General features: G+C 69.7%; 109 protein-coding genes, 3 tRNA genes, 1 other RNA gene and 3 pseudogenes (2 of these 116 only partly in view). 55 read left to right on the forward strand and 61 right to left on the reverse strand.

Going from position 1 to position 113,137, the window contains the following annotated elements:
• The 5 genes from AWQ68_RS04075 to AWQ68_RS04090 all read right to left on the reverse strand — a co-directional run.
• Nucleotides 1-408, reverse strand: partial view of a TIGR04500 family putative peptide maturation system protein gene (locus AWQ68_RS04075; RefSeq protein WP_066934833.1) — the 5' portion only. It extends 708 nt beyond the left edge of the window; the window shows 408 of its 1,116 coding nt (coding positions 1-408); the start codon lies at nt 406-408; its stop codon lies off the left edge, out of view.
• A gap of 1 nt (nt 409) precedes the next feature.
• Complete coding sequence (locus AWQ68_RS04080) at nt 410-1,396, reverse strand: MvdC/MvdD family ATP grasp protein (RefSeq protein ID WP_084463627.1); 987 nt, start codon at nt 1,394-1,396, stop codon at nt 410-412.
• 105 nt (nt 1,397-1,501) lie between these two features.
• Nucleotides 1,502-1,654: a hypothetical protein gene (locus AWQ68_RS42015; RefSeq protein ID WP_157544858.1), complete on the reverse strand. Its 153-nt coding sequence runs from the start codon at nt 1,652-1,654 to the stop codon at nt 1,502-1,504.
• A gap of 83 nt (nt 1,655-1,737) precedes the next feature.
• Entirely contained in the window at nt 1,738-3,912 is a 2,175-nt protein-coding gene (locus tag AWQ68_RS04085) for a peptidase domain-containing ABC transporter (protein WP_066934838.1), read from the reverse strand.
• Between the two features lie 66 nt (nt 3,913-3,978).
• Entirely contained in the window at nt 3,979-4,626 is a 648-nt protein-coding gene (locus tag AWQ68_RS04090; RefSeq protein WP_066935582.1) for a TetR/AcrR family transcriptional regulator, read from the reverse strand.
• 171 nt (nt 4,627-4,797) lie between these two features.
• On the opposite strand from AWQ68_RS04090, the gene AWQ68_RS04095 reads away from it, so the two are divergent.
• On the forward strand, nt 4,798-5,403 hold the full coding sequence (locus AWQ68_RS04095) for a hypothetical protein (RefSeq protein WP_157544861.1): 606 nt from the start codon (nt 4,798-4,800) through the stop codon (nt 5,401-5,403).
• Nucleotides 5,404-5,560: 157 nt separating this feature from the next.
• Here the strand turns inward: AWQ68_RS04095 and AWQ68_RS04100 are convergent, their stop codons facing one another.
• The 7 genes from AWQ68_RS04100 to ffs all read right to left on the reverse strand — a co-directional run bounded on the left by AWQ68_RS04100 (nt 5,561) and on the right by ffs (nt 11,930).
• Nucleotides 5,561-6,631, reverse strand: coding sequence for an aspartate-semialdehyde dehydrogenase (locus AWQ68_RS04100; protein ID WP_066934840.1), 1,071 nt, complete (start codon nt 6,629-6,631; stop codon nt 5,561-5,563).
• Nucleotides 6,628-7,902 carry an aspartate kinase gene (locus AWQ68_RS04105; RefSeq protein ID WP_066934843.1) on the reverse strand — a complete coding sequence of 425 codons (1,275 nt, stop codon included), beginning with the start codon at nt 7,900-7,902 and terminating at the stop codon, nt 6,628-6,630. The genes AWQ68_RS04100 and AWQ68_RS04105 overlap by 4 nt, the downstream gene beginning before the upstream one ends.
• Nucleotides 7,903-8,029: 127 nt before the next feature.
• On the reverse strand, nt 8,030-8,560 hold the full coding sequence (locus tag AWQ68_RS04110; RefSeq protein WP_066934845.1) for a DUF5063 domain-containing protein: 531 nt from the start codon (nt 8,558-8,560) through the stop codon (nt 8,030-8,032).
• Nucleotides 8,553-9,152, reverse strand: a complete 600-nt coding sequence (gene recR / locus AWQ68_RS04115) for a recombination mediator RecR (RefSeq protein WP_061256196.1) — start codon at nt 9,150-9,152, stop codon at nt 8,553-8,555. Before recR ends, AWQ68_RS04110 begins: the two co-directional genes overlap by 8 nt.
• A gap of 6 nt (nt 9,153-9,158) precedes the next feature.
• Nucleotides 9,159-9,506 (reverse strand): YbaB/EbfC family nucleoid-associated protein, encoded by a 348-nt coding sequence (locus AWQ68_RS04120; RefSeq protein ID WP_218006762.1) that lies wholly within the window; start codon nt 9,504-9,506, stop codon nt 9,159-9,161.
• A 126-nt stretch (nt 9,507-9,632) separates the two neighbouring features.
• Nucleotides 9,633-11,792, reverse strand: coding sequence for a DNA polymerase III subunit gamma and tau (locus AWQ68_RS04125; protein WP_066934849.1), 2,160 nt, complete (start codon nt 11,790-11,792; stop codon nt 9,633-9,635).
• A gap of 42 nt (nt 11,793-11,834) precedes the next feature.
• Nucleotides 11,835-11,930, reverse strand: an RNA gene (gene ffs / locus AWQ68_RS04130) — signal recognition particle sRNA small type.
• Nucleotides 11,931-12,026: 96 nt separating this feature from the next.
• Here ffs and AWQ68_RS04135 point away from each other — a divergent pair.
• From AWQ68_RS04135 to AWQ68_RS04145, 3 genes are all read left to right on the forward strand, one after another.
• A tRNA-Ser gene (locus AWQ68_RS04135) sits at nt 12,027-12,112 on the forward strand.
• 302 nt (nt 12,113-12,414) lie between these two features.
• Nucleotides 12,415-13,281: a KPN_02809 family neutral zinc metallopeptidase gene (ypfJ, locus tag AWQ68_RS04140; protein ID WP_066934852.1), complete on the forward strand. Its 867-nt coding sequence runs from the start codon at nt 12,415-12,417 to the stop codon at nt 13,279-13,281.
• Nucleotides 13,282-13,329: 48 nt separating this feature from the next.
• On the forward strand, nt 13,330-13,626 hold the full coding sequence (locus tag AWQ68_RS04145; protein ID WP_066934855.1) for a type II toxin-antitoxin system VapB family antitoxin: 297 nt from the start codon (nt 13,330-13,332) through the stop codon (nt 13,624-13,626).
• 221 nt (nt 13,627-13,847) lie between these two features.
• On the opposite strand, the gene AWQ68_RS04150 is transcribed toward AWQ68_RS04145, so the two are convergent.
• The 4 genes from AWQ68_RS04150 to AWQ68_RS04165 form a co-directional block, all read right to left on the reverse strand.
• Nucleotides 13,848-13,935, reverse strand: a tRNA-Ser gene (locus AWQ68_RS04150).
• A gap of 44 nt (nt 13,936-13,979) precedes the next feature.
• Nucleotides 13,980-14,447 carry a tRNA adenosine(34) deaminase TadA gene (gene tadA, locus AWQ68_RS04155; RefSeq protein ID WP_373281493.1) on the reverse strand — a complete coding sequence of 156 codons (468 nt, stop codon included), beginning with the start codon at nt 14,445-14,447 and terminating at the stop codon, nt 13,980-13,982.
• The gene (locus tag AWQ68_RS04160; RefSeq protein WP_066934858.1) at nt 14,444-14,923 is read right to left on the reverse strand and encodes a tRNA adenosine deaminase-associated protein; all 480 of its coding nucleotides are present in this window, start codon (nt 14,921-14,923) and stop codon (nt 14,444-14,446) included. The genes tadA and AWQ68_RS04160 overlap by 4 nt, the downstream gene beginning before the upstream one ends.
• A gap of 16 nt (nt 14,924-14,939) precedes the next feature.
• On the reverse strand, nt 14,940-15,434 hold the full coding sequence (locus AWQ68_RS04165; RefSeq protein ID WP_066935594.1) for a tRNA adenosine deaminase-associated protein: 495 nt from the start codon (nt 15,432-15,434) through the stop codon (nt 14,940-14,942).
• A 133-nt stretch (nt 15,435-15,567) separates the two neighbouring features.
• Here AWQ68_RS04165 and upp point away from each other — a divergent pair, with 133 nt between their 5' ends.
• The 7 genes and pseudogenes from upp to AWQ68_RS04190 all read left to right on the forward strand — a co-directional run bounded on the left by upp (nt 15,568) and on the right by AWQ68_RS04190 (nt 19,550).
• A complete protein-coding gene (upp, locus tag AWQ68_RS04170) occupies nt 15,568-16,206 on the forward strand; it encodes a uracil phosphoribosyltransferase (RefSeq protein WP_066934861.1) in 639 nt (212 codons plus the stop codon).
• A 114-nt stretch (nt 16,207-16,320) separates the two neighbouring features.
• A complete protein-coding gene (locus AWQ68_RS04175; protein ID WP_066934864.1) occupies nt 16,321-16,539 on the forward strand; it encodes a hypothetical protein in 219 nt (72 codons plus the stop codon).
• A gap of 72 nt (nt 16,540-16,611) precedes the next feature.
• On the forward strand, nt 16,612-16,788 hold the full coding sequence (locus AWQ68_RS42020) for a hypothetical protein (RefSeq protein WP_157544863.1): 177 nt from the start codon (nt 16,612-16,614) through the stop codon (nt 16,786-16,788).
• Nucleotides 16,785-17,315 (forward strand): PH domain-containing protein, encoded by a 531-nt coding sequence (locus AWQ68_RS04180; protein WP_066934866.1) that lies wholly within the window; start codon nt 16,785-16,787, stop codon nt 17,313-17,315. The genes AWQ68_RS42020 and AWQ68_RS04180 overlap by 4 nt, the downstream gene beginning before the upstream one ends.
• A gap of 178 nt (nt 17,316-17,493) precedes the next feature.
• Nucleotides 17,494-17,568 (forward strand): annotated as a pseudogene (locus tag AWQ68_RS44605) (hypothetical protein); the annotation flags it as partial.
• A gap of 201 nt (nt 17,569-17,769) precedes the next feature.
• Nucleotides 17,770-18,765 carry a tetratricopeptide repeat protein gene (locus tag AWQ68_RS04185; protein WP_245655762.1) on the forward strand — a complete coding sequence of 332 codons (996 nt, stop codon included), beginning with the start codon at nt 17,770-17,772 and terminating at the stop codon, nt 18,763-18,765.
• Nucleotides 18,766-18,860: 95 nt separating this feature from the next.
• Nucleotides 18,861-19,550, forward strand: a complete 690-nt coding sequence (locus tag AWQ68_RS04190; protein WP_066934871.1) for a FadR/GntR family transcriptional regulator — start codon at nt 18,861-18,863, stop codon at nt 19,548-19,550.
• A 265-nt stretch (nt 19,551-19,815) separates the two neighbouring features.
• On the opposite strand, the gene dnaN (AWQ68_RS04195) is transcribed toward AWQ68_RS04190, so the two are convergent.
• From dnaN (AWQ68_RS04195) to AWQ68_RS04205, 3 genes are all read right to left on the reverse strand, one after another.
• A complete protein-coding gene (gene dnaN, locus AWQ68_RS04195; protein ID WP_066934875.1) occupies nt 19,816-20,928 on the reverse strand; it encodes a DNA polymerase III subunit beta in 1,113 nt (370 codons plus the stop codon).
• A gap of 70 nt (nt 20,929-20,998) precedes the next feature.
• Complete coding sequence (locus AWQ68_RS04200; RefSeq protein ID WP_066934878.1) at nt 20,999-21,658, reverse strand: response regulator; 660 nt, start codon at nt 21,656-21,658, stop codon at nt 20,999-21,001.
• Nucleotides 21,659-21,706: 48 nt separating this feature from the next.
• Nucleotides 21,707-22,978 carry a sensor histidine kinase gene (locus AWQ68_RS04205; protein WP_066934880.1) on the reverse strand — a complete coding sequence of 424 codons (1,272 nt, stop codon included), beginning with the start codon at nt 22,976-22,978 and terminating at the stop codon, nt 21,707-21,709.
• Nucleotides 22,979-23,207: 229 nt separating this feature from the next.
• On the opposite strand from AWQ68_RS04205, the gene AWQ68_RS04210 reads away from it, so the two are divergent.
• Nucleotides 23,208-24,596: an alpha/beta hydrolase family protein gene (locus AWQ68_RS04210; protein WP_084463630.1), complete on the forward strand. Its 1,389-nt coding sequence runs from the start codon at nt 23,208-23,210 to the stop codon at nt 24,594-24,596.
• A 25-nt stretch (nt 24,597-24,621) separates the two neighbouring features.
• Here AWQ68_RS04210 and AWQ68_RS04215 read toward each other — a convergent pair whose 3' ends face one another.
• Entirely contained in the window at nt 24,622-25,278 is a 657-nt protein-coding gene (locus tag AWQ68_RS04215) for a response regulator transcription factor (RefSeq protein ID WP_066934883.1), read from the reverse strand.
• Nucleotides 25,269-26,762, reverse strand: coding sequence for a sensor histidine kinase (locus AWQ68_RS04220; RefSeq protein WP_066934886.1), 1,494 nt, complete (start codon nt 26,760-26,762; stop codon nt 25,269-25,271). The genes AWQ68_RS04215 and AWQ68_RS04220 overlap by 10 nt, the downstream gene beginning before the upstream one ends.
• A 154-nt stretch (nt 26,763-26,916) precedes the next feature.
• Here AWQ68_RS04220 and AWQ68_RS04225 point away from each other — a divergent pair, with 154 nt between their 5' ends.
• The 7 genes from AWQ68_RS04225 (at nt 26,917) to AWQ68_RS04255 (ending at nt 32,674) form a co-directional block, all read left to right on the forward strand.
• Entirely contained in the window at nt 26,917-27,795 is an 879-nt protein-coding gene (locus tag AWQ68_RS04225; RefSeq protein WP_066934889.1) for an ABC transporter ATP-binding protein, read from the forward strand.
• Between the two features lie 91 nt (nt 27,796-27,886).
• Entirely contained in the window at nt 27,887-28,633 is a 747-nt protein-coding gene (locus AWQ68_RS04230; protein ID WP_066934892.1) for an ABC transporter permease, read from the forward strand.
• Between the two features lie 80 nt (nt 28,634-28,713).
• Complete coding sequence (locus AWQ68_RS04235) at nt 28,714-29,502, forward strand: helix-turn-helix domain-containing protein (protein ID WP_245655737.1); 789 nt, start codon at nt 28,714-28,716, stop codon at nt 29,500-29,502.
• A 159-nt stretch (nt 29,503-29,661) separates the two neighbouring features.
• Nucleotides 29,662-30,108, forward strand: coding sequence for an SRPBCC family protein (locus AWQ68_RS04240; RefSeq protein ID WP_066934899.1), 447 nt, complete (start codon nt 29,662-29,664; stop codon nt 30,106-30,108).
• A 44-nt stretch (nt 30,109-30,152) separates the two neighbouring features.
• Complete coding sequence (locus AWQ68_RS04245) at nt 30,153-30,899, forward strand: phosphodiesterase (protein WP_066934902.1); 747 nt, start codon at nt 30,153-30,155, stop codon at nt 30,897-30,899.
• Between the two features lie 139 nt (nt 30,900-31,038).
• Nucleotides 31,039-31,773: an HNH endonuclease family protein gene (locus AWQ68_RS04250; RefSeq protein WP_245655738.1), complete on the forward strand. Its 735-nt coding sequence runs from the start codon at nt 31,039-31,041 to the stop codon at nt 31,771-31,773.
• Nucleotides 31,774-31,846: 73 nt separating this feature from the next.
• Nucleotides 31,847-32,674: a patatin-like phospholipase family protein gene (locus tag AWQ68_RS04255; protein ID WP_066934908.1), complete on the forward strand. Its 828-nt coding sequence runs from the start codon at nt 31,847-31,849 to the stop codon at nt 32,672-32,674.
• A gap of 20 nt (nt 32,675-32,694) precedes the next feature.
• On the opposite strand, the gene dnaB is transcribed toward AWQ68_RS04255, so the two are convergent.
• Nucleotides 32,695-35,457, reverse strand: coding sequence for a replicative DNA helicase (gene dnaB / locus AWQ68_RS04260; protein ID WP_157544942.1), 2,763 nt, complete (start codon nt 35,455-35,457; stop codon nt 32,695-32,697).
• A 464-nt stretch (nt 35,458-35,921) separates the two neighbouring features.
• On the opposite strand from dnaB, the gene AWQ68_RS04265 reads away from it, so the two are divergent.
• Entirely contained in the window at nt 35,922-37,244 is a 1,323-nt protein-coding gene (locus AWQ68_RS04265) for an MATE family efflux transporter (RefSeq protein WP_066934911.1), read from the forward strand.
• Between the two features lie 57 nt (nt 37,245-37,301).
• Here AWQ68_RS04265 and AWQ68_RS04270 read toward each other — a convergent pair whose 3' ends face one another.
• The 7 genes from AWQ68_RS04270 to rpsF all read right to left on the reverse strand — a co-directional run bounded on the left by AWQ68_RS04270 (nt 37,302) and on the right by rpsF (nt 41,626).
• On the reverse strand, nt 37,302-38,045 hold the full coding sequence (locus AWQ68_RS04270) for an amino acid ABC transporter ATP-binding protein (RefSeq protein WP_066934913.1): 744 nt from the start codon (nt 38,043-38,045) through the stop codon (nt 37,302-37,304).
• The gene (locus AWQ68_RS04275; protein WP_066935604.1) at nt 38,045-38,893 is read right to left on the reverse strand and encodes an amino acid ABC transporter permease; all 849 of its coding nucleotides are present in this window, start codon (nt 38,891-38,893) and stop codon (nt 38,045-38,047) included. Before AWQ68_RS04275 ends, AWQ68_RS04270 begins: the two co-directional genes overlap by 1 nt.
• Entirely contained in the window at nt 38,890-39,768 is an 879-nt protein-coding gene (locus AWQ68_RS04280; protein ID WP_157544867.1) for an ABC transporter substrate-binding protein, read from the reverse strand. Before AWQ68_RS04280 ends, AWQ68_RS04275 begins: the two co-directional genes overlap by 4 nt.
• 159 nt (nt 39,769-39,927) lie before the next feature.
• A complete protein-coding gene (rplI, locus tag AWQ68_RS04285; protein ID WP_066934920.1) occupies nt 39,928-40,374 on the reverse strand; it encodes a 50S ribosomal protein L9 in 447 nt (148 codons plus the stop codon).
• Nucleotides 40,375-40,392: 18 nt separating this feature from the next.
• Nucleotides 40,393-40,629, reverse strand: coding sequence for a 30S ribosomal protein S18 (gene rpsR, locus AWQ68_RS04290; RefSeq protein ID WP_061256131.1), 237 nt, complete (start codon nt 40,627-40,629; stop codon nt 40,393-40,395).
• A gap of 86 nt (nt 40,630-40,715) precedes the next feature.
• Nucleotides 40,716-41,240 carry a single-stranded DNA-binding protein gene (locus AWQ68_RS04295; RefSeq protein ID WP_066934924.1) on the reverse strand — a complete coding sequence of 175 codons (525 nt, stop codon included), beginning with the start codon at nt 41,238-41,240 and terminating at the stop codon, nt 40,716-40,718.
• A gap of 95 nt (nt 41,241-41,335) precedes the next feature.
• Nucleotides 41,336-41,626 (reverse strand): 30S ribosomal protein S6, encoded by a 291-nt coding sequence (rpsF, locus tag AWQ68_RS04300; protein ID WP_066934926.1) that lies wholly within the window; start codon nt 41,624-41,626, stop codon nt 41,336-41,338.
• A 181-nt stretch (nt 41,627-41,807) separates the two neighbouring features.
• Between rpsF and AWQ68_RS04305 the strand changes: the two genes are divergently transcribed.
• Nucleotides 41,808-42,122 (forward strand): hypothetical protein, encoded by a 315-nt coding sequence (locus tag AWQ68_RS04305; protein WP_066934928.1) that lies wholly within the window; start codon nt 41,808-41,810, stop codon nt 42,120-42,122.
• Between the two features lie 31 nt (nt 42,123-42,153).
• Here AWQ68_RS04305 and AWQ68_RS43405 read toward each other — a convergent pair whose 3' ends face one another.
• A complete protein-coding gene (locus tag AWQ68_RS43405; RefSeq protein WP_169808852.1) occupies nt 42,154-42,330 on the reverse strand; it encodes a hypothetical protein in 177 nt (58 codons plus the stop codon).
• Between the two features lie 247 nt (nt 42,331-42,577).
• On the opposite strand from AWQ68_RS43405, the gene AWQ68_RS04315 reads away from it, so the two are divergent.
• On the forward strand, nt 42,578-43,372 hold the full coding sequence (locus AWQ68_RS04315; RefSeq protein ID WP_066934934.1) for a deoxyribonuclease IV: 795 nt from the start codon (nt 42,578-42,580) through the stop codon (nt 43,370-43,372).
• A 69-nt stretch (nt 43,373-43,441) separates the two neighbouring features.
• On the opposite strand, the gene AWQ68_RS04320 is transcribed toward AWQ68_RS04315, so the two are convergent.
• The 3 genes from AWQ68_RS04320 to AWQ68_RS04330 all read right to left on the reverse strand — a co-directional run bounded on the left by AWQ68_RS04320 (nt 43,442) and on the right by AWQ68_RS04330 (nt 48,824).
• Nucleotides 43,442-44,734 carry a glycosyltransferase family 87 protein gene (locus AWQ68_RS04320; RefSeq protein ID WP_157544869.1) on the reverse strand — a complete coding sequence of 431 codons (1,293 nt, stop codon included), beginning with the start codon at nt 44,732-44,734 and terminating at the stop codon, nt 43,442-43,444.
• A gap of 4 nt (nt 44,735-44,738) precedes the next feature.
• The gene (locus tag AWQ68_RS04325) at nt 44,739-46,067 is read right to left on the reverse strand and encodes a glycosyltransferase family 87 protein (protein ID WP_066934940.1); all 1,329 of its coding nucleotides are present in this window, start codon (nt 46,065-46,067) and stop codon (nt 44,739-44,741) included.
• 276 nt (nt 46,068-46,343) lie between these two features.
• Nucleotides 46,344-48,824 carry a transglycosylase domain-containing protein gene (locus AWQ68_RS04330; RefSeq protein WP_157544871.1) on the reverse strand — a complete coding sequence of 827 codons (2,481 nt, stop codon included), beginning with the start codon at nt 48,822-48,824 and terminating at the stop codon, nt 46,344-46,346.
• Between the two features lie 950 nt (nt 48,825-49,774).
• On the opposite strand from AWQ68_RS04330, the gene AWQ68_RS04340 reads away from it, so the two are divergent.
• Both AWQ68_RS04340 and AWQ68_RS04345 read left to right on the forward strand, forming a co-directional pair.
• On the forward strand, nt 49,775-50,410 hold the full coding sequence (locus AWQ68_RS04340; protein ID WP_218006763.1) for a PadR family transcriptional regulator: 636 nt from the start codon (nt 49,775-49,777) through the stop codon (nt 50,408-50,410).
• Nucleotides 50,411-50,423: 13 nt separating this feature from the next.
• A complete protein-coding gene (locus tag AWQ68_RS04345) occupies nt 50,424-51,503 on the forward strand; it encodes an inositol-3-phosphate synthase (RefSeq protein ID WP_066934953.1) in 1,080 nt (359 codons plus the stop codon).
• 48 nt (nt 51,504-51,551) lie between these two features.
• Here the strand turns inward: AWQ68_RS04345 and idi are convergent, their stop codons facing one another.
• A complete protein-coding gene (idi, locus tag AWQ68_RS04350) occupies nt 51,552-52,133 on the reverse strand; it encodes an isopentenyl-diphosphate Delta-isomerase (RefSeq protein WP_066934956.1) in 582 nt (193 codons plus the stop codon).
• A gap of 157 nt (nt 52,134-52,290) precedes the next feature.
• Here idi and AWQ68_RS04355 point away from each other — a divergent pair, with 157 nt between their 5' ends.
• A complete protein-coding gene (locus tag AWQ68_RS04355; protein WP_066935607.1) occupies nt 52,291-53,592 on the forward strand; it encodes an MFS transporter in 1,302 nt (433 codons plus the stop codon).
• Here the strand turns inward: AWQ68_RS04355 and AWQ68_RS04360 are convergent.
• Nucleotides 53,578-54,840 (reverse strand): adenosylmethionine--8-amino-7-oxononanoate transaminase, encoded by a 1,263-nt coding sequence (locus AWQ68_RS04360; protein WP_066934959.1) that lies wholly within the window; start codon nt 54,838-54,840, stop codon nt 53,578-53,580. The genes AWQ68_RS04355 and AWQ68_RS04360 overlap by 15 nt on opposite strands.
• 24 nt (nt 54,841-54,864) lie before the next feature.
• Nucleotides 54,865-56,301 (reverse strand): CCA tRNA nucleotidyltransferase, encoded by a 1,437-nt coding sequence (locus AWQ68_RS04365; protein ID WP_066934961.1) that lies wholly within the window; start codon nt 56,299-56,301, stop codon nt 54,865-54,867.
• A gap of 103 nt (nt 56,302-56,404) precedes the next feature.
• On the opposite strand from AWQ68_RS04365, the gene AWQ68_RS04370 reads away from it, so the two are divergent.
• The 8 genes from AWQ68_RS04370 to trxA all read left to right on the forward strand — a co-directional run bounded on the left by AWQ68_RS04370 (nt 56,405) and on the right by trxA (nt 65,547).
• Nucleotides 56,405-56,941 (forward strand): aminoacyl-tRNA deacylase, encoded by a 537-nt coding sequence (locus tag AWQ68_RS04370; protein WP_066934964.1) that lies wholly within the window; start codon nt 56,405-56,407, stop codon nt 56,939-56,941.
• Nucleotides 56,942-56,987: 46 nt separating this feature from the next.
• Complete coding sequence (locus AWQ68_RS04375; protein ID WP_157544873.1) at nt 56,988-59,195, forward strand: DUF6049 family protein; 2,208 nt, start codon at nt 56,988-56,990, stop codon at nt 59,193-59,195.
• Nucleotides 59,196-59,253: 58 nt separating this feature from the next.
• Nucleotides 59,254-60,858 (forward strand): murein biosynthesis integral membrane protein MurJ, encoded by a 1,605-nt coding sequence (gene murJ / locus AWQ68_RS04380; protein ID WP_066934969.1) that lies wholly within the window; start codon nt 59,254-59,256, stop codon nt 60,856-60,858.
• Nucleotides 60,859-61,095: 237 nt separating this feature from the next.
• A complete protein-coding gene (locus tag AWQ68_RS04385) occupies nt 61,096-62,538 on the forward strand; it encodes a protein kinase family protein (protein WP_245655739.1) in 1,443 nt (480 codons plus the stop codon).
• Nucleotides 62,539-62,546: 8 nt separating this feature from the next.
• A complete protein-coding gene (sigM, locus tag AWQ68_RS04390; protein WP_084463632.1) occupies nt 62,547-63,191 on the forward strand; it encodes an RNA polymerase sigma factor SigM in 645 nt (214 codons plus the stop codon).
• On the forward strand, nt 63,181-64,074 hold the full coding sequence (locus AWQ68_RS04395) for an anti-sigma factor family protein (protein WP_066934977.1): 894 nt from the start codon (nt 63,181-63,183) through the stop codon (nt 64,072-64,074). Before sigM ends, AWQ68_RS04395 begins: the two co-directional genes overlap by 11 nt.
• A 153-nt stretch (nt 64,075-64,227) precedes the next feature.
• The gene (gene trxB / locus AWQ68_RS04400) at nt 64,228-65,160 is read left to right on the forward strand and encodes a thioredoxin-disulfide reductase (protein ID WP_066934980.1); all 933 of its coding nucleotides are present in this window, start codon (nt 64,228-64,230) and stop codon (nt 65,158-65,160) included.
• Between the two features lie 63 nt (nt 65,161-65,223).
• Nucleotides 65,224-65,547 carry a thioredoxin gene (gene trxA, locus AWQ68_RS04405; RefSeq protein WP_066934983.1) on the forward strand — a complete coding sequence of 108 codons (324 nt, stop codon included), beginning with the start codon at nt 65,224-65,226 and terminating at the stop codon, nt 65,545-65,547.
• 115 nt (nt 65,548-65,662) lie between these two features.
• On the opposite strand, the gene AWQ68_RS04410 is transcribed toward trxA, so the two are convergent.
• On the reverse strand, nt 65,663-66,190 hold the full coding sequence (locus AWQ68_RS04410; protein WP_245655740.1) for a GNAT family N-acetyltransferase: 528 nt from the start codon (nt 66,188-66,190) through the stop codon (nt 65,663-65,665).
• A gap of 419 nt (nt 66,191-66,609) precedes the next feature.
• Between AWQ68_RS04410 and AWQ68_RS04415 the strand changes: the two genes are divergently transcribed.
• Nucleotides 66,610-67,842, forward strand: coding sequence for an aminotransferase-like domain-containing protein (locus AWQ68_RS04415; RefSeq protein WP_084463633.1), 1,233 nt, complete (start codon nt 66,610-66,612; stop codon nt 67,840-67,842).
• 69 nt (nt 67,843-67,911) lie between these two features.
• Nucleotides 67,912-68,862 (forward strand): D-alanine--D-alanine ligase family protein, encoded by a 951-nt coding sequence (locus AWQ68_RS04420; protein WP_066934990.1) that lies wholly within the window; start codon nt 67,912-67,914, stop codon nt 68,860-68,862.
• 116 nt (nt 68,863-68,978) lie between these two features.
• On the opposite strand, the gene AWQ68_RS04425 is transcribed toward AWQ68_RS04420, so the two are convergent.
• Together AWQ68_RS04425 and AWQ68_RS04430 are read right to left on the reverse strand one after the other, a co-directional pair.
• Nucleotides 68,979-69,581: a TetR family transcriptional regulator gene (locus AWQ68_RS04425; RefSeq protein ID WP_066934992.1), complete on the reverse strand. Its 603-nt coding sequence runs from the start codon at nt 69,579-69,581 to the stop codon at nt 68,979-68,981.
• Nucleotides 69,578-70,000 (reverse strand): hypothetical protein, encoded by a 423-nt coding sequence (locus AWQ68_RS04430; protein WP_066934995.1) that lies wholly within the window; start codon nt 69,998-70,000, stop codon nt 69,578-69,580. Before AWQ68_RS04430 ends, AWQ68_RS04425 begins: the two co-directional genes overlap by 4 nt.
• A 1,473-nt stretch (nt 70,001-71,473) precedes the next feature.
• Here AWQ68_RS04430 and AWQ68_RS44610 point away from each other — a divergent pair.
• Nucleotides 71,474-71,846 (forward strand): annotated as a pseudogene (locus AWQ68_RS44610) (leucine zipper domain-containing protein); the annotation flags it as partial.
• 161 nt (nt 71,847-72,007) lie between these two features.
• Nucleotides 72,008-72,230, forward strand: a pseudogene (locus AWQ68_RS44615) (integrase core domain-containing protein); the annotation flags it as partial.
• A gap of 406 nt (nt 72,231-72,636) precedes the next feature.
• On the opposite strand, the gene AWQ68_RS04435 reads toward AWQ68_RS44615, so the two are convergent.
• From AWQ68_RS04435 to rpmH, 8 genes are all read right to left on the reverse strand, one after another.
• Nucleotides 72,637-73,590, reverse strand: a complete 954-nt coding sequence (locus AWQ68_RS04435) for a ParB/RepB/Spo0J family partition protein (protein WP_066934998.1) — start codon at nt 73,588-73,590, stop codon at nt 72,637-72,639.
• 120 nt (nt 73,591-73,710) lie between these two features.
• Nucleotides 73,711-74,484: a ParA family protein gene (locus AWQ68_RS04440; protein WP_157544877.1), complete on the reverse strand. Its 774-nt coding sequence runs from the start codon at nt 74,482-74,484 to the stop codon at nt 73,711-73,713.
• 305 nt (nt 74,485-74,789) lie between these two features.
• Complete coding sequence (gene rsmG / locus AWQ68_RS04445) at nt 74,790-75,479, reverse strand: 16S rRNA (guanine(527)-N(7))-methyltransferase RsmG (protein ID WP_066935004.1); 690 nt, start codon at nt 75,477-75,479, stop codon at nt 74,790-74,792.
• Nucleotides 75,480-75,669: 190 nt separating this feature from the next.
• On the reverse strand, nt 75,670-76,164 hold the full coding sequence (locus AWQ68_RS04450) for a Jag family protein (RefSeq protein ID WP_066935008.1): 495 nt from the start codon (nt 76,162-76,164) through the stop codon (nt 75,670-75,672).
• An 18-nt stretch (nt 76,165-76,182) separates the two neighbouring features.
• Nucleotides 76,183-77,139: a membrane protein insertase YidC gene (gene yidC, locus AWQ68_RS04455; RefSeq protein WP_066935011.1), complete on the reverse strand. Its 957-nt coding sequence runs from the start codon at nt 77,137-77,139 to the stop codon at nt 76,183-76,185.
• A gap of 4 nt (nt 77,140-77,143) precedes the next feature.
• Entirely contained in the window at nt 77,144-77,452 is a 309-nt protein-coding gene (gene yidD, locus AWQ68_RS40460) for a membrane protein insertion efficiency factor YidD (protein WP_084463634.1), read from the reverse strand.
• Nucleotides 77,449-77,826 (reverse strand): ribonuclease P protein component, encoded by a 378-nt coding sequence (gene rnpA / locus AWQ68_RS04460; protein WP_066935014.1) that lies wholly within the window; start codon nt 77,824-77,826, stop codon nt 77,449-77,451. Before rnpA ends, yidD begins: the two co-directional genes overlap by 4 nt.
• A gap of 69 nt (nt 77,827-77,895) precedes the next feature.
• Nucleotides 77,896-78,033, reverse strand: a complete 138-nt coding sequence (gene rpmH / locus AWQ68_RS40465; protein WP_015772801.1) for a 50S ribosomal protein L34 — start codon at nt 78,031-78,033, stop codon at nt 77,896-77,898.
• A 484-nt stretch (nt 78,034-78,517) separates the two neighbouring features.
• Between rpmH and dnaA the strand changes: the two genes are divergently transcribed.
• The 9 genes from dnaA to AWQ68_RS04505 all read left to right on the forward strand — a co-directional run bounded on the left by dnaA (nt 78,518) and on the right by AWQ68_RS04505 (nt 90,394).
• Nucleotides 78,518-80,047 carry a chromosomal replication initiator protein DnaA gene (gene dnaA, locus AWQ68_RS04465; RefSeq protein WP_066935017.1) on the forward strand — a complete coding sequence of 510 codons (1,530 nt, stop codon included), beginning with the start codon at nt 78,518-78,520 and terminating at the stop codon, nt 80,045-80,047.
• 518 nt (nt 80,048-80,565) lie between these two features.
• Nucleotides 80,566-81,705, forward strand: coding sequence for a DNA polymerase III subunit beta (gene dnaN / locus AWQ68_RS04470; RefSeq protein ID WP_066935019.1), 1,140 nt, complete (start codon nt 80,566-80,568; stop codon nt 81,703-81,705).
• 88 nt (nt 81,706-81,793) lie between these two features.
• On the forward strand, nt 81,794-82,738 hold the full coding sequence (gnd, locus tag AWQ68_RS04475) for a phosphogluconate dehydrogenase (NAD(+)-dependent, decarboxylating) (protein WP_066935023.1): 945 nt from the start codon (nt 81,794-81,796) through the stop codon (nt 82,736-82,738).
• Nucleotides 82,739-82,832: 94 nt separating this feature from the next.
• Nucleotides 82,833-84,014 (forward strand): DNA replication/repair protein RecF, encoded by a 1,182-nt coding sequence (gene recF, locus AWQ68_RS04480; protein ID WP_066935026.1) that lies wholly within the window; start codon nt 82,833-82,835, stop codon nt 84,012-84,014.
• A gap of 64 nt (nt 84,015-84,078) precedes the next feature.
• On the forward strand, nt 84,079-84,564 hold the full coding sequence (locus AWQ68_RS04485; RefSeq protein ID WP_066935028.1) for a DciA family protein: 486 nt from the start codon (nt 84,079-84,081) through the stop codon (nt 84,562-84,564).
• A gap of 288 nt (nt 84,565-84,852) precedes the next feature.
• The gene (gyrB, locus tag AWQ68_RS04490) at nt 84,853-86,796 is read left to right on the forward strand and encodes a DNA topoisomerase (ATP-hydrolyzing) subunit B (RefSeq protein ID WP_084463635.1); all 1,944 of its coding nucleotides are present in this window, start codon (nt 84,853-84,855) and stop codon (nt 86,794-86,796) included.
• Between the two features lie 13 nt (nt 86,797-86,809).
• Nucleotides 86,810-89,311, forward strand: coding sequence for a DNA gyrase subunit A (gene gyrA / locus AWQ68_RS04495; protein ID WP_066935033.1), 2,502 nt, complete (start codon nt 86,810-86,812; stop codon nt 89,309-89,311).
• A 374-nt stretch (nt 89,312-89,685) separates the two neighbouring features.
• Nucleotides 89,686-90,171 carry a DUF3566 domain-containing protein gene (locus AWQ68_RS04500; protein ID WP_084463636.1) on the forward strand — a complete coding sequence of 162 codons (486 nt, stop codon included), beginning with the start codon at nt 89,686-89,688 and terminating at the stop codon, nt 90,169-90,171.
• Between the two features lie 149 nt (nt 90,172-90,320).
• Nucleotides 90,321-90,394, forward strand: a tRNA-Ile gene (locus tag AWQ68_RS04505).
• A gap of 333 nt (nt 90,395-90,727) precedes the next feature.
• Here AWQ68_RS04505 and AWQ68_RS04510 read toward each other — a convergent pair.
• From AWQ68_RS04510 to AWQ68_RS04530, 5 genes are all read right to left on the reverse strand, one after another.
• Nucleotides 90,728-91,237 carry a pyridoxamine 5'-phosphate oxidase family protein gene (locus AWQ68_RS04510; RefSeq protein ID WP_218006764.1) on the reverse strand — a complete coding sequence of 170 codons (510 nt, stop codon included), beginning with the start codon at nt 91,235-91,237 and terminating at the stop codon, nt 90,728-90,730.
• Entirely contained in the window at nt 91,234-91,998 is a 765-nt protein-coding gene (locus AWQ68_RS04515; RefSeq protein WP_066935036.1) for a metalloregulator ArsR/SmtB family transcription factor, read from the reverse strand. Before AWQ68_RS04515 ends, AWQ68_RS04510 begins: the two co-directional genes overlap by 4 nt.
• A 117-nt stretch (nt 91,999-92,115) precedes the next feature.
• On the reverse strand, nt 92,116-92,715 hold the full coding sequence (locus tag AWQ68_RS04520; RefSeq protein WP_066935039.1) for a DUF3885 domain-containing protein: 600 nt from the start codon (nt 92,713-92,715) through the stop codon (nt 92,116-92,118).
• 141 nt (nt 92,716-92,856) lie between these two features.
• The gene (locus tag AWQ68_RS04525; RefSeq protein ID WP_066935042.1) at nt 92,857-93,234 is read right to left on the reverse strand and encodes a hypothetical protein; all 378 of its coding nucleotides are present in this window, start codon (nt 93,232-93,234) and stop codon (nt 92,857-92,859) included.
• Nucleotides 93,235-93,346: 112 nt separating this feature from the next.
• Nucleotides 93,347-94,249, reverse strand: coding sequence for a LysR family transcriptional regulator (locus AWQ68_RS04530; RefSeq protein WP_066935045.1), 903 nt, complete (start codon nt 94,247-94,249; stop codon nt 93,347-93,349).
• 109 nt (nt 94,250-94,358) lie between these two features.
• On the opposite strand from AWQ68_RS04530, the gene AWQ68_RS04535 reads away from it, so the two are divergent.
• The gene (locus AWQ68_RS04535; RefSeq protein ID WP_084463637.1) at nt 94,359-95,195 is read left to right on the forward strand and encodes an aspartate/glutamate racemase family protein; all 837 of its coding nucleotides are present in this window, start codon (nt 94,359-94,361) and stop codon (nt 95,193-95,195) included.
• Nucleotides 95,170-95,700 (forward strand): SRPBCC domain-containing protein, encoded by a 531-nt coding sequence (locus AWQ68_RS04540; protein ID WP_066935048.1) that lies wholly within the window; start codon nt 95,170-95,172, stop codon nt 95,698-95,700. Before AWQ68_RS04535 ends, AWQ68_RS04540 begins: the two co-directional genes overlap by 26 nt.
• 21 nt (nt 95,701-95,721) lie before the next feature.
• Here AWQ68_RS04540 and AWQ68_RS04545 read toward each other — a convergent pair whose 3' ends face one another.
• Nucleotides 95,722-96,288 carry a hypothetical protein gene (locus AWQ68_RS04545; protein ID WP_066935051.1) on the reverse strand — a complete coding sequence of 189 codons (567 nt, stop codon included), beginning with the start codon at nt 96,286-96,288 and terminating at the stop codon, nt 95,722-95,724.
• Between the two features lie 268 nt (nt 96,289-96,556).
• On the opposite strand from AWQ68_RS04545, the gene AWQ68_RS04550 reads away from it, so the two are divergent.
• Nucleotides 96,557-97,039, forward strand: coding sequence for a hypothetical protein (locus tag AWQ68_RS04550; RefSeq protein WP_066935054.1), 483 nt, complete (start codon nt 96,557-96,559; stop codon nt 97,037-97,039).
• 10 nt (nt 97,040-97,049) lie between these two features.
• Nucleotides 97,050-97,550: a serine hydrolase gene (locus AWQ68_RS04555; RefSeq protein WP_281217590.1), complete on the forward strand. Its 501-nt coding sequence runs from the start codon at nt 97,050-97,052 to the stop codon at nt 97,548-97,550.
• 17 nt (nt 97,551-97,567) lie between these two features.
• Here AWQ68_RS04555 and AWQ68_RS04560 read toward each other — a convergent pair whose 3' ends face one another.
• Nucleotides 97,568-98,260: a rhodanese-like domain-containing protein gene (locus AWQ68_RS04560; RefSeq protein ID WP_066935058.1), complete on the reverse strand. Its 693-nt coding sequence runs from the start codon at nt 98,258-98,260 to the stop codon at nt 97,568-97,570.
• A gap of 338 nt (nt 98,261-98,598) precedes the next feature.
• Here AWQ68_RS04560 and AWQ68_RS04565 point away from each other — a divergent pair, with 338 nt between their 5' ends.
• Genes AWQ68_RS04565 through AWQ68_RS04575 form a run of 3 tightly spaced genes read left to right on the forward strand, consistent with a single transcriptional unit; the run spans nt 98,599 to nt 100,104 of the window.
• Nucleotides 98,599-98,955, forward strand: a complete 357-nt coding sequence (locus AWQ68_RS04565; RefSeq protein ID WP_066935060.1) for a DUF3140 domain-containing protein — start codon at nt 98,599-98,601, stop codon at nt 98,953-98,955.
• Between the two features lie 58 nt (nt 98,956-99,013).
• Nucleotides 99,014-99,283 carry a DUF6343 family protein gene (locus AWQ68_RS04570; protein ID WP_066935063.1) on the forward strand — a complete coding sequence of 90 codons (270 nt, stop codon included), beginning with the start codon at nt 99,014-99,016 and terminating at the stop codon, nt 99,281-99,283.
• Complete coding sequence (locus AWQ68_RS04575; protein WP_084463638.1) at nt 99,280-100,104, forward strand: MBL fold metallo-hydrolase; 825 nt, start codon at nt 99,280-99,282, stop codon at nt 100,102-100,104. Before AWQ68_RS04570 ends, AWQ68_RS04575 begins: the two co-directional genes overlap by 4 nt.
• A 38-nt stretch (nt 100,105-100,142) precedes the next feature.
• Here the strand turns inward: AWQ68_RS04575 and AWQ68_RS04580 are convergent, their stop codons facing one another.
• From AWQ68_RS04580 to AWQ68_RS04600, 5 genes are all read right to left on the reverse strand, one after another.
• Nucleotides 100,143-100,352 (reverse strand): DUF2795 domain-containing protein, encoded by a 210-nt coding sequence (locus AWQ68_RS04580; RefSeq protein ID WP_066935069.1) that lies wholly within the window; start codon nt 100,350-100,352, stop codon nt 100,143-100,145.
• 86 nt (nt 100,353-100,438) lie between these two features.
• On the reverse strand, nt 100,439-100,735 hold the full coding sequence (locus AWQ68_RS04585) for a hypothetical protein (RefSeq protein ID WP_245655741.1): 297 nt from the start codon (nt 100,733-100,735) through the stop codon (nt 100,439-100,441).
• A 91-nt stretch (nt 100,736-100,826) separates the two neighbouring features.
• The gene (locus tag AWQ68_RS04590; RefSeq protein ID WP_066935072.1) at nt 100,827-102,176 is read right to left on the reverse strand and encodes an alpha-lytic protease prodomain-containing protein; all 1,350 of its coding nucleotides are present in this window, start codon (nt 102,174-102,176) and stop codon (nt 100,827-100,829) included.
• A gap of 87 nt (nt 102,177-102,263) precedes the next feature.
• Nucleotides 102,264-103,223, reverse strand: a complete 960-nt coding sequence (locus AWQ68_RS04595) for a LysR family transcriptional regulator (protein ID WP_066935075.1) — start codon at nt 103,221-103,223, stop codon at nt 102,264-102,266.
• 143 nt (nt 103,224-103,366) lie between these two features.
• A complete protein-coding gene (locus tag AWQ68_RS04600) occupies nt 103,367-106,648 on the reverse strand; it encodes a M28 family peptidase (RefSeq protein ID WP_084463639.1) in 3,282 nt (1,093 codons plus the stop codon).
• Between the two features lie 473 nt (nt 106,649-107,121).
• Here AWQ68_RS04600 and AWQ68_RS04605 point away from each other — a divergent pair, with 473 nt between their 5' ends.
• Both AWQ68_RS04605 and AWQ68_RS04610 read left to right on the forward strand, forming a co-directional pair.
• Nucleotides 107,122-108,399, forward strand: a complete 1,278-nt coding sequence (locus AWQ68_RS04605) for an MFS transporter (RefSeq protein WP_066935077.1) — start codon at nt 107,122-107,124, stop codon at nt 108,397-108,399.
• A gap of 443 nt (nt 108,400-108,842) precedes the next feature.
• On the forward strand, nt 108,843-110,396 hold the full coding sequence (locus AWQ68_RS04610) for a trypsin-like serine peptidase (protein ID WP_066935080.1): 1,554 nt from the start codon (nt 108,843-108,845) through the stop codon (nt 110,394-110,396).
• A 126-nt stretch (nt 110,397-110,522) separates the two neighbouring features.
• Here the strand turns inward: AWQ68_RS04610 and AWQ68_RS04615 are convergent, their stop codons facing one another.
• Both AWQ68_RS04615 and AWQ68_RS04620 read right to left on the reverse strand, forming a co-directional pair.
• Entirely contained in the window at nt 110,523-112,292 is a 1,770-nt protein-coding gene (locus AWQ68_RS04615) for a glycoside hydrolase family 15 protein (protein WP_066935083.1), read from the reverse strand.
• Nucleotides 112,276-113,137, reverse strand: partial view of an enolase C-terminal domain-like protein gene (locus tag AWQ68_RS04620; RefSeq protein ID WP_066935622.1) — the 3' portion only. Its footprint extends 251 nt past the window's final position; 862 of the gene's 1,113 nt are visible here — the last part of the coding sequence; its start codon lies off the right edge, out of view; its stop codon occupies nt 112,276-112,278. Before AWQ68_RS04620 ends, AWQ68_RS04615 begins: the two co-directional genes overlap by 17 nt.

Raw genomic sequence — 113,137 nt, forward strand, 5'->3', positions numbered from 1 at the left:
GGCCAGTTCCTGTTCGACCAGGGCCGCGTTCATCAGCCGCCTGGCGAGACCGGTGTCCTCCCACAGCGCGTCGAGGATCGAGACGGCCCGCTCCATCGTGATGTCGACGCCGTTGACGCGCAGGACGAGCTGCTCTCCGGAGCGCTGGGTCGCCCGCAGTGGCCAGGGGATCACCCGGTCCGGCGCGAAGGCCAGCGAGACGGTCCCCTCTGGCGCGGGGAACAACAGGTCGTAGTGGTGGTCGCCGGTGGCGGCCTCGCGCTGCCACAGCAGCCGCATCCTGGTCCGGGGGTAGCGGGCGCGCAGGTCCGGCAACAGCTCCTTGGCCTTCTCCGGCGGCACGCCGTCCAGCCCGTGCAGCCACCGCAGGGCGTCGTCCAGGAGATCGGGGGGCATCGTCGGGGGCATGTCAGGCTCCTTCCAGCAGCAGGTCGCACAGGGCTTCGCTGATCGGCAGGCCGGTCCGCTCCTCGATCCACAGCCACTGGCCGTTGGGGTTGATCTCCAGGAACACGTACCGGCCGTCCGGAGTCAGGACCAGATCGAACGCTCCGAAGACCAGCCCGAGACGGTCGGTCATCGCCAGGCACAGGTCGGCGATCTCCTCCGGCAACCGATGCACGGCGTAGGGTGTCGCCCCGAAGTCGTACCGGCGCCAGTCCACGCTGGACCGGTTGCTGTTCTGGGAGTGGATCTCGGCCGCGAACACCCGCCGGCCGACGACGGTGACCCGGAGTTCCAGCCGCTTCGGCACGTACGCCTGGGCGATGACCGGGCAGAACCGCAGCGCCTCGGCGTAGGCGGTGTCGCGGGCGGAGACGAGATCGCACTTGCGGATGACCGTGTGGCCGGCCTCGAGGTTCTCCACCCAGGGCAGGCCCAGGGGTTTGGTGACGATGTGCCCGTCATGGCGGTTGTGGAAATCCCACAGGGCGTCCGCCTGGGTCGCGATGAGCGTCTCGGGGATCTCGAATCCCAGCTCGGCGGCGAGGACGAGCTGGGACGGCTTGTGCGCGGCACGCCGGAACACCGACTCGCGCGCCGGCACCGCACGGCAGGGTACGTGCTCCCACAGGTCCGTGATCAGGTGCACGCTCTCCTGGGCGGTGTAGGCGGCCACCGAAGGATCGATGATCGCCGGGTGCGCCCGCGGCGGTGTCGGCCGTCGCCACCACAGCGCGGTGAGCGAGTCAAGGTCGAGGGTGCCGGACTCGGTGTGCAGCAGCCGCCGGGCGAGCCCGCGAGCGGTGTAGGCGAGTTCGACATGGGCCCGGGTGAGATAGTCCCCGTTGTCGAAGACGCCGGTGCGGGCACCGCGTACGGTCAGCAGGCGCCGGATGTGGTCGGCGTGCGGATCCTGGTCGCGGGTGAGGACGAGAACATGCGGAGGTGACACGGGATCTCCTCGGAGAGTGGCCTCCAGGGGCCGCTCCATGGCGGATCACCGGACGTGAGGACGGCGCGTCCTCACGTCCGGCTAAAGACGGCTACGACCGACGGCTCACTGGTCGGGGCAGCAGATGCCCGGCGGGTCGTAGTACTCCCCCGTCACGACGGACGGCTGACCGCCACTGATACCGCTCAGCGCGCTCTCGTCCAGTTCCGTGCCGGCCGGGGCGATGTCGCCGAGTTCGGTACGCGGTGCCACGTTCATGGAACCTTCCTCCTTTCCTTGGGAAAGCGGTGACGTGGCCAATGCTGGGGTTCTGATCTTGTGAGTGACTTGGAGTCGGCGGGTCAGAGGGAGCCCGCCGGTGACTGCGCCCCGGCGAGACGCGCGTACAGGCCGTCCGCGCGGATCAGCGCATCGTGCGCGCCGCTCTCGACGATCCGGCCGCCGTCCAGCACCAGGATCAGGTCGGCGTCCCTGACCGTGCTCAGCCGGTGGGCGATCACGATGCGCGTCTGGGAAAGGGCTCCGAGGTTCCCGCTCAGCGCCGCCTCGGTGTCCGTGTCGAGGTGGCTGGTCGCCTCATCCAGCAGCAGGATCTCCGGCCGGGCCAGGATCGCCCTGGCCAGGGCGATGCGCTGGCGCTGACCGCCGGACACGCCCGCGCCCTCGGTCAGCAGCGTGTGGTACCCCATGGGCATGGCGGCGATGTCGTCGTGAACGCAGGCCAGCCGGGCGGCCGCCTCCACCTCGCGGGGTGAGGCGGCCGGGCTTCCCAGAGCGATGTTGTCCGCGATCGAGCCGGTGAACAGGGCGGGCTCCTGGGTGACCACCCCGAAGCGGCGCCGCCCCGGATCCAGGCGGGACACCGGCACACCGTCGTAAAGGATCTCGCCCTCGACCGGCGGCAGCAGCCCGAGCAGGAGCCGCGCGAGCGTGGTCTTGCCGGAGCCGGACCTGCCGACCAGCGCGACCTTCTGCCCGCGGACGACGCGCAGGTCGATCCCGCGGACGATCCACGGGCTCTCCGGCGCGTACCGGAAGCCGACCGACCTCATCTCGATCGCGATCCGCCGCTCTCCCCCACCACGAGCAGAGGATTCGGGAGCCTCGCCTGTGCCGTCCGCCGTCTCGGCGGGGCCGGGCTCGGGTTCGGTCTCCCAGATGTCGGTGAGCCGCTCGGCCTGGGCGCGGGCCGTCTGCAGGCCCCGCAGGCTGCTGGTCAGCGAGGCCAGCGGCGCCAGAGCGGCCGCCGCCAGAGCCAGCACGCCGAGCATGGCACCCGCCGTGAGCCGATGGTCCACCACCTGCCACGCCCCCGCCCACAGGAGCGCCAGCGGGGTGGCGAACCTCAGCGCCCCCAGCACGCTGTCCTGAACCCCCTGGGCGAACGCGCTTCGCCGTACCTGCCGCGTCTGGACGCTCAGCAGACGCGTCCAGCGGTCCAGAACCTGGGGTTCCGCTCCGGACGACTTGATCGTCTCGATGCCCTTGACCGACTCGATGAGCTGACCCTGCGCGTCGTTGCGCGCCTCCTGCTCGCGGTGGACCAGGTCGCGGATCCGTTGCCGGGTGAGCAGGAGCACGAGGAACTGGGCCGCCGCGAGGGCGGCGAGCACCGCGCCGAGCAGCGGCGACCGCGCGGCGACCGCGACGAGATAACCGATGGCCAGCGGGCCGTCGAGCAGGGCGGAGAGCACCTGGCCGGTGAGGATGTCCCGCAGCAGACCGGCTCCGCTGATCCGTGCGACGAGGTCGGCGGAGCCCCTGTGGGCGAAGAAGCGGAACGGAAGGGCGAGCAGCCGCCGGGCCAGCTCGTCGAGCAGTGCGGTGTCGGCCCGCGCCCGCAGCACGACCAGGGCCCAGGCCCGCAGCCCTCCGGCCGCGAGGTGGGCGACCGCCGCCACGGCCGCGGCCAGCCCCAGCAGCGGGAGCAGGCCGATCTCCTCGCGCCCCAGCACCCGGTCCACCACGCCCTCGGTGGCGGCGGGCAAAACGAGCCCGAGTCCCTGCAGGACCAGGCTGAGCAGCACCAGGACGGCCAGGATGCCCCGGTGGCTCAGCACGCCGAAGCGGACGTAGCGCGACCACCAGGATCGCCGCTCGTCGAATCGTCCCCGCTGGAAATCAGGACCGGGAGCGAAGGTGAGGACCACACCGCTGTAGTCCCGGCTGAACTCCTCCCAGGAGAGTCTCAGCCGTCCGATCCCCGGGTCCACGATGGTGACCCGCTCCTTCGCCGCACGCTCCACCACCACGAAGTGCCTGGCCCGCCAGTGGGCGACGGCGGGCAGGGGGATCTCGGGCACGTGCGCCGCCCGCAGGGACAGCGCACGGGTGGTCAGGCCGCGGGCCCGCGCCACGCGTACCAGGGTGAGCGCGCTCACGCCGTCCCGGCCCACGCCCATCTCCCCGGCCAGGGTGCGCACGGAGATGTGGTGTCCGTGCGCGCCGAGGACCATCGCGAGGCAGGCGGCCCCGCATTCGACCAAGCTGTGCTGGAGTATGACTGGAAGCCGCATGGAGCGGTAGTCTCCGGCCCTCCGCTTAGAACCCGGTTGTGAGTGACAAGGGGAGCCCGCCGGAGATCAGGCGCGCAGTTCTCGTACGACGTCGATGAAGTCGCGGGCCACGCCGCGCACGCCCGGCAGGTTCGACAGGGCGACCAGCCGGTCGACCAGCGGGACGGTCCGGTCGACCAGCCGGTACGTCCGCTCGCACCCCGGCGAGGTGTCGTGCACCCAGAACAGCACCACGCCCATCGACAGCAGCCAGAGCAGCTCCGGCAGCTCGGCCCGCAGCTCGGAGTCGATCCGGTCGGCGGAGCCCTCCACCACCTCGCGGTAGATGGCGATCGCCGACTCTCGGGCGGGCGCGGAATCGGCACTGAAGGGGCTGAGCGGGTTGCTCGGTTCGGCCGCGTGCTTGAAGAACTTGGCCGCGAACTCGTGGTACGGCTCCGACACGCGGACCCACGCCCGCAGCACACCGCTCAGGCGGGTCCCGAACGACGTCTCGATCGCGAGCAACTCCCGGCACGCGGCCTCGTGCTCGCCCTGCGCCCGGTCGTAGTACGCCTGGATGAGCTGTTCCTTGGACGAGAAGTAGTAGTAGGCGTTCCCGACCGAGACACCCGCCTCCGAGGCGATCGCCCGCATCGTCGTCGCCTCGAACCCCCGCTCCTTGAACAGCCGAAGGGCGGTCGCGACGATCCGCTCCCGTGTCTTCTCGGCCACGGTGGTCACTGTACGTCCCCCGCGCCCGCCGGGTCATATACGCGCCAGATGATCCGTACGAGGGGGCAAATTCCGCGCCACCCGCGAATGGCCGAACCCCTCGCGTGGGCATTGATCATCCTGGCGAACTCCCCCGCCACCCGATCAAGGACTGAGCACCGGGGATGACGCATGACTTCACGTCCCTCGTGGTGGGGACTCGTCAGGACGACCATGATCGTCCTGCTGTCCCAATCGGCCACACAGGTAATACCGCTGACCGCCGCCAACGCGCGGTACGTCTCCTCGGCGGTCGCCCTGCCGGTACGGCTGCCACCCGCGCGGACGCTCGCGACCACGCCGCGCGGAAACGCCGCGACGTCGATCAGCGCCGCCGCCCGGCTCGAACACGCCGGGGCGATGCGGCAGCTCCTCGCCGCGGGGTTGCGCTGGAGATCGTCGGGCCGCTGCACCGACCGCACCAACCCGACCTGCACATCCCTGGACGGCGTCCGGTACGGCACGCTCGCCCAGGCGATCGAGCTCAAGCGGCGCAGCGACTGCCGGATCGTCGTCACCGGCGGCACCGAGGTCGGCCACACCCGCGGCCGCTACAGCCACGAGAACGGCTACAAGATCGACGTGGCCCACAACCCGTGCATCGACGCGTACGTGACCAAGACGTTCGACTACTGGACGACACGCGGGGACGGGGCGCGGATGTACCGCCCGGAGGCTGCCTCGGACACCATCGTGTACGCGGACGAGGACAACCACTGGGACATCCTCTTCCGTTAGAGGCCCCGTTCGGCGCGCGACCCGCCGGGCACCCAGGTCATGGTGTGGGAACGGCCAGGCCGCCCCGACCGGCCGGCGGCTCCGGACGCCGGAAGACATGAGGAGGGCCCGGCGCGGAAGCGGTGGCTTCCGCGCCGGGCCCGACAGGTCAGGCGGATCAGGCCGTGAACTCGGCCGCGATCAGCTCGGCGATCTCGGCGGCGTTCAGCGCCGCCCCCTTGCGCAGGTTGTCGCCGCAGACGAACAGATCCAGCGTGTTGGGGAAGTCGAGCGCCTGGCGGATCCGGCCGACGTAGGTCGGGTCCGTGCCGACGACGTCCACCGGCGTGGGCCAGACACCGTTCTCCGGGTCGTCCATCAGGACGACCGTGGGCGCGGCCTCCAGCACGCGGTGCGCGTCCGCCACGGTGATCTCGCGCTCGAAGGTCGCGTGGACGGCCAGCGAGTGCGTGGTGACCACCGGGACCCGGACACAGGTCGCCGAGACCTTGAGGTCCGGGATGCCGAGGATCTTGCGGGACTCGTTGCGGAGCTTGAGCTCCTCCGACGCCCAGCCGTCCTCCTTGAGCGACCCGGCCCACGGCACGACGTTGAACGCGATCGGCGCGGGGAACGGAGACTCCGCGTCGCCCAGCTTGTTCTGCAGGGTCTTGCGTACGTCACCGGCGGTCTGGCCGACCGTGCGATCCCCCGACAGCGCCTCGATCTCGTCGTACAGCCGCGCCGAGCCGGCCACGCCCGCCCCGGACACCGCCTGGTACGACGCCACGACCAGCTCGCGCAGGCCGTACTCGCTGTGCAGGGCGCCCATGGCGGCCATCATCGACAGGGTCGTGCAGTTGGGGGTGGAGACGATGCCGAGCGGCCGGTTCCGCGCGTCGCCGGGGTTGACCTCCGGCACCACCAGCGGCACCTGCGGGTTCATCCGGAACGTGCCCGACTTGTCGATCGCGATCGCGCCGCGCTGGGCCGCCACCGGCACCCACTCGGCCGACACCTCGTCCGGCACGTCGAAGATGGCGATGTCGACGCCGTCGAACACCTCGGGGGCCAGCGCCTGGACGACGACATCCTCGCCGCGCACCGGCAGCAGCCGGCCCGCCGAGCGGGCGGACGCGACGAGGCGGATCTCGCCGTAGATGTCCTCCCGGTTGGAGATGATGTCCCGCATCACGGTGCCCACGGCACCGGTGGCGCCGACGAGCGCGAGGGTGGGCTTGCGACTCATCGGCCGGTACCTCCGTAAACGACTGCCTCGACTTCGTCGGCGTCCAGGTCGAACGCCCGGTGTGCGGCGTTGACGGCCGCGTCCACATCGTCCTCGTCGACGACCACCGAGATGCGGATCTCGGACGTGGAGATCATTTCGATGTTGACACCCGCGTCGGCCAGCGCGCCGAAGAACTTCGCCGTGACGCCGGGGTGCGAGCGCATGCCCGCGCCGATCAGCGAGACCTTGCCGATGCGGTCGTCGAACAGCAGCGAGTCGAACACGACCTTGCTCTGGATCTTCTTGAGCGCGGTGAGCGCCGTCTGCGCGTCGTTCGTCGGAAGCGTGAAGGAGATGTCCGTACGCCCCGTCGCCGCGGCCGACACGTTCTGCACGATCATGTCGATGTTGATCTCGGCGTCGGCCAGCGTATTGAAGATGGCGGCAGCCTCTCCGATCTTGTCGGGCACGCCGACAACGGTGATCTTGGCCTCGCTCCGGTCGTGCGCGACGCCGGAGATGATGGGCTGCTCCATCTCGGTTCCTTCGGTCTTGGGGTCAGTGAAGACCCACGTGCCTTCCTTGGTGCTGAACGAGCTTCTGACGTGGATCGGGAGCCGGTACTTGCGGGCGTACTCCACGCAGCGCAGATGCAGGATCTTGGCTCCGCAGGCCGCCATCTCCAGCGTCTCCTCGAAGGAGAGCCGGGGGATCTGCCGGGCCGTCGGGACGATGCGCGGGTCGGCCGTGAAGATGCCGTCCACGTCTGTGTAGATCTCGCAGACGTCGGCCTCGAGCGCGGCGGCGACGGCGACCGCCGTGGTGTCGGACCCGCCGCGGCCGAGCGTCGTTATGTCCTTGGTGTCCTGCGACACTCCCTGGAAACCGGCGACGATCGCGATCTGACCGAGATCGAGGGCCTCCTGTATGCGGCCGGGCGTCACGTCGATGATGCGCGCCCTGCCGTGCGTGGAGTCGGTGATCACGCCGGCCTGCGAGCCGGTGAAGCTCCTGGCCTCGTGGCCCAGGTTCGCGATCGCCATCGCCAGCAGCGCCATCGAGATGCGCTCGCCGGACGTCAGCAGCATGTCCAGCTCGCGTCCCGGAGGCAGCGGGGACACCTGCTTGGCCAGATCGAGGAGCTCGTCGGTGGTGTCGCCCATCGCAGAGACGATCACCACGACGTCGTTGCCGGCTTTTTTCGTCGCGACGATCCGCTGCGCCACCCGCTTGATGCAGGACGCGTCGGCGACGGACGAACCACCGTACTTTTGGACAACGAGCGCCACTGGAACTCTCCGAACGAATCAGGACGTGGAGCTCACAGTCTACTGGGGGGTCTCACCAGCCCGACGGGACATGCTCACCATGTGGGACGATCCGTGAGACACCCCGCCGGGGCGGCCGTCCGCGCCGTCAGACGACGGTGCTCTCCTCCACCACGTCGAGCCGGGTGTGCGCGACCAGCGCGTGCAGCGCGCGCAGCGCCGCCCCCGCGTGGTTGCCCCAGGTGTTGAAGTAGGAGTACTGCCACCACCACAGCGCCTCGGACGGGCGGCCCGCGCGGTGGTGCCGCAGCCCGTGCAGCAGGTCCGCCGCCACCGCCGCCAGGTCGTCCGACAGCCGGTACGGCGTGACCGCGGTGTCCTTGTACGGATCGAACACCTCGGCGTAGTCGTCCACCGGCCCGAGCCGGGCGGCCAGCGCCGTACGGAGGGGATCGACGTCGGGGTCCTCGCTGAGCACCGGCTCGACGTTGCCCTGCAGGATGACGTCCTGCATCGCCCCGAGCTGGGTGCCCGCCAGGCTGACCTGGGCCACCTCGACGAGCAGCAGCGGCAGGATGGCGTCGCCGCCCTCGCCGCCGGCCAGCCGGGTCAGGCCGTCGAGATAGTTCTGCGCGTGCCCCGCGATCCGTTCCGCCAGGGCGGCCCACTCATCAGACATCCAGCAGCCTCCGTCCTTCGAAAGCGCGGCCCAAGGTGACCTCGTCGGCGTATTCGAGGTCACCGCCCACCGGCAGACCGCTGGCCAGTCGTGTCACTTTCAGACCCATGGGCTTGACGAGCCGGGCCAGGTAGGTGGCCGTGGCCTCGCCTTCGAGGTTCGGGTCGGTCGCGAGGATCAGCTCGGTGACCTGGCCGTCGGCGAGCCGTGTCATCAGCTCGCGGATCCGCAGGTCGTCGGGGCCGACCCCGTCGATCGGGCTGATCGCGCCGCCGAGCACGTGGTAGCGCCCGCGGAACTCGCGGGTCTTCTCGATCGCCACGACGTCCTTCGACTCCTCGACGACGCAGATGACGTGCGGATCCCGGCGCTGGTCGCGGCAGATCCGGCACTCCTCCTCCGCGGCGACGTTGCCGCAGACGCGGCAGAAGCGGACCCGCTCCTTGACCTCGAGCAGCGCGTGCGCCAGCCGTTTCACATCCGCCGGATCCGCCGCCAGCAGATGGAAGGCGATGCGCTGCGCGCTCTTGGGACCGACGCCGGGCAGCAGCCCCAGCTCGTCGATCAGATTCTGGACGACCCCCTCGTACATGATCTTCTAGAACCCGGGCAGCTGGCCGAGCCCGCCTCCGAGCCCCTGCGCCAGCGGACCGAGCTTCTCCTGCTGCAGCTCGGCGGCCGCGCGTACCGCGTCTCGCACCGCGGCCAGCACCAGATCGGCGATCGTCTCCACGGTCTCCTCGGGGTCGTCCGCGTCCACGGCCTTGGGGCTGATCTTCAGTTCGAGCAGCTCACCGCTGCCGTTGACCGTCGCGACCACCAGCCCGCCGCCCGCGGTCCCCTCGACCTCGGCGTCGCTGAGCTCCTGCTGGGCCGTGACGAGCTGCTGCTGCATGAGCTGGGCCTGCTCCAGCAACTGCTGCAGGTTGACATCTCCAGGGTTCACGTTCGTGCGCTCCTCGGCATCCAGCGACTTGTCGTCGCGACGAGCCTACGGCGTTTGCCGCGGATCTGATACCGGAGCATGTACGTGTTCCGGGTAAACGCACCCCAGCAAGGCGGTGCGGGGCTCTCAGGAGTGGTCGATTTCCTCAATGACACGGCCACCCAGCTCGCGCTGGATGAGCGCCATCCCGGTGAGCTCGTCCCCGTCGGCGTCCGCGTCGTTGAGCGGGTCGACGTCGTCCGTCACCTGATCGGGCGGCGCGGCCCGCTTGGGCACCGCTTCCGGCCACGCCTGGCGCGGGCCCGACTGGGCCGCGGCCCTGGCCGCCGACCTCGCCGCCGCCAGCCCCGGGCTGGGCGCGGAGCCGCGCGAGCCGCCCGACCCCGCCGGCGGATGGCCGTCGTCCTCGTCCGAGGGCGCGTCCGGCCACGACTCGTCGGTCGTCTGCCCCGCGCCCGCGCTCCCGCCGCCGGTCTCGGGACCGCTCGCGGGCGCCGCCGTCTCCGTAGGCGTACGCGGCTCGGCGGTGGACGGCCGGGACTGCCCCTCGGCCTTAGCGGCCGCCCGTGGGCCCGCGTCGGCGGTGCCATTCGCTCTGGAGGGGGCGGCGGAGCCGCGCGCGGCGGGACCGGCGGCGGCCGGGCCGGAGCTCCCGACGACCACGTCGACCCGCCAGGTGCCGCCCAGCACGTCACTGAGCGCCGCGGCGACCACCTCGTCGCGCTTGCCCTTGAGGAACCCCTGCACGTCGCCGGGCTTCTCGAAGCCGACGGTCACCATGTTGCCGTCCACGCCGAGGAGCCGGCCCTGCGCGTTGACGATCATCCAGGCGACGCGCTGCCTGTTCTTGATCGCGTCGAGGACCCTGGGCCACGCCTGCTGCACCGGCCCTCCCACGGCCGCCGCTGCCGGTGCGGCGGAGGCGGTGTCGTCCCGCGGGGGCGTGCTCGCCGCTCCCGGCCGCGCCGGGGTGGGCCAGTCGTCCTGCGGATCGGGCGCGGGAGCCGTACGCGCGGGCGCGGACACAGGGGCCGCGGGAGCCGCCGGGACGGCGGGAGCCGGTGCGGCCGCCGGGGGCGGCTGCGGAGCGGGGACCGCGACGCCGGGCACCGGGGCGGCCAGGCCCGGCACGCCGCCGCGTTCGAGGCGTTCGAGCCGCGCGAGCAGGGCGGCCTCGCCCTCCGCGGCGGCGGGCAGGAGCACGCGGGCGCACATCAGCTCGAGAAGCAGCCGCGGCGAGGCCGCGCCGCGCATCTCGGTCAGTCCGGTGTTGAAGACCTCGGCGGCGCGGGTCAGCTCCGCCGGGCCCATCGACGCCGCCTGCGTCTGGAGGCGCTCCAGCTCGTCGGCGGGCCGGTCGAGCAGGCCGTTGCCCGCCGCCTCGGGCACGTTGGCGAGGATGACCAGGTCGCGGAAGCGCTCCAGCAGGTCCATCGCGAACCGCCGGGGATCGTGACCGCCCTCGATGACCCGGTTGACCGCCTGGAACACCGCGGCGCCGTCCCGCTTGGCGAACGCCTCGACCACCTCGTCGAGCAGGTCGCCGTCGGTGTAGCCCAGCAGGGACACCGCGCGCTGGTAGGTGATCCCGGACTCGTCGGCGCCGGCCAGGAGCTGGTCGAGGATCGACAGCGAGTCACGGGCCGAGCCCGCGCCCGCGCGCACCACGAGCGGCAGCGCCGCCGGCTCGTACGGCACCGACTCGGAGTCGAGGATCTCCTCCATGAGCTGGCGCAACGTCGCCGGGGGCATCAGCCGGAAGGGATAGTGGTGGGTGCGGGACTTGATCGTCCCGATGACCTTCTCCGGCTCGGTCGTGGCGAAGACGAACTTGAGGTGCGGCGGGGGCTCCTCGACGAGTTTGAGCAGCGCGTTGAAACCCTCGCGGGTCACCATGTGCGCCTCGTCGATGATGTAGATCTTGTAGCGCGCCGAGACCGGCGCGAAGAACGCGCGCTCCCGCAGATCGCGGGCGTCGTCCACACCACCGTGCGACGCGGCGTCGATCTCGATGACGTCCAGGTGCCCGGGGCCGGTCGGGGCCAGGGCCACGCACGACTCGCACTCGCCGCAGGGGTCGGGCGTCGGGCCCTTCTCGCAGTTCAGCGAGCGGGCGAGGATGCGGGCGCTGGAGGTCTTACCGCAGCCGCGCGGACCGCTGAACAGAAAGGCATGGTTGATCCGCCCGCTCCGCAACGCCTGGCGCAGCGGCTCCGTGACGTGCTCCTGCCCCTTGACCTCGGCGAACGTCCCGGGCCTGTACTTGCGGTACAGCGCAAGACTCATGCCGTCTCCTCGGGGGGTCGACCCGGCCGGCGGTTCCCTAAACTCAGAGACCCCCCGCACACCCGCCAGAGCCCGCTTATCCTTGCTGCCTTCCGGCCCTGGGGAGGTTCACAGGATGACGCCGCGCGAGGGGTCCGCAGACAGTCTAACCACTCCCGCGCCGTGCCGAGGCCGGACAGCGCACCGGAAAAACTGTGGTCACCACAGGTCGGAAAGTCCGCTAAGCTTTTCGGCGGAGGATTCGCCTAGTTGGCCTAGGGCGCACGCTTGGAAAGCGTGTTGGGGGCAACCCCTCACGAGTTCGAATCTCGTATCCTCCGCGCTTGGTTGAGCAGCAAGAACACGAAAGCCCCGGTCTGATACAACCGGGGCTTTCGTGCGTCTGGCCTCGGTTCGGGTCTCAGCAGACTCCCTGAAGAGGCTTCCTCGGGGCCGTCTCGGGCTCCCACGACGGGCCGTCCACCCGCTCTACTGCGGGCATGCGCCCGCTCCGGCGCCCCGGTTGCCCCCTCACACCCGGCACAAGCCTCCAGCGGTCATGATTCTCTTCATAAGGGGCATCTGCGATGTGGATAGCATCGAGATGCGCAAGAGGATCACGCGCAAACTGGAGCGTCGCCGAATGGATTTCGATGACCGGGCCGAACTCGACGCCTCTCAGGTGGACGACGTCGGGTCCAGCGGCATGTCCCGCGGCGGCGGGCTCGCGATCGGCGGCGGCGCCGTGGGCATCGTGGTGGTCGTCCTGGCCCTCGTCTTCGGCGTCGACCCGACCCAGCTCCTGAGCGGCGGCGGGCAGCCCACCCAGAGCGGCAGGTCCGCGAGCAGCGGCGACCTCGCCGCCCAGTGCAAGACCGGCGCGGACGCCGACCAGTCCGAGAAGTGCCGGGTCGTCGGCGTCGTCAACAGCCTCCAGAAGTACTGGAAGGGCAAGATCGACGGCTACCAGCAGGCCAAGACGACGCTGTTCACCGGGGGCATCCAGACCGGCTGCGGCGCGGCCGACTCCTCAGTCGGCCCCTTCTACTGCTCGGCCGACCGGCGGGTCTACCTCGACCTCGGCTTCTTCGAGGAACTGCACAGCCAGTTCGGCGCCGAGGGTGGCCCGTTCGCGCAGGCGTACGTCATCGCCCACGAGTACGGGCACCACGTGCAGAACCTCCTCGGCGACATCTCCAAGGGCACCGGCCGGGGCGCCACCAGCGGCTCGGTACGGCTCGAACTGCAGGCCGACTGCTACGCCGGCGTCTGGGCGAAGAACGCGGTGAGCACCGGGTTCTTCGCCAAGCCCTTCAGCGACGCCGACATCCGCCAGGCGCTCGACGCCGCCTCCGCCGTCGGCGACGACCGCATCCAGGAGAAGGCGCGGGGCCGGGTCAGCCCGGAGAACTTCACGCACGGCACGTCCGCACAGCGAATGAAGTGGTTCAAAAACGGCTACGGCTCCGGCGATCCGCGACGCTGCGACACCTTCTCCGGGGCGATCTGACGAGATCCTCCACGTCGCGGAGCGGCTTTCTCTCCTAGACTACGTACTGTGATCTTTAAGTTGGTCGGCGACAAACGCCCTTACCCCGAGCACGGTCTGTCGAACCGCGAGTGGGCCCAGATCCCCCCGCGGCAGGTCAGGCTGGACTCGCTGATCACGACGAAGGCGGTCCTCGACCTGCACTCCCTGCTCGCCAGGGACTCCACTTTCTACGGCGACCTGTTCCCGCACGTGGTCCAGTGGAACGGCGACCTCTACCTGGAGGACGGCCTGCACCGGGCGCTGCGCGCCGCGCTGCACCAGCGTTCCGTGCTGCACGCCCGGGTGCTCGAACTCGACGGCTGAGCCACGCCGCCCGGACAGGGGGCGACATGAAAGGCGACAGAGCCGCCGACCTCGCGCAGGTCGGCGGCTCTTGCGTTGATCAGCGGGATCAGGTGTCCACAGGGCACAACGCGGAGGTCGGTACCTTCATGGCTCCCCATGGCCATGGCGGCTCTTGAGCCGCGCCCATGGGGATGAAAGCGAGAGAGCCGCTGACCCGTAGGTCGGCGGCTCTCTCGTGCTGGCGGTGGCGGTGGGATTTGAACCCACGGTAGGTTGCCCTACACACGCTTTCGAGGCGTGCGCCCTCGGCCACTAGGCGACGCCACCGTTGGTCAGCTTACCGGACAAACGCCTATGCCCGCGCCGTCGTTTCAGGGCCGGCGCCGGGCGAAGAAGTCGGTGAGAACGGCGGAGCACTCCGCGGCGAGCACCCCGCGGACGACCTCGGGCCGGTGGTTGAGCCGGCGATCCCGCACCACGTCCCAGAGCGAGCCCACGGCCCCCGCCTTGTCGTCGTCCGCGCCGTACACGACACGATCGACGCGGGCCTGCACGGCGGCGCCCGCGCACATCGTGCAGGGTTCGAGAGTGACGACCAGGGTGCAGCCGGTGAGCCGCCACTCGCCGCGCGCCTCGGCGGCGGATCGCAGCGCCAGGACCTCCGCGTGCGCGGTGGGATCCGCGCTCGCCTCGCGGTCGTTGCCCGCCTCCGCCACGATCGCGCCGTCCGCGTCAAGCACGACGGCGCCGACCGGGACCTCTCCCCGCTCGCCCGCGCGTACGGCCTGCGCGAGCGCCCGTCGCATGGCCGCCTCGTACGCCGAGGACGGGCCGATCACCGCAAGCGGTCGAGTTCGTCTGCGAAGGACAGCCGCTCGGCGATCACGGAGAGGACGTCGGCGGGCAGCCCCTCCTCCACGCTCAGCTCCAGCAGTTCCTCCGAGCTCACCCCGAGGTCAGCGAGCAGTTCGAAGTCGCCCGCCGGCCGGACCCCGAGGTCGGACGACTCCCTGTCGACCGCCACGCCGGCGAGGTCGGTGAAGATCTCTCCCAACGGGTCGCTCAGGCCGGACTGCGCGTCGGAGAGGAAGACCCGCAGGTCGAGGTCGTTCTCGTACCGGACGATGGCGAACCACTCGTCCTCGACCTCGACGCAGAGCAGGACGAGCTCGTCGCCTTCGAGGCCGAGTGCCTCCTGTACGGCGTCGCCCAGATCGTCGGCGATCTCCGCCGAGCTGAGGTCGACCTCGGCTCCGGTCCAGCCGCCGTCGGTCTTCACGAAGGCGGCGGAGAAGAGATTGGATCTCGAGGGCATGGCCGGGCTCCCGAGGTCAGCCGATAGCGGCGTCGACGGCACGTTCAAACGGCTGGGAGAACCCCAGCCGCGCGGCGATGCTCGAAAGCACCTCGTCAGGAAGAAGGTCGAGGTCTCCGGAGAGCGCGCCGAGTTCCATCTCGTCCAGCCCTAGGTCGGCGAAGATCGACAGATCGCCGGCGGGTAGCACGCTGTCCAGCTCCTCCTCTTCGGGGATGGGGACGTCGAGGTAATCAAGGACCTGCTGCGCGAGCGGCCAGTCCCAGGAGGCAGTGATGTCGGACAGGAAAACGGTCACACGCTCACCGAAGACTCGCAGCGCCACGAAGAAGTCATCCCCAACGGCGACCAGGCCAATCGTGGTGCCCATGCTCGGCGTCTGGCGGAGCGCGTGGATCAACCCGTGTAGATCGGAAGTCAGCCCCACCGGCAGCATCTCGGCTTCCCAGCGGTCGTCCTCGCGATAGACCACGATGGCGAAGTCCAGCGCGTCCTCGTCTGTCATCGTCATCCCCACCGATGCGGTCCCAACGTCAGGCAATCGTCCCAGACTCCGGTCCCAACCGTACGGCTTCCGCGCCAAATTGTGATCAAAACCGGCGGTGACGTTCGTCCCTATTGCCATGGACGGTACCTTCTGTGGCATGGAAAGCCTCGTCGTTGACCATCCTCTCGTCGCCCACAAGCTGACCACGCTGCGTGACGTCCGCACCGACTCCCCGACGTTCCGCCGCCTCGCCGACGAACTGGTCACGCTGCTCGCGTACGAGGCGACCCGAGACGTCCGCATCACGGACGTGACCGTGCAGACCCCGCTCGCGCCCGCCCACGGCATACGGCTGTCGCGCCCCGCGCCGCTCGTGGTGCCGATCCTGCGGGCCGGCCTCGGCATGCTCGACGGGATGATGCGCCTGCTCCCCACGGCCGAGGTCGGCTTCCTCGGCATGATCCGCAACGAGTCCACCCTCCAGGCCGAGACGTACGCGACCCGCCTGCCCGAGGACCTCTCCGGCCGGCAGTGCTACGTGCTCGACCCGATGCTGGCCACCGGAGGCACGCTCGGCGCGGCGATCCAGTTCCTCTTCGACCGGGGAGCCGAGGACGTCACCGCGCTCTGCCTGCTCGCGGCGCCCGAGGGCGTGGCGTACCTGGACAAGATGTTCCAGGGCTCGGGCAAGCCGATCCGCGTGGTGACGGCGGGCATGGACGAGCGGCTCAACGAGAACGGGTACATCGTCCCGGGGCTCGGCGACGCCGGCGACCGCCTCTACGGCGTCGTCTGAACTTTTCCCAGACTTTCCCGCGTCTAGTTACACCATGTACTCGTCTGGGTACGTAGAGTAACGACGACGTGTCTTTGCGTTCCCGGCCACCGGGGTCGCTCATCAGGGGGAGTCATGAGTCAGCTTCCGCATGGCGGACGCTACGAGTTGGTCGAGGCCGTGCTCCGCGACGAGTTCGCGGGTATCCACCCCGCCGCCACCGTGACACGGTGCATCGAGGTCGCCCACCACGGCGCCGAGGAGGTCACCGGCCACGCGTACCCCGCCCTGGTCGAGCGAATCGCGCGCAAGCACCTACAGGTTCTCGCCGTGTTCGCCGAAGGGCGCGCATGACCGTCGACACCGAAGCCGGTTCTTCCGGTTTTACCGCTTTACCGAAGTAGGCGCCTGGGTAATCTATTGGTCATGGGAGTGGTGACGGCGGTGCAGCTCAAGAAAGTAGTGAAGTGGGGAGCGGTCGGTCTGGTGGCCTTCTACCTGTTGTCGAGGCCTGATGACGCGGCGCACACGGTGCAAGGCGCCGTCAGCGGCGTCATGAAGGCGGCGGACTCGATGGCGCAGTTCTTCGCCAAGCTGACATGAGATTAGTGACCCACGGGGACTCCGCCCCGTCGTCGGTCAACCGTTACCTCCTCCCCCACGAACACCAGGTCATCATGGTGCGGCGGCACCCCGCCGTACTTCTCAGGCCCGTCGGCGAGATCTTCGGCGGGCTGATCGTGGCAGGCCTCCTCAGCAAGTGGCTGAGCGATGCCGGAGGCGGCGAGGCACTCGTCGTCGTCTGGTGGGCCTGGCTGCTGCTCCTCATCCGCTTCGTCTGGAAGGTCGCGGAGTGGTCGGTCGACTACTTCGTGGTCACGTCCCAGCGCATGCTCCTCACCACGGGCCTGATCACGCGCAGGGTCGCGATGATGCCACTGGCGAAGGTCACCGACATGAGCTTCCAGCGCTCACTGCTGGGCCGGATGCTCGGTTACGGAGAGTTCGTCATGGAGTCGGCCGGCCAAGATCAGGCCCTGCGCACGGTTCCCTTTATCCCCTACCCCGAGACCCTGTATCTCGAGGTCTGTCAGATGATCTTCCCGAGCAAGGACGATGCGGACGACTGATGGCCCGTGAGGCTGTGATCGAACCTTCACCGTGGCGATTCCTGACCAAGGGTTACACGATTCGCTAGCTTCATGCCATTATGACGTGACCATTGACCATTTTCCCGCCCTGAGAGATCAGATGCCGAGTCAGGGAACCATCGGTGACCGCGTCCGCGGACTGCGGTTGAGCAGGCGCATGTCTCAGGCCCAGCTGGCCGGACCCGACCTTTCCGACAGTTATGTCTCGCTCATCGAGTCCGGAAAGCGAACGCCCACGCCAGTCGTGGCGCGACTGCTCGCGGAACGGCTCGGATGCACCACTGAGTTCCTCCTGCACGGGATCGAACCACGGCAACGCATCGACACCGAGCTGGGTCTCCGTCACGCCCAGCTCGAGCTTTTCCACGGCGATCCGGCAATTGCGGCCGACCGTTTCGGCGACATTGTCAAGGCCGCAGGCGAGGAGAACGCGATGCTCGCCGCGCACGCCCAGCTCGGGCTCGCGCGGGCGCTGGAGGCTCAGGGGCTCACCGGCTCCGCGGTCGAGGCGTACGAACGGCTGCGCAGGGAGGCGACCGCGCACCCCGAGCGTCTCGCCGATCTGCCCATCACCGTCGCTCTCTGTCGCTGTTACCAGCGGGCCGGTGACACGCTGCGCGCCCGGGACCTGGGTGCGCAGGCGCTGTCCCAGGTGGAGCCGCTCGGCATCGATCACGGCGAGCTGGCGATGGAACTCGCCGACGCGCTGGCCGAGACCGAGACCGGCCTCCCGTACGTCGAGCGCGTCCTGGCCGCGCACGACACTCCGGAGTGCGCCGACCGCAGCGGCGAGGTGATGGCGCTCTGGAAGGCGAGCGTCACCGCCTCCGAAGGCGAGGACTCGGCCCTCGCCGTACAGCTCGCGGAGGACGCGATCGCGACCGGCCGGCCCGAGCGGCTCGCGTTCCGCTTCGCCCGGATCGCGATGAACTGGGCGAGGATCTCCTCGGCGGCCGCCGAGGACACCGATTTGGACCGAGCCAACGAGTACGCCGCGTCCGCGACGCAGATCCTCGCCGAACTGCCCGGCAGGGTGGCCGAGCACGCGCGCAGCCTGATCGTGCTGTCGCACGTACGCTTCCGTTCGGGTGACGTCGAAGCGGCGACGGATTTCGCCGTACGGGCGCTCGATCTGCTCGCAGGGACGCGAGGGACGGTGCCGGCCACCGCCCATCTCGTGCTGGCCGAGATCGCCTTGGCACGCTCCCAGGACGCCGGTCCGGCTCTGCGGACGGCGCAGGAGCTGCTGGAAGGGACCGCCACCGGCATCGACCGGGAGACCGCCCGCGCCTGGCGCCAGCTCGGCGACCTCTGGGGACAGGCCGGTTCCGGCGAGGAGCAGGCCAGGGCGTATCGTAGGGCTCTCGAAGCCGTCGGAATCCGCGCGAACATGCCGGGGTCCACCGCATCGGCGGCGCTCGTCCGATAACCCTCCCTGAGCTCGCGGCCCGTTCGGGGGCTCTGGAATAATCAGGGTCGACCGGTCATTGACTCATCGGATGACTGTCCCCCGAGGAGGCGGATGTGAGCCTGCGTACCGCGCAACGGGCGTCACTGGTCGACCAGGTGATCGATCAGCTCAAGGAGCAGATCACCTCTGGCTCCTGGCAGATGAACGCCAAGATCCCCACGGAGACCGTGCTGGCGGAGCACCTCGGTGTCGGCCGGAACACCGTACGTGAGGCGGTGCGGGCCCTCACCCACGCCGGCTTGCTGGAGTGCCGCCAGGGCGACGGCACGTACGTGCGGGCCACGAGCGAGCTGTCCGGCGCGATGGCGCGCCGGCTGCGCGCCGCCGAGCAGTTGGAGATCCTCGAGGTCCGCCGGGCGTTCGAGGTGGAGGCCGCGCGGCTCGCGGCCACGCGCCGTACGGCGGAGGACATCGAGAAGATCGAGAAGGCTCTCTCCAAGCGCGAGGAGACCTGGTCCGGCGGGCACGTGGACGCGTTCGTGGAAGCCGATCTGGAGTTCCATATCGCCGTCGTCGAGGCGACGCACAACCGCGTGCTGATGGACCTGTACGGCGACTTCGCGGCCGCGCTGCGCGCCAGCATCGCGGCGGCGGGCGGCTCGCTGAAGCAGAACTACATCCCGCACGACGCGATCGTGCGCGCGATCGTGGCCGGTGACGCCGCGGCGGCCGAGCGGGCCGGACACGCGTGCATCGAGCACATCCTGATCGCCCTCACCGAGTCGCAGGACCTCGCGGGCTGAGTCCCGGCGGACTCTCGACTCTCATTTCACGCGACCGATCCCAGCCCACTGATCGGCGCGCACGCTGCCCCCGGCCTTCCCTCTTCACCCGGCCGATCCCAGCCGGTCGATCCGGGCACGGCTGTTTCGGTCCGCCAACCCATTTCTTGCGGCTGGCCCACGTCGACTCCCCCTTTGCGGGGACGGCCTCGGCCAACCCAGCAACTTTGGCGACCGGTCTCGCCCGGCCGCCCTTATGCGCTCCGCGCTCGTTGCGTCAACGGGCTCAGCCGAGGCGCAGTGACATGACCAGGTAGCGGAAGTCGGGGTCGTCACCCTCGTTCGAGATGAGCGCCGGGCGGGTGGGCGAATCCATGCTGATGCGGGCGTGCTCCGTCTCCACCCCGGCCAGGCCGTCCAGCAGGAAGTGCGGCTGGAACGCGATCTGGATGTCGTCTCCCGTGAAATGGGCGTCGACGACCTCGGCGCCGCGGCCGATGTCACCACCGCCCGCCTGGATCAGGCACCTGCCGTCCGCCGAACCTCCCTCGCCCGCGGAGAACGAGAGCCGGATCGCGGTGTTCCGCTCGGCCACCAGGGCCACCCGCTTGATCGCCTCGATGAAGGGCGCCACCCGCATCTCGGCGTACATGGTCCACTCGCTGGAGAGCCGGGAGCGGTAGTCGATGAACTGCTCGTCGAGCAGGCGGACCGTGGTCGTGCGCCCCTGGCTCTCGAAACCGGCGACGCTGTCGCCGAGGCCGATGGACACCTCGCCGCCGCGCAGCGAGCGGGCCACGTCGACCAGCACCCGGGCGGGCACCACCGCGGCGTGCTGCTCACCTTCCTGGACGGGATGCCACAGGAAGTCGCGCCCCGCGATCCGGTAGCGGTCGGTGGCGGCCATGGACACCGAGACGCCGTTGATGTCGATGCGGATGCCGGTGAGCATCGGGAGCGTCTCGTCCCGGCTCGACGCGGCGGCGACCTGGCCGATCGCGGTGGCGAACACTCCGCCGCCGACCGCTCCGACCTTGGGCGGCATCGCGGGCAGGGACGGGAAGTCCTCGGCGGGCATGGTGATCAGACCGAACTCGACGCTGCCGCAGGTGAGCAGCGCCTCGGAGCCGTCGAGGGCGATCCGCACCGGCTCGTTGGGCAGGCTTCTGGTGATCTCCGCGAGCACCTTTCCCGGGATCAGCGCCCGGCCGGGCTCGGCCACATCGGCCTCGATCACCACCTGCGCGGAGACCTCGTAGTCGAACGCGGAGATCCGCAGATCGTCGCCGGCCTCCAACAGCAGACCGGAGAGCACCGGAACGGCCGGCCGGCCGGGCAGGACACGGGCCGCCCACGCCACCGCGTCGGCGAGAACGTCACGGTTCACCTCAAACTTCACGGGACCTCCTGTCACGCCTACCTGCCAGGCAAAGGTATCGGCCGGGACCGACAGAACGAATCCGGTCAGGTCAGCGGGTGCCGGGTTGGAGCAGCCCCGACTCATAGGCCGCGACGACGGCCTGGACGCGGTCGCGCAGCCCGAGCTTCATCAGCACGTTGCTGACGTGCGTCTTGACCGTGTGCTCGCTGACCACCAGCTCGGCGGCGATCTCGGCGTTGGACATGCCGCGCCCGAGAAGGACCAGGGTCTCGCGCTCGCGGTCGGTCAACACGTCCAAACCCACGGGCGCGGCGGCGGGACGCGGCCGCCTGCGCACCATGTCGTCGATCAGCCTGCGGGTCACCGCCGGGGCCAGGAGGGAATCACCCGCCGCCACGACGCGTACGGCATGGACGAGGTCGTCCCGGCGGACGTCCTTGAGAAGGAAGCCGCTCGCGCCCGCGTGGAGGGCGTCGTACACGTAGTCGTCCTGGTCGAAGGTGGTCAGCACGAGGACCCTCGTGTCGGTCTCGTCGCACACCACGCGGGCGGCCTCGATGCCGTCCATGCGGGGCATGCGTATGTCGAGCAACAGCACGTCCGGCACTTGACGGCGGACGGCCTCGATCGCCTCGGCACCGTCACTCGCCTCCGCGACCACGGATATGTCCGGCTGGGCGTCGAGGATCATCGCGAAACCGCTCCGGACGAGCTCCTGGTCGTCGGCCACCACAACATTGATCGTCACGTGGAAACCCTGCCAGAGGGCGTCGTATGCCTGGAACCGGGTTCACTCTCACATATCGGCGAGCGGTAGCCATACGGCCACCTGGAAGCCATGCGTACGGCCGGGTGGCGGGCCGAAGGAGGCGGTGCCGCCGCAGGCCGCGGCCCGCTCACGGATCCCGATCAGCCCGTTTCCGCCGGAAAAACCGGGCCCGCGAAGGGAAGACGCGTGCAGATCTCCGTCCAGATCGGCGGCGCGCGTCGAAGACCGCTGCACGTCGAAGCCGTGCGGATCGGAGGCGCCTTCCTTGTCGCGACGATCGCGCGCGTCGGCCGCGGCACCTCGCCCGTCGTCTGTGACGGTGATCGACAGCGCGTCGTCCCGCCAGTCGAGCCGGACCTCCGCCTCAGTGGCGGTGGCGTGCTTGAGCATGTTCGTCAGGGATTCCTGGACGATCCGGTAGGCGGCCACCTCCACATCCGACGAGACGGCGACCGGCTGTCCCGTGGTCGTCAGTGACACCCGTGGCCCCGTGTCGCCGACTCCGTCGACCAGTTCGGGGATCCGGTCGATCGTGGGTTGCGGTTCCCTCGGCCCCTCGGTCTCCTTCAGCAGGCCGAGCATCCGCCGGAGCTGCGCCATCGCCTCCCGGCCCGCCGCGCCGATCGCGTCGAAGGCGGCCTCCGCCCGGTCGGGATCGGTCCGTACGGCGAGCGGACCGGCCTCGGCCTGCACGACCATGATGCTGACCGCGTGGGCGAGGATGTCGTGCATGTCCCGGGCGATCCGGGCGCGTTCGCGCTCGGCGGCGCGTTCCGCCTCCAGCTCCCGCTCGCGTTCCAGTTGGGCCGCTCGCTCCTCCAGGACCCTCGCGTACGCCTGATGTACGGTGACCGCCCGGCCGAGGGCGTAGGAGGCGACCCACGTCAGCAGACCGCGGACCAGGGTGGGGACCGAGTTGCCACCGAAGAGGATCGATCCCGGCACCATGATCAGAATGACCCCCAGACGCTGCCATCGTGGTGCGAGTTGAGCGACGGTGTACGTGGCGACGAGATGTCCGTACCAGAGGGGCTGCGGGGGAATGTCCGGATCGTGCATCGAGTACACATTGGTCGCCAGGATGATCACGATGAGCACGGCCAAGGGGTACCTGCGGCGCACGATCAGCGGCAGGGAGGCGCCGATGACCGGTAGGTACTCCATGACTGTCCACGGCTCCGGGCCGGCCATCCGCCTCGAGTAGAAGAACGGCACGGTCTGGGCGGCGAGCACGACGACCGTCAACGCGGCATCGACCGCGAGCGGAGGAAGCGTCCGAAGTCGCGCGATCAGGGACATAGCGCCCAAGTATCGCGGGTGAGCCATGCACGCTCCTCCCTCGCACGAGGGATCCCTTTTCCGGGCTCCCTCCCTCGCGTGACGGAGCGGGAAGACCGCTCGAATCGGCGATCTCACGGGGTACCCCGTCGGGAAACCATGAGGCCATCGCATTTCACGACGCGGCGCCCGACACGACGTCACTCACATCGCGTTTCCCGGCTTCTGGCACACCATCTTGGAGAACCCCATGAAGATCGCTCTGGGCGCCGCCTCCCTCGCTCTCGCCCTCGGCGCCATGGCCACCACCGTGGCACCGGCGACCGCCGCCGAGGCCGCCGGGACGAAGAGCGCCTGGTCGTCCGAGCTCAAAACCGCCGATGTGAGCTTCCGTACCAGCGATGGGCTGACACTCGGCGGCCGAATCTTCGAACCCGCGAACGCCACCGGCAGGCTGCCCGGTCTGTTGCTCGTCCACGGGTCGGGCCAGGGCAACAAGTGGAGCGAGCTCCAGATGGAGGCCGAGGAGTTCGCCAAGCAGGGCATGGTGGTGCTGGCGCCCGACAAACGCAGCGTCGGCTATTCCAAGATGAAGCGGGACTACTCCCAGCTCGCCGACGACGCGCTGAAGGCCTTCGCCGTACTGCGGGACCGTCCCGAGGTGGACCCGGCGAAGGCCGGCGTCTGGGGCCTCAGCGAGGGCGGCTGGGTGGCGCCCATCGCCGTCACCCGGACCTCGGACATCAAGTTTCTGATCACGGTTGGCGGGCCCGGCCTGGAACCGCTGCGCAGCCAGGCCTGGAACATGGCCAACAAGGTGGACAGAGCCGGGATCGAGGGATCGGTCCGGACCTTGCTCAACGAGAGCTTCTACCGCTTGGGCGCGGACGCCGGGCTGTTCCCCGAGGCCCACTACGACCCCGTGCCGACGCTGAAGAAGATCCACCAGCCGGTGCTCGCCCTGTGGGGCGCCGAGGACAACCAGATCCCTCCGGCGGAGAGCGCGGAGATCTTCCGTAAGACCTTTCCCGGCAGCGTGACGGTCAGGTTCTTCCCCCACGCCCCGCACGCGCTGTGGGCCGCCGGGCGGGAGAAGGCCGAGGAACTCGTGCCCGGCTACGCCGAGACCGTCGGCTCCTGGGTCCGCGACGTCACCGGCGGCCACGTCCCCGCGTCGAGCGCCGACCCGCTGCCCGCGCAGCCGACCAGGAGCGTGCCACTCCCCGAGTCGGCGTGGTGGGAGGGCTGGCAGGCCCAGCTCATCGTGCTTGTGCTGCTGCTCGTGGCGTTCGCGACCTATCCGGTGGCCGCGCTGGTCCGTCGCCGCCGGGGCGGCGCCGGCGGTTCCTGGTCCAACCGGGTCCTCGCGGCGTCCGGTCTCGTCGGCGTGCCCCTCTTCGTGTACGCGGCCGTGTCCATGATCGGCTCCGCCAACGGTCACGGCATCGACCTCGGCCCGCTGATCGCCGGTCGGCCGATCCTCTGGCTGGTCGTGCAGCTCCTCGCCTTCACGACCCTCATCTCGACGGCCGTCTCGGCGACCCGGTGGCGTACGGCGCGGCTCCGGGAGTGGATGCTGATCGCCGGGGGCCTGCTCTTCATCCCCTGGGCGCTCTACTGGGGCCAGCTGCTCCCCTGATCCGACCCGACCTCGAACAGGCCCCTCAGGGGGCCTGTTTGCCGTTCAGGAAGGCGAGTACGGCGAGCACGCGGCGGTTGTCGTCGTCCGAGGGGGCCAGTCCCAGCTTCGCGAAGATGTTCGCGGTGTGCTTGCCCACCGCGCTGTCGCTGAGGAAGAGCCGCTGCCCGATGGCGGCGTTGGAGCGGCCCTCGGCCATCAGTTCGAGGACCTCGCGCTCTCGGGGAGTGAGCCGGCCGATCGGCTCGCTGCGCGCGTTGCGGGCCAGCAGCTTGGCGATCACCTCGGGGTCCATGGCGGTGCCTCCCTCGGCCACCCGGCGGACCGCGTCGATGAACTGGCCGGCGTTGAAGACCCGGTCCTTGAGGAGATAGCCGACGCCGCCCGAGCCGTCGGCCAGCAGCTCCCGGGCGTACAACTGCTCGACGTGCTGGGAGAGGACGAGCACAGGAAGGCCGGAGATCCGGCGGCGGGCCTCCAGGGCGGCCTGGAGCCCCTCATCGGTGAAGGTCGGCGGCAGCCGGACGTCGACGACGGCCACGTCGGGGCGCTCTCTCAGCATGGCGGCGAGAAGATCGGGGCCGGACTCGACCGCGGCGACGACGTCGAACCCATGTGCCCGGAGCAGGGCGACCAGGCCCTCCCGGAGGAGGTGCAGGTCTTCGGCGATGACTACGCGCACCCGTCCACCTTGCCACGCTTCGCCTGGTTGGTGAGGGTCACCGCGGTCGCCAGCATTCCACCACCCAGGAGGATCATCCCGACGATCGTCGGCCACTGCAGTGCTTCCGGCATGTAGAGCGCCAGGAACCACGACTTCACGGGGGTGCCGGCCAGCTTCATGACCATCGCGACGAGCCCCTGCGGGAACAGCGGGAGCCAGCACAGGCCCCAGCACACGCCCAAGGTCATGCTCTTCCACCTCGGGATCGGCGGGACCACGCTGTCCAGGGCGCGGGTCAGCTCCAGGACGGCCGTGGTGGGGCCGCCGACCGGGCTGTTCAGTGCGAGCACGCCGTCGAAGGCCGCGAGCCTGCGTTCGATGCCCTGCAGTCCGGTGCCCCGTCCGGGGTCCGCTCCGCCCCGGCCGTCATCGGTCACGGTGACCCGCAGGGTGGTCCCATGGTGGCTGATGTCGATCCACACCTCGGTCGCGCCGCCGTGCTTCACCGCGTTGGTCAGCAGCTCGCTGATCGCGAAGTAGGCGGCGGACTCCACCGGGGCGTCCGGCCGTACCGGCAGGTCGACGGTCACGTGCGCGGTGAGCGAGGTGTCCAGGACGAGAGCGCGTACGGCGTCGCCGAGCCCGCGCTCGGCGAGCACCGGCGGGTGGATGCCACGCACGACCTGGCGCAGCTCGCGCAGCGCGGTGGCCGACGCCTCGCTCGCCTTGGCGAGCAGTGCCTTGGCGGCGGCCGGGTCGGTGTCCACGAGCTGTTCGGCGGCGCCGATGGTCATGCCGATCGCGACCAGCCGCGCCTGCGCGCCGTCGTGCAGGTCCCGCTCGATGCGGCGCAGCTCGGCCGCCTGCGAGTCGACCGCGTCGATCCGGGTCCTGGCCAGGTGGCTGACCCGCTGGGCGAGCCGTGCCTTCTCGGTCGGCGCGAGCAGCCCGAGCGCGATCTGCCCGTGGACCCGCAGGCTCCAGGGGACGACGATCGGCGCCGTGGCCACGGCGATGACGGCGGGCAGCAGGCCGAGCACGTTGCCACTGAGCAGCGTGGGGAGCCCGGCCGCGACGAGCAGCACCGGAATGGCGACGATCAGACCGCCGGCCCACGGGTTCAGCATGAGGTAGGCGAGATCACGCCAGGTCGCGGGGTCGTTCACCATCCAGGTGAGCCGCCGGTTGAACGCCGGGATGCGCGGCGTCTTGTACAGGTTGCGGCCGTCGCGGTACCAGCCGTCCCGCTGTGGCCGCGGGGCCGGCGGGGTGGGCCGGTACGGCTCGTCGATCGTCACGCCGGACCACCTGGCGGCGAGCCTCCGCTGCGCCCCTGTCGTCGCCCGCGTGAGCCGTACGGCAGGGGGAAACACGAACACGAACCCCACGAGGAAGGTGAGCGCGACCGCGACCAGCATCACCAGGCCGACCAACTGCCCGAGGACCACCATTCCGAGAAGGCCGGTCGCGCGGCCCAGTGCCGTGAGAGTACGTCGGTTCATGCGCCTCAGTGTGTACGGAGGGAACGGGCGTGCGCAGTGACCCGAGACGCCCGGAAGGGGTGGAGTTTCCCCCACCCCCCGTCGGTCAAAAGTGCACCACAACCGGGTCCGCACCCGCATTCTCCCCTGCGCGGGAAATTTCTAGCTTCGTGGCATGGCAATCATCTCTGTCCACAACCTGCGTAAGACATACGGCGAGAAGGTCGCGGTCGACGACGTGTCGTTCGCGGTCGAGGAAGGCGAGATCTTCGGGATCGTCGGCCGCAACGGCGCCGGAAAGACCACCACGGTCGAGTGCGTCGCCGGGTTGCGCGCGCCGTCGTCCGGCGTCGTGGAGCTCGGCGCCGGCCTGACCGACGTGAAGGAGCAGATCGGCATCCAGCTCCAGGACTGCTCGCTGCCGGACAAGCTGAAGGTCGGGGAGGCGCTGGAGCTCTACGCGTCCTTCTACTCGCGACCCGCGGACTGGCGCGCGCTGCTCGACGAGATCGGCCTCGACCCGCGCGTCGCGTTCGCCAAGCTGTCCGGCGGGCAGCGCCAGCGGCTGTCCGTCGCGCTCGCGCTGGTCGGGAACCCGCGGGTCGCGATACTCGACGAGCTGACCACCGGCCTCGACCCGCAGGCCCGCCGCGACACCTGGGACCTGATCGAGCGCGTCCGCGAGATGGGTGTGACGGTGCTGCTGGTCACGCACTTCATGGAGGAGGTCGAGCGGCTCTGCGACCGGGTCGCGGTGATCTCGGCCGGCCGCGTACTCGCGGTGGACACCCCGGACCGGCTCATCGAGCGCGCCGGCGGCGGGCAGCGGATCGTCTTCCACACGACCGGGCCCGTCGACGCCCTCACAGCGCTGCCCGAGGTCACCACCGTCCAGCGGAACGGTGACGAGGTGGTCGTGACCGGCACCGGCGACCTGCTCGTCGCCGTGGTCGGCGCCCTCACACCGGGGCAGGTCAGCGGCCTGCGCACCGAGCGGACCACCTTCGACGACGCCTTCCTCGCCCTCACCGGGAACGCGCCCGCCTCGTCGTGACGCCTCCCCCGGCGCACACCCCGCCCCCAGTGACCCGTCCCCCCGCCCGTACGCCGTCGCGTGCCGGCTCTGACGAAACCGGAGAATCCTGATGCTGGTCCACAAGAAATTGATCCTCACCGAAGCGAAGCTGTTCCTGCGCGAGCCGGCCGCGGTGTTCTTCGTGACCCTCCTGCCCGTCGCGCTGCTGCTGGTGCTCGGCCTTTCCATCCCCGGGTTCAGCAAGGCGGATCCGGCCCTCGGAGGCGAGCGGCTCGTCGACGCCCAGTTCCCCGCGATGATGGTGCTGCTCTCGGTCGCGACGCTCGCACTGAGCGCGCTTCCCGCGACGCTGGTCACGTACCGGGAGAAGGGGGTGCTGCGCCGGATGTCCACGACGCCGGTACGCCCCGGGGCGCTGCTCGTGGCGCAGATCGCGATCAGCGCGGCCGTCGCCGTCCTGAGCACGACCTTGACGCTGGCGCTGGGACATCTGGTGCTCGACATGCCGGTGCCGCGGCTGCTCGCCGGCTTCGCCGGGGTGCTCCTGCTCGGCGCGGTCGCCCTGTTCTCCGTCGGGCTGTGGCTCGCCGCCGTGGCGCCGAGCGCGAAGGTCGTGCAGGGCGCGGGCGCCGCGGTGCTGTTCCCGCTGCTGTTCCTCGGCGGCATGTGGCTTCCGCGCGACCTCATGCCGTCCCCGCTGCGCGTGGTGAGCGATTTCACGCCGACCGGCGCGTTCGGGCAGGCGCTGCGGGACACGATGGGAGGGCACGCGCCCTCGCTCGCGCATCTCGCGGTCCTCGCCGGATGGGCGTTGGTCGCGGGGATCGCCGCCGCCCGCATGTTCCGCTGGCAGTGATCCGGCCCGGCCGGGGTGCGCCCGGTCCATTACCTCTCGGGGAATCGCGATCGTTCACCGGCGGGCATAGCGTCATGCACGTGACCACAGCTTCGATCCATCACCGGCCGATCGGCGTGCTGCTCCGCCAGTGGCGCGAGCGCCGCCGGTTGAGCCAGCTCGACCTCTCGATCCAGGCCGAGATCTCGACCCGGCATGTGAGCTTCATGGAGACGGGACGTTCCGCGCCCAGCCGGGAGATGGTCCTCCATCTCGCCGAGCATCTTGACGTCCCGCTCCGCGAACGGAACCACCTGCTGCTCGCCGCTGGCTACGCCCCTGTTTATACGGAATCCACGCTGGACTCGCCGCAGCTGGCAGCCGTACGCGACGCGATCGGCAAGCTGCTGGCGGGGCACGAGCCGTACCCCGCCGTGGTGGTGGACCGGGGGTGGAACCTGGTGGACGCCAACACGGGCCTCCGCATGCTCGCGGAGGGCATCGCCCCCGAGCTGCTGTCGAACGTGCTGCGCGCGAGCCTGCACCCCGACGGGCTCGCCCCGCGGATCGCGAACCTCGGGGAGTGGCGGGCGCACCTGCTCGGACGGCTCAAGCGGCAGATCACACTCACCGGGGACGCCGAGCTGGCCGAGCTGTACGCGGAGCTGCGGGAGTATCCCTGCGACCAGCCGGAGCCCGAGGTGGAGCTGCCGGGGCCGGGCGACATCTTCGTCCCGCTCCGGCTGCGGCGCGGGGATCGGGAGCTGTCGTTCTTCAGCGTCGTGGCGACCTTCGGCACGCCCCTCGACGTCACGGTCGCCGAGATGATGATCGAGTCGTTCTTCCCGGCCGACGAGGAGACCATCCGTTTCCTCCGCGACGTCGGGTGAGTCGCCCCGTCAGTGACGGCCGCCCGCCTCCGCCCGGGGAGCATGCGCACCGGGCGGCCGCATATGATCTTCTCCGAAATTCATGATCCGGACTTTTCGCGAAGCGCGGTCTTTGTCACAATTCCCGGCATAGATCACGTTCCAGGTCCGGAGGCCGTCGTGCCGCAGAAGGTACTGACCAATACATTCCACGTCGACGCCGCCCCAGAGGCGGTGTTCGAGCATCTCACCACGCCCGAGAGCTACATCGGGCTGTCGCCACTCGTGGTGGCGGTCAAGGATGTGGATCGTTCCGAACCCGGCGTGATCCGCTACACCTCCATCGAGCGGTTCCGGTTCCTCGGCGTCTTCACGCACGACAACCCGATCGCGGTGACGCTCCTCACCGAGGGACTCTCCGTACGCGGTGACGTGACGAGCCCGGGCAACGTCCGCCTCGTCTACCGGTTCGATCTGGCGCCGGACGGGCCCGGCACCCGGGTGGACGACCGGCTGGAGATCACCGCCCCCTGGTTCCTCACGGCATTCGCGGCCGGCCAGGCGCGCAAGGTCCAGCTCGCCCGCGCGGGCATCCTCGCCGAGCGCCTCGCCGTGCCCGTCGGCTGAGGCCGCCCGTGGAAAGCTGAGATCCCCGACTCCGAGGAGAGCCCATGCTCGTGCTGGCCCATGTGAGCGACATCCACATCGACGGGAGCGAGCGGAACACCGCGCGCGCCGCGAGAGTCCTCGATCACGTCGGCGGCCTGCCCGTCGACGCGATCCTCCTCACCGGAGACATCGCCGACCACGGGGCCGTCGAGGAGTACGAGATCGCCCGCGGCCTGGTCCCGGCCGACGTGCCCTTCGTTCTGTGCCCCGGCAACCACGACCTCCGCGAGAACCTCCGCAAGGTCATGCTCGACGCGACGGAGGACGGCCGGGCCGCCGACGGGCCGGTCAACCAGGTCCTCCACCTGCCGGGCGCGACGATCGCGCTGTGCGACTCGAGCATCCCCGGACGGCCGGACGGGCTCCTCGGCGACGAGACCCTCGACTGGCTCGACGCCGTGCTCGCCGCCGCTCCCGACGTGCCCGCCTTCGTCGGGATGCACCACCCCGCGGTCCCGCTGGGCATCCCGTACGTCGACGAGATCAGGCTGGGCGAGCCGGAGCGGCTGGCGGCGGTGCTCGCCCGGCACCCCCAGGTGGTGGCGGTGCTGGCCGGGCACGCCCACACGGGCGCGGCGACGACGTTCGCGGGCCTGCCCCTGCTGGTGGCGCCCGGCGTGGTGAACACCCTGCTGACGCCGTTCGAGACGAAGGCCCACCCGCCGATCGACCTCGACCTCCCTCCGGCCGTCGCCCTGCACGTCTTCGACGAGGGGCGGATCACCACGCACTATCGCCCCGTGGGGTGAGGTCGCGCCCGCTGTCTTTCGGCACGCGTGTGGTGATCTCGTAAACGGGGACGTCACCTCCCCGCTGGGTCAGGCGCCCCATTTTTGGGGATTTCTTTAGCCGGGCTTCATCGGGGAGGCGGCTCTGGAAACGCGCGAAGTGATCGTCGTCGTGGTCGCGGGCGTCCTGCTCGCCGCCGTCGCCGCCAAGGGGACCCAGCAGAGCGCCGCAGGCGCCTCGGGCGCGCGGGCCACGCCCGGCGTCGCGCGGGCCATACCGCTGCACAACACCCACGGCACCAAGCCGGGGCTCGCCCCGATCACCTCCACCAGGGACCGGGCCGCCGCGGTCGCGCTGATCCGGAAGCTGCGGGTCAAGGGAAGCGGCCCCAAGACCGGGTACGCGCGGACCCGCTTCGGAGAGAACTGGGCGGACACCGCCGACGGCGTGCCGTACGCGGGGAACGGCTGCAACACCCGGAACGACCTGCTCGCCCGGGACGGCCAGAACGTCCGATATCGCCAGGGCTCACACTGCGTGGTGATCAAGATGACGCTCAAGGACCCGTACACCGGCCGGACCATCCGGTGGCGGAAGCAGCGCGCCGACGTCGTCCAGGTCGATCACGTGGTGCCGATGTCGTACTCGTGGCGCATGGGCGCCGCCCACTGGCCGATGGCGAAACGGCTGCGCATCGCGAACGACCCGCTCAACCTGCTTCCCGTGTACGGGCCGGCCAACGAGGCCAAGGGCGGCTCAGGGCCCGCCTCATGGCTGCCTCCGAACCGGAAGATCCGTTGCGCGTACGTCACCCGGTTCGCCCAGGTCGCGCTCAAATACCACCTTCCGGTGACCCGGGCGGACAAGGCGACGATGCTCGTTCAGTGCCGGTGAGCCGACATCCCGCCTGCTTCATTACGATCAACACGCTCAAGTGAAATATCGGCTTATGCGTAAGGGGATGCCCATGGACACGACGACCCGCGCGCTGGTGCTCGGCGGTGGAGGCGTCGCCGGGATCGCCTGGGAGACCGGCGTTCTGGCCGGGCTCGCCGACGCCGGAGTCGACGTCACCGGCGCGGACCGGATCGTGGGCACCTCGGCCGGCTCAACCGTCGCCGCCCAGATCACCAGCGGCCTGACACTCGACGAGTTGCTCAGGCGGCAGACCGACCCGGCGGCGCAGGCCCCGGAGATCCCCAGCGGCGTGGCGATCGACGAGCTGATGGCGCAATGGGTCGAGATCTACACCCAGACCTCCGACCCTGCCGAGGCGCGCAGGAAGGCCGGGGCGCTCGCGCTCGCCGCGGCCACCGTGACGGAGGAACGGCGGCGCGAGGTCATCGCGGCGCGGCTGCCCGTCCACGAGTGGCCCGACCGCGACCTGGTCGTCGTCGCCGTCGACGCGTACACGGGCGAGCCGATCCTGTTCACGCCGCGGTCGGGCGTGAACCTGGTCGACGCGGTGGCGGCGAGCTGCGCTGTGCCGTGCGTCTGGCCTCCGGTGACCATCGGGGACACCCGCTACATGGACGGCGGCATGCGCTCGTCGAACAACGCCGACCTCGCGGCCGGTCACGACCGCGTGCTCGTGCTTTCGCCGCTTGAGGACCCGGAGCTGGCCGGGCAGGTCGCGGCGCTCGGCGCGACCGTCGAGGTCATCCAGCCCGACGACGCCTCCCGCGCGGCCATCGGCCCCGACCCGCTCGACCCGGAGGTGCGGACGCCGTCCGCCGAGGCGGGGTACGCCCAGGGACGGGCGGCCGCCGCGACCGTCGCGGCCCTCTGGCGGTAACCGCCCTCTGCGGGAGCCCGTCAGTGCGTGGCCATGTCCACGAAGCGGCTGTAGTGGCCCTGGAACGCCACCGTGACGGTGGCGGTGGGGCCGTTACGGTGCTTGGCCACGATCAGGTCGGCCTCGCCCGCCCTCGGCGACTCCCGCTCGTAGGCGTCCTCTCTGTGCAAGAGGATCACCATGTCGGCGTCCTGCTCAATCGACCCAGATTCCCTCAAGTCGGACACCTGAGGCCGCTTGTCGGTGCGTTGCTCGGGACCTCGGTTGAGCTGCGAGATCGCGATGACGGGCACCTCGAGCTCCTTCGCGAGGAGCTTGAGCGACCGGGACAGCTCGGAGACCTCCTGCTGGCGGCTCTCGGTCCGCTTGGGAGAGCTCATCAGCTGGAGGTAGTCGACGATGACGAACCGCAGGTCGTTGCGCTGTTTCAGACGGCGGCACTTGGCCCGGATCTCCATCATCGACATGTTCGGGGAGTCGTCGATGAACAGCGGCGCCTCGGCGACCTCGCCCATGCGTCGGGCCATCCGGGTCCAGTCGTCGTCGCTCATCGACCCCGAGCGCATCGTGTGCAGCCCGACCCTCGCCTCCGCCGAAAGCAGTCGCATCGTGATCTCATTACGCGACATTTCCAGCGAGAAGATGACAGTCGTCAGGCCGTGCTTGATAGCGGCAGATCTCGCGAAATCCAGTCCGAGGGTGCTGTTGTGCGTAGGAACGCAGGCCCTGCCGGCCAGGTACATGTGGTCGGCGTTGTCCACCTCCACGCACCGCACCGGCGTCGACGGCACCGGACGGACGTCCACGATGTACCGCACCCGAGTGGACGGATGCGACCGCATGACCTGTCGCTCGGCCTTGCGGGCCAGGCGGAAGACCTTGTCGGCCGTGGTGAAATTGATCATGTAGCACACGGACGACTGCGCCGATCGGCCCCTGACCGGCTTGGTCTTCATCGTGGCCCGGTAGCCGAGGCTCAGAACGAGTTCGAGGGCGTCCTCCGCGAGCCTCCTGTTGGTCACCGCGATCTGGATCTGGCCGTCGCGGCTCACGTATCCGTCGGTGTCCAAGAGTCCGGACAGGAGAGCCCGCCGCTGGCCTTCCGAGGCCCGGAGATACTGCTGAGGAATGTGCTTGTTTCCCAGGACGCCAAGACCGCGCAGGATGGCCTGAACCGTGCCGTGCCGCTTGCGACAGGCCTTGCACCGCCGAAGACCGCTGGACGGAGCTCCGCAGTCGGGACATGTGGGAGCCGGTGCAGGCGGTGAGACGAACCGAGCCCTGCCCCCGCACGACCGGCCGCATGTGCGCACCTGGGAGTTCTTGGGCACGAACAGCGCCCCGCACACGACACACACCCGCGGGGCGACGGGCGGCTCGGGAAGCCTCAGCGAGTACGTCGGCTCCGACCCGATGCGAGAGACCAGCAGCCCCTCCGCCTCGATGTTGGCGACGATCTCCGGGTCGACCGTGGTGAGCCGCGCGGCGGCACTGTGCCCGTCGCCGAGCCATGCGCCGAGCGCGTACGGAGGCAGCGGCAGATCGCGTTCGGGCAGCGCGAAGGGGGCGGCGACCGCCACCGCGTGGTTGGGCCGGTTGTCCGACGAGCAGCGCAACGTGGCCGCGATCTCCTCGGTGGTCACGACGTCCCTGTGGATGGCCGTCGTCGCCGCGTTTCTCGGCCGACCGGCACGGGCGTAAAGCGCCGTGAACAGGCGCCGGCGCGAGTAGCCGGGGGTGTTCCACAGGTAGCCGCGGGCGGAGCCGCTCACCTGTCGAGCCACCTTGCCCGCGCTCCCGATCTCCTTCTGCACCGTGTGAAGGACGTTCCGGAACTCGGCGCCCACCATGGCGAGCGCCTCGCGGTGGGTGACGAGATCGTCCTCGCGGGCCGGCGACGCTTCGTACGCGCTCCTTACACGGCTGACAGACTGGGCCGGCCAGTGAAGAGCGCGCCCGCTCTCCGCTCGTTGCCTTCGGGCCGCCCTCGTGGTCGTCCGCCATTGGTGCGAGCCGTCGGCCACGATCACCGTGCCGTCGCTGAACTCGACCTCGTAACACGGCCGTCCGTGCATGACCTCAGTGGCGGCGACGACTCGTGTGGGGACCCCGTCAGCGCCGAGAAGACAGTCACCCACCTTCACGTCGCCCATGTTCGTCCAGCCCGTGGGAGTGGGCAGCGGAGTGTCCAGGGCAAGGGCCTTGCCGATCGCGGGGCGAGCGGCCACGACGATCATTTGGCCGGGGTGCAAACCGTTGGTGAGGGCGTCGAGGTCCTGGAAGCCGGTGGGGACGCCGACCATCTGGCCGTGGCGGCTGCCGATGGCCTCGATCTCGTCCAGCGCGCCCGGCATGATCTCCGACAGCGGCAGGTAGTCCTCAGAGGTACGCCGCTCGGTCACCTTGTAGATCTCGCCCTGCGCGCGGTCGACCAGGTCGTCGACCTCCTCGCCCTGGCCGCCGTACCCGTAGGAGACGATGCGCGTGCCGGCCTCGATCAGCCGGCGCAGCACGGCCTGCTCCCGCACGATCTTGGCGTAGTAACCCGCGTTGGCCGCGGTGGGCACGACCGCGGTCAGCGTGTGGAGGTAGGGGGCGCCGCCGACCCGGCCCAGCTCGCCGCGCTTCTGCAGATCGTCCAGGATCATGATCGAGTCGGCGGGCTCGCCCCGGCCGTAGAGGTCGGTGATGACGTCGTAGATGATCTGGTGCGCGGGGCGGTAGAAGTCGTCGGCGCGCAGCACCTCGACCACGTCGGCGATCGCGTCCTTCGACAGCATCATGCCGCCGAGAACGGACTGCTCGGCCTCGATGTTGTGCGGCGGAGTCCGCTCGAAGGTGACGTCGGAGCCACCCGGCCCACCGGGGCCGCCGGGGCCGCCGGGACCTCCCGGCCCGCCCGGGAAATCAAGAACGCTCACCGGAGACACCCCCCAACACAGCAACCCCAGTTGTAATCCGCCGGTCTGACAGTTTCGCGGCTGCCGCGCCCTACCGGCAACGCGGCCTGTGGACCCACCTGTGGATAACGTGTGCACTTCGGCCGCCCAGGTGTGAACACCCTGGGGACGAGCCTGGGGATAACCCTGTGGCCATCGCCACTACAGCCCCATTGACCAGCCGAAACGTTATCCAAGGGCTGTGGAGGAAGGAAAGTCGGAAGATGGCCGAGACCGGATCGGCATGGCGGCGCCGCGACGCCGGGTAACAAGGCCGAGCATCGATATGTAACTGGCAAAATACCCTTATGCCACTGACAAGGGACGCCGAGCGGCGGGGAGAGGCCGGCGCTGGGCACCGCGAGATCCTCCGCCTCGCCGTCCCCGCGTTCGGGGCCCTGGTCGCCGAGCCGTTGTTCCTGCTGACCGACTCCGTCATCGTCGGACGGCTGCCCGATCCGGCCCTCGGCGCTCTCGGCGTGGCGAGCGCCGCCCTCTCCGCCATCGTCGGCCTGTGCGTCTTCCTCGCGTACGGCACGACCGCGGCGGTGGCGCGGCAGATGGGCGCGGGCGAGGCGCGCCGGGCGATGCGGCAGGGTGTGGACGGCATGTGGCTGGCCGCGGCGGTGGGCGTCGCCGTCATCGCCGTCTGCTGGCCGCTCGCCCCGGGGATCGTCGATCTCTTCGGCGCCTCCGACCGGCTGGCCGGGCTGGCGACCACCTATCTGCGGGTCAGCCTGCTCGGCACGCCCGCCCTGCTTCTCGTGCTCGCGGGCACGGGCGTGCTGCGCGGCCTCCAGGACACGGTGACGCCTCTCGTGGTCTCGGTGGCCTCCTTCCTGCTGAACGGCGTGCTGAACGCCTGGTTCGTCCTCGGGCTCGGCTGGGGCATCGCCGGGTCGGCGTGGGGCACGGTCATCGCCCAGGCGCTCGGCGCGGCCGTCTACCTCGTCATGGTCGTCAGGGGCGCCCGGCGCCACGGCACTTCGCTCCGGCCCGACCTCGCCGGCATCCGGGCCGCTGGCACCGCCGGTCTGGCCCTGGTCATCCGTACGGCGTGCCTGCAGGTGGTGCTGCTGACCGCCACGTCGCTCGCGACCCGGATGGGCGACGCGCAGATCTCGGCGCACACCATCGCGGCGCGGATCTGGACGTTCCTCGCGTTCGCCCTGGACGCCATCGCCATCGCGGGGCAGGCGATCACCGGCCGGACCCTGGGCGCGGGCGACACGGCCGCGACCCGGTCGGCCACCCGCCGCATGGTCGCATGGGGAGTGGGGTGCGGCGTCGTCTTCGGCCTGGCCGTCCTCGCGCTCCGCCCGCTGATCCCGGGGGTGTTCGACGCCCCTGGCGCGGTGTCCGACCGGCTGGAGGAGGTGCTGTGGCTGGTGGCACTGTTCCAGCCGATCGCGGGTGTCGTGTTCGTGCTCGACGGCGTGCTGATCGGCGCGGGCGACCAGCGTTACCTCGCCTGGGCCGGGCTGATCACGACTCTCGCGTACCTGCCGTTCGCCCTGATCGCGGGGAGCCTCGTCGCGTTGTGGGCGGCCTTCGGCGTGTGGATGCTGGCCCGGATGCTCACTCTCTCCTTCCGCGCGTACGGCACGGCCTGGCTGGTCACCGGCGCGTGACCGGCCTGCTCGCGCCGGACCCACCGCACGGACGCCGCTGAAGGCCCCCAGAAGGCGTCAGAGTCGCCCGGAGTCCAGTACGCGCTGGAGGAACTCACGGGTGCGCGGATGCTCGGGCGAGGAGAACATCTGGTCGGGAGCGCCGCGTTCGAGCAGGACGCCGCCGTCGAGGAAGCAGACGGTGTCGGAGATGTCCCTGGCGAAGCTCATCTCGTGGGTGGCGAGGATCATCGTCATCCCGGTGTCCTTGAGCTCGCGGATGATGCTCAACACCTCGGTGACGAGGATCGGGTCGAGCGCGGAGGTCACCTCGTCGAGCAGCAGCAGCCGCGGCTGGGTGGCGATGGCCCGGATGACGGCCACCCGCTGCTGCTGGCCGCCGGAGAGCCGGTCGGGGTACTCCCCCGCCTTGTCCGCGAGACCGAACCGGGAGAGCAACTCCCGCGCCTGCTCCTCGGCCTGCGCCTGGGCGACCTTGTGGACCTTGCGCGGGGCCAGGGTGATGTTCTCCAGCACGGTCATGTGCGGAAAGAGATTGTAGGACTGGAAGACCATGCCGATCCGCTTGCGGACCTCGTCCACGTCGGCGCGCACGTCCGTGATCTCGTCGCCGTCCAGGTGGATGGCGCCGTCGTCGATGGTCTCCAGCAGGTTGACGCAGCGCAGCAGCGTGGATTTGCCGGAGCCGGAGGCCCCGATCAGGGTGACCACCTCGTGCGCCGCCACGTCGAGGTCGATGCCGCGCAGCACGCTCTGGTCGTGGTAGTTCTTCCACACGCCCTCGATGCGCAGGAGCGTCATCAGGCACCTCCGGGGCCGCGGCGGCGGGCGGCCCGCGCCGACAGGTAGTCGGTGAACCGCGCCATCGGGATCGTGAGCAGGATGAACAGCAGCGCCGCGACGAGATAGGGGGTGTAGTTGAACTTCCCGGCGGCGTAGATCTGCGCCTGCCGCAGCGACTCAATCACACCGATCGTGGAGACGAGCGCGGTGTCCTTCTGCAGCGAGACGAAGTCGTTGAGCAGCGGCGGGATCACCCGGCGCACCGCCTGCGGGAGCACGACGTGGCGCATGGCCTGCCCGTGGGACAGCCCGAGGGAGCGCGCCGCCGCGATCTGGCTCGGATGCACCGTGTCGATGCCCGCGCGGAAGACCTCCGCGACGTACCCGCTGTACGCGAGGACGAGCGCGATGACCCCGAGGGTGATCTCGTCGGACGGCACGCCGGAGAGCTGGAGAGCAGGCAGGCCGAAGCCGACGAGCATGATGACGAGCAGCGTCGGCACCCCGCGGAACACGTCGGTGTAGACCACGGCCAGCACCCGCAGCGGGAAGAAGACCGGCGCCCGTAGCCCCCGGGCCAGGGCGACCAGCAGCCCGAGCACCAGGATGATCGGCTCCGCGATGAGGAAAACCTGGACGTTGATCCAGAAGCCGCGGAGCACGTCGGGCAGGGACCGGAGGAACGCCTCGGGGCTGAAGAACGTCTCCTGCACCCGCGGCCAGCCCGGAGAGTTGACGACCAGGACGGCCACCAGGGTCAGGAAGACGATGGTGGACGCCGTGGCGACCGAGCTGGAGCGGATCGCCTGCCGACGGCGGATCCGCTCCCTCTCCTGCTGTCGGGGGCTTTTGGGGGGCTGCGTCACTTCATCTCCGGCGCGCCGGCCGCCGCGCTCAGCCACTGCTGCTCGATCTTGGCGAGCTCACCGGAGGACTTCAGCGCGCCGACGGCCTCGTTGACGCAGGAGACCAGGGAGCTGCCCTTCTGGAAGACGAGGCCGAACTCCTCGGGCGTTCCGCCGGTGGCCGCGAACTGGCCGACGATCTTAGAGTTCTCCACCTGGGCGGCGGTGACGTAGAACGCCGTCGGCAGGTCCACCACGATGGCGTCGACCTGCTTGTTCTTGAGCGCGTTCACGGCGTCCACCTGCTGGGTGTAGACCTTGGGCTCCTTGGCCGGCTGGATCACGCTCTTGACCGCGTCGAGGGAGGTGGTGCCGACCTGGACGCCGATGGTGGCGTCCTTGAGGTCGGCCAGCCCGGCGGCCGAGGCGTACTTGCCGCCGTTCAGGGCGACGATGCCCTGCTTGACCGTGTAGTACCCCTCGCTGAAGTCGACGACCTTCGCCCGGTCGGGCGTGATCGAGATCTGGTTGACGTCGAAGTCGAACTTCTTGTCCCCCGGCGCGTACGCGGTGTCGAACGGGACGGTGGCCCAGGCGACCTCGTCCTTGGTGAAGCCGAGCTTTTCGGCCACGGCGTAGGCGACCGCGCTCTCGAAGCCCTCGCCGCTCGTCGGGTCGTCGTTCTTGAACCACGGCTCGTACGCGGGCTTGTCGGTGCCGATGGTCAGCTTGCCCGGGGTGACCAGCGTGAGCTGGTCCTTCGCGCAGCTCGCCGCGGCCGGGCTGCCGGAGGCGCTCCCGGCCGGCTGGGCCGTCGCGTCGTTGCCGGCCGGTGCGCACGCGACCGCCGCCGTCGTGAGGACGCCGAGCGCCAGCAACAGCGAGGGACGGTGCATTTCAGCCTCCATGCAGTAAAGATCGTGCATAGTCCGCGTTTGGGACGGGCTAGATACTATCGGCCGTTTATTTCGGGCCCACCGGGGAACGGCCGCGCACGTCGAAGGGCCCCTCCCGGAGCGGGAAGGGCCCTTCGATTCAGTCGGGTGACGGCTGGCTCAGCCGGCGACGACCTCGACGTCCAGGGTCGCGGACACCTCGGGGTGCAGCTTGACGCTGACCCGGTGGGAGCCCACGCTCTTGATCGCGTTGCCGATCTCGATGCGGCGGCGGTCGAGCTTCGGACCGCCGGCGGCCGTGACGGCCTCGGCGATGTCACCGGTGGTGACCGAGCCGAAGAGGCGGCCCGCCTCGCCGGCGCGGGTCTTCAGGACCACCTTGAGACCGCCGAGCTGACCGGCGACCTCCTTGGCCGTGCCCAGGTCGCGGATCTCACGGGCCTGACGGGCCTTCTTGATCGAGGCGATCTGCGACTCGGCGCCGCGGGTCCACCGGATCGCGAAGCCGCGCGGGATGAGGTAGTTGCGGCCGTAGCCGTCCTTCACCTCGACGATGTCACCGGGGGCGCCGAGGCCGGAGACCTCAGTGGTGAGAATGAGCTTCATGTCCTGAGACTCCTTTCCTTAGCGCGCGGTGCTCGTGTACGGCAGCAGGGCCATCTCACGAGCGTTCTTGATAGCGGTGGCCACGTCGCGCTGGTGCTGGGTGCAGTTGCCCGTCACCCGGCGAGCACGGATCTTGCCGCGGTCGGAGATGAACTTCCGCAGCAGCGCCGTGTCCTTGTAGTCGACGTAGGAGATCTTGTCGTGGCAGAACAGGCAAACCTTCTTCTTCGGCTTGCGCAGTGCCGGCTTCGCCATCGTGGTGCTCCTTTCAGAGCCCCGCAAGATGCGGGAATGGTCGCTCGGATACGTTTTCGTGGGTTGGTGTCACCTGGAAAGGTGATCTAGAAAGGCGGTTCGTCGCTGAAGTCGCCGCCGCCGAAGCCACCGCCGCCGCCACCCTGGTTGTAGCCGCCGCCGCCGCTCGGAGAAGCGGGGGTGGCCGACGCCCAGGGGTCGTTCGCCGGTCCGCCGAAGCCACCACCACCGCCGCCGCCCTGCCGGGCGGTCTTGTTCACCTTGGCGGTGGCGTTGCGCAGCGAGGGGCCGACCTCGTCGACCTCGACCTCGTAGACCGTGCGCTTCTCGCCTTCCTTGGTCTCGTACGACCGTTGGCGCAGCCGTCCCTGCACGATGACCCGCATGCCGCGCTGCAGGCTCTCGGCGACGTTCTCCGCCGCCTGCCGCCACACGTTGCAGGTCAGGAACAGGCCTTCGCCGTCCTTCCACTCGTTGGTCTGGCGGTCCAGGAACCGCGGAGTGGATGCGATGCGGAACCGGGCCACAGCCTGCCCCGTCGGGGTGAAGCGCAGCTCCGGGTCGTCGACAAGGTTGCCGACGATGGTGATCGTGGTGTCGCCTGCTGCCATCGGTCGCTTTCGCCTTCCTATCCCGTCAGCTCAGCCGTCAAGGGCTCAGAGTACGGCCATGGCCCGACAAAAAAGCCGGGCTCGGCCGTTCTCGGTCAGTGGAGCTCGGGACGGAGAACCTTGGTGCGGAGAATGCCCTCGTTCAGGTTGAGCTGACGGTCCAGCTCCTTGACCGTGGCGGGCTCCGCGGTCAGGTCGACCACGGCGTAGATGCCCTCGGACTTCTTCGCGATGTCGTAGGACAGCCGGCGGCGGCCCCAGACGTCGACCTTCTCCACGGTGCCGCCGTCGTTGCGGACGACGCTGAGGAACTGGTCGAGCGAGGGCTGCACGGTGCGCTCATCGAGGGCCGGGTCGAGGATGACCATCAGCTCGTAACGACGCATGCGGAATCCAACCTCCTCTGGACTCTTGCGGTCACGACGCCTTGCCGTGACAGGAGGACGCTGCGGGCGGCGCGGGGAAACTCCACCCCACGCGTATCCAACACAGCCGAATCAGGCTACCAGGCCCCTGGCCGTACGCGCCTCCGCGAGGGAAACTGAGCAACAGGAAGGGGTGACGCACATGCCGCACGTTATTGGCCGCGTCCGAAGGCCGACCCACCGCCTCACCCTCAACACGGACGGTAGGCCGCACACTCTGGAGAACACCCTCGCGGTCAGCACGCTGGTCGTCGGTCTCCTGGCGATCGTCACCGGGTTCATCGTCAGTCTCCACCCGGTCGCCGCGTGGGTGGGCACGATCGGATTCTGCGGCGGGCTGTACGCGCAGTACGTATCCGTGACGACCCCGCAGCGCTGCCTCATCATCATCGGGATCGTGGGCTCCTTCGTGGGCGCCGCGCTGGGGATCGCCCACGGCGGGTTCCTTCCGCACTGACGCGTGACGCCGGGCCGCCGGGCCCGGCCGTTCAGCGTGCCAGGTGCAGGTCCACGCCCAACAGCACGAGGACCCAGAGGAAGACGGAGAGGAACGCCTCGGCGATCTGCCGCAGGACGCCGGGCGTCAGGTAGTGATGCGTCCAGGCGACGTAGACGCCGACGGCGAGATAGATCAGAAAGACGACACGGAACAGCCGGGGGGTCATGTCGGCCTCCTCGCGATCCGGCGCGTGCAGCGCCACCGACGAGAAGGTTGCCCGGTCATATCCCCTTGAAACACTCTTTACCGATGGCCATATGGTCCGCCCTTCACCCCCGGGACGCGCGCCGGCCGGACCGTCTAGTGTCGGTACGGCCTAGTGTCGGTACGGCACGCCCCCGCCGTGCGCGGCCGTACGACGGGCACGCGGCTCCTTCCACACACGTTCCCCGACCCACGGAGGTACGACGACGATGGGCAGTGGCCAGGACGGACACCTCCCGCGCATCGGCGCGCACGTCGACCAGGACGACCCGCTCGCCCACGCGGCGGCGCGCGACGCCGACGTCGTGCAGTTCTTCCTCGGCGATCCGCAGGGCTGGAAGGCCCCCGTCCTCCCGGAGAGCACGGACGCGATCAGGGACTCGGACGTGGACGTCTACATCCACGCGCCCTACGTGATCAACGTGGCGACGGCGAACAACCGGATCCGCATCCCGAGCCGCAAGCTGCTGGAGAGCCACCTCAAGGCGGCCGCCTCCATCGGCGCCAAGGGGCTGATCGTCCACGGCGGGCACGTCAACAAGGACGACGACCCGCAGATCGGGTTCGACAACTGGCGCAAGGTCTTCGAGCGGATGGACTGCCCCATCCCGGTGCTGATCGAGAACACCGCGGGCGGCGGCAACGCGATGGCCCGGCGGCTCGACCGGATCGCCCGCCTGTGGGACGCGGTGACCTCGGGCGCGCGCGACGCCTCGATGATCGGGTTCTGCCTGGACACCTGCCACGCCCACGCGGGCGGCGAGGACCTCGCCGACGTCGTGGACCGGGTGAAGGCCATCACCGGCCGGATCGACCTGGTCCACTGCAACGACTCGCGCGACGCCTTCGACTCCGGCGCGGACCGCCACGCCAACCTGGGGGCGGGCCAGATCGACACGGAGCGGATCATCGCGATCTGCCGCCAGGCACAGGCGCCGATCGTCGTGGAGACGCCGTTCGAGGGCCAGGCGGACGACATCGCCTTCCTCCGCAAGCACCTCTGATCTCCACCACGGATCCACAGCCTGTGGATAACTTCTCTGGATTGCGGGCGCGTAAGAACGGGTAAGGACTTACGCCGTGCGGATCCCGGGACCGCGCGTGGCCGCGCCGTCCCGGGGGGCGCCCGAATCCTTGCCGGGCTCGGCGTCCTCTCCGTGCTCGCCGGCTGCGGCGAGCACGTCACGCCGGTCCCGGCCCGGCCTGCGGGTGCTCCGCCAGAGCTGGACGAACGACACGACGGCCGCCGCGAGGAAGATGAGGTTGCGCGCGACCAGGATCAGCGTGCCGGGCAGCCGGCCGCTCCAGCTGTAGTCCTCCTCCACCCAGGGGTACATGATCCCGGTCAGCAGGGTCGCGACGAGGACGAGCCAGGCGGCGGGCCGCTGCCGGGTCCGCGCGACGAACACCACGGCCGTGGCGCCGAGGATCCAGATCAGGTACTGCGGCGACAGCACCCGGCTGGTCACCACCAGGAACAGGACCGTGGTCAGCGCCGCGTCATAGTAGGTCTTCTCGGTCGGCGCGGCGCGGAACCACCAGACCGCGAGCAGGACGAGCGCGGCGGGCGTCGCGGCGACGCTCACCAGGGTGGCCATCTCCACGCCGGGCCCGACGAGCTCCATCGCGCCGTGCTGGTACGTGGTGAACCCGCCCCACCACCCCAGCGCGCGGGCGAGCGCGAACGGCGTGGCCGCGAGCGACTCGATCTGGAGCCCCCGGTCTTGCTGGGCGGTGAGAAAGTCGAGCGCGTGCGGCAGGACCAGGGTGGCCACGCCGCAGCCGAGCACCACGACGACCAGGGCCGAGGCGCCGCCGCTCAGCAGCTCGCGCCAGCGGCGCAGCCCGGCGAGCAGCGCGACCGGCCACACCTTGATCGCCAGCCCGAACCCGATCAGCGCTCCCCGCACCGCCGGATCCGTCGAGAGCGTGAGCGCGAGGACCGCGACCAGGGTCACCATCAGGTCGTACCGGGAGATCAGCAGCGGCCCGAGCAGGGCCGCGCCGACCGTCCAGGCCCACACACCGGTACGGCTCCCGCCGGTCTTGACGGTGAACCGGCACAACAGCAGCAGGATCGCGAGGTCGCACACCAGCGCGAGCACGTAGAAGTTGATCCGGTAACTCCACGGCAGCAGGTGCGGCGCGAGCATGGGCAGCGCGGCGTAGGGCGGGTACTGCCACTTCTCGTCCCCGGCGGGGAACTGCCCGTCGAGCAGGATCTGCGACCAGTTGCCGTACAGCGTGACGTCGCCCTCGAACGACCCCTCGTGCCCGACCGGGATGACCTGCGTCGCGGCGAGGAAGAGCACCAGGCGCGTGATCAGCCAGACCGGCAGCACCTGCCAGGGAAACCGGTGTCGCACCCTTTCAGGCTTCCACGACCGCGGCGTCGGCCTTCGGCCGGGGCGGGAAAGTGAACCGGTCCTCGGCCCCGTCGAAGACGCCGCCGGACGGGTCGTCGACCCCGGACGCCCGCACCGTGTCCAGCTCGGGCCGCAGGATGTCCCGTACGACCAGGGCCATCAGGACGACGATCGTGATCGCCCGCGCCCAGACCGACAGGAAGTACGCGGTGTCGCCGATGCCGAGGTCCACGCCCTCGGGGTACTGCGCGGCGAGGTAGAGCCAGATCGAGAAGAAGTACCAGCACTCGGCGATCTGCCAGGCGAGCAGCGCGCCCCACTTCGGCCGGGCCAGGACGGCGAACGGCACCAGCCAGAGCACGTACTGCGGCGACCACACCTTGTTCGTCACCATGAACGCGGCGAGCGCGAGGAAGCAGAGCTGCATCAGCCGGGGGCGGCGCGGGGCCGCCACGGCGAGGACGGCGATGCCCAGCAACAGCACGGCGAGCGCGCCCATGGCCATCGTGTTCAGCGAGTCCGCGTCGGCGAGGAAGCCCCAGTCCTTGCGCTGGAAGAAGAACCACAGGCCGCCCCAGTCGGCGCCGCGTTCGCTGCTGAAGGCGTAGAACCGCTTCCAGCCCTCGAAGTTGATCAGCATGACCGGCACGTTGGCGACCAGCCAGGTCCCGGCCGCCGCCAGCGCCATGCGCAGGAACGGCACCCACTTCCCGGTGCGCACGGTGAGCAGGAACAGCGCGCCGAAGAACATCAGGGGATAGAACTTCGTCGCCACCGAGAGCGAGAGCAGCACGCCGGCGAGGATGTGCCTGTCGCGTGACCAGGCGAGCAGCCCGCCAAGCGCGAGCGCCCCGGCCGCCAGGTCCCAGTTGATGTACGCGCAGAGGATGACCGCCGGGCCGATGGCATACCAGAGGGCGTCCCAGGGGCGGGCCGGGCCGGCCAGGGCCGCCATGACGAGCACTCCGGCGATCAGGGAGCCGCCCATGAGGACGACCGTGATGTCGTAGAACGCGACGCCGTCACCGCTCGCCAGTCGCCGGCCGAACTCCATGATCGCGCCGATGCCGACGGGGTATTCGACCGGATAGTCGACGTAGGGGATCTTCCCCTCGTTCAGGTGCTCGCTCCACCACAGCGGATAGATGTCGGTGTAGCAGAAGTTCGTGTACTGCCCGATGCCGCCGTTCCACGCGCCCCCGAACCGGCACGGCCATTTCCACAGAAACGCGAGCACAGCGCCGAGCCCGGCGAGGAGCCCGAGCGGCAGGTACGGCACGGCCCTCTGCGCGGCCGTGCCGAGCGGCCCAGGAGCGTTGGTGGTCCGAGTCATCACGCGCCTATCGTTCACTTCGGGGAAACGTTTGCGGGGGGCGTACGGGGCGGATCTCCGCCCATCGACGATCAGCTTTTCAGCAGCGGCACCGTACGCACAATAAGCCAAGAACGGTGGAACGGTCTTTCGCGGTGTTCGCCTGGATCACCGCGTTTACCGGGTTCGCAGCGGGGCGAATTCACGGCGTTCATCGCTGAATCTTTCACGTGGATTCCCCCGTTCACGGAAAAGGCGAAGCCCCCGCGCGTACGGGACGCGCGGGGGCTTCGGGCGCTACTTGCCCGTGCCGGACGTGGTCCTCCTGCCGCCGGACGGCGAGGGCGCGGGCGCCATCGCCGGGGCCTGGCCGAAGCCGTTGTCGCCGCCCCACGGGTCCCCTCCGCCGTCACCGCCCGGATCCAGGTTCCCGGTGCCGTTGCAGGAGAGGTCCATGGGGTCGCAGTCGCTCGTGTCGTCCGGGGGGAACCCGCCGTCGTCCGGCGGGAAGTCGTCCTCGGGCGTGGCCGTCGGCGTCGGCGTCGGGCTGGGCACGATGTTCTCGGGCTGGCCGATGCCGGACTTGCCGGGGAACTGCTCGACCTTCTCGTCCTTCATCGCCTCCAGCATGAACGCGCGCCAGATGCTGGTCGGCTTATCGGCGCCTTCGAAGCCGAGCGAGACCTCCTTCGGCCGCGAGTAGGGGTTGTCGTCACCGTACTTGGGCGCCTTGCCCGTGGGGCAGGTCAGCGCCTTGAGCTCGACGACCTTGCCGCTCTTGGTGCGGCACTGCTCGCGGTACATGCCGACCGCGGTGACGAGCTGCGGGGTGTAGCCGACGAACCAGGCTTCCTTCTCGTCGTTGTTGGTGCCGGTCTTGCCGGCTGCGGGACGGCCGATGCCCTTGCCTCCGGCCGTACCGGTCTTGAGCACCTCCTCCATCGCCACGGTGGCGTCCGCCGCCGCCTCAGGGCTGATCACGTTCTTGACCGTCGACTGCTCGCGCACGACGACGAGGTCGCCCTTCTTGACCTCCTTGACGACGTGGTAGTCCACGTGCTTGCCGGCGTTGGCGAAGATCGAATAACCCGCGGCCTGCTCGACGGGTGTCACCAGGGCACTCCCGATGGAGAACAGGTACTTGTGGTCCGCGACGTCCTTGTCCATCGCCTGCTTGTTGAGGCCGGCGGCGACGGCGATCTGCTTCACCGCGGCGAGCTGGCCGATGGTGCCGCTCTGCTCGTCCAGCGTGTACGCCATGGACGCGAACGCGGTGTTGACCGACTGGGCGGTGGCCTTGACCACGTCGATGGCCTGGCCGACGTTGTGGCTGTTATTGATCTTCGTCGTCCCGGGCAGCGTCTCCGGCACCGTCACGTTGCCCGGCACGTAGCTGTTGAGGCTGTGGCCCGCGTCCAGCCACGCGGCCAGCACGTACGGCTTGAAGGCCGAGGCCGCCTGCTTCCTGGAGTCGAACGCGGTGTTCCAGTTGTTGGCCACGTAGTTGTCACCGCCGTAGAAGGCGAGCACCCGGCCGTTGCGCGGATCGACCGCGGCGAGCCCCGTGTGGAACTCCTTCGACATGCCGTTGGTGACGCCCTTCACGGCCTTCTGCGCCTCGACCATCAACCGCTTGTCGAACGTCGAGACGATCTTGTAGCCGCCGCTCCTGACCATGTCCGGCGACAGGCCGCCCTCCTTGAGCTCCTGCATGACCTGGATGATCATGTAGCCCTTGAGCCCGCCCATGACGTCCTTGTTGTTCTCCTTCGCGAGCTTGGGGAACTTCTTGGGGTCAACGAGCTTGCCGTCCTGCACGCCGTACTTCGCGGGGAGCCCGCTGTACCTCCCCGGGTCCAGCTTGGCCATGCCGTCGATGACGTACGCGAAGCGCTCCTGGGTGGGGGCGAGGTTCTTCTTCAGCTCCTCCACGTCGAACCGGCTGGGGCTCTGGATGCGGCCGGCGAGGTAGGCGGCCTGGGCCTCGTTCAGCTCCCAGACATGCTTCTTGAAGAAGGCCCTCGCTGCCGCCTCGATCCCGTTGGCACCACGGCCGAACGGAACCGTGTTGAGGTACTGCAGGAGGATCTCGTCCTTGGACATCGACTTGTTCAGCTTGATCGCGACGAAGATCTCCTTGATCTTTCGCTGCGCGCTGACTTCCCTGCTCAGGCCGTCGTAGTAGTTTCTGGCCATCTGCTGGGTGATCGTGGACGCACCCTGGACCTGCTCCCCGCTGACGGTCATCCACACCGATCGCATCAGGCCACTGAAGGAGATGCCGGCATCCTCCCGGAAGCTGCGGTTCTCCGCGGCGATCACCGCGTCCTGCACATGCCGGGGAATCTTGTTGATGTCGTCGATGATCACTCGCGTCTCGCCGACCCGGCCGATGGCGGTCTTGCCGTCGCGGTAGTAGATCACGCTGCCCTGGGCGGTGGCGTCCGCCTGCGTCGCCTTGGGGATCGGCGTGTTCGCGTACGCGATGGCGATCATGCCGAAGACGCCGGCCACCAGAACGGTGAACCCGACCACGACGATCTTCCAGCTGGGGATGAACCGCTTCCAGCCGGCACGGCGGGGCTTGCGGTCGTCATCGTCGTCGTCGAAATCGCGCGGATCCCGCGGCCCGCGTCCTCCCGGACCTCGGCCCCCCGGCCCTCCGGGACCGCGACCACCCGGACCGGGCTCGCCCCTGCGGCGCCGCCCGTCCGCGCCCATCGCCTGGGTCTCCTCACCGTCGCCCCGGCGACGCGGCTCCCCCGAAGGCGCGCCCATGACCTGCGTCCGGTCGCCACCCGGCCGGCCGCCCGGGCCTCCGGGTCCACCGGGGCCCGGCCGTCCCTGCCCACCGGGACCACCACCGGGGCCACCAGGACCACCAGGACCGCCGGGTCGGGGCATGTGCTGGGTGCGCTCCTGACCGCCGGGTCCGCCAGGACCGTTCCTACGCGGATCGGGTCCCGGGCGCGGCGGGGGCGACACGGGCGGCATGCCCTGCGTGTCCTCGAAGGCCGCCTCACTGCGACGCTGGGCGCCCTGCCGTCCGCCGGGATCTCCTTGGGGGGCACGGCCGTACTGATCATCGGGCCCGGCGTCCGCGCGACGGCGGCGCCCAGGGCGGGCTGATCCACCGGAGCCCGAGAAATCCTCGGGACGGCCGGTCGGCTCCGGTCCATAGTTGCTGTAAGTCACGCGTCCTCGTTCAGTCATCAGGGGAATGTCGCCGGCGCGGGCCGGCGGGCGGGTGAGCGCGTCTCCTCAGGAGACCACCCTGAACCGGCGGACCGCCGTCCGTGCCAGGCGGGCGGCTCCTGTGGTTCCAGCCCCAACCTTGGCAGACCCGAACCACGTGGACGGGGACTTCACCGCATTCCCGGGGGGTCGCGGGAGGGAACTGCCCGGCTTTTACCCTGGCCGCCAAGTGTTCGCGCCGATCACGTTCCACCGGCGTGATCTTGGTCACATTGGTGACAAAGGGCGCAAGAAAGGGGTACCGCGCGCGATCGCGGGGAGCGCCCGATTCCATGCGGTCCCGGCGGATCGGCACGCGCGCCGCCCGCTCGGCCCGCCCGGTCCCGGGCGTCCACTCTGACCGCATGTGACACAGATTACGGCTCTTTACCGGATCGTGCCGCGCCCTTGACACGTTGCACGGTATGCCAGCACGGACGTATCCTTCGGATGTATCGGTTCGATACATCCGCGAGATACAAGGAGGTGTTCCGGTGACCGGCCCGCGTGGTGGAATGCTGGAGCTCGCCGTCCTTGGCTCGCTACACGAAACCCCCCTGCACGGGTACGAGCTGCGGAAACGGCTCAACACCCTGCTCGGGATGTTCCGTGCGTTCTCGTACGGCTCGCTGTACCCCTGCCTCAGGGCGCTGCTCAACGACGGTCTCATCACCGAAGAGGAGCCGCCGGCGGACACCGTCATCGGCCGCAGGTCGAAGATCGTGTACAAGCTGACCGCCGAGGGCAAGGAACGGCTGCACGAGCTGCTCACCCAGTCGGGCCCCTCCTCCTGGGAGGACGAGAGCTTCGGCATCCGTTTCGCCTTCTTCCGCCACACGGAGGCGGAGGTGCGCCTGCGCATCCTGGAAGGCCGCCGCAGCCGGCTGGAAGAGCGCCTGGACATCGTCCGTACGGCTCTCGCCCGGACGAGGGAACGGCTCGACAGCTACACGCTGGAGCTTCAGCGCCACGGGCTCGAATCGGTCGAGCGCGAGGTCCGATGGCTCAACGAGCTGATCGACTCGGAACGGCGTGGCGCCACGGCCCGCGAGGACCCGAGCACGACAGAACCACCGCATGCCGTACAGGACGAAACCAACAGGGCGGACATGCCCGAGGCAGATGAGTAAAGGAGCGAGTGCGATGGGTTCGGTACGCGTAGCCATCGTGGGTGTGGGGAACTGTGCCGCGTCACTGGTGCAGGGCGTCCACTACTACAAGGACGCCGACCCGGCCAGCCGAGTGCCGGGCCTGATGCACGTGAAGTTCGGCGATTACCACGTCGGCGACGTCGAGTTCGTCGCCGCCTTCGATGTGGACGCCAAGAAGGTCGGCCGCGACCTGTCGGAGGCGATCGTGGCCTCCGAGAACAACACCATCAAGATCTGTGACGTGCCGCCCGTCGGCGTCACGGTGCAGCGCGGGCACACCTTCGACGGTCTCGGCGAGTACTACCGCGAGATCATCGAGGAGTCCGACGAGCAGCCGGTCGACGTCGTCCAGGCGCTCAAGGACGCGAAGGTCGACGTTCTGGTGTCCTATCTGCCCGTCGGCTCCGAGGAGGCCGACCGGTTCTACGCCCAGTGCGCGATCGACGCCAAGGTGGCCTTCGTCAACGCGCTGCCGGTCTTCATCGCGTCCGACCCGGAGTGGGCGGCCAAGTTCACCGAGGCGGGCGTGCCGATCGTCGGCGACGACATCAAGTCGCAGGTGGGCGCCACCATCACGCACCGGGTGATGGCCAAGCTGTTCGAGGACCGCGGGGTCGAGCTGCTGCGCACGTACCAGCTCAACTTCGGCGGCAACATGGACTTCATGAACATGCTGGAGCGGAAGCGGCTCCAGTCCAAGAAGATCTCCAAGACCCAGTCGGTCACCTCGCAGATCCCGCACGAGATGTCCAAGGCCGACGTCCACATCGGCCCCTCGGACCACGTGCCGTGGCTCGACGACCGCAAGTGGGCCTACGTCCGCCTGGAGGGCCGCTCCTTCGGCGACACCCCGCTCAACCTGGAGTACAAGCTGGAGGTCTGGGACTCCCCCAACTCCGCGGGCATCATCATCGACGCGGTCCGCGCCGCCAAGATCGCGCTGGACCGGGGCATCGGCGGCCCGCTGCTCTCGCCGTCGTCCTACTTCATGAAGTCGCCGCCGGAGCAGTACTCCGACGACGTCGCCCGCGAGTCCGTCGAGCGCTTCATCCGCGGCGAGGCCGATCGCTGACGCACCGCCCCGGCTCGTCGTGAGCCGGGGCGTCTTCGTTTGTACGGGTCACCGTACGGCGGCGGGCAGGCGGGCCGGGTCGCCGACGGGCCAGGTCAGCGGGTCGGGGCCGAGCGCCACGAGCTGCGGCACCTGCTCCCGCGCCCAGGGCGAGATGTCCAGCTCCCCGCTCATCACCGTGTCGGCGAACTGCTTCCAGGGCATCCAGCGCACCGCGTCGACCTCGTCCGGGTTGGGCGTCGGCTCCGCAGAGACGATCACCCGGTAGACCGGGCACAGCTCGTTCTCGACCGTCCCGTTGTCCATCACCGCCCGGTACGCGAACCGGGGCAGCAGGAGATCGACGCTCTCGACGACGAGCCCGAGCTCGTACTCCAGCCGTCGGATCACCGCCGCGGGAAGCGCCTCGTCCGGCAGCGGATGCCCGCAGCAGCTGTTCGTCCACTGCGCCGGCCAGGTCTGCTTGTGCCCGGCCCTCTGCGAGAGCAGGAGGCGCCCCTCGTGGTCGAAGACGTAGCTGGAGAACGCCAGGTGCAACGGAGTGTCGGTGCCGTGCACCGCGGCCTTCGGGGCCGTACCCACGCGGTTTCCCTCGCCGTCGACCAGCACGACATGTTCGTCATTGGTCACACGACCGAGGTTACGGGGTCCGTCCCCGGAAACCTCGCGAACCGGCGGATCCGGTGGACACGCCCTTTCCCGCTCCCCGCGAGTGACGCGCCCAATCAGGGACGTGTCAGGGATGATCCGGATACGCCTGTCGTACCGCGCGCGTAGGCTTGCCGCCGTGTCCTACGTCTCAGATCTGCGCGTTGTCCTGCGGGGGCGGGACTTCAGACGGCTCTTCGGGACCCGTCTGCTGTCGCAGTTCTCCGACGGGATCTTCCAGGTCGCCGTCGCCGGCTTCGCCTTCTTCAGCCCGGAGAAGCAGGCCACCGCGGCGGAGATCGCCGCCGGCATGGCCGTGCTGTTCCTGCCGTACAGTCTGCTCGGGCCGTTCGTCGGGGTGTTCATCGACCGCTGGTCGCGACGGCAGATCCTGGTCATCGCGCCCTTCGTGCGGGGCACGCTGCTGGTCCTGACCGCGGCACTGCTGGCCAGCGGGGCCTCGGACGCCGTCTTCTACACCGCGGCGCTCGCCGTGCTCGGCGTCAACCGCTTCTTCCTGTCCGCGCTCGGGGCCTCGCTACCCCATGTCGTGCCGTCCGACCGACTCATGATCGCGAACGCGGTGACGCCGACCTCGGGCACCGTGATGACCTTCATCGGCGCGGGCGTCGGGTTCCTGCTCCGCTTCGCGATCGGCCCGGACATGGGCGGCACCGTCGCCCTGCTCATCGTCTCGGGCGTGGTCTTCGGGTTCAGCGCCCTGATCGCGCGCACCATGCCGCGTGAGCTGCTCGGCCCGGCGTACGCCCCGGACCGGCCGCGGGCGAGCGAGGTGATCCGCGACGTGCTGGCCGGTCTCCTGAACGGCGCGCGGCACGTCATGGCCCGTCGCCCCGCGGCGGCCGCGCTCGGCGCCATGGCCACCCACCGCCTCCTGTACGGGCTGTCCATCGCGCTGGTGGTCATGCTCTACCGGTACTACTTCACGACCGACGCCGAGGTGGCGCTCAAGGGCATCACGCTCGTGGTGGCGACCTCGGGCGCGGGCTTCTTCCTCGCCGCCCTGATCACGCCGTGGGGCACCCAGCGGTTCGGCATCGAGAACTGGGTCCCGGTGATGCTCGCGAGCTGCGGGGTGCTGGAGCTGGTGCTCTGCCTGCCGTTCCACCGGTGGGGCTTCCTCGTCGCCGGGTTCGCGCTCGGTGTGGGCGGCCAGAGTGTCAAGATCTGCGCCGACACGGTCGTACAGCGCGACGTCGACGACGTCTATCTCGGCCGGGTGTTCTCGATCTACGACATGCTCTTCAACGCCACGACCGTGCTCGGCGCGTTGATCGCGGCGACGATACTCCCGCCGAACGGCAAGTCCTACGCCGCGCTCTGCGTCATCGCCGGCGCGTACCTGCTGGGAGCGCTGGGATACCGCCTGCTCGTCCCCTCGCCCCGCGCCGCCGCTCTCGGGACGTCAAAGAGCGCCTGAGGCGGCCACCATGGCTTCGGCGATCCTGTCCACGTCCTCCGGCGTGCAGGCGTACGGCGGCATCGCGTAGATCAGGGTGCCGAAGGGACGGAGCCAGACGCCCCGGGCCATCATCATGTCCTGAATTTTCGCGACATCGACGGAGTGATGGGTCTCGATCACGCCGATCGCGCCCAGCACCCGTACATCCTTCACGCCGGGGGCGTCACGGGCCTCCGCCAGACCCGTGGCGAGCCCCGCCTCGATCCGGGCGACCTCGGCCCGCCAGGGCCGCTCCGCCAGCAGGTCGAGCGAGGCGTTCGCGACGGCGGCGGCGAGCGGGTTCCCCATGAAGGTGGGGCCGTGCATCAGCACGCCCACGCGCTCGGCCACCCGCTCCGTGCAGAGGGTGGCCGCCAGCGAGAGATAGCCGCCGGTCAGCGCCTTGCCCACGCACATGATGTCGGGCCGGATCCCGGCGTGGTCGCAGCCGAACAGCTCCCCGGTGCGGCCGAACCCGGTGGCGATCTCGTCGGCGATCAAGAGCACGTCGTGCTCGTCGGCCAGCTCGCGCAGCCGCCGCAGGCAGGCCGGGTGATAGAAGCGCATCCCGCCCGCGCCCTGCACCACCGGCTCCACGATGATCGCGGCCAGCTCGTCCGCGTGCGCCGCGACGAGGGCCGACAGCTCGTCCAGGTACGCCGCCAGCCGCGGGTCGTCGTCGTCCAGCCCGTACGCGGGCGGGCGGGGCGCGAAGACGTGGCGCGGCAGCACCCGGGAGAAGAGGTGGTGCATCCCGTTGACGGGGTCGCACACCGCCATGGCGCCGAACGTGTCGCCGTGGTAGCCACCGCGCACGGTCAGCAGCGTCGAGCGGCCCCGGTGCCCGGCGTCGTGCTGGATCGCCATCTTGATCGCGACCTCCACGGCCACCGACCCCGAGTCGGCGAGGAACACCCGGTCCATACCGGTCATCCCGGCGAGCGTCCGGGCCAGCCGTACGGCAGGCTCGTGCGTGAGGCCGCCGAACATGACGTGCGCCATGTCGTCGAGCTGGGCGCGGAGCGCCTCGTTCAGCCGCGGGTGGTTGTACCCGTGGACGGCCGCCCACCAGGACGACATGCCGTCGACGAGCTCCCGCCCGTCGGCGAGCGTCAGCCGTACGCCCTCCGCCCGGCGCACCACGTGAGCCGGGACGGCCGCCGGCGTGGCGGCATAGGGATGCCACACGTGCCGCAGGTCCAGCCGCAGGATCTCGTCAGCGTCCACGCCGCCACCCTAGAGGCGGCCCGGTCAGGACAGGACGTTCTCGGCCCGTGCCCAGGCGAGCAGTTCCTCGCGCGCCGCCTCCTTGCCGATCACGCCCTGGTCCATGCGCACCTCCAGCATGTGCTTGTACGCGCGGCCGACGACCGGCCCCGGGGACACGCCGAGGATCTCCTGGATCTCGTTCCCGTCGAGCTCGGGCCGGATCTTGGCCAGCTCCTCCTCGTCGGCCAGCCGCGCGATGCGCTCCTCGAGCTGGTCGTACGTCCGAGACAGCGCGGCCGCCTTGCGCTTGTTGCGTGTGGTGCAGTCGGCCCGGGTGAGCTTGTGCAGGCGGTCCAGCAGGTGGCCTCCGTCGCGCACGTACCGCCGGACGGCGCTGTCGGTCCACTCGCCGGTGCCGTAGCCGTGGAAGCGCAGGTGCAGCTCCACGAGCCGCGACACGTCCGACACGACGTCCTTGGGGAAGCGCAGCTCCGACAGCCGCTTCTTGGCCATCTGGGCCCCGACGACCTCGTGGTGGTGGAAGGAGACCCGGCCTCCGGGCTCGTTCCTGCGGGTCTTGGGCTTGCCCACGTCGTGGAGGAGCGCGGCCCAGCGCAGCACCCGGTCCGGGCCGGGGTCCTCCAGCGCGATCGCCTGCTCCAGGACGATCAGCGTGTGCTCGTAGACGTCCTTGTGCCGGTGGTGCTCGTCGATCTCCAGGCGGAGCTTGGGCAGCTCGGGCACGACGTGCGCGGCCAGCCCTGTCTCCACGAGCAGCGACAGGCCCTCGCGCGGCCGCCCACCGCAGACGAGCTTGTCCAGCTCGTCGCGGATGCGCTCCGCCGAGACGATCTCGATGCGCCCGGCCATCGCGGTCATGGCCTCGACGGCCTTCGGATCGACGGTGAACCCGAGCTGCGAGGCGAACCGCGCCGCGCGCAGCATCCGCAGCGGGTCGTCGTCGAAGGACTGCTCCGGTGTGCCCGGCGTCCGCAGCACCTTGGCCATCAGGTCGGAGAGCCCGCCGTGCGGGTCCACGAACTCGTGGCCGGGCAGCCGCACCGCCATCGCGTTGACGGCGAAGTCCCGCCGGGCGAGGTCGCCCTCCAACGTGTCGCCGTACGAGACCTCCGGCTTGCGCGAGGTCCGGTCGTACGACTCGGCGCGATAGGTGGTGATCTCCAGCATCCAGCCGCCCTTGCGGACGCCGATGGTGCCGAAGTCGATGCCGATGGTCCAGACGGCGTCCGCCCAGTCCTTGACGATCTCCAGCACCTGCTCGGGCCTGGCGTCCGTGGTCAGGTCGAGGTCGTTCCCGATCCGGCTGAGGAAGACGTCACGGACGGACCCTCCGACGAGGGCCAGCTCGTGGCCGCGTGCGGCGAACATCTCGCCGATCTCGTCGGCGACCGGGGCGATCCGCCGGAAAAGGTCGTCCACGGATCGTTTCTGAATATCGCTCAGATTTGAAACGGACAAGGCTGGGTACGTCCTTCGGTCACGGAACAGGTTTCCCCCGACACGCTGCGATCACCTCTTACGGCCATGCCGGGGGCTCTGGGACGAGGCAAGGAGCTATGAGATGAAGGACGCTCTCGCCATTCACCGCTGGCTCCTCGCCCACCAGATCCACCATGAGATCGTACGTCTTCCTCGCCCCTTGACATGCGCCGACGAGTTGCCCGAGGTCCTCGACGCTCCCGCCGCGCGCTGCGTCTGCGTCACGGTTTTCGACGCCGTGACCCGCGGAGTGGCCGAGCCGGTGGCCGTGGTCGGCGCCGTCGGCACGGCGCCCGCGCCCTCCGCGGTGGCGGCCCTGCTCGGGGCCGACCGCGTCTCGGCCGCCTCGGCCTTCCTCGTGAACTCGGTGACCGACTACGCCGCCGGGCTCGTCTGCCCGCTGCTGCTCCCCGACGGCCTGACGGTCCTCGTCGACCGGCGACTCGCCGACGGCGTCCATCCCGACGAATCCGTCTACACCGTCACGGGCGAGCGCCGCACCGCGCTGCGAATCCGTGCCCGGCACCTCTTCTCGCTGGTCACGGGCGAGTCTGCGGACCTCGCGATGCCCCGGCCGCGCGCTCTGACGACCCTGGCAAGCCCAATGAGGACGGCTTAGGCCATACCATTCTGGGCGTGCGCCGATCCTCACACCTGGCCCGCACGTGATTCGTAAGGCCGCTCCGCTGATCCTTCTGTCCGCCCTGCTCGCTCCGACGAGCATGGCCGGTACGGCTGTCGCGGGTACGGCGGCGACGAGCGTCGCACCGGCCAGGACCGCGGCCGAGACCTCGGCGAAGGCGCGAGCGGTGGATCCACTCGTTGTGGAGCAGATCAGCTCCGCGGTGCTGCGCGATCCGGAGGCGCCCATCACGATCTCCGGCGTGGTCACCGGCACGCCGTCGGCCTCGGTCCGGGTCCGTGTCCACTGGGGCCAGCCGTTCCAGTCGCGGGAGCAGATGGCGGCCTTCGCGGCCGGCCAGGGCTATCCCACGCCGTCCTACAACACCAAGGTGCAGGCCACGCCGCTCGACGGCTCGGGCAAGCTGCGGTTCGAGTTCACCCTGACGCCGCGCGATCTCGGCATGTCGAGCCTGGGCGTCTATCCCCTGGCCATCGAGGCGCAGGACGGCGTCACCCTCCAGCCGATCGAGATCGAGCGCACCTTCCTGACGTACGTGCCGCCCGAGCAGCCCGTGCCCAAGGTCAAGCTCGCCCTCGCGATGCCGATCGTGGACCGGCCGCACCGGGCGGGCGACTCCGACTTCATGGACGACGACCTGCGCGCGTCCGTCTCCACCGGCCGACTCGCGTCGCTGCTCGACCTCGTGCAGAAGAGCGGGCGCGCGGTCACCTGGTTCGTCGATCCCGCGCTGCTCGACGACGCCCGCCGCACCGCCACCGGCGAGTACACGGTCAGGACCGCGAGCGGCGGCGCGAAGAAGGCCGCCGACCCCGGCGCCCGCCGCTGGCTCGACGGCCTGCGCGCCGCGCTCGGCAGCCGGCCCGTGGTGGCCACGCCGTACGCGGATCCGGACGTGACCGCGCTGGTCCACGCCGGATTGGACACACCGACGCAGGACGCGGTGAAACGGGGCGCCGACATCGCGGGCGACGTGCTCGGCCGCGAGATCTCGACCGCGACCGCCTGGCCGGTCGGCGGCGCCCTGGACCGCGACGGCCTGGACGAGCTGGCGACCTCGGGCGTACGCACCCTCCTGCTGTCCGGCGCGACCCTGCCGCCGGACCCGCAGATCACCACGACACCGGACGCGGCCACCACCGTGGACACCGTCTCCGGACCGGTCACCGCGCTGCTCTCCGATCCCACGCTGAGCGAGGCGCTCGGCACGGACACCTCCCTGCCGGGGGCCGGCCTGCTCGCGCGGCAGCGCTTCCTCGCCGAGACCGCGATGATCGCGTTCGAGCAGCCGCAGCAGGCCGCGCACGGCGGGATCGGGCAGCAGCAGGTCGCGCCGCAGGGTCAGCCGGTCAGGACCGTGATCGCCGCGCCGACGACGCGCCTGTGGAACCCCGATCCCGAGTTCGTGTCCGGCCTGATCAAGGCCGCCTCGTCGGCCCCGTGGCTGCAGATGACCACGCTGAACTCGATCCGGCCGGGGAAGACGCAGGTGCCGCGGTCCGACCTCGTCTACACCGACCAGGACCGCGGGGCCGAGCTGCCCCGGACCTATCTCGGCGGCGTGAAGAAGCTCGCCCGCGAGGCGGACATCGCCGAGGCGGTGACCACCGAACCGCAGGACCTGTTCGGCGACGCCGTGCTCCGGCTCGCCTCGGCCTCCTGGCGGGGCGACGCGAAGCGGGCGGCGGGCTTCGTCAAACAGGTGCGCACGTCCATCGACCAGCAGATGGCCCTGGTGTCGGTCATCGACACGCCCCGAGCGCTCGCGGGCACCAACGGACAGGTCCCGGTCAGCGTGGACAACTCGCTGCCCGAGAGGATCTCGCTCAAGATCAGGGTGACGTCCGACGACAGGTCCCGCCTCGCGATCGACGGAGGGGTCTACGAGACCGATCAGCTCATCATCCTCGACAACCGCAGCCAACTGGTGAACGTCCCGGTGACCGTGCACGGCAACGGCGGGGACAGCACGATCGCCGTGCAACTCCTCACCGCGGACGGCCGGCCGTACGGGAAGCCGGTCCACGTGACGGTCCGCGCCACCGGGTACACCGGCATCGCCCTCGTCATCGTCGGCGCCGCTCTCGCCATCATGCTGGCCGCCGTGGTCATGCGCATCCTGCGGCGACGGTCCGGCAAGTCTCTTCCCCCAGGCGCCCAGGCGTCCTCCGGCCAGGCCGCCGCCGACCAGCGGCCCGTGTCCGCCGACCAGGGAGACAACAAATCGTGAGCGAGCGGATCGACGCCCCCGGCGACCGCGGTCCCGAACCGCCGGGTGAGGGACGGGCATGAGCAGGATGCTGCGCGCGAGCGCGATCATGATGGCCGGGACGATGGTGTCCCGGCTCACCGGCTTCCTGCGGACCGCGGTGATCGCCGCGGCCATCGGCACGTGGGCGCTCGGGGACGCCTACAACGCCGCCTACCAGATCCCGTACATCCTGTTCGACCTGCTCATCGGCGGCGTTCTGAGCAGCGTGATCGTGCCGTTGATCGTGCGCGCGCAGAAGCAGGACGCCGACGCGGGCGAGGCGTTCGAGCAGCGGCTGATGACCCTCGCCATCCTCATCCTCGCGGCGATCGCCGTGCTGGGCGTGGTCCTGGCCGGGCCGATCATGCAGCTCTACACGGCGAACAACTGGACGCCGCGCAAGGTCGAGATCGCCACCACGCTGGCGATGCTGATCCTGCCGCAGATCGCCTTCTTCGGGATCGGCGCGCTGGCCGGCGCCATCCTCAACACCCGCGACAGGTTCGCCGCCCCGATGTGGGCGCCGGTGCTGAACAACATCGTGGTCATCGGGGTCGGCATCACCTACATCGTCGTCGGCGGCGCCTCGGCGAACATCGAGGAGGTGACCGACCGCGACCTGCTGCTCCTCGGCCTGGGGACGACGGCGGGCATCGTGGCGCAGGCGATCATCCTGATCATCGCGCTGCACCGGGCCGGGTTCCGGTTCCGCCCCCGCTTCGGGCTGCGCGGCACGGGGCTCGGCGAGGCCGCCAAGACGGCGAGCTGGACCTTCGTCTACGTCGGCATCACCCAGCTCGGCTTCCTGATCACCACGAAGCTCGCCACCGGCGCGGGCGAGCGGGCGCCGGGCGCGGGCAACAGCGCCTACGCCTACGCCTTCCAGCTCTTCCAGCTCCCGTACGGCATCATCGCGGTGTCGGTGATCACGGCCATGCTGCCGCGGATGAGCCGGTACGTCGCGGACGGCGAGTTCGACTCGGCACGCGGCGAGTTCGGGTCGGCGGTGCGGCTCATCTCGGCGGTCATCGTGCCGGCCGGGCTGCTGCTCATGGTGCTCGGCCCCGCAGTGACGACCCTGATCTTCTCCTGGGGCCGGATGACCGGGGGCAACGCCCTCTACATCGGCAACGTGCTGCAGGTCTTCGGGCTGGCGCTGGTGCCGTTCTCGATCTTCCAGCTCCTGCTGCGGGTGTTCTACAGCTTCGGCGACACCCGGACGCCCACGATCCTCGGCGCGGTGAACGTCGCGATCAACGGGGCGCTCAGCCTCGTCGCGTACTTCATGCTCCCGCCGCGCTACATCGTGATCGGGCTGGCGTTCTCCTTCATGATCGCATACGTGCTGGGCAGCGGCGTGGCGTGGACGCTGGCCAGCCGCAAGGTCGGCGGTCTCGGCGGCCGCGAGGTGGCCGCGGGGCTCTCGCAGATGTACTTCGCCGCGATCCCGGCCGCGCTGGTCGCGCTGGTCGCGCTGTGGCTGACCCGGCAGTTCGCCGACATCACCGCGCTCACCTCGGCGATCGTGCTGGCGGCCGGCGGCGGACTGGGCCTGGTGCTTTACCTCGCCACGGCGCACAAGATGCGGATCCCGGAGGTCAGCTCCATCATTGGAATGGTCGCGGGACGGGTAAGGCGCTAAGGAACGCCTGCCCGCGTGTCAGCCGTACCCCAAGGGGAAGGCGGGCAGGACCGGTACGGCACTAGCATGGTGCGCCAAAAGAGTTCGACCGGCGAGCGGGAAGCGAGAAGGCGTGGGCGGATCCACCCGGCATCGTCCGATGCGTGCCGGTCGGCTGTGGGGTGAGGCGGCCTGATGAGTATGTCCACGGTCGAACCGGGGTCTCGTCTGGCCGATCGGTTCCGGCTCGAAGACCGCGTGAGCGAGTCCAACGGTGTCACCCTCTGGAAGGCCATCGACGAGATCCTGGCCCGCCCGGTCGCCGTGCACACCTTCGCCCCCGAGTTCGACCGCGTGAACGAGGTCGTGCTCGCCGCGCGCGCGGCGAGTCGCCTCACCGACCCCCGCCTGACCCAGGTGTTCGACGCGGCCGACGAGGATGGCACCGCGTACGTCGTGAGCGAGTGGGTGAGCGGCGACTCGCTCGCCGACCTGCTCTCGGCCGGCGGGCTGGAGCCCGAGCGCGGCGCCTCGCTGGTCGCGGAGGCGGCCGAGGCGCTCGCACACGCGCACGAGGCCGGGCTGACCCATCTGCAGCTCACGCCCGCCCGGCTGTTGTGGACTTCCAGCGGCACGGTCAAGCTGCTCGGCCTCGCCGTGGACGCCTCGATCGTCGGCCTGACCAGCGACGACCCGGCCCGGGACGACGCCGAGGGCCTCGGCCGGCTGCTGTACGCCGCGCTGACCGGCCACTGGCCGAGCGACGAGGACACCGGCCTTCCCCCGGCGCCCATGGACGACGACAAGGTGTGCACCCCGCGCCAGGTCACCGCGGGTGTGCCGGGCTACCTGGACACCATCACCTGCCGGGCGCTGCTGCCGGAGAGCCGGCGCGGGCTGACGCCGCTGTCCACCCCGGCGGAGGTCGCCGAGGCGCTCTCGGAGGTGCCGCGCCCCGCCCCCGTCCCGGTGGGCCCGGTGCCCCCGGCGGTGCTGCAGTCCGAGGCGCCGGACACGCTCACCTCGCGGTCGGCCACCATGCCTCCCGTTCCCTCGATGGCACAGAAGACGAGCCTGGGCATGCGCCCTCCCGCATCGTCGGGGACGCTCAGCCGGGTCCTGGTCACCGTCCTGGTGATCGCGGTCATGCTGGTGGTCGGGATCGGCGCCTGGACGGTGGGCCGCAGCCTCGGGAACAACCCGGTCGCCACGCCCACGCCCACCGAGGCGCCCACGGCCACGCCCTCGCCGGTGGTCGTCAAGCCGGGCAGCGCGATCGGGTTCGACCCACTCGGGGACGACCAGGAGGAGAACCCCCAGCTCTCCAACTACGCCATCGACGGCAAGCCGTCCACCGACTGGCACACCACGAGCTACAACAGCGCGGACTTCGGCCGGTTGAAGGAGGGTGTCGGGCTCATCCTCGACATGAACCAGCCGGTCACGATCTCCGACGTCATGGTGACGCTGGCGGACACGCCCGGCGCGTCCGTGCAGCTCAAGGTCGGGAACGCCGCCGACCTGAGCGTGCTGAAGACCGTGGCCGAGGTCAAGAACGTCTCCGGGACGGTCACCCTCACGCCCGGCAAGCCGGTCACAGGTCAATACGTTTTGATCTGGTTCACCCGGCTTCCGCCCCATGAGGGTAGGTATCGTGGCACCATCTATGACGTAATCGTGCATTCCCCCGGATCGGCATAGCAGGCCAAGTGAACTCCCCACCCGAGAACCCTCCCCCGGCTGAGCACGCCGCCCGGTCGGCGGTGAGCGATGCCGACCTCCTCAGCCGCCACATCGGCGGCGATCCGCACGCGTTCAGCGAGATCGTCAAGCGCCATCGGGACCGCATGTGGGCCGTCGCCCTGCGAACCCTCGGCGACCCGGACGAGGCGGCCGACGCCGTGCAGGACGCGTTCGTGTCCGCCTACCGCAAGGCGGAGAGCTTCCGCGGCGAGGCCGCGGTCACGACGTGGCTGCACCGCATCGTGGTGAACGCCTGCCTCGACAGGATGCGTCGCAAGTCGGTACGGCCGGTGGCCGACGACGAGTTGATCGAGGCCGCCGAGCGGGACGCTCCCATGGCCGACCAGGCCGGTGAGCGCGAGGTGTCGATGGACGTCTCGTCCGCGCTCAAGGTGCTGCCCGCCGACCAGCGTGCGGCCCTGGTCCTGGTCGACATGATGGGCTATTCGGTGGAGGACGCGGCCGGGGTGCTCGGCGTCCCCGCCGGCACCGTGAAGAGCCGCTGCGCGCGGGGACGCGCGAAACTTGCCCCGATTCTTTCGCATCTGCGGAACCGATCCGGGCGTACTCGCGTCTCATCCGCGAAGGGAGCAGAACTTCGTGACGGGTGATACGCACTACGACCTGGAGATTCTCGCCGAACTGGCGGAGGGACTCCTCGACGACGCCACGGCACGGCGGGTCCGCGAGCATCTCGCGGTCTGCGATCCCTGCGGGGAGAGCCTTGCCGACCTGGCGGCGGTTCGGGAGGTGCTGGCCGCGGTCCCGGTGCCGGCGATGCCGTTGGGTGTCGCCATGCGCATCGATCGCGCGCTGGCCGCCGAAGCGTCCCGCGACGTGGAGAGCACAGGCGACCTCGGCGACCGGGGACTCCGCCTCGTGGAGACCCCCGACTGGGGCCGGATCATGCGGGACGCACCATGGGAGACGGCGACGCCCAAGGAGGAGGACGCGCCCGCCGTGGCCGCCCTCGGCGTCGTCGCGGACGACGGCAGCGTCGTCCCGGTCGTTCCCAAGAGCCGGCGACGCATGTGGCGGATGCCCGCCGTGGCGGCGGCCGCGGCCGCGGTCGTCATCGGCGGCACCGGAGTGGCCACGACCATGCTGTCCGCCCAGGGCGGCTCGGCACCGTCCACGGTCCACGTCTCCGGGTCGAACGGGACGCCTTCGACCGGCGGGTCGGTCCTGGCCTACACGGTCTCCAAGAGCGACCACAACTACACGAACCGGGAGCTGAGCGGCTCGCTGGTTGAGTACTTCGGCGCCGCCCCCGCGTTCGGCACCAACGACGACGAGTCGCTCGACAAGTGCGTCAAGCGGTTCTCCGACCAGCTCGACCGCCAGCCCATCGGGGTGGACAAGGCGTTCTACAACGGCAACGAGGCCACGATCATGGCCTTCTGGGAGGACAAGAACATCAACGCGGTCCGCGTGGTGGTGGTCGACTCCTCCTGCAAGAGCCTCCGTTCCGAGGGCCTCGCCACCTGGAAGTGACCCACCGTACAGACGACCTTCGGCAGCCCTCCGCCATCACGGCGGGGGGCTGCCTTCGTTTACGGGGCAGAGCGGCGGAAAGGAGTGGAGGGAATCCCGGACGCCTAGGATCTGTTGACGCGACTGGCATCACCCGGAGCGAAAGGCAGACCGTTGAGCGACGTCCGTAACGTGATCATCATCGGGTCGGGGCCCGCCGGCTACACGGCGGCCGTCTACTCGGCCCGCGCGGAGCTGAACCCCCTGGTGTTCGAGGGGTCGGTGACCGCGGGCGGCGCCCTCATGAACACCACCGACGTGGAGAACTTCCCCGGCTTCCCCGACGGCATCATGGGACCCGATCTCATGGACAACATGCGCAAGCAGGCCGAGCGGTTCGGGGCCGAGCTGGTCGCCGATGACGTGGTCGAGGTCGACCTGAACGCCAACCCGAAGGTCGTCAAGACCCACACCGACACCTTCTACGCGAAGGCCGTCATCCTCGCCACCGGCTCGGGCTACCGGGAGCTGGGCCTGGAGAACGAGAAGCGGCTGTCCGGCCACGGCGTCTCCTGGTGCGCCACCTGCGACGGCTTCTTCTTCCGCGGTCAGGACATCGTCGTGGTCGGCGGCGGCGACACCGCGATGGAGGAGGCCCTCTTCCTCACCCGCTTCGGGTCGTCCGTGACCGTCGTCCACCGGCGCGACGAGCTGCGCGCCAGCAAGATCATGCAGGATCGGGCGTTCGCCAACGACAAGATCCGGTTCGTCTGGGACAGCGAGGTCGTCGACGTGGTCGGCGAGAGCAAGGTCACCGCCGTGCGGATCCACAACCGCAAGACCGGCGAGGAGACCGAGCTCCCCGCCGGCGGCCTGTTCGTCGCGATCGGCCACGACCCGCGCACCGAGCTCTTCAAGGGCCAGGTGAACCTGGACGCCGAGGGGTACATCCAGGTCGAGGCGCCGAGCACGCGCACCAACATCGAGGGCGTCTTCGCCGCGGGCGACGTCGTGGACCACACCTACCGCCAGGCGATCACCGCCGCGGGCACGGGCTGCGCCGCCTCCATCGACGCCGAGCGCTGGCTCGCCCACCAGAACAGCTGACCCGGGGAATGCGGGGCCGGTCCTCGCGGTTTAACCCTCCACACCGAGCAAGGGGAGAGAACATTGGGCGCCATCAAGAGCGTGACCGACGCCACCTTCGAAGCCGACGTCCTCAAGAGCGACAAGCCTGTCCTCGTCGACTTCTGGGCTGAGTGGTGCGGTCCGTGCCGCCAGGTCGCGCCGATCCTGGAGGAGATCGCGGCCGAGAACGCCGAGCGGCTGACCATCGTCAAGCTGAACATCGACGAGAACCCCGCCACTCCTCGGGACTACGGCGTACTCCAGATCCCGACGATGAACGTCTACAAGGGTGGAGAGGTCGTGAAGCAGATCATCGGCGCCAAGCCGAAGGCGATGCTGCTTCGCGAGCTCGAGGGCATCATCTAGCCCCGGCTGGTGCCCGACCGCCTTCCCGGCGGCACCCACCCACAGCGAAGCCCCCTCGCCGTCCGCGGCGCAGGGGGCTTCCGCGTCTTCGCCGACGGGAGGCCCTGAGGTCGCCTCAGACCGGGCGAAGTGCCCGCTCCGGACTCATGGAGCCCAGCAGCCTCTCCAGGGCCACCTCGACGTCTTCGCGCCACGAGACGGCCGACTTCAGCTCCAGGCGGAGCCGGGGAAATCTCAGATGCGGGCGTACCGTCTTGAATCCGACGGAGAGCAGGTATTCGGCGGGCACCACGCAGCTCGGCTGCTCCCACTTCAGGTCGCCGAACGCCTCGATCGCCCGGAACCCGCGCCGGGTGAGGTCCTTGGCCACGCCCTGCACGAGCATCCGGCCCAGGCCGCCCCCCGAGAACTCCGGGATGATGTGCGCCGTCATCAGCAGCACCGCGTCCGAACTGACCGGCGACGTCGGGAACGCCACCGAGCGCGGCACGTACAGCGGTGGCGCGTAGAGCACGAAGCCCGCCGCGACCCCGTCGACGTACGCGATCTTGCCGCAGCTCCCCCACTCCAGCAGGGTGGCGGAGATCCACGCCTCCTTCTCCAGGCCCGGGTCGCCCACCTGCACCGCGCGCTCGCCGCTCATCGGGTCGAGCTCCCAGAAGACGCAGCGTCGGCATCGCCTCGGCAGATCGTCCAGATTGTCCAAAGTGACGTTGGCCAGCCGACGCGACACGTGTTGCCCCAATCCCCGAGAGGAGTACATGAGCCCCCGAAAACGCCGCCGGATGTGTGGAAAACCACACGACCATCGCGTCTTCCGCTGGCATCGTAACTCAGCGAACCCGCTCGGTCGCCGTACTGGGGACGCCTTCCAAGGGCCACGTCCGCGGTCGCACGGCGTCCCCGGCGGTGATCGAACCACGGCGCTGCCGTAGTCTGGTTTCTCGGCTATGTGAACGGAGGTGGACCGTGACGCACGAGCTCGATCACGGTCGGACGACCGCGCCCCAAGGGTCGCGAATTGACGCCTATGTCGATCGGTACGCCGCACGAGCTACCGGGATGGTCGCCTCCGAGGTCCGAGCTCTCTTCGCCGTCGCGTCGAGGCCCGAGGTGGTCTCGCTCGCCGGCGGCATGCCGTACGTCACGGCCCTCCCCCTCGACGTGGTCGGCGAACTGGTCGCCGACCTGGTCGCCCGGCGCGGCCCGGTCGCGCTGCAGTACGGCTCCGGCCAGGGCGACCCCGATCTGCGTGAGCAGATCTGCGAGGTCATGCGCCTGGAGGGCATCGAGGCCGGGGCGGACGACGTCGTCGTCACCGTGGGCTCCCAGCAGGCTCTCGACCTGATCACCAGGATCTTCATCGACCCGGGCGACGTGGTGCTCGCCGAAGGCCCCTCCTACGTCGGAGCGCTCGGCACCTTCAGCGCGTACCAGGCCAACGTCATCCACGTCGCGATGGACGACCAGGGCCTCGTCCCCGAGTCGCTCGCGCAGACGATCTACGCGCTGCACTCCGCCGGCCGGCGGGTCAAGTTCCTCTACACCATCCCCACCTTCCAGAACCCGGCGGGCGTGACCCTCAACGAGGTCCGCCGCAGGCAGGTGCTGGAGATCTGCCAGCGGGCCGGGGTACTGGTCGTCGAGGACAATCCGTACGGGCTGCTCGGGTTCGACGGCGAGCCGTACCGCGCGCTGCGCGCCGACGACCCCGACGGGGTGGTCTACCTCGGCTCGTTCTCGAAGACCCTCGCCCCCGGTTTCCGGGTGGGCTGGGCGCTCGCGCCGCACGCGATCCGCGAGAAGCTGGTCCTCGCGATGGAGTCCGCGGTGTTGTCACACTCGACCTTCACGCAACTCGCCGTCGGGCAGTACCTCGCCACCCAGCCGTGGCGTGAGCAGATCAAATCCTTCCGGGAGCTGTACCGGGAACGGCGCAACGCCCTTCTCGGCGCACTTGAGATGCTGATGCCCGCCGGTTGCTCGTGGACCCGTCCCGCCGGCGGGTTCTTCGTATGGATGACCCTCCCCGAGGGGCTCAACTCCAAGGCGATCCTGCCGCGCGCGGTGGCGGAACGTGTCGCGTTCGTCCCCGGCACCGGCTTCTACGCCGACGGCGGCGGCGCGCAGCACATGCGGCTCTCCTACTGCTACCCCGAGCCGGAGCGCATCCGCGAGGGCGTGCGCCGGCTCGCCGGGGTGATCGAGCAGGAGCTGCAGCTGCGCGACACCTTCGGCACCGGCTCCGCACCGGACCACCCCGGAGTCGACACGCCGGGTCCCGACCTCGCCTGAGGTTCCGGTACGGCTAGCCTGTTCGGGCTGGCCGTACCGGAATCCGAAGTGAGAAAGGGCCCTCTCCCTATGAGTGACTTGGCGCATGTGCTGGTGTTGGCGGGGGGCCTTTCGTACGAACGAGAGGTCTCCATCCGCTCCGGCCGCCGGGTCAGCGAGGTCCTGCGTGCGGCCGGAGTGGTCGTCGAGACCCGTGACACCGACGCCACCCTCGTCCCCGCCGTGCTCGCCGACCCGCCGGACGCCGTCTTCGTGACATTGCACGGCGGAGCCGGCGAGGACGGCGCGATCCGTTCCGTGCTGGAACTCCTCAATGTGCCGTACGTCGGAGCCACCCCCGACGCCTGCCGGGTGGCCTACGACAAGCCGACGGCGAAGGCGGTCGTCCGCTCCTGGGGGCTGAACACCCCTGACTCGATCTCCCTGCCCAAGGAGACCTTCCACGACCTCGGCGCGACGGCGGTCCTCGCCCGCATCGTGGACCGGCTCGGCCTGCCATTGTTCGTCAAGCCCTCCCGCGGCGGCTCCGCGCTCGGCGCCTCCATCGTGCGGTCCGCCGAGGAACTGCCCGCCGCGATGGTGGGCTGCTTCGCGTACGGCGACACCGTGCTGATCGAGAAGTACATCGCGGGCGTGGAGGTCGCCGTGTCCGTCGTGGACCTCGGTGACGGCCCGGTGGCCCTGCCGCCCGTGGAGATCGTGCCCGACAGCGGCGTCTACGACTACGCCGCCCGCTACACGGCCGGCCACACCGAGTTCTTCGCTCCCGCCCGCCTGTCGCCGGAGGATGCCGAGGCGTGCGCCGCGATGGCCGTCACGGCGCACGCCGCGCTCGGGCTGCGGGACATCTCCCGTACCGACCTCATCGTGGACGAGACCGGCCGCCCCTACTTCCTCGAAGTGAACGTCGCCCCCGGAATGACCGAGACCTCATTGCTCCCGATGGCGGCCGAGGCGGCCGGGCGGGATCTCGGCACCCTCTGCAAGGGACTCCTCGAACTCGCCGCCCACCGCGGCTGACGCCATCTCCACGAGAGGGACCTGCCCGCGCGGTAGGTCCCTCTCATGTTTCACGTGAAACTGCGGTCTCCGGCCATCCGGGATCTGCCGCTGGCGGGCAGCGCCCTGGGGAGCCGTCAGCGCCCCCGCGCGGGCTCGGCAGTGAAGCCGCGGTAGAGCGCCGAGAGTCCGATGTCGAACCAGGTGTCGTAGTAGGAGGCATCCGCCGACTGCGCGGCCTGGCCGTCCGTTGGCGTACCGACCTGTGCGAGCGCGTGCCCCAGGACGAAGACGGCCACCGACTGGAAGGCGAACTGGATCTGCTCGATGCCGGTGTCAGCACGATCAACCGCGGCGAGGATCGGGGCGAGGAGCGTTTCGGCGGCCGCGGGACTGACCGGGTGGGTGGCCAGGAGCGGCACCGCCGAGGGGTGGCGAAGCAGCACGGCACGGTAGCGATGACCGAAGTCGACCAGAGCCTCGGTCCAGAAGGTGCCGACGGGGAGGTCGGCGGTGGCCGCCTGTGCGGTGAGATGGTCGACGACGGCGGCCAGCATGGCGCTCTTGTTGGGCACGTGCCGGTAAAGGGCCATACCCTCGACGCCGAGCAGCGCCCCCACGCGTCGCATGGACAGCCCCTCAAGACCCTCCTGGTCGATGACGGCCAGGGCCGCCGTAATGATCTTCTCCTTGCTCAGGACGGCGGGCCGACCGCCTCGCGACCGTACCGATGCGCTCATCCGCCCAGGGTAGCGAAGCTCACGCTGATCAAGGTCGCCAGGCAGAGCACGCCGACCACCATGTGCTGCACGTCGATGACCACCGCGCGTCCCTCCGTGGGCAGGATCTTCCAGGTGCGCGCGTATTCCCGCTGGTACGCCTCACGCTGCGCCGCGAAGCTGAACCCGAAGTAGGGCAGCCACCAGCTCATGATGTGACCGACCATCGTCAGCACGGCCAGCACCAGCGCCACGACACCGAAATCCAGAGCGACCGCGATGGAGATCGCCGCGAAGACCGGGTAGTTCACGGCGGCCAAGGCGAGACGTTCCCGTACCGTCTGCGATTCCAGGTCGTTGAACGGGAACATAGGCACCCATTCCGTGACGGCGAGATAGGCGACCAGGACGAGCGGACAGACGACAGCGGCAGTGTGCATTCGAGACTCTTCCTTGAGGAGACCTTTGTTTACACTATAAGCTTACAGTGCAAACAAACTAGACGACCCCCGTCGTCGACGGGCGGACACTCGCTCCCGGGAGAGGTGAGTGGGCCTCCCTGTGGGTCTGTCTCATCCGGCCGTCGCTGCCACCGACGATCCGCCCGTGGTCGCGACGGGGCGGCCGAGGAGACGAGCAGGCCGTGGCCGCCGCGCCGAGCCGTCGAAGGAGATGAACTGGCGGCAGCAGCCGAGCGCCGCCCCGCGGCCTCCAGTCGGCTCGCGCTCACCATCCCGCGTTTGGTCCGAGGGTTCGCTGTGTCCGCCTGAGGCCCGATACCGCTCCCCTGCGGCGACGGAGCAGGAGTTCGTAGGGCGGGCGGAACCGCGCAGAGACCCGGTGCGTATGCCTGACCGGCGACTCGGCAATGTGGACGACGGCAGAGGAAAGTGCCGGCTTTTCTCCGTAGTCGGGAGGGCGCCGGCCAGAGATGCGTCCGCCGCCCAGGATGGGCGGCTCGCACGCCCCAGAGGACGACCAGCTCAGTCGTCCCATGTTCGGTCGCTGCCATGTCAGATGGGGGCATCTCACCCAGAGACTGGATCAGCTCCCCCTGAGACGGGACAGGCCATAGTGAGGACATGGATCCGAGGGAACCCAGTAATGCCGCCAAGCCGCCAGGGCAGCCGTCGACGCCTCAATTGGGAGGAAGCGAGGGTCCGCATCGAGTCACGCGACGGCCTTGGATCTCCCGGAGCAAACGCGGCCGTAGGTGGCAGGGAACCAACGCCGGCCCCGGAGCCGGGCGAAGCAAGCGACGGTGCTGGGGACGCCCGATAATCGCGATGGCCACGGACCTGCGCCAGTTGGCTATGGCCGCGTTTGAGCTCGCCGGCAATGGACCTGGCCGCGAGACGGCATGACAGTCTTCATTGCGTGCTCCCTGTATTGGCCGCCTGATGTCCGCCGTGTCGCTGGTTTCGTTCACACTCAAGACCGTGCGCCCCGCATCCGGCGGTTCCCCGGTCGCCGCTGGAGCCCATCGATCGGCCCGGTGAAATCTCTGGCTCGACTGCTCTCAGACACCCGTCGGAGCCGCCACATGTCCGCGACTCGCGGGCCTCAAGGTTCGCGCCTCGTACACCAAAGCGTTGGTGCCGCTCTTCCCCATCGTCGACGATGACTCCCCCGCGCGCCTCCAGGGTCTGCCCGATGCGCCCACCGGCCAAGTCGCGTCACCTGCCATATAGCCCACCTCGTCGGCGACACGTGAAAACTGACCCTGGCAACGCCCCGGTTCTGATGCCTTTCGCAACGCACCTGATGTTGAAGGCGTGTTGATCGCGAAGTGAGCTCCGAAGCGCGGGCCAAACGTGGCGGCCGAGTGGCAGGTCTGCTCGCGAACATCGGTGACAGACGTGGCGACCGCCGACAATTGAACCGGTTGCAAAGGTGAAGGCTTTCGCGCCTCGGTGTGTAGCGGCCGAAACGCTCCGCAGAAAGGACTCAATGCCCACGGCAATGCTCCGCTCGTCGAGACCGGACGCCTTCGACTGACCCGCTGCATCGTCGACGACGCTTGAGCACCCGCCGCACCGCCAATGGTTTTCAGGTCTGAATGGTTTTCAGGTCTCCGGCACCACCGCATCCCGATGAACCAAGCGATACCGCCAGTACGGCCGGGCCGGGATGGCCGACCGCTCCAGCCGACCTCACCGCAGCCCACCAGAACCGCACAGCGCCTCGGGTGGCGCATCGTCAAACTGCGGGTGACCAGCCGGCTGGGTCCGGCCCGGATCGCGGCCAGGCTCGGCATCGCCTCCTCCACCGCTCATGCCGTGCTGCGCCACCGCGAGGTACCGCCGCTGTCCTGGGTTGCGAGAACTTTACTGCGGGGCCCAAGCGTCGAAAGCCAGCCGGCCCCATCAGCCGCGCCATCACCAACCTGTCTGGGCGGTACACCCGGCAGCTGCTCAGCGGCCTGCCTGCAGGCGGGCATCAGCTAGAAGCGCACCCGCCCCTACCGGCCCCAGACGGATGGCAAGGTCGAGCGCTTCCACCGCACTCTGGCCGATGAATGGGCCTACGCCCGCGCGTACAGCTCAGAGACAGAACGCCGGGCCGCGTTTGACCCCTGGCTGCACACGTACAACCATCACCGCGGACGCATCGCCTTGAAAGGCCGGCCACCCATCAGCCGCGTCGTCACTGCCTGGGCAGTACGACTAACTGCTGGTGCTGTCAGGCGTGGCGACGGTCGAGGCGTTTCGTGCCGCCATCGCGACGTTGCACAGCTCCTCGAAGACGCCTGACACCGGTCCCCGCAGCCACAGAAGAACGGCTCGTGCCTGCAGTGGAAACAGCTCACACCGACAGGCCGACAGCGCGGCCAGATCACCGCCGCCTATTGGACGTCGTCGACGGCCAGCTCGTTCGCGAGTAGCACGAGCTTCCTGAGGAAGGCCGCTGCGAGGATGCGCCAGAACCGCCGCCAGCCGAGCCTTGGCCGATAGCCAGCCGTCATTCTGTTTCACGTGAAACAGCACCACCAGCGCGAGCAGCGAGAGGCACACTCGACCCGCCGACCCGCCGACCCGCCGACCCGCCGACCCGCCGACCCGCCGACAAGAGCTAACTAATCCTCAACGTCGTGCATGCTCCGGACGGTCTCGGGAGCCATGGTGCCGATGATGCGCTCGAGGTCGTCGATCGTGGAGAACTCCACCACGATCCGGCCCTTGCGACTGCCCAGGTCCACCTTCACCCGGGTCTCGAAATGATCAGAAAGCGTCTGCGCCAGCTTGTTCAGGGCGGGCGCGGTCGGCTTCTTCTCGCGGGGCTTGCGCGGAGCGGGACCGGCGGTGGCCTCCCCCAGGGAGACGATCTCTTCGACCGTACGGACCGAGAGGCCCTCCGCGACGATCCGCGTCGCCAGACGTTCCTGCGCCGCGGGGTCGTCCAGAGTCAGCAGCGCACGGGCGTGGCCGGCGCTGATCGTCCCCGCCGCCAGGCGGAGCTGGACGTTCGACGGCAGGTTGAGCAGCCGGAGCGTGTTGGTGATGTGCGAGCGGGAGCGGCCGACCTTCTTCGCCAGGACCTCGTGGGTGGCCCCGAAGTCGTCGAGCAACTGGCGGTACGCCGCGCCCTCCTCCAGCGCGTTGAGCTGCTCGCGCTGGAGGTTCTCGATCAGCGCCTCGCGGAGCATCTCGTCGTCCTGTGTGCCACGCACGATCGCGGGGATCTTCTCCAGGCCGGCGAGTTTGGAGGCGCGCCACCGCCGCTCCCCCATGACCAGCTCGAAGCGTCCCTCACCGAGAGCACGTACGACGACCGGCTGGAGCAGGCCGACCTCGGAGATGGAGGTCGCCAGCTCGTCCAGGCGCTCCTCATCGAACACGTCACGCGGCTGGCGCGGGTTGGGCTCGATGGCGTCGAGAGGGATCTCCTGGAAGTAGGCTCCCTCGACCGGCCGCAGCCCGGAGTCCGCGGGCTCCGCCGGTGAGGCGGCCGCGATCGTCGGCTCGACGATCGGTCCGGTAGGGATCAGTGCCCCAAGACCCTTGCCCAGTCCCCGACGCTGCTGAGACACCGTTGCTCCTTACCACCGCACAACACCGTACGAAAGACAGTGCCCAGCGATCGAAGAGTCGCCGGGCACTCCACCACGAGAGGGTACCGCCGCGCGGGCGTTTCGCGTGCCCGCGACCCGCTACGCCTCGGTGACCGCCGCCCCGCGGTGGGCCATCTCGCGGGCGGCCTCCTTGTACGCCAGGGCGCCACTCGAACCGGGATCATAGGTGATGACCGACTGGCTGTAGCTGGGCGCCTCGGAGACGCGGACGCTTCTCGGGATGACCGACTTGAGCACGGTGTCCCCGAAGTGGGACCGCACTTCCTCAGCCACCTGGGAAGCCAGCCGGGTGCGGCCGTCGTACATGGTCAACAGGATCGTGGAGACGGTCAGCTCCTGGTTCAGGTGGACCCGCACCAGTTCGACGTTCTGCAACAACTGGGTGAGCCCTTCAAGCGCGTAGTACTCGCACTGGATGGGGATCAGGACCTCCTGCGCCGCCGCCATGGCGTTCACCGTGAGTAGCCCGAGCGACGGCGGGCAGTCGATCAAAATGTAGTCCAGCTCCATGGAGTCGAAAGCGTTCAATGCCCGCTTCAGCCGGGTCTCCCGGCCCACCATGGGGACAAGCTCGATCTCGGCACCCGCGAGATCAAGCGTTGCCGGCGCGCAGTACAGGTTGGGCATCTCCGGGACCGGCTTCACAATCGACTCCAACGGCAGATTGTCCACCAGCACCTGATAAACAGACGGCACGCCCGACCGGTGTTCCGTCGCCAACGCCGTCGACGCGTTGCCCTGCGGGTCAAGGTCGACCACCAGGACCCGCTGCCCGTGCATCGACAGCGCCGCAGCCAGATTGACGGTGGTCGTGGTCTTCCCGACGCCGCCCTTCTGGTTCGCCACGGTCATCACCCGACACTTCGGGGGGCGGGGCCACGCCTCCTCGTCCCGCGTGGAGTATCCAATCGAAGGCGTGGCCGCCGGAGCGGCCGTCGCTGTTTCACGTGAAACCACAGAGCTCAGTGCCTCTCGTACCAGCGGCGAATCGCCGGGAGTAAGGGGGGTCTGGGACACGGTCGTCGCCCTTTCACCCTGCGAAACAGAGATAAAAGGCCAGCCGACCCCCGATGGCCGACCTACCGACGCGATCTCCAAGGGTACGGGGATGTGATTCTCCGGCCAACCCAGGCCCCCAGCCGCACCCGCCACGACCTTCACCTCTTCCGTCGGTGCCGCGTGCCCTTTCCACTCAGCACCGGGGACCGGCCCGCGACAACGCGAACGAGAGTGGTGGGCGGCTCGACCTTACCGCGCCCAACCGTAACAAGCTCGGCAGTACGCGCCCCGTACGCCTTGAGTTGCGGCCCGGCCGCCTCGAGTTCCTCGGCCGCGCGCTCGCCCTTCATGGCGAGTAGTTCGCCGCCTTCCTCAAGAAGAGGCATGGACCACGCAAGCAGACGGTCAAGCGGCGCCACCGCCCGCGCTGTGGCGATGTCGAACGTGCGCTTGCGCGCCAGCTCCTCGGCACGACCGCGCAGCACTTCGACGTTGTCCAGCTCCAACGCCGCCACGCACTCCCCCAGGAAGTTCGTACGGCGCAGCAGCGGTTCGAGCAACGTCACCGTGATGTCGGGGCGGACGATCGCCAGGACGAGTCCGGGCAGACCGGCGCCGGAACCGATGTCCACCAGCCGGGTGCCCTCGGGCACCGCCTCCGCCACCACCGCGCAGTTGAGCAGATGGCGATCCCAGATCCGGGGAACCTCGCGTGGCCCGATCAGTCCGCGTACCACTCCGGGGCCCGCGAGCAGCTTCGCGAACGCCTCGGCCCTGCCCAACGCCTCACCGGTGAACACCTCATGCGCCGCCACGGGCGTCTCGGGCAGTTCGTTGCTTTCCGTCATCACTCACTCATCTATGGATGCTCTCGGGGTAAGGGTAGCCGCCCCGCTCCGGCCGGAGCCGCACGGTCGCCCCCGTTCCCCGTCCATCGGCCTCGCGAACTGTTCCGGTATGTCCGCCGCGCTCCCCCAGCGGGTACGGAAAAGGCCGCCGACCCTCGGAGGATCGGCGGCCTTCGGGACGAAAGCGCGACTACGCGGGAAGTACGACGACGAAACGCCGGGGCTCCTCGCCCTCGGATTCGCTGCGCAGCCCGGCCGCGGCGACCGCGTCGTGCACGATCTTCCGCTCGAACGGCGTCATCGCCTGGAGCGCCTTGGGCTCTCCACTGCGCTTCACGTCGTCGGCAGCAGCGGCGCCGATCTTGGTCAGCTCGGCCCTGCGGCGCTCCCGATAGCCGCCGATGTCGAGCATGAGCCGGGACCGCTCGCCGGTCTGGCGGTGTACGGCGAGCCGGGTGAGCTCCTGCAGCGCCTCCAGCACCTCGCCGCCGGGGCCGACCAGGTCGCTGCCCTTGATGCCGACGACCGACACGATCGCGCGGTCGCCCTCGACGTCCATGTCGATGTCGCCGTCGATGTCGGCGATGTCCAACAGGCCCTCGACGTAGTCGGCCGCGATCTCACCTTCCTGTTCCAGGGCGGCGACGTCGGGAGCAGGCTTGACGCTCTCCTCGGCTTCGGTCACGTCCGGTCTCTCCTTCTCCTACGACTTCTTGCTGCCGGTCCGCTTGCTGCGCGGCTGCCGCGACGGCTGCTGACGGACGATCTTAGGTTCCGGCGGCGCCGGAGGGGTCGACGTGGCGGCCGCCTTCGGCTTGCCGAGTATCTTCCCGAAGACGCCGTTGGAAGGCGGCGGCGTCGTGACGTTGCCCTTCTCGTCCACGACCGGCATGGGGTGCCGGCTGTAGAACCAGTGCTGCTGGCTGAGCGTCCACAGGTTGGTGGTGACCCAGTAGAGGATCAGACCAAGCTGGAAGTTGAGGCTGAAGATGGCGAACAGCGGCGAGATGTACATCAGGATCTTCTGCTGCTGCGCCATGGGGTTGTCGACCATCTGCTGCATCGACCGCTTCGTGCTCTGGCGAACCGTGAGGAACGTGGTGAGCGAGCTGATCGCGACGAAACAGGCGAGGACGATCTTCGTCATGAGCGGGTCGGCGCCGAATGCCGTGATGTCGGCGCTGCTCGTGAAGAACGTGGCGGGAAGCGGCGCCCCGAGAACGTGCGCGTGCCGCGCGCTGTCCACGAGCTCCTGGGTCATGCCGAACTTCGCCTTGTCCTCGGCGATCGCCCGGAGCACCGTGAACATGGAGATGAAGATCGGGAACTGCGCCACGATGGGCAGACATCCACCCAGCGGGTTGGCACCCGCTTCCTGGTAGACGCGCATGACCTCCTGGTTCATGCGCTGCTTGTCGTTCTTGTACCGCTTGCGCAGCTCCTGCACCTTGGGAGCGAGCTCCTGCATCTTCCTCGATGAGCGCATCTGCTTGAGGAAGAGAGGGAAGATGAGCATCCGCATCAGCACGGTCAGCGTGATGATGGTCAGCGCCCAGGTCAGTCCGCTGTCCGGGGAGAGGAAAGTGCTGTAACCGGCGTGGATATGGGTGATCACCCATGCCACGGCGGTATACAGCCAATTGAGGAATGACAGCTCCACCGAGCTAGCTCCCTTGCGTTGTGTCGTGAGACCGGCCTCGGGGTGGGGGCACCGGGTCGTAACCTCCGGGATGGAACGGGTGGCAACGCCCGATGCGCCTTATGGTCAGCCACGATCCGCGTACCGCTCCGTGTACGGCGATGGCCTCCATACCGTAGGCGCTGCAGGACGGCTCGAATCGGCAGCGCGGCCCGAGCGCCGGGCTGATGAACGCCCGGTAGAACCTGATCGGGACGAGCAGCACTCGCGCGGCCAGCGTGGGTCGCGCGTCATCGGCGACCGCTCGCCCGGGACTCGACTGCTCGACTGTCATGACCGTCCATCCGTAAGGGTCCGCGACGCGGACCCCCGCCGCCGGAGTAAACGATCGAGCGCGATGTCGAGTTCGGCGGCCAGGTGCTCGCTCCGCGCGGACGCGGCAGCAGGGTTGGCGCGTACCACAAGCAGGCTACCTCGCGGAAGCCGGTGGAGTCGGGCCTGCATCAGGTGTCTGAGCCTGCGCTTTACCCGGTTTCTGGTCACGGCGTCGCCGACGGCCTTGCTCACGACGAAGCCCACCAACGGCTGCCCCTCGCTGTCGCGTACGTTCAGGTGAGCGACCAGGGTGGGGCGCCCGGCGCGTTGCCCGCGCCGGATCGCGTCAGCGAACTCATCACCGCGTCGCATCCGGGACGCGGACGGCAGCACCGAAACTTCCTCGACCTACGACTATCGCCCGCCGGCAGTTACGACGGCGGGCGACGACGGTTTCGCTCGTCAGACGGTCAGCTCGGCGCGGCCCTTGCGACGGCGGGCAGCCAGGATGGCACGGCCGGCACGCGTGCGCATACGCAGCCGGAAGCCGTGGGTCTTGGCGCGACGACGGTTGTTTGGCTGGTAAGTACGCTTGCTCACGAGTGGACTCCAGGGATCAGGTTCACCCGCAGGAGCGCGGGCGCGCAACATTCCAAAGGATGCGGCTCGCCAGTGCGTGGACATGCGAAATAGCCGTCGCGTGACCAGCCGACCTCCACACGTTAGGGGGCGATCCTGCCACAGGTCAAACCGGGACGCGATCAAGGTGTGGCACTCTCCCCTCAGCGAGGGGGTTTTTCCCCAGGTGCCATATCGCCCACACGAGCCGCCCACAGCTACCAGTAGGCTGTGGACAACGTCTTGAACCCAGGTCGCGCACACCACTACTGTCAACCCTCCGGACCCTCCTCCATCGAACGTGGATGCGCCCGGGACCTGTGCGACGGCCTGTGCATAACGTGTGGATCCTTCTGTGGATCACGTATCGGGGGCTGGCCCCGCCGGGGAGCCTCCGGCCGGGATCGGCGTGGAAGAACAGATCGCGGCAATACGCGGGCGCCGCGCAAGGGAGGAGTGCCGGACCATGGAGGCCGACGACCTCAACGAGGTGTGGGCTCGCGCGCTTGGGACCCTTCTCGATGAGGGCGTTTCAGGACAACAGCGCGCGTTCCTCCAGATGACCCAGCCGTCCGGGCTCATCAACGACACCATTCTCCTCGCCGCGCCGAACGACTTCGCCAAGGAAGTCATCGAGGTACGGCTCCGCCCGCTGATCGCGCACGCCCTCTCGCAGGAGTTCGGCCGGCCGATGCGCATCGCGGTGATGGTCGACCCGCACGAGGCCGGCGGGGGCGACAGCCGTAAGCACGACACCTTCTCCCCGTCGCCGTCCTTTCCGCAGCGGGGGCCGGGGCCGCAGTCCCGCCCCGCCGCGGCGCCGCCGCCCGACTATCCACAGGAGCGCGCACAGGAGCCGCAGAACGGGGTCGCCCCTCCTCCGGAGCCGCTCGACCAGGGGGGCGCGGAGCCGCCGCAGAACAGGTGGGACAGCCGCGGCGGCCGCACCGCCGGTGAGCCGGCCAGGCTGAACGCCAAGTACACCTTCGAGACGTTCGTCATCGGTGCGAGCAACCGGTTCGCGCACGCCGCCGCGGTCGCGGTCGCCGAGGCGCCGGCCAAGGCGTACAACCCGCTGTTCATCTACGGCGACTCCGGGCTGGGCAAGACGCACCTGCTGCACGCGATCGGCCACTACGCACAGAGCCTGTACGACGGCGCGCGGGTCAGATACGTGAGCTCGGAGGAGTTCACCAACGACTTCATCAACTCCATCCGCGACCACAAGGCGGACGGGTTCCGTGCCCGCTACCGCGCTGTGGACATCCTGCTCGTGGACGACATCCAGTTCCTCGAGGGCAAGGAGCAGACGCAGGAGGAGTTCTTCCACACCTTCAACACGCTCCACAACGCGAGCAAGCAGATCGTGATCTCCAGCGACCGGGCGCCCAAGCAGCTCGTCACCCTGGAGGACCGGCTGCGCAACCGCTTTGAGTGGGGACTGATCACGGACGTCCAGCCGCCCGAGCTGGAGACGCGGATCGCGATCCTGCGCAAGAAGGCGATCCAGGAGGGCCTGGCGGCGCCGCCCGACGTGCTGGAGTACATCGCCAGCCGGATCGCGACCAACATCCGCGAGCTTGAGGGCGCCCTGATCCGGGTCACCGCGTTCGCCAGCCTGAATCGGCAGTCTGTGGACATCAAGCTGACCGAGATCGTGTTGAAGGACCTGATCAGCGAGGACTCCACGCCGGAGATCACCATCTCGCTCATCATGTCCACAACCGCCGAATATTTCGGCGTCTCCCTCGACGACGTCTGCGGCAGCTCGCGCTCGCGCGCCCTGGTGACGGCCCGCCAGATCGCCATGTACCTCGCCCGCGAGCTCACCGACCTGTCCCTGCCGAAGATCGGTCAGCAGTTCGGCGGCCGGGACCACACCACGGTCATGCACGCCGAACGCAAAATCAGGTCGCTGATGGCCGAGCGTCGGTCGATGTACAACCAGGTCAACGAGCTGACGACCCGGATCAAGCAGCGCGCACGCAACGCGTGATGCACAGGCTGTGGATAACTCTGTGGATCGACGTCCGCTGACGTCTGCCCTGCTCACCCGATAACCCCGCCATCCGGGGGAGAATCCCGCCCACACCCTGGGGACGAGTCTGTGGACAACCTGGGGATTTCTCGTGGATAGCTTGGGGACGCCCTGTGCGTAGTGGAAAGATGTCCGCCTGAGGAGTGCTTTTACCCAGTGGATAACCGGTGGAAACCTCGTGGATAACCGGTGGACAGAGACCCCGTCTTCTGGGGACGGCCTGTGGGGAACGTACGGACATCCCCAGCCGATCCCCGGTAATCCACTGGTCCTCCACACCCGCCAGTGGATGAATAATGGGCTCTGACCTGCGGTGGGACGTGATTTCCACAGTATCCACCGCCCCTATGACGATGACGTTTAGCTCTCTCTACTGAAGAACTCAAGAGCCATAGAGGGTTCTCGAGGCTCCAAGGTGCGGGAGAGTGAACACTTGCAACAATGCTCAATCAGCGATACCCAGGAGGCTGATCCACGTGATGTTCCGGATCGACCGCGACGTACTCGCCGAGGCCGTCGCGTGGACGGCACGCAGCCTTCCGGCGCGGCCGTCCGTGCCGGTGCTGGCGGGCATGCGCCTAGAGGTCACCGACGACCAGCAGTTGAAGCTCTCCGGCTTCGACTACGAGGTCTCGGCCGAGGTGACCCTCGAACCGCAGACCGGCGAGCCCGGCGTCGTCCTCGTCTCCGGCAAGCTCCTCGCCGAAATCACTCGGGCGCTTCCTGCACAGCCTGTGGATTTCGTGGTGGACGGAGCCAAGGCAGTGGTCACGTGCGGCAGCGCACGGTTCACCCTGCTGACGATGCCGGTCGAGGACTACCCGTCCCTGCCGTCCATGCCGCCGGCCGCGGGGCGGATCGGCAGCGACGTCTTCGCGGGAGCGGTCGGCCAGGTCGCCGTGGCCGCGGGCAAGGACGACACCCTCCCGATGCTCACCGGCGTCCGGATGGAGATCGAGGGCGACACGGTGACGCTCGCCGCCACCGACCGCTACCGCCTCGCCGTACGCGAGCTGAAGTGGCACCCGGAGCAGCCCGACTTCCAGGCGATCGCGATGGTGCCGGGCCGTACGCTCGCGGACACGGCCAAGGCGCTGGGCGGCACCGGGGCCGAGGTGGAGATCGCGCTGAGCTCGGTCGGAGGCACCGGCGAGGGCATGATCGGCTTCTCCAGCGCGGGCAGGCGGACCACCACGCGGCTGCTCGACCCCGAGTTCCCGAAGTACCGCTCGCTGCTGCCGACGGAGTTCTCCGCGCGGGCCGACATCGCCACCGCGTCGTTCGTCGAGGCGGTCAAGCGCGTCGCGCTGGTCGCCGAGCGCAACACTCCGGTACGGCTGGCCTTCCGCGGCGACGAGGTCGTCCTGGAGGCGGGCAGCGGCGACGAGGCGCAGGCGGTCGAGGTCCTGCCGGTCGAGTTCGACGGCGACGACATCAACATCGCGTTCAACCACCAGTTCCTGCTGGAGGGCCTCGGCGCGATCGACTCCGACGTCGCCCGCCTGCAGTTCACCACCGCGACGAAGCCCGCCATCCTCACCGGCGGCAAGCCTGTGGACGAAGGCGCGACCCCGGATTATCGCTACCTGATCATGCCGATCCGCCTGTCGAGCTGACCCGGGGGCGTACGATCTCCCGGGCGTGGAGGTCGTATGTCCGGGTACGGCGTCCTTGTGGATGTTCGACCCTGAGGGGGGTTGCTCTATGCAGATCGGCATGATCGGGCTCGGCAAGATGGGCGGCAACATGGCCGAGCGGCTTCGCCGCGGCGGCCACGACGTCGTCGGATATGACCGGGACCCGGAGCTCAGCGACGTCGGCAGCCTCAAGGAGCTGGTCGACCGCCTGGAGGCTCCCCGTGCCGTCTGGGTCATGGTGCCGGCCGGTGAGCCGACCCACAGCACGATCCGGCTGCTGCGCGAGATGCTCTCTCCCGGCGACATCGTGATCGACGGCGGCAACTCCCACTATGTGGACGACCAGAAGCACGGCGCCGACCTCGCCACCAGGGGGGTCGGCTTCGTCGACGTCGGCGTCAGCGGCGGCGTGTGGGGGCTGGAGAACGGCTACGCCCTGATGGTCGGCGGCACGGCCGAGGACGTCGCGCGGCTGCGGCCGGTCTTCGAGACGCTCAAGCCCGAGGGCGAGGACGGCTTCGTCCACGCCGGTCGGGTCGGCGCCGGGCACTTCGCCAAGATGGTCCACAACGGCATCGAGTACGGCATGATGCAGGCCTTCGCCGAAGGCTGGGAGCTGCTCGAGGCCTCCGACATCGTCACGGACGTCCACGGGTCGTTCAAGAGCTGGCGGCAGGGCACGGTCATCCGTTCCTGGCTGCTCGACCTGCTGGTCCGCGCGCTGGACCAGGACCCGGGTCTCGCCGACATCAAGGGGTACGCCCAGGACTCGGGCGAGGGCCGCTGGACGGTCCAGGCGGCGGTGGACCACGCGGTGCCGCTGCCGGTCATCACGGCCGCGCTGTACGCGCGGTTCGCGTCCCGGCAGGAGGACTCCCCCGCGATGAAGATGGTCGCCGCGCTGCGCAACCAGTTCGGCGGGCACGCGGTCACCGCGCAGGAGGGGCAGACCGGCATGGGCGCGGACGCTCCCGGCGCCGACGTGACCCCGCCGGTGGAGGTCCAGCGCTGATCCACAGGCTGTGGACAACCGGCGCGGCCGAGGCGTGACAGGGGCGAGGTTCATCGCCCCGCGGGCGGTCGCCGGCAGGGACTAGCCTTTCGGGGTGCGTGTGTGCCACCTGTCCCTGACCGACTTCCGGTCCTACCCCTCGGCCGAGATCGCCCTGGATCCCGGGGTTACGGCGTTCGTCGGCCCCAACGGGCACGGCAAGACCAACCTGGTCGAGGCGATCGGGTACGTCGCGACGCAGTCGAGTCACCGCGTCGCCACCGACGCCCCGCTGGTGCGGCACGGAGCCGAGCGGGCGATCGTCCGCGCGCTCGTCGTCAGGGACGAGCGCCGGGCGCTCATCGAGTTGGAGATCAACCCCGGCCGGGCCAACCGGGCGCGGGTGAACCGCTCGCCGGTCGCGCGGCCGCGCGAGGCGCTCGGCCTGCTGCGCACGGTCCTGTTCGCCCCCGAGGACCTCGCCCTGGTCAAGGGCGACCCCTCGGAGCGGCGCCGCTTCCTCGACGATCTGCTGGTGGCCCGCGCCCCCCGGTTCGCCGGGGTCCGCGCCGACTACGACCGCGTGCTCAAGCAGCGCAACACCCTGCTGCGTACGGCCGCCGCGACCAGGCAGGGGCGGCGGCGCGGCGCGCGCCGGCAGGAAGACGACGCGGCGTTCGCGTCGGCGGGCGCGGGTGACGTGCTGAGCACGCTCGACGTCTGGGACTCCCACCTCGTACGGCACGGCGCGGAGCTGCTCGCGGCCCGGATGGACCTGGTCGAGGCGTTGCGCCCGCTGACCGCCAAGGCGTACGCGACGCTCGCGCCCGCCTCGGCCGCGGCGGATCTCGAGTACCGGACCGGCGTGAAGTTGTCCACAGACTGTGGACGATCACGTGAAATTCTCGAAGAGGCGTTGCGGGCGAGCCTCGCCGAGGCGCGGCAGGCGGAGCTGGAACGCGGCGTCACCCTGGTGGGGCCGCACCGCGACGACCTGCACCTGGCACTGGGCGAACTGCCCGCACGCGGATACGCGAGCCATGGCGAGTCGTGGTCGTTCGCGTTGGCGCTGCGACTGGCGGCCTACGACCTGCTTCGCGCGGACGGCGGCGATCCGGTGCTGATCCTGGACGACGTGTTCGCCGAGCTGGACGGCCATCGCCGGACCCGGCTCGCGGAGATCGTCGCGCCCGCCGAGCAGGTGCTGATCACCGCGGCGGTTCCGGACGACGTCCCCGCCGAGCTGGCCGGCGCGCGGTTCGACGTCACCGAAGGGAGCGCCACCCGTGTCCGATGAGCCGTCCCAGGCGTCCGCCCCGAACCGCGCGAGCGAAGCGAGCGCCGTAAGCACAGCGAGTGCCATGAACACTGCCGCGAAGGGGGCGGCGCTCGCGCGGGAGAAGCTGGCCCAGGCGAAGGCCGACGCGGCCAGGCGGGGGCAGCTCCCCCGCACGGAGCCGCGCCGCAGGTCCCCGGGGCAGCGGCGGGACGCCGGCGATCCACAGCCCTTCGGCCAGGCGATCAGGGATCTGCTGGCCGCCCGGGGCTGGGAGCGTCCGGTCGCGGTGGGCGGGGTGTTCGGCCGCTGGCGCGAGATCGTGGGGCCCGATCTGGCGGCGCACACGAGGCCGGAGACTTTCGAGGACGGCGAAGTGGTCGTGGCGGCGGACTCCACCGCCTGGGCCACGCAGGTGCGGCTTCTCGCGGCCACGCTCGTGAGGCGGTTGAACGAGGAACTCGGCGACGGCACGGTGAAGCGGGTCAAGGTGCGCGGTCCGGGGGCGGGACCGCGGCAGGGCGGGTTGCGCGTCCGCGGCGGCGGGGGTCCCGGCGACACCTACGGCTAGGCTCCCTAATTGCCCCTGAGCGGCTGACCCCCTTCCATGAGGGGGAGTGCCTGAAAACATGATCGTCGCGCTACAGGGCATCACAGCGGCCGTCATTGCCGCATAAGTGCTGTGAGCGCAGTAGAATGAACGCGGACTCAAGGACACGTCCGCTTGCGCGTCACCCCGGTTCGAGGCCGTTTTCCTCTGGGTGAACGCACGGGGCTTATTCACGACGGTGACGGGCACGGCAGGGGCAGCCAGCAGAGGTCTCGCTCGCCACGTGTCCGCGGCAGGAGGATTTCGCACTTGTCCTACGACGCTAGCTCTATCACCGTTCTCGAAGGTCTGGAAGCGGTCCGCAAGCGCCCCGGCATGTACATCGGCTCGACGGGCGAGCGCGGCCTCCACCACCTGGTCTACGAAGTTGTGGACAACTCGGTCGACGAGGCCCTGGCGGGGTACTGCGACACGATCGAGGTCACGCTGCTCGCGGACAACGGGGTCAAGGTCGTCGACAACGGCCGAGGCATCCCCGTCGGCGAGCACCCTGTGGAAAAGCGGCCCGCGGTCGAGCTCGTGCTCACCACGCTGCACGCCGGCGGCAAGTTCGACAGCAAGTCGTACGCCGTCTCCGGCGGTCTGCACGGCGTGGGCGTCTCCGTGGTGAACGCGCTGTCCACGCGGCTGGAAGTGGAGATTCGCACCGACGGGTACCACTGGTCCCAGACGTACGACCACTCCAGGCCGACCGGCCCGCTGCGCAAGGGCGAGGCGACCGAGGAGACCGGCACCTCGATCACGTTCTGGGCGGACGACGAGATCTTCGAGACGACCACCTGGAACTTCGAGACGCTCTCCCGCCGGTTCCAGGAGATGGCCTTCCTCAACAAGGGCCTGACGATCATCATCAAGGATGAGCGGCCCGACCACGTCAACGGCGAGCCGGTCGTCGCGACGTACCACTACGAGGGCGGTCTGTCCGACTTCGTCGGCCACCTCAACAAGAAGAAGGAGCCCATCCACAGCTCCGTCATCGACTTCGAGGAGCACGGCGACGGCATCTCGGTCGAGATCGCCATGCAGTGGAACTCCTCGTACTCGGAGTCGGTCTACACCTTCGCCAACACGATCAACACCGCCGAGGGCGGCACCCACGAGGAGGGCTTTCGCGCCGCGCTGACCAGCATCGTCAACCGGTACGCGCGCGAGCAGCGGTTCCTCAAAGAGGGCAAGGACGACAACCTCACGGGTGACGACATTCGCGAGGGTCTCACCGCGATCATCTCGGTGAAGCTGGCCGACCCGCAGTTCGAGGGCCAGACCAAGACCAAGCTCGGCAACACCGAGGCGAAGTCGTTCGTGCAGAAGGCGTGCAACGACCACCTGCGCGACTGGTTCGAGCGCAACCCGGGCGAGGCCAAGGAGATCATCAACAAGTCGCTCCAGGCCTCCCGCGCCCGCATCGCGGCGCGTCAGGCCCGCGACCTCACCCGGCGCAAGTCGCTGCTGGAGAGCGGGAGCGGCCTGCCGGGCAAGCTGGCCGACTGCCAGTGGTCCGAGCCGGAGAAGTGCGAGCTGTACATCGTCGAGGGTGACTCGGCGGGCGGCTCGGCGAAGGGCGGCCGGGATCCCAAGTTCCAGGCGATCCTCCCCCTGCGCGGCAAGATCCTGAACGTCGAGAAGGCGCGCATCGACAAGGTCCTCAAGAACAACGAGGTCCAGGCGATGATCACCGCGCTCGGCACCGGCGTGCACGACGAGTTCGACATCTCCAAGCTCCGCTACCACAAGCTGATCCTGATGGCCGACGCCGACGTCGACGGCCAGCACATCACCACCCTGCTGCTGACATTGCTGTTCCGCTTCATGCGGCCGCTGATCGAGGCAGGGCACGTCTACCTTTCCCAGCCTCCGCTGTACAAGATCAAGTGGGACCGCAAGGGCGAGGACGCGTCGTACGCGTTCTCCGACCGGGAGCGGGACGCGGTCATCGAGGACGGCATCGCGCGCGGCAAGCGCGACCCGCGCCTGCACGACGGCGTCCAGCGCTTCAAGGGTCTCGGCGAGATGAACGCCGCGCAGCTGTGGGACACCACGATGAACCCACACAGCCGGGTCCTCCTCCAGGTGACGCTCGACGACGCCGCTCAGGCGGACGAGCTGTTCACCGTCCTGATGGGTGAGGACGTGGAAGCCCGCCGGAACTTCATCATCCGCAACGCCCGTGACGTCCGCTTCCTCGACGTGTAAGGACTGACTTTTCGTGACGGAAGTGAACACTCCGCCTGGACCGCCCGCTGACCGCATCGAACCGGTGGACATCCAGTCCGAGATGCAGCGCAGCTACATGGACTACGCGATGTCGGTCATCGTGTCGCGTGCCCTTCCCGACGTGCGCGACGGGCTCAAGCCCGTGCACCGCCGGGTGCTGTACGCGATGTTCGACGGCGGCTACCGGCCCGACCGCGGATATTTCAAGTGCTCCCGCGTCGTCGGCGACGTCATGGGCTCCTACCACCCGCACGGCGACACGTCGATCTACGACGCCGTCGTACGGCTCGCGCAGCCCTGGTCGCTGCGCTACCCGCTGGTCGACGGCCAGGGCAACTTCGGCTCGCCGGGCAACGACCCGGCCGCCGCGATGCGGTACACCGAGTGCCGCCTCGCGCCGATCGCCATGGAGCTGCTCCGGGACATCGACAAGGACACCGTCGACTTCCAGCCCAACTACGACGGGCGGTCGCAGGAGCCGGTCGTCCTGCCGTCGAGGTTCCCCAACCTCCTGGTGAACGGCTCCGCCGGCATCGCGGTCGGCATGGCGACGAACATCCCGCCGCACAACCTCCGTGAGGTGGTCGCGGGGGTCAAGTGGAGCCTGGAGAACCCCGAGGCGAGCGACGAGGAACTGCTCGAGGCGCTCATCGCGCGGGTGAAGGGCCCTGACTTCCCGACCGGCGCCCTGATCGTCGGCCGCAGGGGCATCGACGACGCGTACCGCACCGGCCGCGGCTCGATCACCATGCGCGCCATCGTGGAGGTCGAGGAGGACGCCAAGGGCCGGCAGTGCCTGGTCGTGACGGCCCTGCCGTACCAGGTGAACCCGGACAACCTCGCCCTCACCATCGCCGAGCTGGTCAAGGACGGCCGGATCAGCGGCATCGCGGACGTCCGCGACGAGACCTCCTCGCGCACCGGCCAGCGGCTGGTGATCGTGCTCAAGCGCGACGCCGTCGCCAAGGTCGTGCTGAACAACCTGTACAAGCACACCCAGCTGCAGACGACCTTCGGCGCGAACATGATCGCGCTGGTGGACGGCGTGCCGCGCACGCTGCGGCTGGACCAGTTCGTCAAGTACTACATCGAGCACCAGGTCGAGGTCGTCGTCCGGCGGACCCGCTTCCTGCTGCGCAAGGCCGAGGAGCGGGCGCACATCCTGCGCGGTCTGCTCAAGGCGCTCGACCGGATGGACGAGGTCATCGCCCTCATCCGGCGGTCGCCGTCGGCGGCCGAGGCCCAGGGCGGCCTGATGGCGCTGCTGGAGATCGACCAGGTTCAGGCGCAGGCCATCCTCGACATGCAGCTGCGCAAGCTGGCCGCCCTCGAACGGCAGCAGATCCAGGACGAGTACGACGGCCTGATGGCGCAGATCGCCGACTTCCAGAGCATCCTCGCCTCGCCGGAGCGGCAGCGGACGATCGTCTCCGAGGAGCTCGGCGAGATCGCCGCCAAGTTCGGCGACGAGCGCAAGACGGAGATCATCGCCTACGAGGGCGACATGTCCATCGAGGACCTGATCGCCGAAGAGGACATGGTCGTCACGATCACTCGCGGCGGGTACGCCAAGCGCACCAACATGGACCTCTACCGGGCGCAGAAGCGCGGCGGCAAGGGCGTCCGGGGCGCGCAGCTCCGCCAGGACGACATCGTCGAGCACTTCTTCGTGACGACGACGCATCACTGGCTGCTCGCCTTCACGAACAAGGGGCGGGTCTACCGGGTCAAGGCGTACGAGCTGCCGGACTCGGGCCGGGACGCCCGGGGGCAGCATCTGGCGAACCTGCTCGCCATGCAGCCGGACGAGCACGTCATGGAGATCCTCGACCTGCGCGACTACGACGTGGCGCCGTACCTGGTGCTCGCCACGCGCAGCGGTCTGGTGAAGAAGACGCGGCTCGCGGAGTACGACTCGCCGCGCTCCGGGGGTCTGATCGCGATCAACCTGCGTGAGGACGACGAGGTGATCGCGGCCCGGCTCGTCTCGGAGAACGACGACCTGCTGCTCGTCTCCAAGAACGCGCAGTCCATCCGGTTCACCGCCTCGGACGAGGCGCTGCGGCCGATGGGGCGCGCGACCAGCGGCGTGATCGGGATGCGGTTCCTCGACGGCGACGAGCTGCTCGCGATGAACGTGATCAGTGACGGCGAGGACGTGCTGATCGCGACCGAAGGCGGCTATGCAAAGCGGACGCCAGCGAGTCAATATCCGGTTCAGGGCCGCGGAGGTAAGGGCGTGCTGACGGCGAAAATCGTCAGCTCTCGTGGCAAGCTGGTCGGTGCCGTTATGGTTCGTCCGGAGGACGAAGTTTTCGCGATCACCTCAGTCGGTGGGGTGATCCGGACCAGTGCCGGGGAAATCAAGCAGTCCGGCCGGCAGACCATGGGTGTGCGCCTGATGAACCTCGCCGATGGCGACAGTGTCGTGGCCCTCGCCCGGAATGCCGAGTCGTTGGAGACCGAGGAAAACGGGGCAGGAGACGAGGCATGAGCAGCTCCAGCGGCGAGAACGCGGCCGGCGCGCCAAAGAAGAAGGCAGGAGGCGCCCGTCCCGCGTCTTCACAGATGCGGGATCAGGTGACCGAGCGGGTCGGCGAAAGCGGTAACGTCGCTGGGGTGGCGCGTGAAGCTGATGTGACACCTCCCGGCAAGGACGGCAAAGCCGGAGACTCGGCTCGGCCCCGGCCCGGCGGGCAGGGCGGCCAGCCGCAGCGGCCGGGCGGGAATCCGGGCGGCCCGGGGCCGAGCGGCCCCGGTGCGAGTGGCCCGAGTGGGAACGGTCCCGCTGGTTCCGGCGCGGGCGGCGCCGCTCCCGGCCGGCAGGTCGCCGGCCCGGGCCCGACGGCCGCCTACCCCCGGCCCGCCATGAGCTCCACGCCCAAGCCGGGCGGGCCCGGCGCCTCCAGCGCGTCCGAGTCGCCCCTGCGGACCGAACCGGCCCCCGACGGCAAGGCGGCGATCCGCGCCCCGCGTAAGGCCCACCTGGTGCTCCGCCGGGTGGAGCCGTGGTCGGCGATGAAGTTCAGCTTCGTCCTGTCGCTGGTCTGCTTCGTGGTGCTGTTCGTCGCCGTGGCCGTGCTGTACGGCGTGCTCTCGGCCCTCGGCGTCTTCGACACCATCACCGACATGGTCACCCAGCTCACCTCCGGTGACGGCGGCAAGGCGACGAGCGACCTCGCCAAGAGCATCGAGTCGTGGTTCGATCCGGTCCGCATCCTCGGCTACACGGCCCTGCTCGGTGCGATCAACGTCGTCCTCATCACCGCGCTGTCCACGCTGGGCGCCGTCATCTACAACCTGTCGGCCAGCCTCGTGGGTGGCATCGAGGTCACCTTCAGCGAGGCCGAGTAGCCCGCTCCGGTACGGTCGCCGCTCTCCGGGCGGTGGCCGTACCAGCCTGGCGGTTCGACCAGCCCGCCGGACACGGTAAGCTTTCTCTCGTTCGAGCAGCGGAATTCGCCTCCGTCCTACGGATGCGGTAACGTTCCTTGCGCGTACGAGGGGCTATAGCTCAGTCGGTTAGAGCGCTTCCCTGATAAGGAAGAGGTCTCAGGTTCAAGTCCTGATAGCCCCACCCAAATCAAAGCCGCTCTCCGGGTATCGGAGAGCGGCTTTTTTTGATCTTTTGCGTGACTGGCCGAGTGACTACCGATCGAGGCAGCGCCCGCCATCGACGAAGGCAGAGCCCAGCGGCTCGACTCCAGGTCAAGCCCAGCCGTACAGGTCCGGCAAGCAGCGGGCGCGGAAGGTCAAGCTCCGCCGGACTGGCCGGCTCCGCGAGAGATCGGATACATGTGTGGTCGTCTCGAGCACGCGGCAGAGACTGACCCGGGCCTGCGTTCCGACCAGGATCAGTCGTGCCGGATCTGGTTTACCGCCCTGATCGGGCTTGATCTGGCGGGCTGCGTTATTGGCCCCGCCGCGCGAACTCGTCGGGGGTCGTGCCGCCGGGGAAGCGAGTGACGAAGTCCAGAACGCCGACCCATGCAGGCCGTACGGCGATGCGGACCATCTTGACACCGGGCCGGTCAACCGAAGCGACGTTCGCCGCACCCTGCTCTTCGCCGGCGTAGCGGCGCTGCGCGGCTGCGTATTCCTCGGCGATGCCGTCGACGTCTGTGACCTCGGCCTTTCCCCGGATGAGAAGTGTCGAAGGCGGGGTGGTGGCGGTGTCGATGGTGATGGCGACGTCGGGACGGGCTCGCAGGGCGTTGACCTTGAGACCCCCGAACGTGGAGAACACGATCTCGCTGCCGTTCCAGTGGAACAGCATGGGGAACACCCGTGGCGTTCCGTCCTTGGCCACGTAGGCGACACGTGCCAGCTCGGTGGAGTGGAGTAGCCGCTGGGCCACCTCGCTCTGTAGCAGGCGTACATCGCCCTGGGGCAAGGTCATCGGGTCGTCGAGGTGTGTCATGGGGTGATCACCTTGTCGAGGTTGTCCAGGCAAAGGCCCCAGCCCTCGCGGAACTCGGCCGCCGAATGCTGGTCGGGCAGGCCATGGTGGGTGAGCACCACGCTGGTGACACCGTCATGCTCGACGATCTCCAGGTCGCACCGTGATCCGGTGCCGGACTCGCCGTCCTCGCCGTGCCAAATCCAGCCCAGGCGTGAAGGGCGCTCGATGACGGTGTAGACCCCTGTGGCCGTGTATTCGATGCCGTCGGTGTCGCGCATCACGACGCGGATGCGCCCGCCGACGCGGAGGTCGACCGCGGCCTCGGCGGTTTCCCAGTCAGGGCCGGCGTGCCACCATTTCTTGATCACTTCTGGGTTGGTCCAGGCGTCGAACAGGACATCTGCCGATGCTCGGTAGGTGCGTTCGATTCGGACGGCGGTTGACCGTGTGGTCGTATCGGTCACTGTTGTCTGCTCCTTGTCGGCCAGGTATCCCTCGACGGTGTCGAACATGCGCTCCCAGAGAGCGCGCTGGCGGTCGACCCAGCCGACCGCGTCGACGAGCGCTGCCGGATTCAGCGCCAGCCGGTGCGTGCGGCCGACCACTTTTCGAACGACGACACCGGAGTCTTCGAGGATCTTCAGATGCTTGGTGATCGCCGATTTGGAGACACCCAGGTCCGATGTCACCTCGCCAACCGTCGCGGGGCCGTTCCCCAGACGTTCGATCATCCTGCGGCGGATCGGATGGGCCACGGCCCGAAACGGATCGTTCACCATATGGTGAACAGTACACCTATTCGTAAACAATGGCGAGACGTGGCGCTCGCAGTCGGGTGGCCAACGAGCGGCTCGTTCACCCGCTTCCGCTTGTCCACAGCCTGTGCGCCGAGGTCCCTAGAAGCCCAACGGGTGCTTCGACAACCAGGTACGGTGCCGTTCCTTGAGGGCGTCACGTTCTGAGCGCGTGGGCAGTATCACGTCGGCGCCGCCGTCGTATGGGTGGTACAGCCAGCGGAGGTCCGAGGGGCCGAGGATCACGCCGCTGATCTCGTCGTCCGCGACCGCTCGTAACACGGCGTCGATGATGCCGGGCCGCCATGGTCGTAGCTCGGCATAGAGCTGCGTATAGGCGCGGAACTCGGGGTCGTCGGGCTCTTCGATGAGGGTCCGCCAGTGCCGCGCTGACGGCGCGACCTGGGATCGCCTCGGCCACCGCTGGGGCGTGGTCGCCGCAGTGTCCGTCCATTCGGCCGTGATGACCAGGAGGTCCGCGCCCGGATCGAGTTCGGACAGCAGGGTGTGGTGGCGGTCGAGCACGACCGCGTATTCCGCCTCATTGTCCGGATAGCGCTTGGAGTCGGGCAGGCTGTGAAATCTGACCCAACGGTCGGGATAGTGGTCGCGCAGCCAGTGGGCGAACGGTGGGCACTCGGGCCACTGTCGTTCCCAGAGTCGGCTCAACGCGCGCGGATCAAGCTCGCTGTCGGAGAACATCGTGCCGCCCTATCGGAGGACGTGGAGGTTGATGGAGCGACCCGGGACGCAAGGGGCGTCGGAGCGTCTGCCACTTCCGGTGAGCGGGGCGTTTTCCGGTCGTGATGTCTCCTCGCACTGTGGCAGGGCTTTCGGCGGCGCTCAGAAGACCATGAGGGGGACGTCCTGGTGGATGCACACCCGCACGACTTCGATGAGATCCTGTCCCCGCTCCGCGTACGCCTGCAGATCTTCCGAAGGGGCGGCGTGCCATCGCGAGATGACCTCCGAGAGCCGCGGCAAGAGCTGCGCGCATTCGGCCGCCGTCAGTTCCCACTCGTCACCTGGATGGCTGAGCAGAGGCGACAGGCTCGTCTCCACGGTGTCCCACGAACGATCGCCGCCGAACCCGACCATCGAGTCAAGGTCGATCCCCTCGGCCACGGCCAGTGCCCTGCGGAAGTGCCCGAACCAGGTCCACGACCAGCTCACGTCCGGACTTGTGGCATCGCCGTTGTCCGGAGCAAGAATCACGCCCACCGGAATCTCCTGAGGGGAGATGGCACATCAGATCACGCGGTGCCGCCCTCCTGCTGACGACTCGCGTAGACGGCAAGATCATGGCAGGGGGCGGTTCGTCGGGCGATCGCTTTTACCTGTTCGTACGCGGCTGGGCGGGATCGGCGGGGGTGAGGACGGCCAGGAAGCGCGTGAGGAGCGCGCTCGGCTCGGCGGCCCGCCAGACGAGATGCAGCGTGGTGGTGGTGCCCACGAGCCGCCGGGGCGTCACCCCCTCGCGGCGCAGGACGCGGTAGGAGTCCGTCATGACGGCCGCGCCGAAGCCCGCGGCGACCAGGGCGAGGATCGTCTGCACGCTCCGGCCCCGGGCGCCGATGCGCGGCACGATCCCGGCGTGATGGCACAGCGCGAGGATCTCGTCGTGGGAGTGGGGTGCGGACTCGCGTGGCCACAGGACCAGCGGGACGTCTCCGAGAACGGAGACCGGTGCCGGTTCGCGGGTCGCGGCGAGCGGGTGGGCGGACGGCAGGAAGAGGGTGAGCGGCTCCCGCGTCCAGACCCGGGTGGCGAGCCGGGCGTCGCGGACCGGCAGCCGCTGCACCGCCACGTCGATGCTGCCGTCCAGGACGCCCGCCGACATCTCGGCGTCGTCGAACATCTCCACCAACCGCAGATCGACGTCGGGGAGGTGGTGCCGGAGGCGCCCGAGAGCGTCCCCCAGCGCCCCGTTGATGCCCGATCCGGCGAACGCGACCGTCACGCGTCCGGTCCGGCCCTGGGCGGCCAGTCGTACGTCGTCGAGGGCCGCCTCGGCCTCGCCCAGGACGGTCACCGCGCGGCGCAGCAGGGCCTCGCCGGCGGCGGTGGGCACGAGCCCGCGGCCCGCACGGGCGAACAGGTCGACGCCCAGCCGCCGTTCCAGCTCGCGCAGTTGCCTGCTCAGCGTCGGCTGGGTGAGGCGTAGCCGACGAGCGGCGCCGCTGATCGACCCCTCCTCGGCGATCGCGATCACGTAGCCGAGCACGCGCAGATCCATCCATACCTCCCAGGCATGATCGCTATGCCGATCGATGCCTCACGGTAAGAGACGGAGGTGCGCCGGTGCCAGGATGGAGGAATCCGCCTGCCTGACCCCCGGAGAAGCCATGCATCACCTCGGCATCCTCGCCCACAGCACCGGAGGGGCCGCGCTGTGCTTCCTCGAGTTCTGCCAGGAGGGGTTCCGGCGGGTGGGCCGTCACGAGCACCCCGATGTGACCCTCGACTACATCGCCTTCGGGTACAGCATGCCGGCGTGGGACGCCGGAGATCACGCGACGATCCGGACCACCCTGGCCAGGAGCGTGGAGCGGCTCGCCCGCGCGGGCGCGGATTTCTTCGTCTGCCCGGACAACACCGCCCATATGGCTCTTGAGGCACCCGGGCCCGATCTCGCCCTGCCGGGGCTGCACATCGCCGACGTGGTGGCCGACCAGGCGGCTCGTGACGGACGCAGCCGCGTCGGCCTGCTGGGGACGACGTACACGATGGACGGCCCGCTGTACCCGCGGGCACTGGCCACCCGGGGCATCGCCGCCGAGGTGCCGGACGCCGACGACCGCCGGATCGTCAACGAGATCATCTTCGATGAGTTGGTGAACGGCGTGGTCACTGAGAGCTCGCGACAGGAGTACTGCCGTGTCATCGGGCGGCTGGCGGCCCGGGGCTGCGACGCGGTCGCCCTGGTGTGCACGGAGATTCCGCTGTTGGTCACTCCCGAGGCGTCTCCCCTGCCTACGCTGGACTCGACCCGCCTGCTGGCCCGCGCCGCGTACGAGGTGGCGGCCGGTCACCTCGCTCTGCCGACCTGGCGCGGCGGCCCGATGCGAGCCCGGCCCCTCGCGTGCGGGAGCCGCCGGCCGGGTAGCGCGGCACTCGCGGGCGGCGGCGAGCCCATTTCCACGACGAGGAGCAGTGATGACGGACGGCATCATCCAGCGTGACGGCGAACAGGTCGTCTTCCGGTACGAACGCCGCCTGGCGCGGCCCCTGGACGTCGCCTGGCACGCCGTCACCGACCCGGCGGAGATCGAGCGCTGGGGCGGGGTGCGCACCGAACTCGACCTCCGGCCCGGCGGGCGGTTCGTCTCGTATCACCAGGGCGGCCACCGCGTCGAGGACCAGGTGCTGCGGACGGAGCCGCCGCACCTGTTCGAGCACACCTATTTCAAGGACGTCAACCCCGGCGCCGTCGTCACCTGGCGGCTCCAGGAGGCCGACTCCGGCTCGCGGCTCACCTTCACCCACCGCCTGCCCATGGACGACGTACGCGCGGCGGCGAAGGGCATCGCGGCGGGAGACGATACGCTCACCATCCTGGCCCGCAACGGCGCCGGCTGGCACCACGTGCTCGACATGCTCGGGGCGTATCTCAGCGGCCAGAGCCTGCCCTGGTCGCCGCAGGAGCAGCAGGCCCTCCAGCGGCACTACGCGACGCTGATCCCGTAGCGGCGGCGAGCGTCGCGTCGGTCACGAGGCCTCTGCGGGCACGGCTCTCCGGTGGCGTCGCCAGTACGAGAACGTGACGGCGAGCAGCAGGGGGCTCCAGCCGAGCAGTGGTGCGTAGCAGGCGACCAGCACGGCGATCCCCGTCGAGGACAGCATGGTGAAGCCGGTGAGGTCGCCGCGCAGCGCCCAGGCGCAGATCATCGCGATGAGCGCGGCGCCGACGCACGCGGCCGTGACGGCGGCGGCCGGCCGTACCCTCCTGCCGCCGACGAAGGGGATCCAGCGCGGCGCCACTTCGCCCCAGGGACGGACCAGGCCGAGGGTCATGTACGCGGCCAGCTCGCTGGTCAGGCTCAGCGAGAGGATGTACGCGATCTCTCCCGGGCTGAAGTGGAGTCCTCCGGCCGGGATGTGGTCGGCGTAGCCGATCGGGAGGCCGGTCACCAGCGCCACCCGCCACAGTCCCGAGGGCAGGACCAGCAGCGGCACGGTGTGGGCCGCCCAGACCGCCCAGCGGGGCGGGGGCGGGACGGAGGGGAGCGCGCTCATCGCGGGGACGTGCGGACTGGTCTCGGCTCGGCTGCTCATGTTTTCAGCGTCCCGGTGACGGAGGGGGCGGGCCTCCCCCGTAGGTGCCGACCGCCTCCCCCCAGCGGGGGAGGCGCCCGACGCACCGGGCCCGACAGGCGCTGAACGGGGCCTCGGCACCGATGAACTGCACAGCCGCAGGAAAGCGGAGAAACCCTCTCCTAAGGTCGGTGACGTGCGGGGACGAAAGGGAAGCACCCGGACGGACCCGCTCCGGTTGCAGCGGATCGCGACGCCGAGATCGCGATGAAGACGACAAGGGGGAAACGTGCGAAGGATTCTGATCGCGGCGGCGATCGCCGCACTCACCACGACAACGGCGGCGGCGTGCGGGCAGGGCGCGGGCGAGCCGGCGTTCAAGGGCGCCCTGACCACGGCCGGGACGGCGCCCGAGGCCGTCGTGGCGACGTCACCGACCGCCCCGCCCGTCTACGTGAAGAACCTCTACGGGGCCGAGCAGGGAGGACGGGACGACAGCCGTCCGGCGAACCTGGTGCTGTCGGAGTTCAGCTCCATGAACGGGATCACCTGGACGAGCTGGGAGCCGGACCGGGCGGTCGGCACCGGCGGGCTGAGCGGGAACTGGTGCCTGCCCGGCTGCCTGGAGAACCGGTACGAGGCGACGGTCACGCTCAGCGGCGTCACGACGGTGAAGGGCACGCGGTATTTCACCCGGTTCACGGTCGACGGCGACTTCCCCAAGCCCGCCGACCCGGCCGACGCGCTCGCCGGGTCGCTGCCGACGCCGTGAACGTGATCCGGTGCGGGGGGGACGGCCTGCCCCCGCATCGGGCCGGGGAGCCGACCTCACCTTCGAGAGACGAGGTGATCGAGCGCGAGACGATCGAGCAGCTCCGATGGCGGCGCTCCCCGACGCCGCGTTCGGCAATCGCGCCGACGTGCTGACCTCGGACATCCCGGCCGGGGCGACGACGACGGCCCGCGCGGCGGCCCGCCTGTACGACGCGCTCCTGGCCGGGACGCTGGTCTCCCCAGCCCAGCTGGCGGAGCTGTCCTCGCCGGCGGTCTCCGGGACGGACGAGGTCACCGGCGCCCCCGCCGTCTTCGGGCTCGGCTACACGATCGGCCTGACCGCGGCCCTCTCGGAGCCCACCCTGTTCGGGATGGCCGGCAGTGGCGGCACCGCGGCCTTCGCGGACACGGCGACGGGCTTCTGCCTCGGCGTGATGAAGAACCGCGCCTCGATGGGCGACTTCACCACCGTCGAACGGACCGCCCGGATCGTGCTCCAGGCCGGTTGACCCTGCTGGTCGAGGCGCTACCCCTCGTCGGGGCCGGTTTCCGGGGCCCGGACGGCGTCCAGGACGAACAGGCCGACCAGGACGCCGTCGGGCCGCGTCACGACCACCTGGTGGACCTTCTTCCGGTCCATCCGGCGTACCAGGGGCTCCATGTCCTCGCTGAGCCGTACGGTCGTGACGCCGACGCGCATGACGCGCTCGGCGGTGGCGCCGGGCGGCACGTCCTTCAGCTGGGCCGGGCCGATCACGCCCTGGACGAGGCGGTCCCGGTCGACCACTACGGCGAGGCCGGCCGGGTCGGCGATGATCCGCTCGGCGACGTCGTCCACGGAGTCGTCGAGATAGGCGATCACCGGGTCACGCCGTACGGCCTGGGCGACCAGGACGGCGTGCCCGTCGAAGGGCAGGCCGGCGGCGATCCAGTCCATCTTGCCCTCGGCGTAGTCGTGGACCTGGGCGAAGCCGAGCCGTTCGAGCCGGCGGGCCGCGCGGGGGCTCAGGTCGCACATCCGGTCGTGGCAGTAGACGATCACGGGCCGGGTCGCGTCCAGCCGGGCGGCCGTCTCCTCGTTGAGATCCGTCAGCGGCAGATGCGCGGCGCCGGGGAGGTGCGCCCACTCGTACTCCTCCACTGGGAGCACCTCGACGAGCTGGGCCCCGTGGCCGGCCAGCAGGTCCTGTACGGCGTCGCGGTCGATCGTGTGCACCATGGGTCAGCCCTTACCCGCCGTCCGGGACAAGGCACGTGCCCGCGCCTTCCGGAGTGCCGGAAAACGAGTTTCCGGGGCCGGGAACAAAGCCCGGGGACGGGTGGTTACATTCGACGTGGCCGGTGTGCAGGTGTCCCCGGGCCTCACCTAATTTCGCCTTCGCGGATTACCGTTCGGCTGGAGCCGCGTTGTGCCTTTCGCCGAGAGGCGACCCGGCACCGGTTACATATACGTCGAGACCCCGTCAGGAGCGTTCCTGACGGGGTTTCGTCTGTCTCCGGGGGACCCGCATCGGCGCGGCGCTCACGGGTAGGCGAGCCTGGTCGAAGGGGGAACTCATGACCGATCGCTCGGACCCCGAGGTGGACCTGCTCTGGGAGGAGTTCCACGAGGTGGTCAACATGACGTCGGCGGAGCTGCGTTCCTGGCTGCTGACCTCCGCGTCGGACGAGGACGCCTTCCCTGCCGATCCGGACCTGGGCGTCCAGGAACTTGGACGCGGCGTCCTGCACGTGCTCGGCAAACGCAAGGTCGATCTGACCGACGAGGACGTCGAGGTCATGCGCCGGGTCGTCGACTTCGTACGCGAGAGGGTGACGACGGCCCCGGCCGGGGCGGCGCGGGACGACCGCTGGCGGCGCGCGCTGATGTCGGTGGGCCACGACCCTCTTGGGCCGACCGCCCCCGAAGGCTGACGCCGCAGGACGCTTGTGCCGGGTGTTCCCGCCACCTCCGGGGGAAGGGGACGACGTCATGTGGGGCAAGCGACGAGGCACCGAGCCGCTGGAGGCGCGCTCCGCGCTTCGCGCCCGGGCGCTCCTCTCGGGGATCGCGCTGCCCATCGCGCTCGCGGCCGCCGTCTTCTTCGGGTGGCTCGCGAGCGTGACGGGAGCGGCGGTCTGGGCCGTGGAGTCGGGCATCGCCGCTTTCATCGCCCTGGTCGCGGCGATCGACCTGGTCGTCATCTGGGCCCGGATCAGGCGTAGCAGGAGATCGGAGACGCGGGAATCGGAGGAGCCATGACCGATATGGACGACGTGAGCGTGTTCTTCGTCGGCACCGCCACCACCGTGATCCGGTGCGGCGGCTTCACATTGCTGACCGACCCCAACTTCCTTCATCGCGGCCAGCGGGCCTACCTCGGCCACGGCCTGAGCTCGCGGCGGCGTACGGATCCGGCGATCGACGTCGACGAGCTGCCCGCCCTGGACGCCGTGGTGCTGTCGCACATGCACGGCGACCACTGGGACCGGGTGGCCCGGCGGAGACTGGATCGGGATCTGCCGATCATCACGACCCGGCACGCCGCGCGTCGCCTCGTACGGCAGGGGTTCGGCCGGGCGCGCGGCATGGACACCTGGCAGCGGCATCTGATCCGGGGCGACGGGGGCCGGACGCTGCGGATCACCGCGCTGCCGGCCCGGCACGCCCGTGGGCCGGCGCGAGCGCTGCTGCCTCCGGTCATGGGCAGCCTGCTGGAGTTCTGCCGCGGCGACCGGGTGAACCTGCGGCTGTACATCAGCGGGGACACACTGATGGTCCCCCAGCTGGCCGAGATTCCACGGCGCTGTCCCGGCATCGATCTCGGGATCGTCCATCTGGGAGGAACGAGGATCCTCGGGATGCTGGTGACGATGGACGGACGTGAGGGGATGGACTGGCTCCGCCTGATCGACCCCGGTATCGCGGTTCCGATCCACTACGACGACTACGAGGTGTTCACCTCGCCCCTCGACGACTTCCGCCGCCGCGTGGAGCAGGCCGGCCTCTCGGACCGCGTGCGCTACGTCGCCCGCGGAGAGACGGTGCGCCTGCCGGTGGTCGCGGCGGCCGCGCCCGTCTGATCCTGCCTGCCCGGCGCCCCCGGGCCGGGCAGGCGCGATCAGTGCCCGGGGCCGGTGTCGTCCCCGGCGACCGCGCGCATGACCTCGGCAGAGTTGGCGTACCGGCCTGCGGGCAACAGGGTCAGTGCCGTCACGACGCTCTCGTCCGCTCCCATGCGCTCCGCGAAGCGGACGAGCTGCTCCCGGGTCCCCGGATACGGGAAGGCCGAGAGGGTCTCGCTCACATGGACGGGATCAGCGGTGGCCACGGTATCTCCTCGACTTGTCGCAACCGGTTCGGCCGCCCACGCCTACCCCGGCCCCGGCATGTCATGCGTGCGACCGCGCCGGCGGTTCAGGGGGCCGCGGGGGCGGGGCCGGGACGCCCGACCTCGGCGAGGACCCGTTCGATGCGGTCGGCCGCCGCGACGATGTCGGCCACCGGCCCGATGCGCGTCTGCCAGGGGAACCAGAACCAGAGGGCGCCCTCCTCGTCCGGGGCGGTGAACACGCTCTCCGCCAGGGCGGGGGCGGCGACGTTGGTGATGTTGAGCATGGCGTGGCTCCCGCGGGCGCGCACGCGCACGGCGAACCGCCGCTGCTCCAGCTCGGTGCCGAGTCGCTCCAGGTGGCCGATGGCGTCGATCGTCATGATGGTCCTCGCTGTTCGAACCGTTGTCGGTACCAGGTGGCGGGGCCGGCCGTCGCAGGTCACGCGGCGGCCGGCACCGGCCGGTTCGTGATCAGACCCGCTGCCAGAGGGCGGGCACGTTCGGCGGCTCCCAGCCGGCCATCGACGTGTGCCCCTGGAGGCACCGGTAGGTGACGCCGCCGTAGGTCACCGTGGCGCCCGCCGCGTACGACGTGTTGGCCTGCCAGGTGGTGCCGCCGGGCGGGTTGCTGGGGCTGGGGCTGGGGTTCCCGCCGCCGCCCTCGACCTTCAGCGTGAGGCCGTAGGTCGAGAGGATCTCGCCGACCGGCTGGAAGTAGGTCGTACCGCCGCTGCTGCAGTTGCCGGTGCCGCCGGAGGTGACGCCCTGGGCCTGGTCGCCGGAGATGAAGGAACCGCCGGAGTCACCGGGCTCGGCGCATACGTTGGTGCGGGTCACCTCGTAGACGGTGCCCTCCTGGTACGTGACGCTGCTGTTGCGCTGCTGCACGGTGCCGCAGTGCCAGCCGGTGGTCGAGCCGGAGCGGCAGACGGACGCGCCCTCGATCGCCACGTTCGCGCCGCGTACGGGGAGGTTGGCGCCGTTGCTGTACACCCACGGCTGCGCGGTCCAGCTGCTGTTGGCCGCGACCCAGGCGTAGTCGTTGACCGGGAAGGACGAGCCCTGGAAGGTGCCCTGGGCGACGCGGTTGGAGCCGCTGGTGGAGCTCGCCACGGCGCAGTGGCCCGCGGTGACGAATCCCTGCGTGGTGCCACGGGTCACCGGGAAGCCGATCGAGCAGCGGGTGCCGCTGCCGATGTAGTACGCGTCGCCGCCGCGCAGGTCGTAGAACGTCCGCGGCTGCTCCGCCGACTGCTCCACACGGACGAGGGAGCGGTCGGCGCCGCTGGCGGCGACGAACGCCTCAGCCTTCGCGGGCTGGGAGGACAGCACGACGACGCTGTTGGTCCGCACGTCCACGTACCAGACGGGGGCGGTGCGGGGCGCCTTGGCCGCGGCCCGGTCCAGGGCCTCCTTGGCGCCGTCGAGCGCGGTGAGGGAGTGCTGGACGACCTTGGCCTCGGCTCCGGTGGCGACGATGCCGGGCACCGCGTTCGCGTCGGTGGTGGCGACCACGAGGGAGGCGGTGGGGCCGTTCAGCCAGGAGCCGCCGAAGCTGTCGGAGAGCCGGGCGCGCAGCGACGCCTCGGTCTGGCCGGCGCGCTGCTCGTTGGCGAGGCGGGTCTGCGCCTGTTCCGCGCTGAGGCCGAGGTCGCGCTGCATCGCCTCGGCCACGCCGGGCGGCGGCTGCGGGGCCGGCTGGGCGGCGGCCGGCCCCTGGGGAGAGGTCGCGGGCTGCGCGGCCGCCATGGTGGCGGGGAACGCCAGGGCGGCGACGGTGAGGGCGCATCCCGCGAGAACGGAGTGTCGGATGCGGAGCATGACGTTTCTCCTTGGGGGGTGGGGACGCCCTCAAGGTAACGGCCATCACATCCGCGGAGTATCTACCTCTTTACCCCTGTCTCGGTGTTATGGAATGGCGTGGAACTGCGGGTTCGCTCTGAGCCACTCCGCGCATCGCGGGCTGCGCTGTACGGCATCGTCATGCGCCGCCATGGCGAGGTCGATCATCATGGGCGCGGCCCGGGCGGCGGGGGCGTCGGCGTGCCAGCCGATCCGCTGCCGCCAGTGGAGCGGCGCTCCGGCCAGGGGCACCATGACGATGCCGGGGACGAGCTGGAAGGTGGCCTGGCAGAGCACGACGGCGCGGTTGAGCTGCGCGAGGTAGATACAGGTGGCCAGGTCGGTCTCGTACATGGTGGCCGGGGTGAAGCCGGCCCGGGCGCACGCGGCGGCGAAGCAGTCGCCGAAGCAGCCGTCCCCCGGCGTGACCGCCCAGCTCTCGTCGGCGAGCTGGCTCAGCTCGATCTCGTCCGCGTCGGCGAGCGGATGGTCCTCGCTCAGCAGCACGAAGACCGGGACGGTGCCGACGGTGCTCCACACCACGGGGTCGCCGGCGGGTGGCGGGCTCTCGCCGCAGGTGCCCACCATGGCGAAGTCCAGCCGGCCGGTGACGAGCATCCCGGTGAGCTCCCGCGCGGACCACGAGGTGTAGGTGTTCACCGGGGTCTCCGGCCAGGTGGTGGTCAGCCGGGCGACGAGCCCGCCGAGGATGGGCCCGTTGGTGGCGCCCATCCGGAAGCAGGTGATGCCGTCGTACGTGTTGGCGAACCGCACCGCCTCCTCTTGGAGCTCCCGTACCGCGGGCAGGACCACGCGGGCCCTGCTCAGGACCAGCTCCCCGAGGGGCGTGGGGCGGGCGCCGTAGCGGTCGCGCTCGAACAGGGCGCCGCCGAGTGTCCGCTCGATGCGCTTGAGCTGCGCGGTCAGCGCGGGCTGGGCGAGGCCGAGCAACGTGGCGGCCTTGGTGATGCTTCCCGCCTCCGCGACCGCGGTCACGATTTTGAGGTGACGCAGCTCGAGATCCATAGCCGGAAAGTACGGCGCTTCAGTTGTCTGTGCAATCAAGCTGTGTCACGAAATACAGACTGATTTCATTTTGGAGCGTGACATTTCAGATTCGGAGAGTGAAACGGTGGGCGGCTCCCCGCGGCCGCCCACCGTTCACCCGATCAGATCTTCTGCCAGAGCGCCGGGACGAGCGGCGGCTCCCAGCCGGGCAGCGCCGTGTGCCCCTGCAGGCAGCGGTACCGCACGCCGCCGTAAGTCACCACGTCGCCCGCGGCGTAGGTGGTGTAGGGCGCCCAGGTGTCGCCCTGCCCCCCGCCGCCGACGGTCAGCGTGAACGTCGCCGAGTGGTTGGCCGCCGTGCCGTTGCCGTTGACGGTGATCGTGTACGTGCCCGCCGTGGTCGTCGCCGAGGTGGCGATCGTCACCGTGGAGGACTGGCCGGCGGTGACCGTGGACGGGCTGAACGAGACGGTGATCCCCGAGGGCGCGTTGGCCGACAGCGTGACGCTCCGCGCGTTTCCGCTGGTGACCTGGGTGCCGACGGTCGCCGTGGCCGACTGGCCGGCCTGGACGGAGGCCGACGACGGGCTCAGCGAGAGCGCGAAGTCGTCGGTCGGGACCGACGTGCCGCTGACCGCCAGCTTCCACAGTGCCGCGGCGACGGCGTCGCTGTTCCGGTCGAGCGCGGTGGTGTTCACGTTCGCCGGGTAGCGGTCGCAGGCCGAGTGGTAGCAGGAGTCGTACGCCTGGCCGGCCGTACCGCCCCACTTCTGCGCCTGCGCGGCGGTCTTCACGCCCTCGGCCCCGCTGAACAGGCCGCCGACCCGGACGCCCGCGTTCTTGAACGGCGCGTGGTCGCTACGGCCGTCCGCGCCGGTCTCCGGCTCGGTCGCCACGTTGATCGAGGTGAAGTAGTCGGTGAAGACCTTCTGGATGGCGGCGTCGTCCTTGTAGACGAAGTAGCCCGGGTTGGGCGAGCCCAGCATGTCGAAGTTCAGGTAGGACTCGACACCGGTGGCGCCGCCGTTCTGCACGTAATAGGTGGAGCCGCGCATCCCCTGCTCCTCCGCGCCCCACCAGCCGAACCGTACGTGCTTGGTGAGCGTGGGGTTACGGGAGGCCAGGGTGAGCGCGACCTCGAGCAGCGCGGCGGAGCCGGAGCCGTTGTCGTTGATGCCGGGGCCGGCGCTCACGCTGTCGAGGTGGCCGCCCAGCATCACCGTCGGGCCGGTCGGGCCGGCCGGCCAGTCGGCGATCAGGTTCGCGTGGGTGGCCCCGTTGTAGGTGAAGTTCTGGATCCGCGTGGTGTATCCGGCGGCGTCCAGCTTGCCCTTGACGTAGTTCAGCGAGGCCGTGTAGCCCGCCGAACCGGAGGCGCGGGTGCCGCCGTTGGAGGTCGCGATCGACTGGAGCTGGTTCAGGTGCGCGGTGACGTTGGCGACCGCGATGTCCGGGGCCCCGGTCGAGGGGGCGCCGACCACCAGTGAGAACGCCGTCTCCTTGGTGCCGCTCGCGCCGGTCGCGACGACCGTCAGCGGGTAAGTGCCGTTCGCGACGCTCGACGACGTGCTGATCGTCAGCGTCGAGGACTGCCCGGAGTTGATCGTCGAGGGCGAGAAGGACGTGCTCACGCCGCTCGGCAGCGGGGTGCGGGTGCTGAGCGTGAGCGACTGCGCGTTGCCGCCCGTCACCGCGGTGGTCACCGTCGCGGTCACCGACTGGCCCGGCTGCACCGTCCCCGACGAGGGGCTGAGCGAGACCGAGAAGTCGTTGCCCGGCGTGGCCGTGCAGGTCGGCTCACCGGCTTGCGCGGGTACGCTCACCGCGGCCCAGGCGGCCTTGGTCGCGTCGAACTCGACGCAGCTTCCCGGGAAGAGCGACTTGGCGGCGTTCAGCGTGGCCACCCGCGCCTTCGCGTGCGTCCACGGAGCCGTCTTCGTGTTCAGGCCGGCCAGGAAGATCCTTCCGGCCTTCTGGATGCCGACGCCCGCCACGGTGGTGCTGTTGCAGGTCGGGCTGGTCGGCTTGCCGCCGCCGGGGTTGCTGCCCTCGGCCAGCAGGTAGAACCAGTGGTTCTGCGGGCCCGCCGCCTTGTGCACCTCGGTGCTCGGGATCGATGCGCTGTAGCAGTTGGGGTCGCCGAGGGCGCTCGGGTTGTACATGTTGCGGATCGGCCCGGTGCCGGTGAGGTTGACCCCCTCGCCGACCAGGTAGTCCGGTGTGTCGTACGGCGCGGGCTCGTTCGCGTAGTGCTCGGTCAGCGCGCCGAAGATGTCGCCGGTCGACTCGTTCAGCCCGCCTTCCTCGTTGCTGCTGCTCTGCTGGGAGCTGCCCGAGTACTGGAAGACGGCGTGGCCGTACTCGTGGGCGACCACGTCGATCGGCGTCGCCTGCTTGTTGTTGGCCTGGTTGTGGCCGAAGTTGGTGTAGCTGCCGTTCCAGTACGCGTTGACGTCGTTGAGGCCGACCCGGGCCGGGAAGGCGCCGCCGGAGCCGTTGAAACCGTTGCGCCCGAGCCAGTCGCGCAACATGTCCCATTCCTTCTGCGCCGCGAACATCGCGTCGACGCAGGCGGTCTCCAGGTCGGTGCCCGACCCGTTGCCCCAGGTGTCGGTGGACTTGGTGTACGCGGTGCCGCCCTGGCCACCGCACCGGAGCCCGGGCCGCGTCGTGTCGGTCATCGAGTACGACGAGCCGGACCCGGAGGTGTTGAACGTCACCGAGCCGTTGTAGTTGCTGTTGCCGGTGCCGCCCTTGACCTCGTCCCAGGAGTCGAAGGCCGAGCCGTCCCTCGCGTCCACGTAGACGTGCAGCACGCTCGGGCCCTTGTCGGTGGCGCCGGTGACGACCACCTCCCAGGCGAGGCGGGGCCGCTCGCCGATCGCGTGCACGAGGAGGGTGGGCTCGCCCACGCTCTCGACGACGGACAGCTTGGCCCTGGCCGTGGTCGTGGCCTCGCTCGCGGTGACCGAGCTCTTGGGGTCGATCTTGAGGGTGGCGCGCTGGCCGGTCGTCACGGTCTGGACGACCTGGCCCGACTTGTCGGTCGCGACCACGACGTCGCCGCCGTACACCGGCAGGCCCCGGTGTGTCCTCCGGTAGGTCAGGTACTGGAGGCCCTGGCTGCCGGCGACCGAGCGCTCGAGCTGGAACGCGTCGTCGGAGGAGGTGTGCAGCGCCGTCGCGTCGGTGAGGAGCGCGCTGCCCGCGCTGCTGATCGCCCGCTTGCGCTCGTCGGTACTCGGCGGGCTGAAGGCAGGTGAGGGGTCGGCGGCGGACGCGGCCAGCGCGGAACCGGCCAGCGCGGAACCGACCGGGCTCGATCCGGCCGGCACGGACCACGTCCGTGCCGAGGCTGAGGCGCCCGGTGCCGCGGCCAGCGAGGCGGCGGCCACAGCCGTCGCCAGCACGGCGACGACACCGGGCCTGATCTTGGGATTCACTCTCGTGACTCCTCTGGAGGGGGGTGAGGGGGACCACAATGTGGGCTGCGTAAAGCTGACACCGAGAGCGCGAAGGCGGGTACCTTCCAAAAATCCATAGCGCCGAGATATGGAACGCCCGCCCGGGAAACGCCGTGAGGGGCGGCGGAGCGGACGTCCCGATGGACATCACGCGATATCTGCTCGTTCGACTGGGAGGGCTACGGCCTGCCAACCCGGGTCGAGGACGTGATCATCACAGGGCGGGGATGTGACACGCCCGCGTTCCGCGCCAACATCGCCGACTATGTGGACTGGGTGACGGAGATGAAGAGCGCGCAGCGGCAGTAGCCCCCGGAGGAGCTGTGTCTGCCCTTTCCCCGGGCGGCCACACCCGCCGCCGATCCGTGCGAGCCGGGCCTAAATGAAGCGACAGCGCGGGCCCCGGACCGGCACCATGGATCAGGTCCGGGGGCGTCAGGCGAGGAGCAGCAGTGCACAGTGTCCGTCATGATCTCGTCCTGCTGCGGGATCGGCGCTTCGCCCTGCTGCTCGCCGCGCGCACCATCTCGGTGCTCGGCAGTAGCTTCGCGCCCGTCGCCCTCGCCTTCGGCGTGCTCGCGCTGCCGGGGGCGACGCCGACCACGCTGTCGGTGGTCCTCACCGCCGAGGCGCTGCCGATGGTCGCGTTCATGCTCGTCGGCGGCGTCATCGCGGACCGGTTGCCCAGGAACCGCGTGATGATGGTGGGCGAAGGGCTCAACGCCGCGGCGTACTGCTGCCTCGCCATGATGATGCTCACCGGCTGGACGCCGATCCCCGGCCTGGTGACGGCGGCGGCCGTCAGCGGCGTCGCGACCGCGATCTTCTTCCCCGCGCTGACCGGGATCGTGCCCGACGTCGTCCCCGCCGAGCGGCTGCAGACGGCGAACGCCCTGCTCGGGCTCGGCACCAACATCTCGCGGGTGGCCGGGCTCGTCCTGAGCGGCGCGGCGGTGGTCCTGATCGGGGCCGGCTGGTCGCTCGCGGTCAGCGGCGCGATGTTCGCCGTGGCCGCCACGTTGGTGGCCGCGCTGCGCCTCACCTCGGCGGAACGCGTCGCCGCGGAACGCCACTCGGTGCTCGGCGACCTGCGCGACGGCTGGCGTGAGTTCAGCTCCCGGCAGTGGCTGTGGGTGGTGGTCGCGCAGTTCTCCATCCTGGTCATAGCGATGCAGGCGGCCCACGGCGTCCTCGGCCCGCTGGTCGCCAAGGAGAGCCTGGGCGGCGCCCCCGCCTGGTCCGCGGTTCTCGCGGGTGAGGCCGTCGGCATGATCGCCGGCATCCTGGTGACCCTTCGGCTGCGGCCACGCCGACCCATCCTGGTCGCGACCCTGCTCACCCTGCCGACGGCGCTGCCGTACCTGCTGCTCGGGGCGGCGGCTCCGCTGTGGGCGGTGGTGGCCGCCGCGGTCGTGATGGGCGTCTGCTTCGACATCTTCGGCGTGCTGTGGAACACCACCATGCAGCGGGAGGTGCCGCCGGAGGCGCTGTCGCGGGTCAGCTCCTATGACGCGCTGGGCTCGCTGATGTTCGGGCCGGTCGGCCTGATGCTGGCCGGGCCGGCGGCGATCTCGATCGGTCCGCGCCCGGCGCTGCTCGGCTGCGCGGCGATCGTCGCCGTGGTCTCCCTGCTCGCGCTGCTGTCTCCCGGCGTACGGAATCTGCGCGCGCCGCGCGAGGAGCCGGGGCCGGAGGCGCCGGACGTCGCCCCGGCGGAGGCCGGAGCCTAGCTCTCTCCCCCTGCAGGCCGGTGCGCTGTCGAGCGCCTCGATTCGGTCACTCTTTGTGTGTGGCCGAGTCTGGTGCGCAACCATCACCCGTCTCGTGTGGAGCCGGTTCAGGGATGATCGTCGAGAGTGAGGCCGACTTAGACGATCCCAGAGCCGAATCCGTGCCATCTTCCTTCTGTGATCTGCGTCACATTCCACGTCCTGACTTGAGGGCGTCCCGCCGGTCATGGTTCGCGGCCAAATTTGCCGTCTGACCAGGTCAAACGGCATTGTCTCCTTTTGATCGTCTTTTGGGTAACGAAACGGTCACTCGTCCGACCTGCGCAAATGATGACCTCAAACCGCCTTACGGGGAGTTGGTGCGGCTTGTAGGTTCTTGACCTGTCCTTAACTGACGGATGGGGCGCAGATGACGTCCCACGACAGCCCAAGGAGCTTTTCCCTTGAAGCGCACCCTCGCCATCGGCGGAACCCTCACCGGCCTCCTGGCCGCCGGCCTGGTGGCCTCTCCGGCCCAGGCGGGCGGCTACAGCGTCAAGGAGACGCTGGCCGGCACCTCGCAGGCCGCACAGCAGGTCGCCTTCTTCTGGTCGGCGCAGATGCTGAAGCAGGCCACGCCGTACAACGTCGAGACCACGGTCTCGGCGAAGCACATCTCCACCGGCGGGCCGTCCAAGAGCAGCAAGCCCGGCACGGTTCCGGCCATCGGGGACGAGAAGAAGTCGTCCTCGAAGTCCAAGAACGTCAACCTTCCGAAGACCACCGGCAAGGTGTTCTTCCTCGGGGCGGACAACCAGCCGCACTGGTGCACCGCCACCTCCGTGCAGTCCAAGTACCGCAACCTGGTCGCCACCGCCGGCCACTGTGTGTACGACACGAAGAGCAACAAGGCCACCCTCGACAAGTGGGTCTTCGTGCCCGGCTACTACCAGGGCAAGACCCCGTGGGGCATCTACGTCGGCAAGCAGGCGTTCACGCACTACGACTACGACGTCTACGAGGACGGCGACCGCGACTACGCGTTCGTGACGGTCTACAACGGCATCCAGCTCGCCGGTGACAAGGAAGTCGACAAGAAGACCTACGACGCCTACACCGGTGACAAGCAGATCCTCTCCGAGGAGGTCAGCGCCGCCGAGTTCGCCGCGAAGTACACCGAGGGCGGGCCGTACTGGAAGAAGGCGCTCGACCCCGAGAGCGTGGAGGTGGACCCGCCGGCCGACGGCCACGCCAAGCACGACGAGTACTACACCAAGGGCATCGACGGCATCAAGCTGACCGCCGTCGAGGTCGACGCCAAGACCTACAAGGCGGCCCCTGGCGGCACCAACGCCATGAAGAACGGCGAGAAGTGCCCGAACTGGTGCGGCCACCAGAGCGACGTGTGGACCCGGATCTCCATGATCGAGTACCACAAGCTCAAGCACGACAAGAACTTCCTGGGCGACCTCAAGGTGGAGCGCGGCAAGCGCTACATCGAGGCGTACAAGAAGCAGTACTTCCTCAAGCGGTGGATCAAGACCAGCACCCAGGAGAAGTACTACAAGGACCACTACTACGTCCGCGCGGTCTCCAACGTCGGCCGCCTGGGCGACCAGGTCGGCGGCCAGGGCCTGGCCTACAACCAGAAGCTCGGCAAGAACGTCTACGTCTTCGGCTACCCGAGCGGGTCGCACCCGGACGGCAACCACGCCTACACCGGCCAGACCCTCAAGTGGAGCTACGGCAAGACGTTCGCCGCCAAGGCTCCCGCGATCAAGGCCGAGGAACTGGTCGCCGTGAAGTCCTCCTTCACCGGTGAGGGCTCCCTCGGCTCGGCGTGGCTGCTCAACTACAAGAACAACCGCCGCCTCGGCTACCTGAACGGCGTGACCATCGCGGTCGCCGACCGTGACGGCAACAAGCGGATCGACACCAGCATGTCCCCGTACTTCGACGGGGAGACGTACGGCGTCTACAAGCAGGCCGCCAACGTCTGGTCGGGTTCGATCGTCTAGTTCCCCCATCGGGTGATTCCGCCCGTCAGGGAAGCACGACCTAGGGATGAGCTCCTAGGGAAAAAGGGATGCCATCGGGGTCCGGCGCTCGGCGCCGGGCCCCGGTTCGGCGTCTCCTGACCTGTTTCAGGACGGCGCCTGGGAGGCGAGGCCGAGCGCGGTGCCGACCAGCGGGATGTGCGAGAGCGCCTGCGGGAAGTTGCCGGTCATCCGCCCCTCGTACGGGTCGTACTCCTCGGACAACAGGCCCACGTCGTTGCGCAGGGCGATCAGCCGCTCGAAGAGGGCCCGCGCCTCGCGGGCCCTGCCCTGCAGGAGGTAGTTGTCCGCCAGCCAGAAGCTGCACGCGAGGAACGCCGACTCGCCGGGCGGCAGCCCGTCCACCCCGGAGTCGCTGTCGTAGCGGCGCAGCAGGCCCTGATGGCCCAGCTCGGACTCGATGGCCGCCACGGTGCCGCGCATCCGCTCGTCGTCCGCGGGGAGGAAACCCACGGGCGCCATCCGCAGCAGCGCCGCGTCCACATCCTTTCCGCCGTAATACTGCGTGAACGTGCGGCGCTCGGCGTTGTACCCCTTGGCACAGACCTCCGTGAAGATGTCCTCGCGGAGCCGCCGCCACCGGTCCACCGGGCCTTCCAGCCCGAGCCGCTCGGTGGCCCGCACCGCCCGGTCCGCGGCCACCCACGCCATCACCTTGGAGGAGGTGAACTGGCGGCACGGCCCGCGGATCTCCCAGATCCCCCGGTCCGGCCGCCGCCAGTTGGACTCCAGGAACTCCAGCAGGTCGCGCTGGACCTCCCACGCGCGGTCGTCCGGGGCCATGCCGTACCGCCTGGCCTGGTGCATCGCGTCCATGAGCTCGCCGTACATGTCGAGCTGGAGCTGGTCGGTGGCCGAGTTGCCGATGCGCACCGGCGCCGAGTCCGCGTAGCCGGGCAGCCACGGCAGCTCGATCTCGAGGAGCCGCCGCTCCCCTGTCACGCCGTAAAGGATCTGCATCTGCTCGGGACGGCCGGCGACCGCGCGCAGCAACCAGTCGCGCCAGGCCACCGCCTCCTCGGCGTAGCCGCCTTCGAGCAGGGCCTTGAGCGTGAAGGTGGCGTCCCTGATCCAGCAGTAGCGGTAGTCCCAGTTGCGCGTGCCGCCGATCCGCTCGGGGAGCGATGTGGTCGGTGCGGCCACCACCCCGCCGCTCGGGGCGTACGTCAACGCCTTCAACGTGATGAGCGAACGCACGACCGCGTCCCGGTAGGGCCCCTCGTACGCGCACCGGCCGGCCCAGTCGCGCCACCAGCGGGTGGTCTCCTCGACCGAGCGGGTGAGGTCGTCCGGCCGCCGCGGCTCCCGCCCGAGCGGCGTCCACACGAGGTGGAAGTCGGCCGCGCGCCCCTCGGACAGCTCGAACTCCCCGCACAGCCGCCCGTCCGCGAGGGACAGCTCGACGTCGCAGGTCAGCGTCAGCGTGTCCGGGCCGGCGAAGGCCTGCACCCGCCGCCCCTCCCGCCGCAGCCACGGCACGATGTGTCCGTAGTCGAAGGCGGGGACGAGCTCGCAGCGCAGCCGCACCCGCCCGCGGACCCCCTCGACCCGGCGCGCGATCTCGGCCTCGCCGTCGCGCAGCGGCATCCAGTCGGTCAGCCGCACCTGCCCGTCGCCGGTCGCGTACTCCGTCTCCAGGACCAGCGTGTCCTCCCGGTAGGCCCGCCGTACGACACGGCCCCCGCCCGCCGGGCCGAGCAGCCAGCGGCCGTGTCCCGGGTGGCCGAGCAGGGAGGCGAAGCACGCGCCCGAGTCGAACCGGGGCAGGCACAGCCAGTCGATCGACCCGTCCAGGCCCACCAGCCCGGCGGTGCGCAGGTTGCCGATCAGCGCGTAGTCCTCAATCGCCTGCGGCATCGGCGCCTCCGGTGCGGAACCTCGCCACATCGGCCTCCCGCAGATCGAGGCCGAGGCCGGGACGGGACAGGTCGGGCCGCAGCACGCCCTCGACCGGTTCACGGAAGCCGTCGAAGAACTTCGACTCGATCCTGACGTGGTCGTGGAACCACTCCAGGTGCCGGACGTTCGGCGTCGCCAGCGCGACGTGCAGGTGCAGCTGCGGCGCGCAGTGCCCGGACACGTCGAGGCCGCGCGCGGCGGCGAGCGCGGCGGCCCGACGCCACTCCAGCATCCCGCCGCACCGGGTGACGTCGATCTGCAGGCAGTCGACCACGCCGGTCAGCCGCCGGAAGGTGTACAGGTCGCAGCCGTACTCCCCCGCCGCGACGTCGGCGCGCACCGCGTCGCGGACCCGGCGCAGGCCCGCGATGTCGTCGGAGGTGACCGGCTCCTCGAACCACCGGACGTCCCACTCCTCCATCGCCCGGCCCATCCGGATCGCCTGCTTCGGCGTGTACGCGCCGTTGGCGTCGACGTACAGCTCGGCGTGGTCGCCGACGGCCTCGCGGGCCTGCCGTACGCGCTGGAGGTCGCGTTCCTCCCGGGTGCCCCGGCTTTCGCCGATCTTGAGCTTCGCGCGCGGGATCCCCTGGTCGTGGACCCAGCCGCCGAGTTGCTCGGCCAGGACCGCGTGGGGATAGGTGGTGAAGCCGCCACTGCCGTAGACGCGCACCCCGTCGACCGCCTGGCCGAACAGCACGCAGAGCGGCACGCCGAGCAGCCGCGCTTTCAGGTCCCACAACGCGGTCTCGATCGCCGAGATCGCGTACCCGCACACGCCCGGCCGGCCGTCGTTGCGGATC

The sequence above is a fragment of the Microtetraspora fusca genome, assembly GCF_001570365.1.
Classification (GTDB): domain Bacteria; phylum Actinomycetota; class Actinomycetes; order Streptosporangiales; family Streptosporangiaceae; genus Microtetraspora; species Microtetraspora fusca.

Coding starts and splice junctions, on each gene's coding strand:
- AWQ68_RS04175 (WP_066934864.1), top strand. CDS start 16,321: ATGAGTCAGCTTCCGCATGGCGGACGCTACGAGTTGGTCGAGGCCGTG.
- upp (WP_066934861.1), top strand. CDS start 15,568: ATGGAAAGCCTCGTCGTTGACCATCCTCTCGTCGCCCACAAGCTGACC.
- AWQ68_RS04425 (WP_066934992.1), bottom strand. CDS start 69,581: ATGAGCGCATCGGTACGGTCGCGAGGCGGTCGGCCCGCCGTCCTGAGC.
- AWQ68_RS04530 (WP_066935045.1), bottom strand. CDS start 94,249: ATGGATCTGCGCGTGCTCGGCTACGTGATCGCGATCGCCGAGGAGGGG.
- AWQ68_RS04615 (WP_066935083.1), bottom strand. CDS start 112,292: ATGCCGCAGGCGATTGAGGACTACGCGCTGATCGGCAACCTGCGCACC.
- dnaB (WP_157544942.1), bottom strand. CDS start 35,457: ATGATGCTGTCGAAGGACGCGATCGCCGACGTGGTCGAGGTGCTGCGC.
- AWQ68_RS04110 (WP_066934845.1), bottom strand. CDS start 8,560: ATGTCTGATGAGTGGGCCGCCCTGGCGGAACGGATCGCGGGGCACGCG.
- AWQ68_RS04295 (WP_066934924.1), bottom strand. CDS start 41,240: ATGGCAGCAGGCGACACCACGATCACCATCGTCGGCAACCTTGTCGAC.
- yidD (WP_084463634.1), bottom strand. CDS start 77,452: ATGACAGTCGAGCAGTCGAGTCCCGGGCGAGCGGTCGCCGATGACGCG.
- recR (WP_061256196.1), bottom strand. CDS start 9,152: ATGTACGAGGGGGTCGTCCAGAATCTGATCGACGAGCTGGGGCTGCTG.
- AWQ68_RS04545 (WP_066935051.1), bottom strand. CDS start 96,288: ATGAGCAGCCGAGCCGAGACCAGTCCGCACGTCCCCGCGATGAGCGCG.
- AWQ68_RS04585 (WP_245655741.1), bottom strand. CDS start 100,735: ATGACGATCGACGCCATCGGCCACCTGGAGCGACTCGGCACCGAGCTG.
- AWQ68_RS04305 (WP_066934928.1), top strand. CDS start 41,808: ATGCCGCACGTTATTGGCCGCGTCCGAAGGCCGACCCACCGCCTCACC.
- AWQ68_RS04345 (WP_066934953.1), top strand. CDS start 50,424: ATGGGTTCGGTACGCGTAGCCATCGTGGGTGTGGGGAACTGTGCCGCG.
- AWQ68_RS04370 (WP_066934964.1), top strand. CDS start 56,405: ATGAAGGACGCTCTCGCCATTCACCGCTGGCTCCTCGCCCACCAGATC.
- AWQ68_RS04265 (WP_066934911.1), top strand. CDS start 35,922: ATGCCACTGACAAGGGACGCCGAGCGGCGGGGAGAGGCCGGCGCTGGG.
- AWQ68_RS04420 (WP_066934990.1), top strand. CDS start 67,912: ATGAGTGACTTGGCGCATGTGCTGGTGTTGGCGGGGGGCCTTTCGTAC.
- AWQ68_RS04225 (WP_066934889.1), top strand. CDS start 26,917: ATGGCAATCATCTCTGTCCACAACCTGCGTAAGACATACGGCGAGAAG.
- AWQ68_RS04565 (WP_066935060.1), top strand. CDS start 98,599: ATGACCGATCGCTCGGACCCCGAGGTGGACCTGCTCTGGGAGGAGTTC.
- AWQ68_RS04410 (WP_245655740.1), bottom strand. CDS start 66,190: ATGAGCGGCGAGCGCGCGGTGCAGGTGGGCGACCCGGGCCTGGAGAAG.
- AWQ68_RS04185 (WP_245655762.1), top strand. CDS start 17,770: ATGCTCGCCGCGCACGCCCAGCTCGGGCTCGCGCGGGCGCTGGAGGCT.
- AWQ68_RS42020 (WP_157544863.1), top strand. CDS start 16,612: ATGGGAGTGGTGACGGCGGTGCAGCTCAAGAAAGTAGTGAAGTGGGGA.
- AWQ68_RS04325 (WP_066934940.1), bottom strand. CDS start 46,067: ATGACTCGGACCACCAACGCTCCTGGGCCGCTCGGCACGGCCGCGCAG.
- AWQ68_RS04440 (WP_157544877.1), bottom strand. CDS start 74,484: ATGACCGTGGCGAACCAGAAGGGCGGCGTCGGGAAGACCACGACCACC.
- AWQ68_RS04210 (WP_084463630.1), top strand. CDS start 23,208: ATGAAGATCGCTCTGGGCGCCGCCTCCCTCGCTCTCGCCCTCGGCGCC.
- AWQ68_RS04180 (WP_066934866.1), top strand. CDS start 16,785: ATGAGATTAGTGACCCACGGGGACTCCGCCCCGTCGTCGGTCAACCGT.
- AWQ68_RS04520 (WP_066935039.1), bottom strand. CDS start 92,715: ATGTTCTCCGACAGCGAGCTTGATCCGCGCGCGTTGAGCCGACTCTGG.
- AWQ68_RS04540 (WP_066935048.1), top strand. CDS start 95,170: ATGACGGACGGCATCATCCAGCGTGACGGCGAACAGGTCGTCTTCCGG.
- AWQ68_RS04330 (WP_157544871.1), bottom strand. CDS start 48,824: ATGGGCGCGCCTTCGGGGGAGCCGCGTCGCCGGGGCGACGGTGAGGAG.
- AWQ68_RS04535 (WP_084463637.1), top strand. CDS start 94,359: ATGCATCACCTCGGCATCCTCGCCCACAGCACCGGAGGGGCCGCGCTG.
- AWQ68_RS42015 (WP_157544858.1), bottom strand. CDS start 1,654: ATGAACGTGGCACCGCGTACCGAACTCGGCGACATCGCCCCGGCCGGC.
- AWQ68_RS04315 (WP_066934934.1), top strand. CDS start 42,578: ATGGGCAGTGGCCAGGACGGACACCTCCCGCGCATCGGCGCGCACGTC.
- AWQ68_RS04500 (WP_084463636.1), top strand. CDS start 89,686: ATGAGCTCCACGCCCAAGCCGGGCGGGCCCGGCGCCTCCAGCGCGTCC.
- gnd (WP_066935023.1), top strand. CDS start 81,794: ATGCAGATCGGCATGATCGGGCTCGGCAAGATGGGCGGCAACATGGCC.
- AWQ68_RS04255 (WP_066934908.1), top strand. CDS start 31,847: ATGGACACGACGACCCGCGCGCTGGTGCTCGGCGGTGGAGGCGTCGCC.
- AWQ68_RS04165 (WP_066935594.1), bottom strand. CDS start 15,434: ATGACGATGACAGACGAGGACGCGCTGGACTTCGCCATCGTGGTCTAT.
- AWQ68_RS04095 (WP_157544861.1), top strand. CDS start 4,798: ATGACTTCACGTCCCTCGTGGTGGGGACTCGTCAGGACGACCATGATC.
- AWQ68_RS04205 (WP_066934880.1), bottom strand. CDS start 22,978: ATGTCCCTGATCGCGCGACTTCGGACGCTTCCTCCGCTCGCGGTCGAT.
- AWQ68_RS04280 (WP_157544867.1), bottom strand. CDS start 39,768: ATGCACCGTCCCTCGCTGTTGCTGGCGCTCGGCGTCCTCACGACGGCG.
- rpsF (WP_066934926.1), bottom strand. CDS start 41,626: ATGCGTCGTTACGAGCTGATGGTCATCCTCGACCCGGCCCTCGATGAG.
- rplI (WP_066934920.1), bottom strand. CDS start 40,374: ATGAAGCTCATTCTCACCACTGAGGTCTCCGGCCTCGGCGCCCCCGGT.
- rsmG (WP_066935004.1), bottom strand. CDS start 75,479: ATGACGGAAAGCAACGAACTGCCCGAGACGCCCGTGGCGGCGCATGAG.
- AWQ68_RS04515 (WP_066935036.1), bottom strand. CDS start 91,998: ATGGTGAACGATCCGTTTCGGGCCGTGGCCCATCCGATCCGCCGCAGG.
- AWQ68_RS04485 (WP_066935028.1), top strand. CDS start 84,079: ATGAACACTGCCGCGAAGGGGGCGGCGCTCGCGCGGGAGAAGCTGGCC.
- AWQ68_RS04270 (WP_066934913.1), bottom strand. CDS start 38,045: ATGACGCTCCTGCGCATCGAGGGCGTGTGGAAGAACTACCACGACCAG.
- AWQ68_RS04570 (WP_066935063.1), top strand. CDS start 99,014: ATGTGGGGCAAGCGACGAGGCACCGAGCCGCTGGAGGCGCGCTCCGCG.
- AWQ68_RS04560 (WP_066935058.1), bottom strand. CDS start 98,260: ATGGTGCACACGATCGACCGCGACGCCGTACAGGACCTGCTGGCCGGC.
- AWQ68_RS04085 (WP_066934838.1), bottom strand. CDS start 3,912: ATGCGGCTTCCAGTCATACTCCAGCACAGCTTGGTCGAATGCGGGGCC.
- murJ (WP_066934969.1), top strand. CDS start 59,254: ATGAGCAGGATGCTGCGCGCGAGCGCGATCATGATGGCCGGGACGATG.
- AWQ68_RS04430 (WP_066934995.1), bottom strand. CDS start 70,000: ATGCACACTGCCGCTGTCGTCTGTCCGCTCGTCCTGGTCGCCTATCTC.
- AWQ68_RS04100 (WP_066934840.1), bottom strand. CDS start 6,631: ATGAGTCGCAAGCCCACCCTCGCGCTCGTCGGCGCCACCGGTGCCGTG.
- AWQ68_RS04575 (WP_084463638.1), top strand. CDS start 99,280: ATGACCGATATGGACGACGTGAGCGTGTTCTTCGTCGGCACCGCCACC.
- AWQ68_RS04125 (WP_066934849.1), bottom strand. CDS start 11,792: ATGAGTCTTGCGCTGTACCGCAAGTACAGGCCCGGGACGTTCGCCGAG.
- AWQ68_RS04220 (WP_066934886.1), bottom strand. CDS start 26,762: ATGAACCGACGTACTCTCACGGCACTGGGCCGCGCGACCGGCCTTCTC.
- ypfJ (WP_066934852.1), top strand. CDS start 12,415: ATGGATTTCGATGACCGGGCCGAACTCGACGCCTCTCAGGTGGACGAC.
- AWQ68_RS43405 (WP_169808852.1), bottom strand. CDS start 42,330: ATGACCCCCCGGCTGTTCCGTGTCGTCTTTCTGATCTATCTCGCCGTC.
- AWQ68_RS04160 (WP_066934858.1), bottom strand. CDS start 14,923: ATGCCCTCGAGATCCAATCTCTTCTCCGCCGCCTTCGTGAAGACCGAC.
- AWQ68_RS04245 (WP_066934902.1), top strand. CDS start 30,153: ATGCTCGTGCTGGCCCATGTGAGCGACATCCACATCGACGGGAGCGAG.
- AWQ68_RS04230 (WP_066934892.1), top strand. CDS start 27,887: ATGCTGGTCCACAAGAAATTGATCCTCACCGAAGCGAAGCTGTTCCTG.
- AWQ68_RS04510 (WP_218006764.1), bottom strand. CDS start 91,237: ATGACACACCTCGACGACCCGATGACCTTGCCCCAGGGCGATGTACGC.
- dnaA (WP_066935017.1), top strand. CDS start 78,518: ATGGAGGCCGACGACCTCAACGAGGTGTGGGCTCGCGCGCTTGGGACC.
- AWQ68_RS04590 (WP_066935072.1), bottom strand. CDS start 102,176: ATGCTCCGCATCCGACACTCCGTTCTCGCGGGATGCGCCCTCACCGTC.
- rpsR (WP_061256131.1), bottom strand. CDS start 40,629: ATGGCGAAGCCGGCACTGCGCAAGCCGAAGAAGAAGGTTTGCCTGTTC.
- AWQ68_RS04595 (WP_066935075.1), bottom strand. CDS start 103,223: ATGGATCTCGAGCTGCGTCACCTCAAAATCGTGACCGCGGTCGCGGAG.
- AWQ68_RS04415 (WP_084463633.1), top strand. CDS start 66,610: ATGGTCGCCTCCGAGGTCCGAGCTCTCTTCGCCGTCGCGTCGAGGCCC.